Source organism: Exiguobacterium sp. QJM3NY_9 (genome assembly GCF_056173545.1).
In genome coordinates this window covers 382285-497627 of sequence record NZ_CM149679.1, presented here as the reverse complement: position 1 = coordinate 497627, position 115343 = coordinate 382285, and the positions used below count along the sequence as shown (strand labels likewise).

Genomic DNA, 115343 nt, shown 5'->3' with positions numbered 1-115343 from the left:
GTGACTCGTCAAGCGGTTGTTCAGTTCACCTTTACCTGCGAACTCTGCTTTTTTCTCTCCATTAAATGCTGTCGCTTCGTCCTTGTAGACGATGCGGAGCACGTCCTGCTCCTGCGTCGTGTATAATCGTTTAGCCTTACCTTCATAAAGTGGTTGCATTGCTTTCGTCCCCCAAGATCCTAAGATGTAGACGGGGACAATGCCCCGTCTCAGGTTGATTAGTTCAAGCCACACCGTTCAAAAATTTCATCGACCCGGCTCGTATGATACGTTGGATCAAAACAAGCATCGAGTTCTGCTTCTGTAAAGAGTTGTTGAATCTCTTGTTCCTGCCATAACAAGTCACGGAACATGATTTGTTCTTCCCATGCTTGCATCGCCCGTGGTTGGACGAAGTCGTACGCGGCTTCACGCGACCAGCCTTTTTCAATCAAAGCGAGTAAGACGTGTCCGGAGAAGATGACACCAAATGTCCGGTCCATGTTGCGTTTCATGTTTTCCGGGAAGACCGTCAAGTTTTTGACGATGTTGCCGAACCGGTTCAACATGTAGTTGAGTAAACCGGTTGCGTCCGGCAGAATGATCCGTTCCGCAGACGAATGGGAAATGTCCCGTTCGTGCCAAAGCGAGACGTTTTCGTAAGCCGTCACCATGTGTCCACGAATGACCCGGGCAAGCCCTGTCATGTTTTCTGAACCGATCGGGTTACGTTTATGTGGCATCGCGGATGATCCTTTTTGACCTTTCGCGAAGAATTCTTCGACTTCCCGTGTTTCGGTTTTTTGAAGACCACGAATTTCCGTCGCCATCTTCTCAATCGATGTCGCGATTAACGCGATGGTCGACATGTAATGGGCATGACGATCACGCTGAAGAGTTTGAGTCGAGACCGGCGCCGGTTTCGTTCCAAGCTTCTCACAGACATATTTTTCGATGAACGGGTCGATGTTCGCAAACGTTCCGACCGCACCTGACATTTTTCCGTATTCAACGGTCTCACGTGCAGCGTCGAAGCGGACTTTGTTCCGTTTCATCTCTTCGTACCAGAGGGCAAGCTTCAGACCGAAAGTCGTCGGTTCGGCATGGACACCGTGTGTCCGTCCCATCATGACCGTGTATTTATGTTCGTTCGCTTTGACTTTCAAAATCTCGATGAAGCGGTCAAGATCCGCTGCGAGAATATCGTTTGCTTGCTTCAAGAGATACGAGAGTGCTGTATCGACGACATCCGTTGACGTCAGTCCGTAATGGACCCATTTACGTTCTTCACCAAGCGTCTCCGATACAGCGCGTGTAAAGGCGATGACGTCATGGCGTGTCTCTTGTTCGATTTCATTGATGCGGCTCACATCAAACGAGGCATTGTCCCAAAGGAGTTTCACATCTTCTTTTGGAATGACACCAAGCTCGCTCCACGCTTCACAAGCTAAGATTTCGACTTTCAACCAAGCCTCAAATTTATTCTGTTCTGTCCAAATCGCTTTCATCTCAGGTCGTGTATACCGTTCGATCATCTAACCGTCTCCTTCCAGATTTGCAGGCGCTCGACTTCGGCTAATGCTTCTTCGACTGAATCCGCTAAGATGTTCAAGTGCCCCATCTTCCGTCCTGTCTTCGCTTCCTGCTTTCCATATAAGTGAACTTTCGTCCGTGCCGATAATGTATGTTGTTCCTCGGATAATGCTGTGACATGTTGACCTAGGATGTTCGCCATGACGACCGGTGTCGTCAGACGGGTATCACCGAGCGGGAGCCCACAGATGGCACGGATGTGCTGTTCAAACTGTGACGTCTCACACGCATCGATGGAATAATGCCCCGAGTTATGTGGGCGTGGCGCCAGTTCATTGACGATGATTTCTGAACCGACGACAAAGAGTTCGATGGCGAGTGTCCCAATCAAGCCGACTGCTTCGGCAATGTTCGTTGCCAAATCAATTGCCTGTTGTGACAGCTCATTTGAAATGCGGGCCGGAACGATCGACAGATGGAGTATGTTATCCCGGTGAATGTTTTCGCTGACTGGAAAGGCACGCGTTTCCCGTTCGCTCCGTGTGACGATGACGGAGATTTCTTGATCGAACGGTAACCATTTTTCAGCGACGTATTCGGTCGGTTCGAACGTTTCAATGGTACCTGCTAAATCAGCTGTTGTCCGAATGACCGTCTGCCCTTTTCCGTCATAACCGAAGCGAGCCGTCTTCAGGACGAAAGGTAATCCTAACCGTTCGCTTGCTTCTTTCAAGTCTGCAACGGTATGAACAGCGTGATACGGTGCGACCTGATAACCATGTCGTTCAATCATCTCTTTTTCCCGAATCCGGTGTTGCGTCTGAAACAACAACTCTGTCCCGTGGACCAACTTATCACCGATTGCCATCGCGACTTCGTGCGAGATGTTCTCAAATTCGTATGTGACGACATCTGATTCTTGCGCTAGACGCTTTGCTGCTTCGACGTCCGTAAAGTCTGCGACAATTTGTTGATCCGTGATTTGCGCGCAAGGTGCATTTTCCGTCGGATCCAGTGTCAGGAGTTCGTATCCCATTTCGCGTGCCGATAATGCCATCATCCGTCCGAGCTGGCCGCCACCTAAGATTCCAATCTTCGTCATGTCAGATGCACCTCGGAAGCGATGACTTGTCCTTCTAGTTCGACGCGCATATGGTCGAGTGCTCGCGCAATCCGCTCGTCTACTGTTCCAAGAATTTGTGCTGCCAGTAATCCGGCGTTCTTTGCACCCGCCTCACCGATCGCAACCGTAGCGACAGGCACACCACCCGGCATCTGGACGATCGAGAGTAAGGAATCGATGCCTTGAAGAGCTTTGCTTTTAATCGGAACCCCGATGACGGGGAGTGTTGTTTTCGCTGCCACCATTCCTGGCAAGTGGGCTGCCCCACCCGCTCCTGCAACAATGACCTTCAGTCCTCGTTCGCGCGCTGTTTCTGCGTAACGGAACATTAAGTCCGGTGTTCGGTGGGCCGAGACCACTTTCTTTTCGTACCGAATGTTCAGCTGATCGAGTACATCACATGTCGCTTTCATTGTTGACCAGTCAGACTGGCTTCCCATAATGACGCCGATTTCCACATTACTCATCTTCGTCTCCTCCTTTTTGCATAAAAAAAGCCCAAACCACGACTAAAAGGGTGGCTTAGGGTATAAAAAGGTACGCCAAAGAACGATCGACGAACATCCATATACCCCATAGTCCAACGATTTAGGGTCGTCGGGTAGAAACTTGCAAGCCATATCCCTGCTATTATACGAGGTGTTATATTCAATCTTCCTATCACGCCTTCATCTTAACAAGACAAGGAAGCATCCGTCAACCAAAGGCGAACAATTTAATTATCTGAAAATTTATCGTTCGGTTTTATACACAATTAGCTAGTTCATTTTTTAATTGCATTCGGAATTTTTGTTATTGGTCGTACAAAAAAAGGCAAAGCCTCACGGTTACGTGAACTTCACCTTAGCCTGTAGTCAAAAAATGTAGTTTGCTGAACTGGGATGATTGACGTTGCACGGCCTGACTCAGACGTTGCTCCAACCTCTATTTGAGGAACGGACGGTTCATTTTTGTAAGCAAAAACGCCGATGACCCCGTTTTTCATACGGATTCATCGGCGTCTTCTATACCTGTTCTTCTCGGTCGTGACGTCCTGATACATATCCTGAGCTACGCACCTCTGTCAGAGACAAATAATCCGGAGGCGAGCGTCTAAAGGAATCAGTCAGATTCTGTTTTCGCTTTACAGTCAAAAATGATCTGTTGGCGAATCGGATACGGTTCTTCATTCGCATCTAATCCAAAAATCGGTTCTTCACGTCGAACAGTCGGACGATAACCCATGGCATCAATCCGATCGAGGCAGTCGCTGATTGTTTCATTCTCTTCAACAGCCACTCGAAGTTTTTGTTTTTTTGCCATGTGTGTCACGTTCCTTCCTTATTATATAAGTCATGCATCTTTGAAAAAACATCAAGATACAAAAAAAGTCCATAAAAAAGCGGCGGCCCTTGAGCGTATGCTCCAGAACCACCGTTTGCCTGGCAACGTCCTATCCTCACAGGGGGAAGCCCCCAACTACTTTCGGCGTTCAAGTGCTTAACTTCCGTGTTCGGCATGGGAACGGGTGTGACCACTTGGCTATCGTCACCAGACGACGGGCTCGCGCCCTCAAAACTGAAGTCATCAACAATCATCTGCTAGAACAAGGCCTCGACCGATTAGTATCACTCAGCTCCGCATGTCACCATGCTTCCACCCGTGACCTATCTACCTCATCGTCTCTGAGGGGTCTTTCTTGATTACTCAAAGGGAAATCTCATCTTGGAGGGGGCTTCATGCTTAGATGCTTTCAGCATTTATCCCGTCCGCACGTAGCTACCCAGCGATGCTCCTGGCGGAACAACTGGTACACCAGCGGTGCGTCCATCCCGGTCCTCTCGTACTAAGGACAGCTCTCCTCAAATTTCCTGCGCCCACGACGGATAGGGACCGAACTGTCTCACGACGTTCTGAACCCAGCTCGCGTACCGCTTTAATGGGCGAACAGCCCAACCCTTGGGACCTACTCCAGCCCCAGGATGCGATGAGCCGACATCGAGGTGCCAAACCTCCCCGTCGATGTGGACTCTTGGGGGAGATCAGCCTGTTATCCCCAGGGTAGCTTTTATCCGTTGAGCGATGGCCCTTCCATGCGGAACCACCGGATCACTAAGCCCGACTTTCGTCCCTGCTCGACTTGTAGGTCTCGCAGTCAAGCTCCCTTCTGCCTTTGCGCTCTACGAATGATTTCCAACCATTCTGAGGGAACCTTTGGGCGCCTCCGTTACTGTTTAGGAGGCGACCGCCCCAGTCAAACTACCCGCCTGACACGGTCCTCCAGCCGGATTACGGCTGCGAGTTAGAGACTCTATGCATGAAGGGCGGTATCCCAAGGGTGACTCCTCCGAAGCTGGCGCTCCGGTCTCGACGTCTCCCGCCTATCCTGTACATCATGCACAAAGCCTCAATATCAGGCTGTAGTAAAGCTCCATGGGGTCTTTCCGTCCTGTCGCGGGTAACCTGCATCTTCACAGGTACTATGATTTCACCGGGTCTCTCGTTGAGACAGTGCCCAAATCGTTACGCCTTTCGTGCGGGTCGGAACTTACCCGACAAGGAATTTCGCTACCTTAGGACCGTTATAGTTACGGCCGCCGTTTACTGGGGCTTCGGTTCAAAGCTTCGCTTGCGCTAACCCATCCCCTTAACCTTCCAGCACCGGGCAGGCGTCAGCCCCTATACGTCATCTTGCGATTTAGCAGAGACCTGTGTTTTTGCTAAACAGTCGTTTGGGCCTATTCACTGCGGCTCTACTCATGTAGAGCGTCCCTTCTCCCGAAGTTACGGGACCATTTTGCCGAGTTCCTTAACGAGAGTTATCCCGCGCGTCTTAGAATTCTCATCCCGCCTACCTGTGTCGGTTTACGGTACTGGCACCTTCCACCTCACTAGAGGCTTTTCTTGGCAGTGTGAAATCGTGACCTTCGTCCCTAGGGGACTCCGCGTCGTTCCTCGATCTTGGTGCCTGACGGATTTGCCAATCAGACAATCTCGAAACTTACACATGCACTTCCATCCGCATGCGTCACTATCCTCCTGCGTCCCCCCATTGTTCAAACGGTGGATCGGTGGTACAGGAATATCAACCTGTTATCCATCGCCTACGCCTTTCGGCCTCGGCTTAGGTCCAGACTAACCCTGAGCGGACGAGCCTTCCTCAGGAAACCTTGGGCTTTCGACGGAGGGGATTCTCACCCCTCTTTTCGCTACTCACACCGGCATTCTCACTTCCAAACGCTCCACTGCTCCTTCCGGTACAGCTTCACAGCGGTTTGGAACGCTCCCCTACCATTCCTTACGGAATCCGCAGCTTCGGTGGTATGTTTAGCCCCGTTACATTTTCGGCGCGGCGCCACTCGACTAGTGAGCTATTACGCACTCTTTGAATGGTGGCTGCTTCTAAGCCAACATCCTAGCTGTCTAGGCAGCGCCACATCCTTTTCCACTTAACATACACTTTGGGACCTTAGCTGGCGGTCTGGGCTGTTTCCCTCTTGACTACGGATCTTATCACTCGCAGTCTGACTCCCGAGTATAAGTTGCCGGCATTCGGAGTTTAACTGAATTCGGTAACCCTGTGGGGGCCCCTAGTCCAATCAGTGCTCTACCTCCGGAACTCTCAACCTCGAGGCTAGCCCTAAAGCTATTTCGGGGAGAACCAGCTATCTCCAGGTTCGATTGGCATTTCACCGCTACCCACACCTCATCCCCGCACTTTTCAACGTGCGTGGGTTCGGACCTCCAGTCAGTGTTACCTGACCTTCATCCTGGACATGGGTAGATCACCTGGTTTCGGGTCTACGACAACGCACTATGGCGCCCTATTCAGACTCGCTTTCGCTACGGCTCCGCCTCATCAGCTTAACCTCGCGCGCTATCGTAACTCGCCGGTTCATTCTACAAAAGGCACGCCATCACCCATTAACGGGCTCTGACTACTTGTAGGCATACGGTTTCAGGATCTATTTCACTCCCCTCCCGGGGTGCTTTTCACCTTTCCCTCACGGTACTGGTTCACTATCGGTCACTAGGGAGTATTTAGCCTTGGGAGATGGTCCTCCCGGATTCCGACGGGGTTTCACGTGTCCCGCCGTACTCAGGATCCACTCTGGAGGGAAAACAGTTTCAGCTACAGGGCTGTCACCTTCTTCGGCCGACCTTTCCAGGTCATTCACCTACTGTCTTCCTTTTTGACTCCGTATAGAGTGTCCTACAACCCCGGAGAGCATGCTCTCCGGTTTGGGCTGTTCCCGTTTCGCTCGCCGCTACTCAGGGAATCGCATTTGCTTTCTCTTCCTCCGGGTACTTAGATGTTTCAGTTCCCCGGGTCTGCCTCACGCTACACTATGTATTCATGTAACATGTCCCATCCCATTACGGATGGTGGGTTCCCCCATTCGGAAATCCTCGGATCAAAGCATACTTACTGCTCCCCGAAGCATATCGCTGTTCGTCGCGTCCTTCATCGGCTCCTAGTGCCAAGGCATCCACCGTACGCCCTTCATACCTTGATCTAGCATTTTGGTATTCTAAGAACACACGTCTAATGACATGGTTATAAAAATTTGATGTCTTGTTGATGTCTTCAGTTTTCAAGGTGCGAGTGTCTCTTACGAGACTAGAGAGACGAGCTCTCAAAACTGAACGATGGGCATGTCCCTTACGGGACGTTTTCCTTAGAAAGGAGGTGATCCAGCCGCACCTTCCGATACGGCTACCTTGTTACGACTTCACCCCAATCATCTACCCCACCTTCGACGGCTGGCTCCTTACGGTTACCTCACCGGCTTCGGGTGTTGCAAACTCTCGTGGTGTGACGGGCGGTGTGTACAAGACCCGGGAACGTATTCACCGCAGTATGCTGACCTGCGATTACTAGCGATTCCGACTTCATGCAGGCGAGTTGCAGCCTGCAATCCGAACTGGGAACGGCTTTCTGGGATTGGCTCCACCTCGCGGTCTCGCTGCCCTTTGTACCGTCCATTGTAGCACGTGTGTAGCCCAACTCATAAGGGGCATGATGATTTGACGTCATCCCCACCTTCCTCCGGTTTGTCACCGGCAGTCTCCCTAGAGTGCCCAACTAAATGCTGGCAACTAAGGATAGGGGTTGCGCTCGTTGCGGGACTTAACCCAACATCTCACGACACGAGCTGACGACAACCATGCACCACCTGTCACCCTTGTCCCCGAAGGGAAAACTTGATCTCTCAAGCGGTCAAGGGGATGTCAAGAGTTGGTAAGGTTCTTCGCGTTGCTTCGAATTAAACCACATGCTCCACCGCTTGTGCGGGTCCCCGTCAATTCCTTTGAGTTTCAGCCTTGCGGCCGTACTCCCCAGGCGGAGTGCTTAATGCGTTAGCTTCAGCACTGAGGGGCGGAAACCCCCCAACACCTAGCACTCATCGTTTACGGCGTGGACTACCAGGGTATCTAATCCTGTTTGCTCCCCACGCTTTCGCGCCTCAGCGTCAGTTACAGACCAAAGAGTCGCCTTCGCCACTGGTGTTCCTCCACATCTCTACGCATTTCACCGCTACACATGGAATTCCACTCTTCTCTTCTGTACTCAAGCCTTCCAGTTTCCAATGACCCTCCCCGGTTGAGCCGGGGGCTTTCACATCAGACTTAAAAGGCCGCCTGCGCGCGCTTTACGCCCAATAATTCCGGACAACGCTTGCCACCTACGTATTACCGCGGCTGCTGGCACGTAGTTAGCCGTGGCTTTCTCGCAAGGTACCGTCAGGATACGAGCATTACCTCTCGTATCTGTTCTTCCCTTACAACAGAGTTTTACGATCCGAAAACCTTCATCACTCACGCGGCGTTGCTCCATCAGACTTTCGTCCATTGTGGAAGATTCCCTACTGCTGCCTCCCGTAGGAGTCTGGGCCGTGTCTCAGTCCCAGTGTGGCCGATCACCCTCTCAGGTCGGCTATGCATCGTCGCCTTGGTAGGCCATTACCCCACCAACTAGCTAATGCACCGCAAGGCCATCTCAAGGTGACGCCGGAGCGCCTTTCATCATCGGACCATGCGGTCCGAAGAACTATCCGGTATTAGCTCCGATTTCTCGGAGTTATCCCAATCCTTGAGGCAGGTTCCTTACGTGTTACTCACCCGTCCGCCGCTCATTCCACTCGCTTCCCTCCGAAGAGTTCCGTGAGCTTCCTGCGCTCGACTTGCATGTATTAGGCACGCCGCCAGCGTTCGTCCTGAGCCAGGATCAAACTCTCCATAAAGTGTTTGACTTGCTCGTTTTTGTGACTAAAAGTCACGTTGACGAAGCTTGCGCTTCATTCATTGTTTGTATCCGAAGATACGTTTTTTGCCTCATCGTTCAGTTTTCAAAGTTCGTCGTGTCGTGTTAGCGACTTTAATAGATTAACAGGTTGTTTTGATTATGTCAACCGTGTTTTTGAAAAGATTTTTCAGCCCCAACAAACCGTTTATAAAAGGCGTCTCGCTGGAACATTTATTAATATAACAACAAAATTCGACAAACACAAGCATTATTTTAAAAAAACTTTACAAAAAGCTGTTTTGCGTTTTACATACAGCATCAGAGTCTTAACATACTCAATAAAGTAAACCCGATATTTGCAGGTCGTTCAGCCAGACGTCTCATCAAGTACGTATACCAGTCTACTCCGTGCGGTACATACACGACAACACGATATCCTGAATTGACCAACTCTTTCTGACGTTGCGGTCGCATTCCTTGAAGCATTTGAAATTCAAAACACTCATCTGAAATGCCCGATTGTCGAATAAAGTCGAGTAGTTCCTCAATCATATCGTCATCATGTGTCGCGATTTGCGTATAACGTCCTTTCATCAAATTCTGTTTTACTAATAGAAGATAGTTGGCATCTACCATCGCCTTATCCTCGATGTAATGTTCTTTCGACCCCGTATATGCCCCTTTTACGATCCGGGTCATTGGTTCGAGTTGATCCAAGTCAAAACGACTACGGTGCAGATTTGCTTGAAGCGCCACGCCAAGGTTCGGGTAAGAGAACTGAAGCACACGGAAAATTTTCAAAATCGACTCAGTCATTTCGTACTCTTCCATGTTGATCGTCACCCGGCGATTCAGCTGAAGTGCGACTTCAAGGATACGCTCCATCTGCATGAGGGCGAGTTCCGGATCTAACCGCACGCCGACGGATGTTAACTTTAATGAAATTTGTCCATCCACTTGTTCTTTCTCTAATCGGTACAAAACATCAATGCATTCATCCGCAATCGCCTTTGCATCCTGCACACTGTGAATAAACTCTCCTAAACAATCAATCGTGACTGCCCGCCCCTGCGCATTCAACATTCGGACTGTTCGGAACGTCTCATCGATTGTTTGCCCTCCTACGAATAATGTTCCCCCTAAAGGTAAGCCGACTGCTCGGGCCACACGAATAAGACGTTTATCGACAGCGAGTCGTTCGAATATCGGACCTGTTAGTTTTTCCAACACGTTCATCACCTCCTGTTTGTTGATTCCCTACTCTCCATTAAAAAAACGCCTTTCTTCTATATAGATGAACTGAGCCCTAGAGTTTGGACAGTTTAATAAAAGCACCCTTAACGTATTAAGCTGCTATGAGATGGCTTCGGTATTGTACCGGAGTCATCTTTTGTAGTTTCCATTGTCTTCTTTCGCTATTGTAATAATCAATGTAAGCATCGACCATGGCACAGACCTCATCGAGGTCAGATGCTAATTTATAATCGACATAATCTTTCAAGTGCCCAAAGAACGATTCCATCGGGGCATTATCTAGGCAGTTTCCTCTACGAGACATGGATTGAAGCATTCCCATCTCACGGATGCGTGTTTGATAAGCAGGATGCGTATAATGGAATCCTTGATCGGAATGTATCATGGCTTCCGGGTGTATATTCCCTTGAAGTCGTTCTGCGAGTTTATTCGTTGTATGAAGGACTAGTTCCATATGGAGGCTTGTAGATAGATGATGTGCCATAATTTCACGTGTAGCGACATCCTTCACACAAGAGAGATAAACAGTTTGACCAGATCCAATACGGAGATAAGTGATGTCTGTGACGAATACCTTACCAGGCTCATCTTGATCGAACCGACGGTTCAAGTGGTTCGGTACAGTCTTATGTTCATATGTCGCTTTAGCGATTTTACGATAAGCGTTCTGCCTACGGATTTTCGTCACGATTCCAAACTTCCTCATGATACGCAAAATACGTTTATGATTCATCGGTCCACCAATGACATCAAGCATCTCCATGTAAAGACCACGATAGCCGATTTTTCCCTTGTGACGATCATGAACACGTTTTAGAAGTAGGTAGTCCGCATAGTCGCGTTCTTCCCGAAGGGAAACACTATCCGTACGTGCGAGCCAGGCGTAATAACCACTGCGGCTCACTTCAGCGAGCGTACATAGGTCCGTCACGAATCGGCCCGATGATTGTTTCCGTAAGACAATATTGATTGCCTGATAGCGCTCAGATGCGGTTAGTTTCGATACTTCGCCTCTCTTTCGAGAGCGTCGAGCTTTTTTAGTAATTCGTTCTCCGCTGTGAGGTACTTGATTCGTGCTTCAGCTTTCGCAAGGCGTCGTTCGACGGAATCATCTTTTTTCGGTCGACCTCCAAGATTTGATTTTCCACGTCTCTCATTCAAGAGTCCTTCTTCTCCATAAATGCGATAGGTCTTCCGCCATCGTTTCAACGCTTCGTTCGTTGTTCGCTTACCGATCATGTCCAGGTCAAAGCCGCTTTCTTCAAAGATTTGTATCGGTCGCTTACCAGCTAAATTCTCACGTACAGCGTGAATCTTAAATTCTCCTTTATATTGAATCGTACGATCTGATACCGAGGCTACGTGAAGATTCGCTTCAAGTTGTCTGATTTGATCTGGATTGAAGGTACGTCTGTTCATGAATAATTCTCCCGTCTAAATTGAATAGATACAGTATATCGATATCTTTAAACACAAAAAACCCCGAATGGGGTCTTTTATCAAGTGTCCACCATTCAGGGTTCAGTTCATAGAAGAAAGACGTCAGCTTAATAAGAAAAATTAGTGTAACCAGATGAAGTATGCTAGGAATCCGAGTGACATGGCGTACATGATCGGGTGCACTTCTTTCGCGCGACCTTTCGCGATCATCGTGATTGGATAGAATAAGAACCCGAATGCGATTCCCGTTGCGATTGAATACGTAAGTGGCATCATGATGACTGTCAAGAAGGCTGGAACTGCATACTCGAACTTTTTCCAATCAATCTGGAGAAGTGAGGATGCCATTAACACACCAACGATGATGAGTGCCGGTGCTGTGACCGGCGCCGTGATGACGGCGAGAAGTGGTGAGAAGAACAAGGCAAGTCCGAAGAATAAGCCGGTTACGATTGCCGTCATTCCTGAGCGACCGCCTGCTGCGACACCTGCACTTGATTCAATATATGAAACCGTCGTTGATGTTCCAAGGATTGAACCCGCGACTGTTGCTGTTGAGTCAGCGATCAAGGCGCGTCCTGCACGCGGAACTTTATTTTCCTTAATTAATCCTGCTTGGTTCGCGACGGCAACGAGTGTTCCCGCTGTATCGAAGAAATCAACGAAGAAGAACGTTAAGATGACGACTGCCATCTGGACAGTAAAGATTTCATTGAAGTGAAGGAACGCTTGTCCGAATGTCGGTGCGATACTCGGTGGAGCTGAAACGATTTCCCCAAGGCTTGACGGAACAGGAATCAATCCAAAAATCATTCCCGCGATTGCCGTCAAAATCATTCCGAGGAAGATGGCGCCTTTAATTCCGCGTGTCATTAAGATCGCTGAAACGACTAAACCGAACACAGCAAGCAATGTTGTCCCTTGACCCAAGTTACCGAGTGAGACGAGCGTCGCTTCGTTTGCGACGACGATTCCACCTGTTTTCAAACCGATGAAGGCGATGAATAAACCGATTCCGGCAGCAACTGCCATTTTAAGTGGTTCTGGAATCGCATTGATGATTGTTTCACGAATCCCTGATGCCGTGAGTACCATGAAGACAAGACCCGATACTAAAACACCGGATAATGCCGTTTCCCACGGGATCCCCATGCCGATGACGACACTGTAGGCGAAGAACGCGTTCAATCCCATACCGGGTGCGAGAGCAATCGGATAATTCGCGAGTAAGCCCATCGTGACTGAACCGATAACGGCGACAAGCGCCGTTGCACCGAAGACAGCACCAGGATTCATCCCGGCGTCTGCTAACGTATTCGGGTTAACGAATAAGATGTACGCCATCGCGAAGAATGTTGTCATACCGGCGATGAACTCTGTCCGCATGTTCGTACCGAGTCCGTCGAAGTCGAAGAATCGCGCGATCGCGTTCTCCTTTTGTTTAGGTTGTTGCGGTTTCATCTGTGTGCTCATGGTTGCCTTCTTTCCAAATAAGCCGTCTCAAGAAACGAAAAAAACGGCAGTTACCTAAGCGGTAAAAGCCGTTTCTTTAAGCGCACACTAGAATCAGTGCACGCCGTAGTAGGAACCTTTAAGGTGTTCCTGTAGAGACTTCCGGGCCATATCCCCAGAATTATACGGCATTATTTTTTGTTTTTTAGTAGATGATTTAAAATAAGAACAGACACATCGTATCATGCTTAAAATGCACGGTCAACCATAAAAGCGAAATTTAAGGTCGAATTTTATCCGAACGTTCGGTTTTGAAAGCGTTACAAAAAACTCTTCTTCCTAATTTCCCAGGAAGAAGAGTCGTAAAATCATTCCCACTCAATCGTTGAAGGTGGTTTCGACGTCACATCGTACAGGACGCGGTTAACGTTCTGGACTTCGTTGACGATCCGGACAGAAATCTTCTCGAGCACGTCCCACGGGATGCGTGCCCAGTCCGACGTCATGCCGTCGATCGACGTAACGGCACGGATACCGACTGCATAGTCGTATGTCCGCTCGTCACCCATGACACCGACTGAACGAAGTGGTGGCAAGACCGTGAAGTACTGCCAAATCTCGCGTTCGAGACCGGCTTTTTTGATTTCGTCGCGGAGGATGAAATCTGATTCACGGACGATTTCAAGCTTCTCGTCTGTGATTTCACCGAGGACACGAATGCCGAGACCGGGTCCCGGGAACGGTTGACGCCAGACGATTTCGTCCGACAGACCAAGTTCTTTACCGAGTGCACGGACTTCATCCTTGAACAACGTGTTGATCGGTTCAATCAACTTGAACTGCATGTCTTCCGGTAATCCACCAACATTATGGTGCGATTTGATTGTTTGTGCCGTATCGGTTCCGCTTTCGATGATATCCGTGTAAAGCGTACCTTGGGCAAGGAAGTCCATGTCCGTCAATTTCGACGCTTCTTCGTCGAAGACGTACACGAACTCATTACCGATGATTTTACGTTTTTGCTCCGGATCCGAAATCCCTTTTAATTTGTTCAGGAAACGGTCTTGCGCGTCGATTTTGATGACGTTCATGTGGAAGTGATCGGCAAATGTCTTCATGACACTTTCCGCTTCCCCTTTACGTAAGAGACCGTGGTCGACGAACATACATGTCAATTGGTCACCGATTGCCGCATGAATCAGTGCTGCGACGACAGACGAGTCGACACCGCCTGAAAGGGCACAAAGAACTTTTTTGTCGCCGACTTCTTCTTTAATCTTCGCGATTTCGATTTCGATGAAGTTTTCCATCGACCAGTCGCCTGTACACTGACAGACTTCGAACAGGAAGTTTTTCAACAATTCTTTGCCGAACATCGTGTGGTTGACTTCCGGATGATACTGGACACCATACATTTTTAACTCTTCGTTTTTGATTGAAGCGATCGGGCAGGAAACGTTTGTCCCATCGACGACGAAACCGTTCGGAACCGTTGTGACGAGATCACTATGGCTCATCCAGACCGTCTGCTCGAGTGGTAAGTTTGCATACATCGCTGACGGATCGTTCAGCGTCAATGTCGCTTTTCCGTATTCCCGGTGTCCGGCACGTTCGACTGTCCCGCCGAAGTGTTGCGACATCAATTGCATGCCGTAGCAAATACCAAAGATCGGAATTCCGAGTTCGAAGATTTCCGGATCACAGCGGTACGCGTCTTCTGCGTAGACACTGCGTGGTCCACCGGAGAAGATGATACCGGCTGGTGCGATGTCTTTGATTTCTGCTGCCGTAATCTTGTGCGAATGCAGTTCACTGTAAACTCCGAGATCACGGATGCGTCGTGTGATCAATTGGTTGTACTGACCTCCAAAATCGAGGACGAGGATCATTTCTTGGTCCAAATGTGCTTCCAAATCTATTCCCGCCTTTCAAGTTTCATGCGTACCCCTATGAAAAAAGCCCACTCTTCCCCCATGAATAAATGGAAAAAGAGCAGGCCGCTTCACAAAAAAATGTATACGAAGGGTCTGCTCCTTCATAGTCAGGTCGTTTAAGGTGACCCGGTAGAGACTCTCGCGCCATATCCGCGAGTATATACAAAGGAGATGCATGTATGATTTACGTTGTTCTCATTGTAACTGTATCAATTCAAAAATATCAACCCTCTACGCGACGAATCATATTTTCGAAATATTCACGTTTCTTTTCGAGCGACAACGTTTCACCACCATAAATCATCCGTTCATAGGCATCCGTCAACGGGCGCATCGCATACGTTTCGTAATACCCATCGACTTCATGTGCAAGTTCCGCAAGTGTCCGTCCATCCTTATAATGGAACCCTTGTTTATCGAGACGCCGGAGCAAGAAGCGATACATCCGTTTGAATCCTTCCGGTCGTTTGATTTGGCTACGGAAGAAGAGAATTGCGGCCGTTCGTATGATTGGTTTTCTAAACAGATAGAGGAACACAAGACCGAGCAACGTACCAATGATCGGCCAGACGGGAATCGAACGTTTTTCCGCCTGATTCGCCGTCGTCGCTTGGGCGTCATCGAGAAGATTTTCCTGCGGACGGTTCGGTGTTGCCGTTTCCGTATCTGTCTCTGTATCCCGTTGTGGATTTGATTGTTCCGTTTCGTTATCAGTCTCTTGATTGATCGTATATTGCCCTGTACCGTCAAAACTTACAGTCGGCTCGAGCGGTACCCAACCCGGTCCTTCGATGTAGACTTCGACCCAGGAATGGGCATTTTTGTTTCGGACCGTATAACTCGTGACAGCAGAACCGATGACATCGGATTCGCCACCTGTAAATCCTTTGACCCAGCGTGCCGGTAATCCAGCCGCCCGCAGTAACACAGTTGCTGAAGTCGAAAAGTTATCACAATAACCGAGCTTCGTCTCGAACAAGAATTGATCGACATAGTCTTGATCTTCTGCCGGGACAGCAACATCTTCCGTATTGTACTCAAAGTTTTCTTGCTCGAAGTAATTTTCAATTGCTTTCGCGCGCTCCCACGGTGTTTCTTCATCAGCAACGATCTCAGCCGCTAAATCACGAACCCGGTCCGGTAACGTTCCCGGCAGTTGCAGGTAACGATCTTGTTCCATTTCTGAAAGTTTTACCGGTTCATCCGTTTGGAGTAGTTTTTCAGTAAACAGTGGATACGCGTACTGAATCTGATAATTTTGCTGGCGCGTTGCATCGTCAAGATACGAAATTTTTTGATTTTCCGGGTTGATTAAAAGATTTTGTCGTTGATCAGCTGCCGTCAAGCGCACATTATCTCCATTGTAAGGGACAAACGGCAACTCACGAGCCAACTTGAACGTCGCACTCTCTTCACGTGTCTCGACGTCATCGCCAAAGTGCGAGAAGAAACCACGCCCGTTAATCTCCGGACTTGACTCCGATAAAATCCAACCTTTACCGGTGTAGACGTCCTTCGTCTCGACCCGCCAGTAACGATTCCCTTCACTCTCGACTTGAAAAACTTCCCGGTCATCCATTTGGAATGGACCACCGAGCTGTTCATCGTTCGAGCCGTATCCGACTTTTTGAATCGCATTCGTCGATGTACCTTCTCCTTCAAAACGTGACGTCCAGTCATACCAACTGTTTTGCCACGTCGCTGTGATGACCGGACTTTGCAGTGCCGCAACGATCGTTACACCGATAATCAACAAGGCACTAATCGGCCGAACGTAAGAGGCAGTCGGTCGTTCATTGATTTCTGTCGCATACAACAAAAGTAATGCCAGGAGGATCGGATACAAGATGAACTGGTCACCCGAGTAATCCGTCCATGTGTCACAATAGGCGATGAAACCGATCACACCGACGGTCAACCCAACAACAAATCCCCGATTCGGGAAGGTTCGGCGACCAAGGTAGCCGATTAAAAAGCTAATTAGACCGATCGATAAGGCGAAGGCCGGTCGTCCCGGCAACTCCCCATTGATGACACGTGATACATCATCCGTAATTTCACCTAATAGTCGCCACGGGGCCTCTCCCGGTGTCAAGATGAAGTAAAAAGACACCATCAAAGCAAGTAGACTGCCACTTAAAAACCACCGTCTTGGGACGTGCGATAGCAGGAGTGGTGTCAAAAGAAGCGGCAAGAAAGGAACGATGCTGTCAAACGTCGTCAGTTCCAGTAGCGGGGGCATGAAGCTCGCAAGTAGTAACGCCGCGAGTAAGTTCCAAATCAGTCGTCGACTCATCGGCTCCCCCTCCTTTCCGGCGTATAGACATGCACGGTCGCTTCCTGTCTGATTTTAGACATCCACATCTCGTTATTCGATTCAAGGTCCGGCGTGATGAAGAGGACGTTTCCACTCAGACGTAATGCTTTTGAGGAATACTCCCACGACTCAATGAACGAACGGGTCCGACTCGGTTGAGCCGTCATCAAATAATGTGTCAGCTTCGCCCCTTCAAGCGGTAGGGACAGGGACTGGACAGCATGACCGACGAGATGGATCCGGTAATTCAAGCGCCGTTTGTTGAGTTGATCGGTCGCATCAGCAAGCATCGAAATGCTCCGTTCGAACTGCGCATCACTCACCGTTCCTTCATCAAAAACAATTGTCGTTTCCCGCTCTTGTTCCCGTTCAAATGTCTTCGTCATCAAACCTTGGCGTTTCGCCGTTGCCTTCCAATCAATCTGGTTCATCCGGTCGCCACTGACATATTCCCGGACTCCAACGACGGTAAAGGATGACTGGCGCAAATCGAGCGAAACGGGCGAAATTCCGCCGTCCCCCCGATCGTCTTCATGTGGCAACTGCGTCGCGAGCCGTGCCGGTTCTATCGCGAGATATGTTTCGACCGGGTAGAGTTTTTTTCGCATGAATACACCGAACGGATCCGTAATTTCAATCACACAACCAGGAATCTGATACAGTCCACGACGAATCGATGGAATGACATATTCAATCTGTTCCGTCTTCCGGTAATGGGCACGTAACGAGCGCCGAATGTCTAAACGCTCCGCACTCAACGCTTCCGGTACTTCCTCTGTTACTTCGACGGTCCCGACAAGAAAGGGGTATTTTCGTCTAACTTGTAAAACGACAGGAATGTCCGTCCCGGCAATCAACATCTTATTCGAAACTTCTCGCGTCGCGACGGCTTTCGTCACGGGCCAGATTAAAAAAATCGTCCAGTAGACAGTCAAACCTGCCATGACGTAGAACAGTAACGAGGCTACATTTCCACCATCCACACGGGCGTAAATCCACAATGCCGTGACCATCAGGAGCAGGACGGCATAACGCCAGCCGATTTGCCACCGTTTCATAAAGACTCCACGTCGTGTTGAATCGGCACCGCAACTTCTTTTTTCACCTGTTCCAATACCCGTTCAGCCGACTGTCCGTGGTAGCGAGCATCTGCCGTCAAAATCAACCGGTGTGATAAGACGGGTGTCAACAGGTGTTTCACGTCATCGGGTAATACGAATTTCCGCCCTTCCATATAAGCCCAGGCTTGTGCGACTTTCATTAAAGCAATCGATGAACGCGGACTGGCTCCAAGGTAAAGCGAAGCATGCTCACGCGTGGCCTGGACGAGCTGAACGATATATTTTTTAACCGGTTGTGAAACGTGGACTTCCTTGACTTCTTCCTTCATCCGTAACAATTCGTCGCGCCCGATGACCGATTCGAGCGTGTCGATTGGTTCATCGCGTTCGAATCGATTCAGCAACTTCATCTCTTGCTGAAAATCCGGATAGCCCATCTTGACTTTGACTAAAAAGCGATCGAGTTGTGCTTCCGGCAACGGATATGTCCCTTCATGCTCAATCGGATTTTGTGTCGCCATGACAAAGAAGGGATTCGGAAGCGTATGGATTTCTCCGTCCACCGTTACATTTGCTTCCGCCATCCCTTCCAGTAACGCCGATTGTGTTTTCGGAGAGGTTCGGTTGATTTCATCCGCGAGGACGATATTGCCCATCAACGGACCCGGACGATACTCAAATTGACTTGTTTTTTGGTTATACATCGAAACACCCGTTAAATCCGAGGGGAGTAAATCGGGTGTGAATTGAACACGCTTAAAAGTCAGGCCGATTGAGCGACTGAATGCGCGCACGAGCATCGTTTTCCCGACACCCGGTACATCCTCAAGTAAGACATGTCCTCCGGCAAGTAGCGCTGCTAACGATTGTGTAATAACATCTTCCTTACCGACGATTACTTTTTCTACGTTGTCGATGATTGCTTGAATCTCCCTTGTGTATGTTCGCATTGTCAGGCCCCTTGCTCTTTAGTAGTTGAATTTTCTGACTCTTTCTATCTTCTCATACCCGTAGTCCCTTTGGAAAGGCATATGAGTCTCTCAATACGCACAAAAAAGGGGGCGCCGCAGCGACTCCCCCTTTGTGTTTCAGGAACGATTACATGCCGTAAACCGTTCTTGATTCGTGCAGAGTGCACGTAAAACACGGGTACAATCCGTGTCTATAAACTTATTCCGTTCGTCAAGTCCGGTGATCCTCTTCTACTCGAAGCGACATGCGATCGTTCCCTCTACATTGATAATCATTCATGTGCATCACCATCCTTTCATATATTGAATATTACCGAATCTATTCGAAGTTAAACCTTGTTTTTTAATTATTTTTTTCGAAACCGGTAATACGTCGTTGCTAAAGCAAGTGCAAGGACAAGCCCCTTAATAATATTCAATGAGTAATACGGAACAGATAACATAACGAGCCCATTCTCAAGAATCCCGACTAAGCAGGCTCCGACTAATGTCCCGAGTGCGTTCGGTTTCCCTTGTCCGGCAAACGATGAACCGATGAAGGCAGCCGCGACTGCCGGCATCAAATAGCCGGATCCGGCATTAATCTGTGACGATCCGACCTGCGACGCAAGCAGGATTCCTCCGACTGCCGCGAGTAGTCCGGCAATCACATAGGCCAGTGCCCGGTAACGATGCACCGGGATCCCCGTCAAGTGTGCCGCCTCCGGGTTTCCGCCGATGATGTATAAGAAGCGGCCGTGTCGTGTATGGTTCAAAAACAGATGCGTCACTGCCACGACGGCGAGCATGATTAGGATGATCCACGGTGCCTGACTGATTTTTAGAAAGGCTTCCGGAATCATCCCGACTGTCGGTGTTCCGTCGAGACGGGGCATCCCGGCACTGATTGATCCGCCGCCGGTATACGTCATCGCCACCCCTTCAAAGATGAACATCGTCGCAAGCGTCGCAAACAAGTCGGGAATCTTGAATTTGACGATCAATAACACGTTGACCAGCGCGACGCTCAAGGCAATCAAAATCGCCAAGCCGATCGACAGACCAAGCGGAAGGCTGTACCAGACAAAAAATGAGACGACGAGCGAGCTCGCAAAGGTCGCGGTCGAACCGACCGATAAATCAAAGCCGTTGACGGTCAGCGAGACGGTCAACCCAATCGCGATGATCGTCACAATCGAGATACTGCGCAAAATATTAATCAGGTTCGCGCCCTGTAAAAAGCTTGGTGCCGTCACGGCAAAAAAGACGATGAGTGCAAGGATTGCGAGGACGATCCCCCAGTCATTCAAAAAGCGTAACAGCCGTTTACCGGATGCGTGCCGTTCCGTGTTTGGTTTTGGTTCCGTCGTTGGTTCGTGAAGTACCTCGTTCATCAAGTCATCCCCCCTGTCGCATACAGCAGTAATTGGTCTTCCGTCGTCTCCGACGTATTCGTCTCGAACACGATTTTCCCGTCATACATGACATAAATCCGGTCCGTCACCGCCAGCAATTCATCGAATTCACTGGACGCATACAGAATCGCTTTTTGCTTTCCGGCCAGTTGATCGATCACGTCGAAGATTTCCCGTTTCGCCCCGACGTCGACACCTTTTGTCGGTTCATCGAGCAGCAGGACCGCAGCATCGGCGAGGAGCCATTTGCCGATCGCGACCTTCTGCTGGTTCCCGCCGGATAATCCTTCCACGCGTTGTGTTTCATCCGTTGATTTGATCGCCAATCGTTTGATGATAGCGTTGGCGGCAGTCCGTTCCGTTCCCGTCTTGACCCAACCGAACCGATTGACGAATTGTTTGAGACTTGCCGCGGTCATGTTTTGATAAATCGGATCCGTGACAAGGATGCTTTCTTTCCGGCGTTCTTCCGGGACCAGACCAATCCCGTGTCTGATTGCCTCGTGCGGCGACCGGATGGTCGCCGGTTCGCCGGCTATCCGAATCTGTCCCCCCACAGTCGGAGTCGCTCCGAAAATCGTCTTACAGAGCTCGGTTTTTCCCGCTCCGACAAGTCCGGCAATTCCAATCACTTCACCTGCATGAACCGTCAATGACAGCTGATCCAGCTCACCCGGGACTGTCACTTGATCGAGCTCGAGCAACGCTTGCCCAACGGTTCGGGTTTGCCGGTCCGTCTGTTGCAAACGTCTTCCGAGCATCTGTTCAACGATTGTCTCTTTCGTTCGCCCGGCTAATGCTTGGCGGGCGACAAGTTTTCCGTCACGCATGACGGAAATCGACTCACAGATTTCAAATAATTCCTGAAGGCGGTGTGAGATGAAAATCACGCCCAATTGTTCGCGTGTCGCGAGTTCCTTGATGATGCGAAACAAATGTTCTGTCTCCCGTTGACTGAGCGGCGCCGTCGGTTCATCCAGGATTAAAAAACGGCTGTCTTGAACGAGTGCCCGGGCGATCAAGACCAACTGTTTGTCGGCAAGGCGCAGTTCGCTGACCCGTTGCCGGACATCAATCGAAGCCTGGAGTTTCCCGAGTGCCTCCAAGGCAATCTGTTCCAACCGGCGTTGCCGGATGACCCCTTTGAGCTGTCCGTTCGTCAACAAATCGAGACAAATGTTTTCCGCGACCGTCAAGTACGAAATCAATGCCGTATCGACTTCTTGGTAGACGATTTCAATTCCCGCCCGTTTCGCGGCACGCGGCGAATCGATCGTCAACGGCACACCTTCAAACGAAATCGTCCCGTCATACGCCGCATGCGCTCCCGCCAATACTTTCATCAGCGTCGACTTACCGGCGCCGTTCGCTCCGACGAGCGCATGGATTTCCCCGCGGCGGACGGAAAAGTCAACAGCATCAAGCGCTTTGACACCGGGGAATTCAATTGAAATCCCACGCATCTCGAGCCGGTTCGTCGCGTCCAGCTGCGTCATTTCGCAGCATTCGCTTTCCGCAGTTTTTCCATCCACGGTTCATTGAATTTCTCGGATGTGCTCCAGCCCTTGATCATTGTATCGAGATTGTACATCGTCGTATCGGCTTTGAGCGCCTTTTGCTCGACTAATTTAGCGTCCAGATCAAAGCTGCCCGGTGTTTTTTCACCGGCGAGTTTTTTCGCGAGCAGGCGCATGTCCGTCTGTCCGATCAAATGCGGATCAACGGCACTCGTCGACACCCAGTTGCTTCCCTTCTCACGCATCAGGTTGATGTCCTGATTCGAGACATCGATTGAAATCAACGGGATTTCCTGACGTTTGTTATCCTTTAAGGATTTATAGGCACCTTTTGCGACTTCATCCCAGGCTCCCCAGACGGCATCGATGCTTCCTTTCGGATATTTCGCGAGAATCGCGTTCATCTTCGTCGCGATATCGCCCTGGACATCCTGGAAATTCGTCGGTCCGACCGTTTCAAGTGTCTTGATTTTGCCGTCCGCTTCATACGTCTTATAGATTTCCTGACGGCGGTCAAGCGGTGCGAATCCCGGACCGAACCACAACTTGATGACCCGGACCGGCTTATCGTCTTTCACTTTCGTCACTTCATCGAGTGAAAGTTCTGCCAGCTTGTGATCATCTTGGAACGTCTCCGTGATGCCTGTTAACGTCTGGTCCTTTTTCTTCGTCACCGTATCAAACGTCACGACCTGAATCCCTTTGTCGATCGCCGGTTTAATCATGTCGTAGGCATAATCTTCTTTTCCGTGCGAGATGATCAGTCCGTCATAATCCTGCTGAACGGCTTGCGCCACCAGTTCCTTGAACTTGACGTCATTGCCTTCGGAAATGAACGTGTTGACCTTAAACCCAAGTGCCTCCCCTTCCGACCGGGCACCGTCCAAAAATTGTTTCGTATGATCATCGGACGCCAGATTGCGGATGACGGCAATCTTGATGTCGCCTTGGACACTTTCCGGCACACCGCTGATTTTTTTCGCCGGTGTCGCTTCACTATTGGCGCAAGCAGCCAGCAAGACTGCCGGTGCGAGCAAGAATGCTAATTTTTTCATCTCAATCTCCCCTGTCTGTTTAGATGACCTGTTGTCCGATTGCCTGTTCAATCGTTTCCACGCTCGGCCGTTCAATGACGCCGAGTTCCGTGATGATCGCCGTGATAAGCTCGTGCGGCGTCACGTCAAACGCCGGATTAAAGACCGCTGTTCCGGCTGGTGCCGTTACTGTTCCTGCCAGTTGCGTCACTTCACGGGCATCGCGTTCTTCAATCTCAATCTCGTCACCTGATAAACTCGTCACATCAAACGTCGACAGCGGCGCGGCGACATAAAACGGAATCCCGAAGGCACGTGCGAGTAACGCCAGCTGGAACGTCCCGATTTTATTGGCCGTATCCCCGTTACGGGTGATCCGGTCCGCGCCGACGATGATGGCGGTGATCTGCTTTTCCTTGATCGTATGTGCGACCATATTGTCCGTGATCAAGGTGACGTCAATCCCTGCCCGTTGCAGCTCCCATGTCGTCAAGCGCGCCCCCTGCAACAAAGGTCGGGTTTCCGACGCATAGACGGATAACGGGATGCCTTGTTCTTTCGCAAGATAAAACGGGGCCAGTGCCGTCCCGTACGCCGCTGTCGCAATCGATCCGGCGTTACAAATCGTCAACACCCGGTCTCCCGATTGAAACAGCTCCAACGCATGCACACCGATTTGCCGTGACGTCTTGGCATCGGCTTCATAAAGGGCGATTGCTTTTTGTTCCAGACGTTTCGGCAGTTCCTCGAGCGTTGTGCTCGAAAGGATAAGCTGATTCAGCGCATCGAGTACGTTCTGCAAATTGACGGCGGTCGGCCGGGTCGCCAGTAATTCCGCCGATACCGTCAACAGTTTTTGTTTGACCTCGTCAAGCGATCCCGTCGTCCGAAACGCTTCCTGCACGAGGACGAAACCACCAAACAGACTGATTGCCGGCGCCCCCCGGACACGAAGTTGTTTAATTGCCTCGACCGCTTGCGCCAAATCATGAATGACTTCGTACCGTTCTTCTTGCGGAAGACGGGTCTGATCAAGGATCATTAAGCACGCCCGCTCATAGATGACACTACGGATAAACTCGCTCATCGGCTCAATTCCTCCGTCACGTCGAAATTCCGGAGGTCAGTAAACGTCTTACATTCGCCGCGCCGTTTAATCAATGCCGTCCCGAGGCGTAGGGCATGACGTTTCCGTTCGAGGCGCGTCGCAGCATCCGGAATTTGTTCCAAATCAGCGACCGGTGCCAAACCAATCGTCCGCCGGATCAGTTCACAACCGGCGAAACCGAGCGCGTCTTGGAGAATTGTACTGAGGACATCATCGACAAGCCCGGGTACCGTCCGGAAAGGTTCGACGGCTTCCCGTTCCCAAAGTGCCGTGAACGTCGAAGCAAACGTCAGCCAGAACGTATCGATATCCTTCACCCGCGTCTCCTGCAACTCAGCATAGTTCGGATACGCCGCAAAGCAGAGGTGGGCAATGAACTGACCGACATCAAACCCGAACGGTCCGTAAAAAGCGAACTCCGGATCGATGATTTTCGTTTCGCCCGCCGAAGCAAAAATGCTTCCTGTATGTAAATCCCCGTGTAATAAGGCTTCCCCTTTCGTGATGAACAACGTTTCGAGCTTCGCCACTTCCCGCTTCAGTTTTTCGTCCTGCCAGAGCTGCTGTACGTCTGTTTCCAAGCCGCTCTCGATGTTGTTTGTTTCCGCGTCGTAAAACGGATCCGTAAAGATTAACTTTTCCGTGATGTCGCATAAATCCGGGTTGTAATAGTCACGTGCGACCTGCTTTTTTCCGACTGGACCGAGCGCAAAATCTGACGTGAAAAATAACGTCCGCGCCAAGTAAGAACCGACATGTTCTGCAAGGAGCGGATACGTTTCGCCGGCGAGCAATCCCGTCCGAACGATTTGCAGGTGCGACAAGTCCTCCATCACTGTGTACGCTTCTTCATGACTGGCATGAAAGACCCGTGGAACGAATGGCGTCGCGTATTTTGCGAATTCCTTCAGTGCCAACTGTTCGATCCAGGCCCGCTCGAGTGACAAGGGCCAGCTTTCCCCGACGACTTTTGCATAAGGTAATGCCTGCTTCAAGATCAAACGTTCTTTCCCTGCCTGAATCCGAAAGACTAAGTTCAAGTTCCCGTCGCCGATTTCTTCTGCCGTCGCTTCTTCCTGTCCGATGAGTCCGAGTTCCCGGACACGTTTAATGGCGTCCTGTTCTGTAAATGCTTGATATGCCATCTTGCTTCCCCCTTCATTTCTACACAAAAAAACGCCGCTTTTCGTCATAGAAAAGAGGCGCGGGGTATCATCCGTCCTCTTATCTCTCAGACGAATGTCTGTTGGATGTAGCACCGTGCCGGATGGTCGGTTGCTGCGGCGTCTTCGGGCCAATTCCCTCTGCCAACTCACGATAAGAGTCATATGTGGTTGTTGTGTTCGATGTTGATTCGAATATTACGCCCGTCTTAAATCATCTGTCAATTCCAAATTTTAGTGAAAAACCATTTAAAAGACCGCCATCTATAGAAGCTGATTTCAAAAAAAATAAATTTTCAAAAAATTATTTGACATCACGTCCATCTCATGTAAAAATTGCAATTAGATTTCACAATTTCATCCAATTCTTATCAAGAGCAGACGGAGGGACGAGCCCTATGATGTCGCAGCAACCGACCAGTTGGCACGGTGCTAATTCTTGCAGCTAACACGCTGACAGATAAGAGTCCACGCGCAATTTTTCATGGTCTCTTGTCATTGACGAGGGACCATTTTTGTATTTTTTAACAAGGGAGAGACGACGATCATGGCGTATATTACCGTAACTTACCAACTCGGCGTGACCAATCAGTTACCAAAACGGGCAGAGCAAATCGCCCTCGGTCTGACGGTCGGCTCATGGACCGATTTGAATCACTTGGAACAACAACAGCTTGAATCCTTTAAAGGACAAGTCGTCCATACGGAAGAACACGACGGAAAAGGGTATGTCACGATCCGTTATCCGGAACACAACGTCTCACGGGACTTTTCGGCGATTTTGACGACCGTCTTCGGCAAGCTGTCACTCGACGGTCAAATCAAACTGACGGATCTTCAGCTTCCCGCTTCGTTCACACCGGATTTCCCCGGTGCTAAATTCGGCATCGAGGGCGTCCGCCAGTTGATCCAAGTCCATGACCGCCCCCTGTTGATGAGCATCTTCAAAGGCGTCATCGGACGGGACATCGTTTTTTTACGGGAACAACTGGAAGCCCAGCTCGCCGGCGGGATTGATCTCGTCAAGGATGACGAAATCTTATACGACAATCCGCTGACACCGGCACTCGACCGGGCGCGGATTGGACGGGAAGTCCTCGATGCACACTATGAACGGACCGGTAAACGGGCCCTTTATGCGATTACGTTGAGTGGTCCGGTCTTCCGCTTGAAAGAGCAGGCGAAACGACTGGTCGAAGCCGGAGCGACAGCCCTCCTGCTCAACACGTTTACATACGGGCTTGATGTCTTGCGGGAACTGGCAGCCGATCCGGAAATCCCGGTCCCGATCTTTAATCATCCGGCGTTGAGCGGTGCCTTGATCGCCAGTCCCGAGTACGGGATTGCCGCCCCGGTCCTGCTCGGAACGTTGCCGCGGATTGCCGGTGCCGACTTGACACTGTTCCCGTCGCCGTACGGGAATGTCGCCCTCGCCAAAGACTTGGCCCGCGGGATTGCCGTCGAAGCGACCCGAATCGGTGAGACCAAAACAATTCTCCCGGTCCCGTCCGCCGGAATCCACCCGGGTCTCGTCGCCCAGCTTGTTCGTGATTTCGGCGTCGATTCTGTCATCAATGCCGGGGGCGGTGTCCACGGTCATCCGCAAGGTGCTGCGGCCGGAGTCACCGCTTTCCGCCAGGCACTGGGCGCAGCACTGGCCGGCGAATCACTGACAAGTGCCGCCCGCCAGCACGAGGAATTACGTGTCGCCCTCGATGCTTGGGGGATCACGAAATGACAATCCGGATTTTATGTGACTTTGACGGAACGGTAACGGAGCACGATAATATCATCGCCTTGATGCAGGAGTTCGCTCCGCCGGAAAAATTTGAACCGTTAAAACAAGGTGTGCTCGACCGGTCGCTCTCGATTCAGTCCGGCGTCGGACAGATGTTTCAGCTGCTTCCGTCCAGTCAAAAACAGGACTACATTGATTTCTTGATGAAACGGGCAGTCATTCGTCCCGGCTTCGACACCTTGCTCGCCTTTGCCAAATCAAACGAGATTGATTTTTCCATCGTCAGCGGCGGGATCGACTTTTTTGTCCAGCCGATTCTTGCGGATGTACTGACGGACGAAGCGATTTATTGCAACGGCAGTGACTTCAGCCAGGAGACGGTTCGAATCGAATGGCCGCATTCCTGCGACGCGGCCTGTACAAATCAATGCGGCTGTTGCAAAACCTCGATCGCCCGGAAGCTGAAGCAGAATGGTGACACGATCATCGCGATCGGCGACTCCGTAACAGATTTTGAACTGGCTAAGCAGGCGGATCACGTTTATGCACGGGATTATCTGATCACGCTATGTGAACAGCACGGCATCCCGTATACACCGTTTGAAAACTTTCATGACATATTGAATCATCTGCAGACAAAGGTGGTGTACACATGACCTTCTTAAAACGATATGAAGAATTACGTGCCGTCAAACAGGAACTTGCAGCACGCGACTGGTTCCCCGGTACAAGCGGCAATCTCGCCATCCGGACAGCCGATCAACCGACTGAATTTCTCGTGACGGCAAGCGGGAAGGACAAACGGCAGGATACACCGGACGACTTCGTCCATGTCGACGCGTCCGGTCAACTGATCGGCGAACAGACGGGTCGTCCCTCTGCCGAAACATTGCTCCACGTCGAGGTCTTCAACCGAACGACTGCCGGGTGTTCCCTTCACGTCCATACGATTGACAATAATGTCATTTCGGAACTGTACGGCGATCAAGGCGAGATTCGGTTTGCCGGTCAGGAAATCATCAAGGCACTCGGCCGTTGGGAAGAAGATGCGGAAGTCCGTGTGCCGATCATCCCGAACCATGCCGACATTCCGACGCTTGCCGCTGCCTTTGCAGCACATGTACATGCCGAGAGCGGCGCCGTCCTGATTCGCAATCACGGCATCACCGTCTGGGCACCGACTGCCTTTGAAGCGAAAAAACAGTTGGAAGCATTCGAGTTTTTGTTCAGTTACACCTTAAAACTACAAACGTGCCGACAGGCGATTCATTAAAAGGAGGAATTTACAATGGCAACAGTACTTTTCCAACAGACAAACGAACGGTATACGGATCAAAATGAGGTCTCTTCATTCCTTGCTTCACGCGGCGTCTTATATGAACAATGGGACGTCTCGAAGTTACCAAGCGACCTCGTCGAAAACTTTACATTAACGGATGACGACAAACAGACGATCTTAACGACATTCGCGGACGAGATTAAAGATGTTTCGGAACGTCGCGGTTACCAGACGGCTGACATCATCGCACTGTCGGATACGACACCGAATCTCGATGAATTACTCGTCAACTTCCAAAAAGAACATCATCATACCGATGACGAGGTCCGCTTCATCGTCAGCGGCCATGGCGTGTTTGCGATTAAAGACGAGGAGGTCGGCTATTACAACATCGAGCTCAATCCCGGTGATTTGATTTCCGTTCCCGTCAACACGCGCCACTACTTCACGCTCCAGGAAGACCGGAAAGTGGTAGCAATCCGAATCTTCGTCACGACGGACGGCTGGGTGCCGATTTACGAGCGGGACGCCCTGTCTTCAGCAAACTAATTCAGTCCGGGCCGGCCCAAGTCTTCTAGCGATAGAGGACCTGGGCTTTTTTGTACTGAAACGTTGTCTGACAAACATGTTTGAGGAAAGCACGTGTCGGAGCGTATTTCCTATTCTAGAAACATGGCGTTTGTTTCACCCATCTCCGATATAATGAAGAAAAGTACTCGAAAAGGAGATGACGTGTATGATGATTCGTCTCGTTCAAGAAACCGACTTACCGGATGTGCTCGCCATATATAATGAAGGAATCGAAGACCGCATCGCGACGCTCGAGACGGATACGAAGGATCTCGCCTTCATGCAGCAATGGTTCAGTGAACGCTCCGAGCGACATGCCGGTTACGTTGCCTATGAAGGGTCAAAGATTCTTGGCTTCATTTCGCTCGATGCCTACAATCCGCGTCCCGTCTATCAGTCCGTCGGCGAACTGTCCGTCTACATCACACGGACCCACCGCGGACAAGGAATCGGAAAACGACTACTCGACATCATCGAAGAACATGCAATCATTCACGGCATGCACAAACTGATTCTCTTCACGTTCCCCTTCAACCGGATCGGTCAAAAACTCTACATCAAAGCCGGATTCCGAATCGTCGGTACCTTTAAAGAACAAGGAATGTTAAACGGGTATTACGTCGATGTCCTGGCGATGGAAAAAATTCTCCCTAAACCGGACCAATGATGTTTTGGATTAAAGGTTCGGCAAGTCGGGAATATGAGACGAGGAAGATTCGTACAAGAAAGGAAGATTGCCTGTGAACATCCAGCAAATTCGAAATGCGACACTCGTCTTGACCTATGCCAACCAAGTTTTTTTAATTGATCCTTTTCTCGGTGAAAAGGGTTCGCTTCCTCCGTTCGACCATACACCGAATACCCACCGCAATCCCCTCGTCGACTTGCCGGTTGATGTCTCGACCTTACTCGATCCGGATGCCGTCTTCGTGACGCATCTTCACGCCGATCATTTCGATGATGCCGCCAAACAATTATTACCGAAGACGGTTCCGCTCTATGCCCAAAACGCGACGGACGCTTCTGTCATTAAAGATGCCGGTTTCACGGACGTTCAGTCGTTCGACCAAGGTGTGACACTGCGCGATGTCAAAGTTTTCCGCACGAATGGTCAACACGGTGTCGGTGAGATTGGACAACGGATGGGACACGTATCCGGTCTCGTCTTTACGCATCCCGATGAGCCGACGCTCTATATCGCCGGTGATACGATTTGGTGTGACGACGTCGATTCTGCGATTGATACCTATGCACCAGATGTCATCGTCGTCAATAGTGGTGCCGCCCAGTTCCAGACCGGTGAACCGATCACGATGTCGGAACGTGATTTATTAGCGGTCCACGCGGCAGCGGCTGAAGCGACGATCATCGTTTCGCATCTCGAAGCCGTCAATCACTGCCTGCTCCGCCGCGATATGATTGCTGACTTTTTAGCAGCAAATCATCTCTCCGCTCACTTTTTGATTCCGGACGACGGCGAGACGCTCTCCTTTTAAGTCTCTCCTTCGAGAGTCGTACGAACAAAAAAAACCGGACGTTTTCCACTTCTCTAAAAGGAAGAGGAACAGCGTCCGGTTTTTTTCATGTTCATTCTTGCGGAATGACAAGACCGAGTAATCGGGCAAATGCGATTGCTTGTCCTTCCGTCACGATCGCCCCTGTCAAAAAGCGTGGATCAATCGTAATCCCCGAGACGTCCGCTTGTCGCAAATCGAGTCCTTTTAACGGAGTTTCAACCCACTGGCTTTCCATCAATTCAACATCCTCAAAACGTAAATCGATGAGTTTCCCTTCGAAGAATTGTGTCTCCCGCATCGCCGTCTGCTCGAACGTTACTTGTCGGAGCGATGTCCGAATCACTTGTAAGTAATTCGCCTGGCATGCTTTTACCGTGACATGATCAAGTGTCGTTTCTTCTAATTGAACCCCCGTCAGGCGACAGTCCTGAAACAGAACGCGATGAAAACGACTGTCACGGAACTGGCAACCCGTCAAGTCACACTGCTCAAATCGAACATTTTCAAATGACGCGCGATCAAACACGAGCCCCGCAAATGAGACATTCCGAAAACAGACTTGATTGGCATCGATCCGCTCCGTCAGCTCGATGGGTAACGTTTCTTTTTCATACATCATTTGATACAAGTACGGATCATCGATTTCGATTTCTGCAAATGTTTCGACTGCTAAGTTATTCGGGACATCCGGTAGATGGATCATCGGTTTTTTCTTCATTCTCTCCCAACCCTTCTTCTTCTCAGTCCTTAGTGTACCAAACCTGTTACCTAAATATGACTCAAGAGGATGATCTCTAAAGTCATGCCGCGCTCTAAAAAGTGATGACATGTACACTCTTTTTCAATTTTTGATTTGAGACACTTTGAGACCGTGCTAGAATCAACATAAATAAAATAAGAACAAACGTTCTAAAAGGAGTGATTTTCGTGTCTTCTGATGCGGACTTTCCAAACCAACGTATTTTTTGCGTGGATAGTGTCTCTTTTTATGCCAGTTGCGAGTGCCATTACCGAAATCTACCACCATTAACAACAAAATTAGCCGTCGTTTCCGATTTAAAACGGAGCGGCTCCGTCATTTTAGCGGCGAGCCCTGCTTTGAAGACGCTTGGTATCAAAACGGCAAGTCGTCTCTACCAGATTGAACAACTCCCGTATAAGGAACGAAAGCAGATTCATCTCGTCGAACCACGCATGTTATGCTACATGAAAACGTCGATTCGTGTCCTCGATGTGCTCCATCAATTCGGACCACCGGAAGCAATCCGGGTATACTCGATTGACGAAAGTTTCATTGACATGACGGGAACGGAGCACCTCTTCGGTACGGATTTTGAAGCGGCTAACCAATTACAGTCAGCTATCCTGGAACAAACCGGCATTCACGTCCGAATCGGGATTGGTCCTAATAACGTCATCGCGAAACTTGCCCTTGATTTACTCGGGAAGAAACAGGGCATTGCGCGTTGTGGTTATGCTGATGTCCCCCGTCTCTTACATGACTTTCCCGTTCGCAAGATGTGGGGGATCGGTCATCAAATGGAGCACCATCTGAATCAATTAGGCATTGAGACGATCGGCGATTTGGCGGCCGCACCATTAGAAACACTACACGAACGTTTTGGTGTCATCGGTGCCGAACTTTGGCATCATGCATGGGGCATCGATCAATCTCCGACGACGATTGATCCGACCGCTTTATTTCGTCCGGCATCATCCCGACAGAAGACGGTTGGTCATGGCGTGACACTGATGCGTGATTATTACGAATACGACCAGATTCGGCTGGTCTTAAGTGAGCTCGCAAACGATGTCGCAGCCCGCGTCCGCTTTTCCAATCAACTTGGATGGACGGTTCACTTAGGTGTCCGTTACTCGAGACATATCGTCCGGGCAGGATTTTCAAAGCAACTCCGTCTCCCTTATCCGACTTCAGACGAACGGATTATCCTGCGGCATATCCTTCAGCTGTTCGAGCCGAACTGGCTCGAACACGAACCGATTCGTTTTTTGTCCGTCTCGCTCGGTCAACTTGTCCCCGACCAAGGTGCACTGCAACTGTCGTTGTTCGAAGACAATACCCGTGTTTGGAAACGCAAACGCTTGTTAAAGGCAATCGATCATGTCAACGTCCGTTACGGGAAGGGAACCATCCGCCTCGCTGTTTCTTTTCTTGATACAAGTGTCGCCAAGCGCCGCCTCCGCTTCGTCGGTGGTCATCCGGGAGGTGACGGCAATGACACGGTATCGTGACCGTGGCAATTTAAAATGGATTCCGTTTTTGATGCCGGAGTACATTCAACTGTTGCGCGACTATTATAAAGATACGCATCGTTTAACACTACCGCCCATCGATGAACAACTTCAAGAATCATGGCAATTCATCCTCGAAGAAGCATTAATGGAAGGAAAAGAACTTGAAATCACGTATTATAAGGAAGGAAGCTATATCACACTGACCGGATTCATCGAACGAATCGAGCGCGAACGAGGACTTCTGTACGTCCGGAGTCAAAATTCGATCGAAATTCCCCTGATGCGACTAGTTCGGATTGAAAACGGGTAGGAGTGACAGTGGGCTTCAATAATGCACTTATCTCTTGAATTATGATTTGAAAGAAGGAATGTTTGTATGTTTGAATGGTTTACTTCACTCCCCGTCGTGATCCAGGCATTACTCGCCGGGATGATGACATGGGGCTTGACCGCACTTGGGGCGGCACTTGTTTTCGTCTTTACGACAATTGAAAAAAAGGTCATGAATATGATGCTCGGCTTCGCCGCCGGTGTCATGATCGCTGCGTCCTTTTGGTCACTGCTCGCTCCGGCGATTGAATTTACGGAACAGGATGGTGGCATCGCCTGGCTTCCGGCTGCAATCGGATTTTTAGCAGGTGGCTTCTTCGTTCGCTTACTCGACTTCGTCACACCACATTTACACTTATCCGCACCACTTGAAAATGCAGAAGGCCCTTCGACCGGTCTTAAAAAGGCAACTCTGCTCTTTTTAGCCATCACCTTGCACAACATCCCGGAAGGTCTAGCAATCGGTGTCGCTTTTGGTGCTGCTGCGTTAAATATGGACGGGGCGACAGTCGCTGGTGCTTTGACGCTCGCACTCGGAATCGGGATTCAAAATATGCCGGAAGGTGCTGCCTTATCGATTCCGCTTCGTGGTGAAGGCATGTCACGCCGTCGCGCTTTCAATTACGGTCAAATGTCCGCCATTGTTGAACCGATTGCGGCAATGATCGGGGCGGCTGCTGTTTTCTTCATTCAACCGTTACTGCCTTACGCACTCGCCTTTGCAGCCGGCGCGATGATTTTTGTTGTCGTCGAGGAATTGATTCCTGAATCACAAGCTGAAAACGGCTCTGATTTAGCGACACTCGGTTTAATGGTCGGCTTTACCGTCATGATGATTCTTGATGTCGCCTTAGGCTAAATACAAACTGATTGAACAAAAAAACTCCTTCATCGCCGGTGAAGGAGTTTTCAGATTGATATTGGAATGACTTTTGAGTCCGTACCTTTCAACGTGGACCTTTAATTATTTTTTGAGGATGCGCATCGCATTTAAAACAGCCAGGACGGTTACACCAACATCCGCAAACACGGCTTCCCACATCGTCGCGAAACCAAATGCACCAAATAGGAGAAACACGGCTTTCACGCCAAGTGCGAAGAAAATGTTTTGATAGACAATTTTTCGTGTCGCACGGGCAATCTCAATTGCTTCGACCAACTGCTTTGGTTCATCTGTCATGAGGACGATATCTGCGGCTTCAATCGCCACATCACTGCCGAGTCCGCCCATCGCGATTCCGACATCGGCTCGTGTCAAAACAGGGGCATCATTGATGCCGTCGCCAACAAAGGCAACTTTTCCATCCGCTTGCTTCAAAATCAGTTCGAGTTGTTCGACTTTTTGATCAGGTAATAGTTCTGCTGCAACTTCGTCAATCCCGATTTGACGACCAATCACTTCTGCCGTTGCCAGGCGGTCCCCTGTTAACATAATCGTTTTCTTCACACCGAGTGCCTTGAGGCGAGCAAGTGCTTCAACCGTGCTGTCTTTAATGTGATCAGCAATTCGGATGTAGCCCAGGTACGTATCATTGCGTGCGACATGAACGTACGTCCCGTCTGCCGTTTGATCAAGCGTCTCATAACCAAGTTCGTCGAACCAACGGGCATTCCCGGCACGAATCGTATCCGTTCCGAAGCGACCGACGACACCTGATCCTGCGACTTCCTGATACTCTTGAACGGATTCCGTCACTTCACCATAACTTGCATATGTCCGTTGGATGGACTTTGCAATCGGATGATTCGAATGCTGTTCAACAAGCGTTGCCACTTTCAATAATTCTTCGTCTGAACAGGCAACCGGGCGGAGTTCCGTCACTTCAAAGACCCCTTCTGTCAAGGTCCCTGTTTTATCAAAAACGACCGTATCCAGCTGTTGTAATGACTCGAGGTGATTTCCACCCTTCACGAGAATCCCTCGTTTTGAAGCGGCACCAATTCCACTGAAGAAACCGAGGGGGATTGAAATGACGAGCGCACAGGGACAACTGATTACAAGAAAAACAAGTGCCCGGTAAATCCAGTCCTCCCATGTCGCACCCGTGACAAACAATGGAGGCAAGACAGCAAGCAATGTCGCAATCCCGACGACTGCCGGTGTGTAGACACGAGCAAATCGGGTGATGAATTTTTCCGTCGGCGCCTTGTGGCGCGAAGCATTTTCAACGAGATCAAGAATTTTTGCGACCGTTGACTCACTGTAGAGACGGTCGACTTGAATCAACAGTCGCCCATCTGTATTGATCGTTCCTGCAAGAATCGTATCGTTCGTGCGGACACGTCGTGGTACTGATTCTCCCGTCAAGGCGACGGTATCAATGAATGCTTCTCCTTCAAGGATTGTTCCATCGAGCGGAATCTTTTCGCCCGGTCGGACTAAAATCCGTTGCCCGACCTTCACTTGTAACGGACTAATCGTTTGTCCATTTTCAAGTGTTGCCGTCTCAGGGCGAATATCCATTAATTCAGCAATCGATTTGCGGGATTGATCGACTGCCCGGTGTTGGAAAAACTCACCGACTTGATAAAACAGCATGACGGCGACCGCTTCCGGGTACTCGCCAATTAGAAAAGCACCAACCGTCGCGATGACCATCAAGAAATTTTCATCAAATACTTGTCCCTGACGAATATTTCGGATCGCGTTTCGTAACACATCCCAACCGATTAAGAAGTAAGCCAGCGCAAATGAGATAAGTTCAATTGAGCTCGGTAAAAAGAAGGCACTGATGAAGGCAACCCCACCGATACTGTATTGAATCTTTTTCATTTGCGTTAAAAATGGACCGTGGTCATGAACATGACTTTCGTCAGATGGAACGTCACGAGAAACTTCGACGTTCGGCTCTAATTCTTGTACCCGTTTGACGACCGCATCGTATGTTGCGTCATCCGGTGCCTCTCCTTGATAAGTGATATAAAGCTTTTGTCCCGTAAAATCAAGATTTGCCGCTTCGATTCCTTCGACAGTCGAAACACCACGCTCGACCTTCGCCGCACAATTGGCACAATCAATTCCTGAAATTCGTAATCGCTCAGTTTTCGTTTCCATTCCTCCACCTCATTCAAATGTTCGTTTGATTATAAGTCCATCCTACTCTTTTTTTATTCATTCGACAAGGTGTTTTCGTTATCGGTCTTGCGCCCGATATTCAGATTAGTTCTATCTCAGAAGAATGAAACATGATATGTTTTTAGATAGTAAAATATAGAAGGAGAATAACATGCATATCTTAGAATTACTTAAAGCACTCTTACTCGGTTTCGTCGAAGGGATGACGGAATTCGCCCCGGTCTCTTCAACTGGTCATATGATCATCGTCGATGACATGTGGCTCCAAACAACGGACTTTCTCGGAAAATACTCCGCGAACACCTTTAAGATCGTCATTCAGCTCGGATCAATCCTTGCCGTCATCGTCGTCTTTTGGAAACGGTTGTTCAGCTTAATCGGACTCTATAAAATCGAAGGCGAGCATGATGCGACGGGCACACACAAATTAAAACTGCGTCACGTCTTAATCGGACTGCTTCCTGCTGCCGTGCTCGGTTTATTGTTCGAAGACTTCATCGATGAAAACCTCTTTTCGATCGATACCGTCATCATCGGTCTCGCTGTCGGTGCCATCTTGATGATTGCAGCGGATAAACTCGGTCCAAAAGAACCGAAAACGACGACACTCGACCAAATTACTTACCGCCAAGCGGCACTCGTCGGATTGTTCCAATGTATTTCGCTTTGGCCAGGATTTTCGCGTTCCGGTTCAACGATTTCCGGCGGGGTCTTCCTCGGGATGAATCACCGGACAGCAGCCGACTTTACGTTCATCATGGCCGTACCGATCATGTTCGGAGCCAGTTTTCTCTCGCTCGTTAAGAACTGGGATTACATCGAAATGGCTCACCTCAATTTTTACATCGTCGGTTTTGTTGCATCGTTCGCGTTTGCGCTACTATCGATTCGTTTCTTCTTGAAACTGATCAATAAAATCAAACTTGTCCCGTTTGCGATCTATCGCCTTGTCTTAGCTGGGATTCTTGCAATCGTCGTTTACATGTAAGAAACAAAAAAACTATCAGTTTTTTGCTGATAGTTTTTTGTTTTTTTGAAACTTATTGAAACCGTTTAGGGTATATAGTAGATGAGATACAGAAAAAGGAGTGAACGAATTATGGCACGTAGAAATCGCGGGGGTTCTAAATTACCTCTCATCATCGGAATTGCTGTTGTTGTCATCATTGCATTTTTAGCAATCGGACAATACAACAGTCTCGTAAACGTCGAAGAAGATGTTTCGAACAAATGGTCACAAGTCGATAACCAAATTAAACGACGGGCGGATCTCATTCCGAATCTCGTCGAGACTGTTAAAGGTGTCGCTGGTCAAGAAGAAAAAGTTTACGGCGATATCGCAGAAGCACAAGCCGGCCTTGCCCGCGCTGCTTCGACAGAACAACGGATTGAAGCCGACCAGCAAGTCACGTCTTCTCTCCGTGGATTAATCGCCTTACAAACGACGTATCCGGACCTCAAATCAAGTGAACGATTCCAATCATTGATGGATACGCTTGAAGGGACAGAAAACCGTCTCGGTATCGCACGGAAAGATTACAACGATTCCGTCACACTCTACAATAAGAAACGTCGCAGTTTCCCAACTTCGCTTTATGCTTCGGCGTTTGGTTTTGACAAAAAACCATACTATGAAATTTCAGAAAGCGACCGCGAAAACCCAACGGTCGATTTCAACAGTGATTCGAAATGATTTGGCGAAGAACGCGCCTCCTTTTGAGTGCGTTCCTCGTTTTCTTCCTTCTGACTCCGACTGCCGAAGCCGTATCAGAACGCACGGGAGCCGCTTTCTTCATCCAAGATGATGCAAAGTTGCTGACCGCGTCGGAAGAAGCGGAACTCGCTCGTCTTGGTCAGGAACTCGAACAATATACGACCGCACAAGTCGTTTTAAAAACTGTCCCCGACTTAAAAGGACAGGACTTGAGCACGTATGCGAATGAAACCTTCCGTGCCCAAGGGATTGGACAAGAAGGAAAAGACAACGGTGTCATGGTGATCGTGGCACCAAACGAAAAAAGCCGGAATTTCCGGATTGAAGTTGGTTACAAGCTTGAGGGTGTCCTGACCGATATCACGGCAGGCCGGATCCTCGACCAATATGCCGTTCCTTATCGTGACGAAGGCAATTACGGAAAAGCAGCTTCAGAAACCTATAAAGCCGTCATCAGTGTCGTCTCGAAGGAACAGTCACTCGAATCACAAGATCCGCCTAAAGCGAATGCTGAAGACGGATTGAGTCTTTGGGTCAAAATCGTCATCGGTGCAGGCCTTGTCCTGTTATTGTTCTTAGATATGAAATTTACAGGTGGCATGTTCTTCTTCGCGATCATCAACATTCTGTCAGCCGTTATGCGCGGCGGTGGCGGTGGTGGCGGTGGAAGTCGTGGTGGCGGCGGTAGTTCCGGCGGCGGTGGCGCAGAAAGGTAGGCGCAAATAATGAACGGATTATACATGGTTCTTATTTTTTACGGCGTGATGACCGTCGTCGGCTTCTTCTCGATGTGGTCCGATAAACGTCGCGCGAAACAACACGCGCAACGGACGCCGGAAGCTACATTGCTTTGGATTGCCTTTCTCGGAGGTGCGCTCGGTTCATTACTCGGGATGCAACTCGTACGTCATAAAACACGCAAACCGAAATTCCAGTTACTTGTCCCGCTTGCTCTTTTATTACACGCGACGGGCTGGGTTTTGTTCATGACCGCATGATCGTTTTACTTTTCGGTTCAATCATCCGATAAAGAAGATAGAGGATTCGATTTTGTTCGAATCCTCTATCTTTTTTTAGTTTGGTCAATAGCGTATTAAATGTTTGAATTGAGGTTACATTTCAATTATCTTTGGGTAAAGTATTTAACCAATTTAACAAATACATCTTTTTAGATGTATCTCTCTACAGGAAAGGTGGAAATCATTTTATGTGGCATCCTTGCGCCGAATGTACGACAACGATCCGTTTTATCGAGGCCGGCTCCTTACATATCCAGTCGAGCATCCCTCAAGTTTATTCGTATACATCGTTTAACCAGTTGGAGGAGCTTCTTGAATCAACGTTACAGATTAATGATGTTCCCGTCTCATGTCGAAAAGATGGATCGCGCTTTTCAACCCCAACGCTTCTCGCTTCTGTTTTACTCGAGCAATTACGTCATCGACAAGCCATCAACTTTATCCAAACAGGTGACATGACGAGTCACCTGCAACCGATTTACGATATTCAGGACAATACGCTGTTCGCGAATGAGGCACTCCTTCGCGCCGCTGATCACAATGTCCCGATGTCACCAGGCATTCTTTTTTCGACTGCTTCAAAGATGGGACTCCACTCACGACTTGACCAACGCGCACGCGAAGAAGCGATTCGCGCGACACATCATATTGGCGGAACAGAGAAGACGTTCATCAACTTCCTTCCCTCGACGATTTATAACCCAGAATACTGCCTTCGTCATACGTTCGAAATCGTCGAACGATATAATGTCGACCCGAGTCGTCTTGTGTTTGAAGTCGTCGAAACGGAAAAAATTGAAGACGTCAATCACTTGAAACATGTCTTCGAACAATATAAAAAACAAGGAATACAAGTTGCGCTTGATGATGTCGGCGCCGGCTTCTCGACACTCGATATGTTGACGTTACTGCAACCGGACTATATCAAAATCGATCGGTCTTTCATCTCGAACTGTGATACGGTCGCAGAAAATGAAGCCTTCTTACGAAAAGCTCGCCATCTTACGAAAGAAATGGGAATCAAGATTTTAGCAGAGGGCATCGAGCGCCAAGAAGAACTCGAGCTTTGCCGGCAACTTGGTTTTGATTTCGGACAAGGATATCTGCTTGGTCGCCCTGCACCTTACGCACAATTCGCAAAGGCACAATAACAAGAAAAACAGCCCCCATTTTTTAAGCAGGGGCTGTTTTTTCATGAGGTTGTGATGATTTCGACATCATTTTGCTCGAGCACGCCCAGTAAACGTGCTGGCGATAAATCCGTCTCAATCAACTGACATAATGGTTCTTGTCCGATTCGTGCTGCCAACTGACTAAGTTCTACCGATGTCAGTCCTAAATCAAGACTCGTTATCGGTTGTCCGTTTTTTTGTAAATACGTCCGCAACTCGTTGTATGCTTCACTTTCACCCAACAACTGCTCCTGGATCAAGAGACCATATCCGACCTTACTTCCGTGCAAAATTGAATGTGTTGATGCAAAAGGAGACATCGCATTATGGACACCATGACCAATTGCTCCACGCGTCGCATCATCACCAAACCCGCCGACACTACCCGCTAACGGAATGACGGTTTCCACCAAATGTTCGATGCTGGACGGATACGCCCGAAAAATCTCCTCGCTGATTGGTGTTTTTAAGATGAGGTCTTTGCACTGCTCCGCAACCCGTAACGCCATTTCAATGATTGGATTCTCCACTGTGATTCCACTTAAAGCACGTGCCTCATACCACTTAGCAAGTGTGTCCACGAGACCCGCAACAAAATAATCGTAGGGACTCGCCGACAGAATCCGATGGTCGAGTAAAAGTGCCTCGATGACAACCGGCAGCGTATCAAAACGAAGATATTGACCTTGCGCGTCGTACATGACGCTAAGTGGTGTCCACGGCGCACAATTCGAGACGATCGTCGGAATGACAATCAAAGGTCGGTTCAATTGAACAGCAACTTTCTTTGCCGTATCAATCAATGATCCGCCCCCTAACGTAACGATGACGTCATATGTCGCACATGCCTTGACTAATTCCGCGACTTGAAAATCCGTACAATGCCCTTGAAACAGGACTTTCGGTAATGCTGGCAAGTAAGGATTCGCCGCTTGTAAGGCTTTTGCTCCGTGTAGTAGCACGCCACTCCGCTTCCCGAGCAACGTGTCAAGCTGAGATACGGCTTCTTTTTCATGTATGTATTGCAAAACCGCTTGACGAATCATCTAAATCCCCTCATTCCATTATTTGTTATTGCTCAGTATACGCAGACTGTTCCTTTCTTACAACCCCTCATTTCATTCGATTTTCATACTGAATAAGCGTACACTTATGAAGATAAAACGATTACATGAAGGAGGACTTCCACTCATGCAACACGTCACACTCAACAACGGTCTAAGTATGCCTCAACTCGGTTACGGTGTTTTTAAAGTATCCGAAGAAGAAGTGTATCAAGCAGTACTGGAAGCGTTACGTGCCGGCTATCGTTCAATCGATACGGCGATGATTTATGAAAATGAAGCAGGTGTCGGACGCGCATTACGTGACTCTGGAATTCCGCGCGAAGAAATTTTTCTGACGACGAAAGTTTGGAATGCGGATCAAGGATATGCAGAAACGCTCGCAGCCTTCGAAACAAGCCTCACTAAACTCGGGGTCGATTATGTCGATTTGTATCTTATCCATTGGCCGATGCCGAACGAAGATCGTTACGTGGACACATGGCATGCGCTCGAAGAACTGTACAAGCAAGGAAAAACGAAAGCCATCGGTGTTTCGAACTTCCATATCCCCCACTTAAAGCGGATTCTAGAAGAAGGAACCGTCGTACCTGCTGTCAATCAGATTGAATTACATCCGTTCTTAAGTCAGGAAGAAATTCGGACGTTTTGTAAGGAACACGACATTTTAGTTGAAGCATGGAGTCCGCTCATGAAGGGACGCGACGCCTTGACTGAACCTGTCATCACGGACATCGCGACGACAAAAGACAAAACACCAGCCCAAGTCATTCTCCGCTGGCACATTCAACACGGGATTATCGCAATTCCGAAATCGGTCACGCCGAGTCGAATTCGTGAAAACCTGGCAGTCTTTGACTTCGAACTTTCAGCAACTGAGATGCAACAACTTGATGCGTTAAATCAAAATCAACGAACCGGTTCGAATCCGGATGAAATGCATAAAAAATAATCAAAAAAGGGAGGGGCCGTTTTCGGCTCCTCCCTTTTAGTAACTTTTTCAAGAACGGATTAACGATCGAGATTGTTTCCGTGATCTTGCTCGGCTACATCATCCGAGTGTGACTGCGTCTGTTTCTTATTTTCTTCATCACGCTCAGAGTCGAGCCGTTTGAAATCGTCATCGCGACGCATCGCAATGTCCGGCTTGCGGTCCTGTTCTACTTTTGCCCGATTGATGGCTTGTTCGTCTTGCGGCATCTGATCCGTTCCGGCTCGGTGTAAATCAACTTCGGCATGTTCTTCCTTAGAGTCCCGATCGACATCAAGCGTATTCCCTGAACCGAGTTGGGCATTTGAATTTGCAGCACTCGATGTGTGCGTCTCATCATAACTGCCGTAACGGACTTTGACATCTTCATGTGTATTGTCCGTATTCAAATGCGGATCAAACTGAATATCCTGAACCTCAATCAGAAGTACGAATCCGCCGCCTTCGACTTCGACTTTACGTTCTTCTACATCTTCTGCAGGTAAATCAAGTGAGTCGAACAACTGATCGACTTCTTGATCGCGCCCTTTGTTGCCGCGGATCCGATCCATCCATGATGGTTTTGTCGCCGCAATTTCCGCGTCCATTTGACTGCGGACGAGTTCGATATCTGATTTTTCCTTGACGATGACATAAAAATCTTCTTCACGGTGCCCCTGAATATGCAATTCATCCATTTTCGAGATTAACTCTTCTTCCGAGTAATACGTACCGATGTATTGTTTCGTTTTCATATGAATCTCCCCTTATGTTCGTTTTGTCGTACAACGTATCCTTATAAGGAGTATTTCCTGTTTCTCTGTAAAATATGCCAACAAGTCGGCTCTTCCATAAAAAAATAATCTATTTGACATGTTTATTCGCCAATCAGCTTTAATCCGACCGTCGCACTAAGAATCAGACCGATACATACTATCCGCTTCCAGTCTTTCGCTTCCTGATAAAAAATCATACTCAGTACTGTTCCACCGGCTGCCCCGATTCCTGTCCAGACAGCGTAAGCTGTTCCCATCGGCAATCCGTTCATCGCAAGTGATAGGAATAGGAAGCTCAAGCCAAATCCGCCAAACATCAATAGACCATTCTTGAACGTTTTGTGTTGATTAAACGTATTGATGAAGACAACACCCAGCATCTCAAACAATCCGGCAATAATGACAAACAACCAACTCATTCTTCCACCTCCCCACTGACTAACTTCAATCCGATGACACCCATCAACAGCACACCAATCAATCCTAACTTCATGACTGACGCACTTTGGTCAAATAAAATGATGTCCAATATGACCGTCCCGACTGTTCCAAGGCCGACGAAGACCGCATAAACTGTTCCAACCGGCAAATGGTTACTCGCCTTAATCAAGACAGCAAAGCTGATGATGATGCTGATGATTGTTCCCATCCATTCAAGTACGCTATCTGCATGTTTCAAACCGACTACCCAAGCAACTTCAAAAAAGGAAGCCACTAGAATTCCTAACCAGTATTTCGTCATCACTTTTCCTCCTAACATTCATCCTAAAAAATAAAAAAAGCCCGGAAGCAGGCGTCTAGACGCTCTACTCCCGGGCTTTTATCCCTCCGTTGCATGAGGTGTACTCATGTGCCTCCCTCGGTCCAAGTCTACGTTGCCGTACGGAACCCTAGAGGCTAGCTATTTCGTTCGATGTCTCCACCCTAGCACGCTTGATTTTACGTGTCAAACAGGAGAATCCACTACCGTTAGCCAATATAGATAAGTGAATCAATCAAAGAGGAGGGTCTCATCATGCGCTACAAAATCAACGATCAACTTCGGATTCGACGTTTCACACCAGAAGATTTGGAAGCTGTCCATTCCTATGCCTCACAACCAATTGCCAGTCAGTATCAGTCGTGGGGACCGAACTCTGAGAGTGATACAAAACAGTTTTTACACGATGCACTTGAAAGTGAACTCGAAAGTCCACGTCGTCGCTATGTCTTCGCCGTCACCTTTCCTGACGATCATGTCATTGGCGCGGGAGAGCTCATCGTCACCGACACAGAACATAAAATCGCAGAAATTGGATATATTTTATCGCCTGACGAATGGGGCAATGGTTACGCGACATCGATTGCAACATTTTTACTCGAATTCGGCTTCGAAAAATTAAACTTACATCGCATCACGGCAACATGTGATCCGCGAAATGTCGCTTCGGAGCGTGTCTTGCAAAAAGTCCGGATGACGCGCGAAGGTTTGTTACGGGAAACCGTTTATTTAGAAGACCACTGGCGCGATTCGTTGATTTACAGCATGCTCGACTGGGAGTGGCAGATTGATCACGAGGCAGAATAACTTCATTTCACCAAAAGAGATGGTCGAATTTCTAGCGAAATTTGTCCGTCTCTTTTTTGATTTATTCACGGCGGAATATGTCCTACGAAACCGTTCCCATAATTTAGTTCATTTTTACTATTTCTGATATCCAGCTCTTTTTCCAAAAAGAAAGTGCTAAACTTATCTTTAGACATGCTAAATTACAATTTTAATGATAGGAGCTCAATGAATGAAATCTTATAAATATTGGTTTACGAGTATCACGGCATCTGTCATGTTACTCGGGTCTCTCCCACTACAAGGCCACGCGGATACGAATCCGACACCAATGGAAGTGACAGAACAAACAGAAACAGAACAAGCAACCGGAACGCAGTACACACTTTCCGAAACTCCTGTTTTTGAGACTGCTGACGAGACGACCCTCGTCAAGACGTTACCAGCAACGACCGCCGTCGAAACCTTTGGCACAGATGGTCTCTTTACACGCATTTCAATCGATGGCGTCTATCGCTTCGTCAAGACAACGCAACTTGCAAAGCAACCGGTTTATCAAAAAATCGATTCGCAATACATAACAGCACTCGCGCCTTCCTATACGACTGCTTCAATTGATACGCCGACAGGAAAATCAATCACTCAAAATACGTTAATCGATACGTACGGGACATCGGGTGACTTCACGCGGGTGAAACAAGGCGACGTTTACGTCTTCGTTTCAAGTAAATTCTTAAGTAAGACACCTGTTTATGAAACGACGGGCACTCAATTCGCCCAACAACAAACTGTGATTTATACAGATGCCGATACGACAAGTAAACAACTTGGGAGCTATTCTTTAAATGCTACCGTCAAAACATACGGGACGTCCGGCACATTCACCCGTGTCCAGTTCAATGGTGTTTACGGCTTCGTGCTTACAAAACAACTCGGTTCAAAGGAAGTTGAATCGTATCCGCTGACCGGGAAAAAGTACGCCCAACAAACGACATCCATTTACGACAAAGCAGCAACAAGTTCGGTCATCGGGACGCTAGCACCGAATCAATCGGTCGATCTTTACGGGACATCTGGTCTTTATTCCCGCGTCCGAATCAATGATACCTACGGATACGTATTGACGGCGCACCTCGGCGATTCCGTCGTCTACGCAAAGACCGATCGGCTTTACGTCCAAGATACGACACCGATTCAGGTAGAGCCAAACAGTTCGAGCACCATCTTGAAGCACCATAAACAAAATACACTTTTGACGATTTACGGGACGAGCGGTGCCTACAGCCGGATCATCTTCCGTGGCGAATATGCGTACGTCTTAACGAGTTCGCTCGCGAAATCAAAAGTCTATGCCAAAACGGATCGCCTGTACATCCAAAAAACGACACCGATTCAGGTAGAGCCAAACAGTTCGAGCAGCGTCTTGAAGCATCATAAACAAAATACACTTTTGACGATTTACGGCACGAGCGGTGCCTACAGCCGAATCATTTTCCGTGGCGAGTATGCGTACGTCTTGACGAGCTCGCTCGCGAAGTCAAAAGTCTATGCCAAAACGGATCGCCTGTACATCCAAAAAACAACACCGATTCAGGTAGAGCCAAACAGTTCAAGCAGCGTCTTGAAGCATCATAAACAAAATACACTCTTGACGATTTACGGCACGAGCGGCGCCTATAGCCGAATCATCTTCCGCGGTGAATATGCATACGTCTTGACGAGCTCGCTCGCGAAATCAAAAGTCTATGCCAAAACAGATCGCCTGTACATCCAAAAAACAACACCGATCCAGCAATCCCCAAGCAGTTCAAGTACGGTTCTTAAGCATCATCAAAAGAACACGCTCTTGACGATTTACGGCACGAGCGGCGCCTATAGCCGAATCATCTTCCGCGGTGAATATGCATACGTCTTGACGAGTTCGCTCGCAGCAACGAAAGCAGATCTGTATGCGACGACAGGGACACGTTACGTGACCGAAGACAAGTTGGTCGTCCATCCAAAAGCCAGTCTTAGCGGAAACATTGGGACACTGAAAAAAGGAGCATTAATCACGACCTATGGAAAAAGCGGTTACTACACACGCGTCAAAATCGGATCACGCTTCGGATTCGTTGACTCAAGTCGGCTCGGTTTAAATAAACCGACGTCTAAAGCCAAAGTCGGGACCGTCTTTTACGTCCATTTCAACCAGACACCACTCTTTTCTGCTGACGTCGCCTACAGTCGTCCGGCGAGTCACTTAAGCAAAGGAACGAAATTGATCGGATTAAAATCGATTGATGATGACTTTTGGCAAGTCCGTCTACCGAATGGTCAAACGGGTTACGTCCTCAATCCTTATATCGGAACGAGTAAACCGGATATGCGGTATAACGAGCAAGCCATCAATCGTTCAAAAGTCTATACGGTCAAAGCAACGACTTCATTTTATGACACACCTGCCAGTCCAAAAAGTGCCGGGTTGGTCGAAAAAGGCAAGCGTGTGTATCCGCGTTACCGCGTCGGTAATTTCTATGTCATTCAGTCCGGCTGGACGCCCGTCTACATCCCGGTGACGGCCCTTACAGTGACGAGCGAAACAAAAGTTGACAAGAAAAATAATTCACGTGGCGAAAAGTTGATTCAAGCTGCTGTTGCCCATATCGGTACTCCGTACACATGGGGATCACAAAACGTGGCGAATGGTGGATTCGATTGTTCCGGATTGATTCATTATGCGACGAACCAAGCCGGAAAATACGGCGGACGGACAAATGTCCGCGGTTACTGGTACGGAGCGTTCTTTACAAATCAACGCACAAGTATCAGTTCCGGAAAACGCTCGGATATCGTCTTCTTCGAAAACACGTATACGGATGGCCCCTCGCATATCGGGATCATGTTAGATAGTAAACACTTCATCCATGCCGGAGGATCACAACTGCAAATCAGTTCAATTTACGAGCCGCACTGGCGTGAGCACTTCCTCGGTTTCAAATCAATGTAATGATTAAAAAAACGGACCTTCCCTAACCCGGGAGGTCCGCTTCTTTTAGCTAACATTAAAATGTCATTTCCGCATATTTCGTAACTTGGCGATCGATTAAGTACAATTCGATTTGCTCGCGATACGCTTTATAGTGGTCTGACGCGATATGCGCTTCTAACGCTTCTTCATCTTGATAGACTTCATACAGCATGAACTGATGTTCATCTTCGATGGATTGATGTAAGCTATAACGCAAGCACCCCGGCTCGTTTTGTGAAGCTTTGTAGACCGTACTTAAAATCGGAAAGACTTGATCGGCTAAACCTGCTTTGACTGTGATGACCGCGTTGACAATAATTTCTCCCATGACTTGTTTTCCTCCTCATCATTCATTACTCCTATCTGTACCCGTTTTATAGAAAGTCATACCTCAAAAACCGAAAAGGATGATTATGATGCAACAGCAACTCTTCACTCAACTCGATCAACTCGAACAACAAATCATTGAAAGACGTCGTGATCTGCACCGTCACCCGGAACTCTCTTTTCAAGAAGTGCGGACACCAAACGCCATCGCCTCGTTTTATGATGAGCTTGGTCTCCCTTACCGCAGGAACGTCGGTGGTAGCGGGATCGTCGCGACCCTCAAAGGAAAACATCCTGGAAAGACCATCGCCATTCGGGCCGATTTCGATGCCCTGCCACTGCAGGAGGAAACGGATCTCGCCTTCCGTTCGATTCATCCGGGTGTCATGCATGCGTGTGGACATGACGGACATACGGCGATTGCACTCGGTCTTGCCTCGGCCTTTACAGCACTGCAAGAAGACCTTCACGGAACAATCGTGTTCATTCATCAACACGGGGAAGAAGTCTTCCCGGGTGGTGCCATTCAAATGATTGAAGACGGCTGTCTTGACGGGGTCGATGCAATTTTCGGTACGCATCTCGAAAATGACTTACCTGTCGGAACAATTGGCTATCACGCAGGACATACGCTGTGCGCCATCGATGAATTCGAAATCGTCGTCCACGGACAGGGTGGTCATGCGCAAGCCCCTCATAAAACACAAGATGCACTCGTCGCCGGGGCACAACTCGTCTGTAATCTCCAACACCTCGTCAGTCGGCGCGTTGATCCGTTTTCACCTGCCATCATCGCAATCGGTTCATTCCATGCCGGAACGGCTCCGAACATCGTTACTGGTGAGGCACGGATTGTCGGTGAAATCCGGACATTTGACGAAACACTCCGGCACCAGTTACGCCAGCAGGTCGATTTAGTTGCCCGGACGACGTGTGCCGGAATCGGTGCCAGCTATTCCATCGACTTTACGACGGGTTATCCATCCCTTTGGAATCATCCGGTAGAAACAAATCTCGTTAAAGAGGCGACGGCATTTTTAGGTGAAGCCCATGTCAAAGAACTTAAACCGATGATGGCAGCCGATGATTTCGCCTACTATTTAGAACGCGTCCCGGGAAGTTACTTCTTCACGGGCTCTGCCAAAACGGATGGGAGTACGATTTATCCGCAACATCACCCGAAATATGAAATCGATGAACAGGCATTGCTCATCGGCGCAAAAGCCTTAGGTGCAACCGTCCTTCATGCTTTACAATCTTAAGGATTGACTTTGTCGTTTTAGAGATGCTATTATCACATCAATGATAACGAATTTAATCAACTTCATATAACACTTATCAAGAGTGGACTGAGAGATCTGGATCGATGACGTCCCAGCAACCTGCCTTCAGTGGCAAGGTGCTACGACCAGCAAAGCGCAAGCTTTGGTTGATAAAAAGCGACGACTCCTTTTGCAACCAAGCAAAGGAGTCGTTTTCGTTTTCTCGCTGTCAGAGCACGAATCATTACAGGGCGACTACCGCCAGCGGAAAGGACGAGATATAGATGGAAAAAGCAACATTCGCAGGAGGCTGTTTCTGGTGCATGGTGACACCATTCGAGGAACTGCCCGGCATTCACGGAATTGTTTCCGGTTATACAGGAGGACAAATCGAAAATCCGACATACGAACAAATAAAAACAGGCACGACCGGTCATTCGGAGGTCGTCGAGATTACATTTGATCCGGCGTTATTCTCATACGAGCGGTTACTCGAACTTTACTGGCCGCAAACGGATCCGACTGACGCCGGCGGACAGTTCCAGGACCGTGGGACACAATACGCACCTGCCATCTTTTATCATACGGAAGAACAGCGCCTTGCTGCGATTGCTTCACGTGATGCGCTTGCTGCGAGCAATCGCTTTAAGCAGCCGATTGTCACACGAATCGAAGCGGCACAAGCCTTCTATCCGGCAGAAGACTATCATCAAAACTTCCACAAAAAGAATCCCGAGCACTACAAAAAAGACCGGAAAGCATCCGGTCGCGATGAATTCATCGATGTGGCTTGGAAAGAAGAAGTATCTGTCTAAACTAAAAAAAGCCCGCTTCGTGCGGGCTTTTCGTTTGTAGATACACTCTTATGAAGAGTGAATATGCTATAACAAGAGGCAATCCGTTCGCGCTCCCCTGTCTCGCCTCGTCTTCAAAGCGGCAATCTTCCGTGCCGCTACAGCAAAGCTGCAGGGTCGCGACCGATTACTTTTCGCTTTAAAAGCGATTCGAGACGGATTGCGCTCTAACACTACTCTATGATTTTCTCTGCGGTACACCCTGAAAGCTTCGTTTTTCGTTGACTCCTACGGGAAAAAGCGCGTGAACACGCGCTGCCAAGAGGCTGGCAAGACCCTGCTCGTTGTCCGTGAGGATCAAGGAGCAACGGCCTTGCGCCTCGCCCGAGGAAAGCAACGAAAAAGGAAGAAGCTTCCCCCCCCACGTTCCTTTGTCTGCATGCTTATTTAGTCAAAAGTTTTCAATTGTCTTTTTGATAAGGTAGCCTAAAAGGTTTTGATTTCTGTCGACTCTAGTTATTCATCACATTCATTAATGTATCCTTATGGTGACGCGCTAACTTGATCAATTCAAAATCGCCCGTACTAATTTTGGCTTTGAGGGTTTCAACTTCCCCCCATGCTAACTCATACTGTTTTTTATCAATGACACCTTGAGATAGAGCATCTTCCAGTTCATCAGTATCCATTATGTACATATCACCAGACGGTAGCAGAACGATGTCTAAAAATAAGTCCTCCCACCACGGACTTCCATTAGTAAAACCACTCTGCAAACAAATATCGATATACCACTGCACGATATTTCCATCAGCATCGAACATCGTCGTGACAGCATGGTGTGCATTTGAAGGGAACTGCTGAAGCCACATGTAACCATCATCCAAAATACAGACATGTTCCTTTTCATAATGAACGCTCAAGGGATGCGATACTTGAATGGCATGCAATAATGTTATATGCCCTTTAAACTCTTCTGTCTCGATTAATGACTGTGCGTACGCTCTCTTGCTGACCCGCTTCCACTCCGAACGTTTTCCATCTTTTCGCTTTAACATCTTCAGTCGCCCCATTCAACCATCACGATACCTTTTCCGACAAATCATCCGAAGATTCGATTTCTACGACTTGATACCGTTTCAACACAAAAATACCGGCTAGCATCACAAGCAATCCAGCGACTTGTCCGAGCGAAAGCTCAAGTTCCGGTAAACCGAACCAACCGAACAAGTCGACACATAATGCAAAACTCAGTTGCGAAATCAAGACGACCGAAATCGCAATCGATGGACCGAGCAGCTGAATCCCGCGCATCACACAAAAGACGACACCGACACCGACCAGACCACCGAATAAATAAAGCGGTTCGACCGTTTGAATGTTCGAGAATGTGCCACCCCGAAATAAGACTAGCGCAAACAGTGAACCGATGAACCCGACAAAAAAGACGAGGGTCGTCGTCGCCCATGCCCCAAACGCATGACTCATCCGTGCATTCAATACCGTCTGTAAACTAATCATCATTCCTGCCGTAATCGCACAAAACATACCTAGTCCCACACTAGCCCCTCCTTATTCGTAACTATTTCCGTTCGCTTTTTCTTTAATCCGCTCTACATCTAAAATAATGATTTTCCCGCGTCGTCTCGCCAAGATTTCTTCTTCACAAAGTGTTGAGATGATACGGTTTAAATGACGGTAACTCGTCCCGAGCCAATCGGCGACGTCATGGAGATTCGACGTTCGCATCTCTTGATAAAACAGACTGTCGGAAACGTCCGAGGTAATCGATAACAAATATCCGGCAAATCGTTCTTCGACCGAATAGAGGACATGAAATGATGCTGATTTCGAGTCGGCGTACCACTTGGTCGTAATGACCCGCAGTAAAAATTGTAAAAAGGTGTTCGTCGTATTGTGCTCACGTAAGATCGCATACGGAATGCTGAGTGCCACGACGTCCGTAATCACCTCGATGGTATTCAAGACTTCCCGTTGATTGATATATTCCGCATCACCAATCACCGTCATCGCCTTTTTGAAGCGTAAAATCCGTTGTTTCCCTTCAGCCGATGCTGCAGAGATTTTAATTTTTCCTTCGACGATGAAATACATCCGGTCAATCGGTTCACCCGTCACACATAACAGGTCCCCTTCCGAAAACGTTTCGATGCGTAAATAGCCTTTACTGGTCTCCGTAAAAATATCCGCTAAGTCGTACTGTTTTAAATAGGTCTCAATCGTCTGCATAGATCCTCCCTTTAGGACAGTGAAAAAATCGCAACTCCGGCAAGCATCAAACTGATCCCGATCCACTGTCCCCGGTTACTCCTTTTTTTGATGACACCAAACCAGCCGTTCAAATCAATCACGAATGCACATAAAATTTGTGCGACGAGCAACAAACACATCGCCCACGTCATGCCAAGTAACTGAATCGACGTCAGTTCGGTCACGACGACGAGTACGCCAAGCAATCCGCCACTGGCATAGAGGAGCGGAAGCTGTCGAAAACCGCCGATTTTCCGGTCACGAACCACACTATAAATCGCTAAGCACCCCATCAATCCGACGAAATGAACGATCGTCACCGAAAACCACGGACCAATGGCATCTCCTAAACGGGCATTAAAAATCCCCTGCAACGCAATGAATAGTCCACTCATTAATGCGAATATAACTCCCTGCACTTTAAGGCACCTCCTTTTGTTTCTTCTGTTATGAGTAGACACTATTTTCACCTTATCTGAAAAGGACAAATGTCCCATTTTAAAAAATTGTATAAAAAAAGACGGATTGCCCGTCTTCAGAGTGTAGATAATCGATTAAGAGGCGTAACCATGAGATATCGGGATGCAATCCGTTCGCGCTTCCCCGTCTCGCCTCGTCTTCAAAGCGGTATTACCTAAAAAAAGCGTCGTGTTTCGTTGATTCCTACGGGGAAAAGTGCGTTTTTTAACGCACGTTCAGAGGCAGGCAAGACCCTGCGCGTTGTCCGTTAGGATCAAGGAGCAACGGCTTGCGCCTCGCCCGAGGAAAGCAACGAATAACGACGCTTAATCTCCCGATCGCACGTTGTCTACAGTCCGAAGACGGATTGTTCGTCTTCTCAGGAACAATCCGCCTCACTTCTCGATTACATATAATCCGCCCGCACCCGTTCAATTTGCGTATACGCCTCCTGTTGCATCCGCTCGAATAATTCAGATACGGTCGGAATATCTGTAACGAGACCAGACACGAGACCGGCGTTGACATACCCGTTGACCTCGTCACCATCGACCGCACCCGTCACGTGATACGCTTCTGTCGTCTTCGCGTTAAACTCATCAAGCGATGAAACACCTTGTAGTGCAGCAACGTACGGTCCATTTAACACACGCCGGACACGGCCGACGGAACGACCGATGATTCGTGTCTCAAGATCCGTTGCTCCTACGAGATGGTTCTTGTAGTTCGCATGAACGGCTGCTTCTTGCGTCGCAATCAGACGCGTTCCAAGCTGCACCCCGGACGCACCAAGCATCCAAGCGGCTGCAAGTCCACGACCGTCTCCAATTCCCCCAGCCGCGATGACGGGAAGTCTGACATGATCCACGATTTGCGGAACCAGTGTCAGCGTCGTCAGCTCGAGCGGTGAATTGATACCTGCCGCTTCCACACCTTCTGCAACAAGCAAATCGACCCCGGCCGTTTCTGCCTTTAATGCGTGTTTGACTGACGCGATGACCGCAATCGTCGTAATTCCGGCCGTCCGTAAACGTTTAGTATAGGGTGCTGGGTTTCCGGCTGATAAGGACACGACCGGAATCTGTTCTGCTATCGCTAATTCAATCAGGGCTTCCGTATGCGGCGAGACACCAATCGCAATGTTCAAGGCAATCGGATGCGTTGTTAATTGACGGGTCTGCTCAATCAAACGGCGCATTTCTTCCGGCGAACGTGTGCCACAACCGAGTGTTCCTAAACCACCGGCATTCGAGACGGCTGCCGTTAAGGCAGCATGACTGACATTTCCCATTCCGCCTTGGATGATGGGAACGCGGATTTGCAGTAACTCACATAATCGGGACATCGTCTTCCTCCAATCTGCTGTTTAAGAATGATATACTAAGTAAGACTGAATTAAAATTCATTAATCGGAAAAGAGGGGTTTTTATGAATATTCCATATCGTGATACGACACCTAGACTTGCGGAGACCGTCTTCGTGGCGCCGGGCGCCTTCTTAATCGGTGACGTAACGATCGGTGAAGAGTCAACGGTTTGGTTCAACGCCGTATTACGCGGGGATGAAGGACCGATTACAATCGGGAAGCGTTGCAGCATCCAGGACAACGCGACGATTCATTTATACGAAGGGGCACCTGTCATCGTCGAAGACGAGGTGACGGTCGGACATAATGCGATTCTCCATGGCTGTCGCATCGGTCGCAGATCGATCGTCGGCATGGGGGCGACGGTCCTTGATCACGCCGAAATCGGTGAAGAATGTATCATCGGCGCCAATACGTTGATTCCCCCGGGCAAGAAGTTCCCGCCCCGCTCCTTGATCGTCGGCTCCCCCGGTAAAGTCGTGCGGCAGTTGACACCAGCTGATCTCGAGATGATTCAGGAATCAATCGACTCCTATGTTGATAAAGGGTACGCCTTCCGGGAACAGCTCGGACAATAACTGTTTTCCACATGCGAAAAGTGAACTTCCAGAAGACCGGAGCTCACCTGTAATAGATTCATTTCTCAATTGACGCTACGGTCGTAAGCACAAGGTTACTTGCGCTTACGACCGCTCCGCAAACAATGGATGCTCCGACGCATCGTAGTCAGCACTTTTTTGTGTCACGTCGTGTGTCTCTTTGAAAATCGACTCAAAAAATCGGCTGGCCGGTGCCGCAAGCAAGCGATAGTATTGTTCGAACAATACTGCCGCATGATGACCGTTCCAGGCATCCGGAAGTAATTCTTGCGGCAGACCAGGATCCGTAAACAAAAACTTCCGGTATTCATGGACGAGCTTCGTCCGTTCGACAAAACACTGTTCCTCATCCATCTCTCCGAGTTGGATTTGGCTTTGGTGGACGATGTAACGCCGGCTGTACTCAACGATGAATGCTTCGTACCGCGCTTGTAACTCGTCGAGTGGAAAAGCACGTTCGACGAGCGATTGATCTTGTTGCGGTCCGTGGTATTCGCCGACGAAAAAATCAACGTATTCGGTAATCTGATACGCCTCGATCAGACGTGTCGCTTCTTTTTCAAGCGGGTTCGGAGAAATCCAGACCCCGTTTGATAAGTTACCGAAACCACTCCATGTCAGTTCCTTCCGCAACTCATCCCGAATCTGACGTTTTTCCTCCGGAATCGTATACATCAACGTCCGCCATTTTCCATCCCAGACGTGTGGCGTCGACTTGTAAATCCGCCGTGCCGCCTCTTCCATCCGTTCGACCCCACGGTCCGTCAGCGAATAAAAACTTTTTGTCCCTTGTTTTTCAGAAATCAACCATCCTTGCTTGACCATTCGTGAAACGGCAACGCGAACGGCTTGTTCGTTATGTCCGAACTCCTTCAACAACCGAATCAGACTTCCCACCCAAACCTGATTCCCGTAGTGCCGGATGTAATCGCCATAAATCGTAAAAATCATCGATTGGGTATTCGCACTCATGTCATTCACTCTCTCTTTGATATAACGTTTTTTTGTGTACCGTTAGTATACGTGTTATTTCAGGTGGCGACCATCCTCATCTCCCTTGAAACTGCGGTGTTCGTTTCTCAGCAAAGGCGCGGAGTGCTTCAAGCCGGTCCTCGGTCGGTATGACTGCCTCATAGGCTTCCGTTTCAAGTCGTAAGCCGTCAGCGAGCGACACATCCATTCCGCCGTCGATCGCTTGTTTCGCCTGACGAATGGCAATCGGCCCATTGCGGAGCATCGCTGCTGCCAGTTCAAAGCAAGCCGGTAACAACGCATCCTTTGTCGCGACGACTTGCGAGACGAGCCCGTATCGTTCTGCCGTCTCGGCATCAATTTTCTTCGCCGTAAAGATCAGTTCTTTCGCCCGTGTCTCCCCAATCAGACGCGGAAGGCGTTGTGTTCCACCCGCTCCCGGGATGATACCAAAGCTCGTTTCCGTCAGACCGACCAACGCGCCGTCGACGATGATCCGGAAATCGCAGGCAAGCATCCACTCAAATCCCCCGCCAAGCGCGTGACCGTTAACTGCTGCAATCGTCGGTTGAGGCAACGCCGCGATGCTCGCAAAGACTTCACGGATTGCCAGCACATTCCGACGGACTTCTGTTTCATTCAGTGTCACCCGCTCTTTTAAGTCAGCACCGGCACTAAATGCTTTCCCTGTCCCGGTAAATACGACGACCCGGACCGATTCGTCCGTTTTAACGGCATCCACAAGTTCCTGTAGCTCGACCAGCGTCGGATAATCAAAACAATTCATCCGTTCCGGACGATCAATCCGAATCAGCGCAAGTTGTCCACTTCGTTCAAAATGAATCATGTCAGTCCCTCCCGTTCGACTATCAAGGCGATTCCTTGTCCGACCCCGACACACATCGTCGCCAGCCCGTATGTCCGGTTCGTCCGCTTCATTTCATGCAACAAGGTCGTCAAAATCCGGGCACCACTTGCACCGAGTGGATGACCGAAAGCGATCGCCCCTCCGTTGACATTGACCTTTTCCGCATCCAGACCAAGTTCATGGATACAGGCTAAACTTTGTGCGGCAAATGCTTCATTCAGTTCAATCAGGTCGAGTTGCTCGATTGTCAGTCCTGCGCGCCGTAACGCTTTTTTTGTCGCGTCAATCGGACCAATCCCCATGACGGCAGGTTCGACACCTGCCGTCGCACTCGCCCGGTAAAACCCGAGCGGCGTCAGTCCAAGCTCACGTGCGTGTTCTTCGCTCATCAATAACAAAGCGGATGCACCGTCATTGACGCCTGACGCATTCCCCGCCGTGACCGTTCCGTTTGGAAACAACGGGCGCAATGTGCCGAGCTTCTCGCGCGTCGTCTCTGGGCGCGGGTGTTCATCTTGACTGACCTCAAGCATCGCTCCCCGTTTGTTTGCGTAACGAACAGGAACGATTTCGTCCGCAAAACGTTGACTATCGATCGCCTGTTTTGCCCGGAACTGGCTTGTATACGCGAAGTCGTCCTGGGCGTCCCGGCTGATTCCATAACGCGACGCGACATTCTCCGCCGTTTCCGGCATCGAATCGGTTCCGTATTGTTCGGCCAGCCGTTCATTGACGAACCGCCAGCCGATTGTCGTATCGTATAACGTTTGATTGCCACGCGGGAACGCCGCATCCGGTTTCCCCATCACGAATGGAGCACGCGTCATACTTTCCGTCCCGCCGGCGATATAGACGTCGCCTTCGCCTAAGGCAATCGCCCGTGCGGCTGCGATGACAGCATCCAGTCCGGAACCACATAGCCGATTCATCGTCGTTCCGGCGACACTGACCGGTAAACCGGCAAGTAAACCCGACATCCGGGCGACATTGCGATTATCTTCGCCCGCTTGGTTGGCGTTGCCGAAAATGACTTCTTCGATTGTTTCAGGGGCAACTTGTGTATTACGGGCGAGTAAGGCTTCGATGACGACTGCTCCTAAGTCATCCGGCCGGACGTCTTTTAACGCCCCATTGTACCGTCCGATCGGTGTCCGGACGGCATCGATGATTGCGACACGCCTCATGGTGCCTTCACCCCGCTTTCCGCATAGTCATATACTCCGCGTCCCGTCTTACGGCCGAGCCGTCCCGCTTTGACGTATTGCTCGAGCAATGGAGCCGGACGGTATTTTTCTCCGAGCTTCTCATGTAAGTAACGTAAATTATGCAGGCGGGTATCGAGTCCGACTAAGTCTCCCAGTTCGAACGGTCCCATCGGATAATTCAACCCAAGCTTGATCGCCTTATCGATTTCTTCCGGCGTCCCAAGTCCTTCTTGTAGCATGTAGAAGGCTTCGTTACCGACAAGCGCACTGATCCGTGACGTGACGAACCCCGGGAATTCCTGGATGACGACCGTTTCTTTCCCCATCCGTTCGGCGACGTCCGTCAGTGCCGTCACTGTCTCATCCGACGTTTCAAGTCCACGGACGAGTTCGACGAGCGGCATCAGATGAACCGGATTAAAGAAATGCATCGCCATGACACGGTCCGGTCGCATCGTGAACGAGGCGATTTCTGTCGGACTCATCGTCGACGTGTTCGTCGCGAAAAAACATGCCGGCCGGGCTGCGGCTTCAATCGTCCGGAAGACGGACTGTTTAATCTCGAGCCGTTCCGGAACGGCTTCAATCACGAGATCGGCGTCTGCTGCGGCCGCTGTTAAGTCTGTTGAAAAACGAAGGTGAAGAAACAGTTGTTCGATTTCATCCGCCGACATCTTCCCGCGGACGATTCCTTTTTCGGCAATCCGTTCCAACTCCTGTTTGGCAGAAGTGAGCAAGGCAGTTTCGATGTCGACGAGTGTGACTTCGAATCCTTTTGCGGCTGCGACGTAGGCGATTCCGCGCCCCATGACGCCTGATCCAACAACGACAATCTGATTAATCATCTGAATTCCTCCTTATAAAAAAATGTGCGGACTCGCGTCCGCACGTTGGTGTTTACAGTCCGAACGGATTAAGCGGACGGCTTCCGTAATACGATAAGATACTTTTCGTTTCCGTGTATAAATCAAGCGTTTCGATACAGAGTTCACGACCGAAACCAGATTGTTTGTAGCCACCGAACGGCGTACCCGGGAAGGCGGAGAACGGACAGTTAACCATGACGATCCCGGCTTTGATTTGGTTCGCGACTCGTGTCGCCCGTGCCCCGTCCTTCGTCCAGACCGCTGAACCGAGCCCAAACTCCGTATCGTTCGCGAGACGGACTGCTTCTTTTTCATCTTTGAATGGCATGACGACGACGACCGGTCCGAAGATTTCTTCCTGGACGGCCTTCATGTCCTGCGTGACGTCCGTGATGATCGTCGGTGCATACCAGAAGCCTTTTTCGAATCCTTCGACCTGTTCGACTTGACCGCCCGCAAGGATCGTTGCCCCGTCTGCTTTTGCCGATTGGACGTACCCGTCGATGACATCGAGTTGCTGTTGATCAATGATTGCCCCGACATGCGTCCCTTTATCGAACGGGTTCCCGAGGACAAGCTGCTTTGTCTTCGCGACGAATTGTTCCATGAATGTTTCGTAGATGTCTTCATGGACGTAAAGACGTGACCGTGCCTCACACGATTGACCGCTGTTATAGAAGATGCCGAACAACGAGCCGTCGACAGCAGCCGTGATATCCGCATCTTCAAAGACGATGTTCGGTGACTTGCCGCCGAGCTCGAGCGTGACACGCTTCAGCGTCTCGGATGCCCGACCCATGATGTCTTTCCCGACCGGTGTCGAACCGGTAAAGGCTACTTTATCGACGTGCGGATGCTCGACGAGATGGTTCCCGATTTCGCGTCCTGATCCCGGAATGACGTTGACGACGCCTGCCGGGACACCGGCTTCCAGACAAATTTCTCCGAGAATGATGGCAGTCAGCGGCGTCAGCGTTGCCGGTTTGACGACGACGGAACAACCGACCGCGATCGCTGGTGCGACTTTCCAGGCAGCCATCATCAACGGATAGTTCCATGGAATGATTTGGGCACAGACACCGACTGCTTCTTTTTCTGTGTAGTTATGGAATTGTCCCGGCACGTTATTGACGACACCGCGGTGACCGACGATCGCCCCGGCATAAAATTCGAAGTCTTCGATTGCCTGCGTGACTTGTCCTTGCGCAGCCGCTAACGATTTCCCAGTATCGAGAATCTCGAGTTCCACGATTTCATTGAAGCGCGACCGCATGATGCTGGCGATTTTGTTCAGGATTTGCGCACGACGACCAACTGGCCACATCTTCCATTTGCCATGGTCAAACGCCTCACGTGCTGCTTTGACGGCACGGTCAGCATCTTCTTTGGACGCTTTCGCCACTTCTGCCAGGACTTCGCCGGTCGCCGGGTTATAGGTCTTAAACGTCTCGCCTGTCGTGCCTTCGACTTGCTCCCCATTGATGATGAGGTGGTAGACCGACCGTTTCATTTCGATTGTTTTTTCGTGTACCGTTGACATGACATCCACTCCCTTTTTAGTTTCCTTTGAATGTAGGTTGACGTTTTTCGAGAAAGGCTTGCATGCCTTCCGTTTGATCGTCTGTCGCAAATAACAAGTAGAAATTTCTCCGCTCGTGTTCCATTCCGTCCTGAATCGACAAGTCGCCGGCTTTATCGACGGCATCCTTAATCAGGCGGACCGACATCTTCGGTTGCGCCGCAATCCGGTGGGCAACGGTCAATACCGTCGCTTCGAGTCGGTCGGCTTCGACGAGTCGGTTGACGAGGCCAAAACGCTCCGCTTGATCTGCTGTCATCTGCTCCCCCGTCCATAACCATTCGAGGGCACGTGTCCGGCCGATCCGTTTCGTCAGTCGCTGTGTTCCGCCTGCTCCCGGCATGACACCAAGATTGACTTCCGGGAAACCGAACCGTGTCGTATCTGTTGCATAAATTAAATCGCAGGCAAGTGCCAGTTCAAACCCGCCACCAAGGACATAGCCGTGAACGGCAGCGAGCAGCGGTTTCTTCAACCGGCTGATGCGATCCCAATCGGCGAAAGGGTCCAGGAGTTCCATCGTAATCGGTGTTGCCTCTACCATCTCGTCGATGTCTGCCCCGGCAGAAAATGATTTTCCGGCGCCACTCAATACGATGGCACCAATTGTTTCGTCACGGTCGAACTGCTCCATCGCTTCGACAATTTCACGAATCATCGCCCGGTTGAGGGCGTTGTACCGCTCCGGCCGATTGAGAGTGATGCGTCCGACCGCTCCATCAATCGCCGTCTTAACGTACTGTTGCATCGGCATGGACTTCTTCACCAATCATCAATGTGACGAGATCCCCAGCGAAGCTCATCAAGTCCTTCCCGGATGCTTTCCCTTCAAGTGAACGCATACCGGCCTGCATCGACTCGTGACTTTCGTAGACCATTTCACACATCAAATAATATTTTCCTTCGCCACCCATCGGTGAACCGACGATTTTCGTCACGGTCATCTCTTGTAAGCCGGGAATTTTAGCCGTGATCGGACCATGAACATTGAAGTAGTGCTCGTCAAACTGTTCCTTGTTCTCCGGGTGTTTATAAAGCGCGATTAGTTTTACCATATCAATTACCTTCCTTCACATGAGAGTAGAGACGGGTTTCATCGCCTCGAATGGATTTTTACACGTTTTACAGTACAGAATGCTGCGACATGCCGTCGGCCCAAAGAGGTTTTCAATCGATACGAACGTCGAACCACAGTACGGACAATCAATTTCCCAAGATCCATCGACGACGCGTGGTGGTGCAATCCCGAATGACTTCAGTCCCTCGATGCCCTGCTCAGTGATCCGGTCCGACGTCCACGGCGGGTCAAAGATGAAGACAACGTCGATTGTTTGTAACGCCGTAATTTGCTCGAGTGCTGCAATCGTATTTTTTTTGATGATGTCGAGTGCCGGACATCCGAGGAATGTCGGAAGTAACGTCACCCGAAGCGCGTATCCCGTTGCAGATTCCGTCAACTCCATCTTGTCGAACATACCGAGATCAAGAATGCTGACGGCATCGATTTCCGGATCCTTGACGGTATCGAGCGCGGCCTGGATTTCTTGTTGTAACGCAAGCGTCGTCATGACGCATCCCTCCTCACCATACAGCGGACTGGTCAATCAAGTAGACTTCTCCGAGTGTCGACAAGGCATCGTTCAAGTCAGCCGAATGTTCACTGTTGCGGCCATTGGCTGACATCCGCATCTCCGGTAACGTGACATTCAACTCGACGAGCGTCGGCGTCAATGTCTGATACCAGCGATCAAGTAAGATGCCTTGCCCTTCAATCAATCGCATCTCTTCAATCACGTCACCGTGCTCCCCGTAATCAAACATGTCGCCGAAGTCCGCCAGCACTTGTTCGAGTGCCGCATCCATCTTTTGACGTGCCGTCGGAGTCGCTTGATACAGTTGCGTGAACCATGTTTGCCAGTGGAGCAGGTGATAGTACAATTCCATATTGATTTTGACGGCGGCTGCCGCGAGTGGGGCATAGCTGCTGTTTTTTAAAGCATCGATGCGGATTTTTTTCGCCAGCGTGTAACAGTAGTTCCGGACGACAGCATACGCCCAGTCATATTCCGGTGTCTCCATGTAGTATCCGGGACCGTTGACCCGTTCGACGAGAATCGAATTTTTCCGTTCGTGCGCCAGCCGGACATGTGCCAATGCGTCCGCCTTCCCCTCCCCTAACTCTTCGAGCAACTGATAATACATCGCCGCGTGTCCCATCGAATCCTGGGCAATGGATGAAGACGCGACATCTTCTTCGATATGCGGTGCCAGACCAAGCCATTCCGAGCCGCGGAACGCATAAAGAAAATCGTCATCCGCTAACTGATACAGTAACGCTGCGAGCGCTGTCCGTTCTTGCTCCGTCATTTCGAGTCGCCTCCCTGCCAAGACATGATTTCTTTTTCGTCGAGCATCTGCTGTTCATAATGGCGCCACTTTTTCTTCAAGTAGCCGTACCCTTTCGTCGTCCGGTAATCCTTGTTATCGAGTCGCGTCAACATCTGCTTTTCGTCAGGAGTCAGGCCGCGGACGTCCGTCCGTTTGACGACCCAAATGTCGACGACCGGTTCGCGGCGCATGAAGTTTTCTTGCGCCATCAGTAAAGCCATTTCCTTGTTTGGTGCAAGCAAGCTGAATTGATGCGTGAACGCGGCGTTCGGCGTCCGTTTACTAAACACTTCGAACTCCTGATAAAATGTTTCCGTCATGTCGTTACCCTCCTTCATGCCATCGTCTCGGCCAACGCTTCACGGACCCACGCGTTATTTTGATAAGACGTCCGGCGTAAGGCGAGACGCTCCTTCGAACGCGGTCCTCCGCCTTGAATGATTTTCTTAAACTCCGACCAATCGGGCTGGGCATAAATCCATTGTCCCGATTCTTCGTCAAAACGGAGCGTTGGATCCGGAATGACCAGTCCAAGCGATTGAATCCGCGGAACATACTTCGTAAAGAAATTTTGCCGGAGTTCTTCGTTTGTCTTCGTCCGGATCTTATAAGCGATCGTGATATCCTGTTTTGATGTCCCGGTTGTTTCTTTTGTCGCCGGACCGAAGAACATCAACAGTGACTCCCACCATTCATCCAGTGATTCCTGAATCATTGCTTTTTGTTCGGGTGTTCCTTCAGCAAGTGCCATGATGATCGATTCACCATGCTGCGCATGGAACACTTCTTCCGCACAAATTCGTTGTAAGGCACGGGCATACGGACCGTATGACGCCCCTAACATGTTCGTCTGGGTGATGATTGCCGCCCCATCAACGAGCCAACCGATCGTTCCAGCATCTGCCCATGTACGGGTCGGCATGTGGAAGACGTTATGGAACTTAAGGCGTCCCGTAAACAGGTCATCCATCAAATCACCGCGCGTTTTCCCGTATGGTTTCATCAAATCCTCGACGACGCGGAGCAACAGTTGTCCGTGCCCCATTTCATCCTGGACTTTCGCCATGATGCCGAGCTTCCGGCGCAGGGACGGGGCTTTCGGGACCCATTCCTTCTCTGGTAAGGCGCCCATGATTTCGCTGATTCCGTGCATCGAAATCAATTTGATTAACGTATCGCGGTAAAACGCAGGCATCCAGTCATCGGCTTCAATCTTTTCACCGTTCTCGATTCGTTCCGTGAACCGGGCGAGCTTTTCATCTTCCGTCATGACTTCCGGTTCGAACAAGTGTGTTGCATCGTACATGTTGAGTTCCTCCTCTTGTCTTAAACAGGTTCTTTATCCGACGTTTCGGTCCGACGATCGACAATCCGCTCTGCTTTTCCTTCTGAACGGGTGACGCCATACCGCGGGTGACAGATCATTTCAATCGAAATCAGGCATTCTGATTTGATGGCTTCACAGACGGTTCGCATGACTGCTTCCTGCTGCGTCTGTTCTTCGAGCTCGACGTGCAGCTCGATCGCATCAAGTCCATGTCGTTTGACGAGATGAATTTGATAATGTGGTGTGACACCATCTTGTTTCAATAGGACACGTTCAATCTCCGACGGGAAGACGTTGACACCGCGGATGATCATCATGTCATCCGTTCGTCCTGTAATTCGGGACATCCGGGTCGTCGTTCGACCGCAAGCGCATGTTTCACGTGTAATCGAAGCGAGGTCCCCCGTCCGGTAGCGGATAATTGGAAGCGCTTTCTTTTTTAAACTTGTAAAAACGAGTTCCCCGACCATCCCTTCTGGTAACGGTTCCCCCGTGCTGGGATCAATGACTTCCGTGATGAACAAGTCATCCATGATGTGTAATCCCTGTTGCGCTGGACATTCGACTGCGACGCCCGGACCCATGATTTCGCTCAGTCCGTAAATATCAAGTGCAGTAATATTCAATTTTTCTTCGAGCGTCCGACGCATTTCTTCCGACCACGGTTCAGCTCCTAAAATTCCATAACGTAAGCCCGTTGTCCGAGGATTGATGCCCCGCTCTTCCATCCGTTCTGCAAGGCGCAGCACATAAGAAGGTGTACCGCAAATCCCTGCCGGTTTGAAGTCTTCGATCAATGTGATTTGCCGATCCGTATTCCCGCCTGATACGGGGACGACCGTCATCCCGAGTTTTTCTGCTCCGGCATGTAAACCGAGACCACCCGTGAATAGTCCATAACCATACGCGTTATGCAACAAATCCGTCCGTTTTGCACCTGCCATGACGAGACCACGTGCGACGGCACCTGCCCAGTCGTCCAAATCTTCCTGCGTGTACCCGACGACCGTCGCTTTGCCGCTCGTTCCGGACGAGGCGTGAATGCGCGCAACCTCTTCTTGTTTGACGGCAAACAGCCCGAACGGATAGTTCTCACGTAAATCACTTTTTCGGGTGAACGGAAGTTTTTGAATATCTTCTAGCTGATCAAAGGCAACAGCATCAAGCCCGGCTTCCTCAAAACGTTTCCGGTAAAACGGCACACGTTCCATCGCATACCGGACCGTTTCACGTAAACGATTGAGTTGCAGTCGTTGTCGTGTTTCATGCGTCATCGTCTCAAGTGCCTCATCATAAAACATCGCGCACCTCCTCATTCATTTAACACAATAAAAATACGCTCGTTTAAATTTAGTTATACGTTAAACCTACGATACGTTCACAATGTTGTCAATGATTCATTTTGTTAAAAGCTCCCATATCTTTCGTCACCCAATCGAATCTTCGTCCTTTTTCGGATTTAAGGTCTTTTCACCATCATAAAACGGCATAACATACTACTGTTTGGAAAAAATTTCTGAAATGGTTTGCTCATTTTGTAACTGATTGATAAAATATCGTGTGACAAGTGTTATACTATTTTTGGTAAGACCACTTGGAGAGAAACAGATATGTTTTGAAGATAGAGGAGGATTCTATGAAACCTGGTTTAGCCCTTGGTCAGACGGCACGCGTCGAAACGACCGTCACGGAAGAGATGTTCGCACAGTTCGAAGGAACCGTCGTCCATCCCGCCTACTCCACTGTGTCGATGGTTTATCATATGGAGTGGGCCGCCCGCAAAATCATCCTCCCTTATCTGGAATCGTCAGAAGAAGGCGTCGGGGGAGCAGTCAACGTAAAACATCTGAATATGGCACCACTCGGATCACAGGTCAGCATCATAGCGACGGTGACAGAACTGCGGGACAACCGCGTCCGGACAAAAATCGATGTCACGAACGAACACGGGTTGATCGGCGTCGGCGAAGTCACGCAAATCATTTTGGATAAACGATTGATTGAGGACAAGTTGACGACACACGTTTTTTAAACTAAAAAATGAAAGCGCTTACTTAGAAATCCAAGGAGGCTTTGACATGAACATGATCAATCCATCTACAAATACATCTTTATCAATCATGGAAAAAATCGCAGGACACGAGCAGGTCGTCTTTTGTAACGATCCGATTTCGGGACTTCAAGCCATCATCGCGATTCACGATACGACACTTGGTCCGGCACTCGGCGGTTGTCGCATGGCACCGTATGCGACCGTCGATGAAGCACTGGACGATGTCTTGCGTCTGTCGCGCGGCATGACCTATAAATGCGCCGCTGCCGACGTCGATTTCGGCGGAGGGAAAGCTGTCATCATCGGTAATCCGGCAACGGACAAAACGCCGGAAATGTTTCGTGCTTTCGGTCGATTCGTCGATTCGTTAGGCGGACGTTTCTATACGGGGACGGACATGGGGACGACGATGGACGACTTCGTCCATGCGAGTCGCGAAACCTCACGGATCGTCGGCATCCCGGAAGCCTTTGGCGGGAGTGGTGATTCGTCGATTCCGACTGCTGAAGGTGTCGTCAATGGATTACGTGCAACGATTGAGAGCCTGTTCGGATCGGACGACTTGAGTCGTGCCTCTTACGCCGTCCAAGGACTCGGAAAAGTCGGTTATAAGGTCGCAGAACAACTTTTACATGCTGGTGCCAATCTGTACGTCTCGGACATTAACGAAGCAGCACTCGCCTCGATCGTCAAAGAAGCCGAGATGACACCGGGAACGGTTCATGTTGTTGCCCCACACGAGATTCACCTGACGGATGCCGATGTCTTCGTCCCTTGTGCCTACGGCGGTGTCATCCGTGCGGATAACATCGCAAGTCTTCCATGTAAGGCAATCTGCGGTTCAGCAAACAATCAGCTCGCAGACGATTCGCTCGCTGAAGAATTGATGCAGCGCGGCATCCTTTATGCCCCTGATTACATCGTCAATGGCGGTGGTCTGATTCAAGTCGCAGATGAACTGTACGGAGCCAATCATGAACGGGTCCTCCTGAAAACGCGCCACATTTACGATGCCGTCCTGGAAGTGTTCGGACAATCACGTGCCGAGTCGATCACGACACTCGAAGCCGCAAACCGGATGTGTGACAAACGGATTCATGTCCGCGCCCGCCACAATAACATCTTCACGAATACAACGAAACCAAAGTGGAACATTCGCAATCAATCTTGATGGAGGTGGACGAGATGGAATCACAATTCCCGATTCAACGTATCATCGACGATGCCGGTCACATCGTCGACGAGACGAAACGAGACGCTTTGACGAAAGAATTAGCGTTACAGTTATTCACGCACATGAACCGGATTCGGACATTCGACCGAAAAGCGATCAACTTGCAACGCCAAGGGCGACTCGGAACCTATGCCCCGTTTGAAGGACAGGAAGCGGCTCAAGTCGGCAGTGCCCTGGCGTTAAACGATACGGACTGGATTTTTCCGACGTACCGTGATCACGGGGCGACGTTGACGTTCGGTGCCGATATGGTACGGACACTCCTTTACTGGAACGGACGGGTCGAGGGGTGTGTCCCGACGGACGACTTGCATATCTTCCCCCCTGCCGTTCCGATTGCCACACAAATCCCCCACGCGGTCGGTGCCGCGTGGGCGGAAAAACGAAAAGGAACGTCCGCCGTCTCCGTTGCCTATTTCGGAGACGGGGCGACGTCTGAAGGTGACTTCCATGAGGGGATGAACTTCGCAAGTGTCTTCCAGGCACCGGTCATTCTGTTCAACCAAAATAACGGTTATGCGATTTCTGTCCCGATCCAAAAGCAGATGCACTCGGAGACAATCGCCCAAAAAGCACTCGCTTACGGCATGCCGAGCGTCCGGATTGATGGAAACGATGCCTTTGCCGTCTACTTCACGATGCAAGAAGCTGTCGCCCGCGCACGGAACGGTCAGGGACCGACATTGATTGAGGCCGTCACATGGCGGTTCGGTGCCCATACGACAGCGGACGACCCGTCGAAGTACCGCGATCAAGAACGGTCGCGCGACCGTGTCGATCCGCTCGAGCGACTCGAACAGTTCATGCGTACGCAAGGGTTTTACGACGAGACGGAAATCGATGCAATCCGGACACGTCACCAAACGGAGGTCGAGGAGGCCGTCAAAGCGATGGAAGCCTTCAAGCTACCGGCGATCGATGACCTCTTCGATCATACCTATGCGACGTTGCCAGCAGACGTCGCGCGTCAAAAAGCCGATTACCTGACTGCGAGGGGGAACTAACATGGCGACACCAATCAATCAGCAAACCGATATGACACTCATCCAAGCCGTCACGGATGCATTACGAATTAAATTAGCGACCGATGACACGACGCTTGTCCTCGGCGAAGATGTCGGTAAAAACGGCGGTGTCTTCCGGGCAACGGACGGACTACAAGCTGAATTCGGCGAAGACCGTGTCATCGACACCCCACTCAGTGAAGCGGGGATTGTCGGGACCTCGGTCGGACTTGCCGTCAATGGCTTTAAACCGATCGTCGAAATTCAATTTCTCGGGTTCATTTATCCGGCTTATGAACAAATCATGACCCACGTCTCGCGCATTCGGATGCGGACGATGGGACGCTACAGCGTACCGATGGTCATTCGTGCGCCGTATGGTGCCGGCATCCGCGCCCCGGAAATCCATTCGGACAGCACGGAAAGTTTATTCACCTCGATGCCCGGACTCAAGGTCGTCTGCCCTGCGACGCCTTACGACGCCAAAGGACTGTTACTTGCTGCAATCGATGACCCCGATCCCGTTCTGTTCCTCGAATCGATGCGGAGCTATCGGGCTTTCAAAGAACCCGTCCCAAACGAAGCCTATACGATTGAAATCGGTAAAGCGAACATCGTCTCGGAAGGTACAGATGTCACGTTGATTGCCTGGGGTGGAATGGTACAAGTCGCTCAAAAAGCAGCAGCACAGGCAGAAAAACAAGGTCTTTCCTGTGAAGTGCTCGACCTGCGGACACTTTATCCGCTCGATCAAGAGACGATCGCCGCCTCCGTCCAAAAAACAGGACGTGCCGTCATCGTCCACGAGGCCCATGCGATGGGTGGTCTCGGGACAGACTTGATTGCTTTGATTAATGACACATCCTTCCTCTACTTACGGGCACCGATTGCCCGCGTGACCGGATTTGATGTACCCGTCCCGTTGTTCGCACTAGAGGATCACTATATTCCGACACCCGCCCGCGTACTTGAAGCGATTACGCGTACGGTCGACTTCTAAGGAGCTGAGTTTATGACTGAAGTGAAACTACATGATGTCGGAGAAGGCATGACGGAAGGTGAAATCGCCCATTATCTCGTCAAAATCGGTGATCATGTGACGCTTGATCAACCGGTTGTCGAAGTGTCGACCGATAAAATGGTCGCTGAACTACCGGCACCGATTTCCGGCGTCATCAAAGACATCTTAATTCCGGTTGGACAGACCGTCACTGTCGGAACGACGCTCCTCCTGATTGAATCCGGTGACGAGGAAGCGGCAACACGTGAAACCGTCACCGGACCATCGCGTCCTGTCGTGAACGCGCGAACACCGCTTGCCATACAGACGCGCCGTGTCCTCGCGACACCGTACACACGAAAAATCGCTCGCGATCACGGAATTGATATCGAACAAGTACCCGCATCGGACCCATCCGGACGCGTTTCGGAAGAGGATGTTTTGCAGTTCGTCACAAGTCGAGAATCCGCGTCACCTGTCCGGCCTGAAGCCGTCACAGCTCCTGAAGCGGTCACACCGTCAACTACTCCGACGACGTTACCGTTTCGCGGGATCCGCAAACAGATTGCGAAGAAGATGACGCAATCGCTCTTTACGATTCCTCATGTCACGCACTTTGAAGAAATCGACATGACACGTCTCCTTGCACTGCGGGCAGAACTAAAAGCGAACGGGACACCGATCAGTGTCAACGCCTTCTTCGTCAAGGCACTTGTCGTCGCCCTAAAAGACTTCCCGGTCTTCAATGCCAAACTGGATGAAGCCCATGATCAAATCATTTTAGAGCAGGAGTACCATATCGGCATCGCGACGGAAACGGAAGACGGCTTAATCGTCCCTGTCGTCCGTCAAGCCGACCAGCTCTCACTCCGCCTGTTACATGAACAACTCGCCGGACTGCACACACGGGCGAAAACAAACGAGTTGCGGGCGGGCGACTTAAAAGCGAGCACGTTCACGATGAGTAATGTCGGACCGCTCGGCAGTACCGGTGCGACGCCCATCATCAACTACCCGGAGACCGCCCTAATCGCTTTTCATAAAACAAAAAAACGGGCTTGCGTCGATGAAAACGATCAAATCGTCGTCCGCTCGATGATGAACGTCTCGATGTCGTTTGATCACCGCGTCGCGGACGGAGCGACGGCCGTCGCCTTTACGAATCGCTTCGCCGGTCTGATTGAACAACCGACTACTTTATTAATGGAGTTGATTTAAATGGTCGTAGGAGAACTGACACAAGAGCGTGACCTCCTCATTCTCGGAGGTGGACCAGCTGGTTACACAGCTGCGATTCGGGCGAAACAGCTTGGACGTGACGTCACATTGATTGAGCGGGAACGACTCGGTGGAACATGCTTGAACGTCGGATGTATTCCGTCGAAAGTATTGGCGCATGCTGCGCAGGAGCGAACACGTCTCTCACACTTGACGGCACTCGGCTTTTCCATCGAAACGACACATGATTTCGGCCAGTTAGCAAGCTACCGTGACCAAGTCGTGACGAAGCTGCGCCAAGGCGTCGAAGCGCTATGTAAAGCTAACGATATTGAATACGTGACCGGGTCTGCGTCCTTCCTCTCAGACGACCGGATCGGTGTCGAACACGGACATCAGTTCGATACGTACCGTTTTCAGGATGTCGTGATCGCAACCGGCAGCCACAGCATCCGTGAAGAATCATCCGTTCTCTTGAACGCGGAACAACTGTATCAATTACAAGAGTTACCGGATAGCCTGATCATCATCGGGAACGATTATATCGCGATTGAAGCAGCGATGAGTTTTCAAGCACTCGGGACAGATGTGACGTTGATTGCTGACGGCTTCGAGCTCGACACAAGTCTCGAAAAAGAATTGAAGCGGACGTTCAAAAAACAAAAAATTACACTTGTCAGTGGCACTGTGACGACGATTACACCGGCGGATACTCATGTCGACGTCACAATCGTCAAGGCTGAACAAGAAAAAACCGTCCAGGCAAGTTACCTCTTCCAGTCGTTGCCACGCGTAGCCAATACACTTGATTTAGGTGTCGATCGGCTTGGTCTGACGTTAAACGAGGATGCAACACTAGTCGTAGATGCGCTTGGTCGAACAAACTTCCCCCATATTTATGCGATTGGTGACGTCACACCGGGTCCGCAACTCGCGACACGGGCGATCCATGAAGCAAAACGGACGGCGGAACATCTCGGTGGCGCTTCACCTGATACGACGATTCCTTACTTCCCGACAATCATCCGATCACTTCCACCAATTGCCGCAATCGGTCTGACGGAACAAGCAGCCACTGAAGGCGGGTTCACGGTGCAAGTCGGACAGTTTCCATTGACGGCAAACGGGGCGAGCAGTATCGATGCGGCCAGCGGTTTCATCAAAGTCGTCTCGGACGCGAAGACATCACTGATTTTAGGCATTCATATGATTGGGGACGGTGCCCTTGAACTCGCCGGTACATGTGCGCTTGCCCTTGAAATGGCTGCGAAACAAGAAGATTTACGTTTTCCGGTCCAAGCACACCCGAGTCGCAATGAAGCCTTGACGGAAGCACTCGAAGCACTGGTCGGACAAGCAATCCATCTTCCACCACGTCAACAGGCTGTCTTCTCGAACACGTAACCACACCACTTGTTTTTGAAGGAGCAACGCTCGATGGAACTTTACTTTACGAAACTTGAATGGGAACACCATTGCTTTCCGATTGCTGCGACGTCGGACGGTCTCTGTTATGTCGGTGCGTTTGACGAACCGTCCGAACTCTTTGAAGACTGGAAACGAAAGCATCTTCCACGGGCTGAAGTCTTAATTGACGATTCAAGAATCAATCCGTACCGGGAGCAACTGCTCGGTTATTTGCAGGGAGAGCGGACGGCCTTTACATTGCCACTTCACCCGATCGGAACACCGTTCCAGCTCGATGTCTGGCAAGCATTACAAGCTGTTCCATACGGAAACACTACAACGTATTCCGAGATCGCAGCGGCTGTCTCACGCCCTCGTGCCATCCGGGCAGTCGGCACGGCGATCGGGAAAAACCGGTTGCTGTTAGTCATCCCCTGTCACCGGATTGTCGGCAAGAATGGTGATTTGATTGGCTACTGGGGTGGATTGAACATGAAACGCCGCTTGCTTGCCTTAGAGCAAGAAGCCAGTTCGAACTCAATGTAATCGAAAACCCGAGCAATTCCGTATTCTAACAAGAAACGGAACGCTCGGGTTTTCACGTAGACACGGCGTTCATTACGTCGTGGTTGATGAACAATCAGCCTTTTGTTCATATGTTTTTCTCGGTTGAGGCATGAGTCATCGAGATTAAGATGAAATGAACTGGAGACAAGCTAAAGGTCAACGATCAAGCGGTTGTTGCTTTTCATGCGAGACTCGAACAAGCACTAAACTATCATGAACAATAAGAAGTTGCATAGAAATGGCCGATGATTCCCTGAAAAGTGGAATCATCGGCCATTTGATTGATGGAGGACGGAAACGTTCATCCTCGACTCCTATGGGAAAAGGAAACGCGATTCGCGTTTCCGTCAGGAAGAGGGAAGACCCGGCATGGCCGCAAGAAATGCGGGCTGCCGCGGCTTACCTTCCGCCCATGGAAAGCGAGGAGGTCGGAACCGTCCGTCACTAAGAGCGGCTTATAAGTCACCCCTCCGATATCAGTTTACATTATTGATTCCAAACCGATATGTCGTCTCCCACTGGTACGTCACACCCGGTTCGACGAGAATCGATGGAAAACGGGATTCATTGACAGCATTCGGATGGACTTGTGCCTCGAGACAGAGACCGAGCGACGGACGGGATGGGACACCGCGAACCGTATAGTCGGTCAAGAGTTGTGTTCCCGTGTATAAGACGACGACCGGCTGATTCGTCGTCACCTGTAACGTTCGTCCTGATACCGGATCCATGAGTTGCGCTCTCCCTTCGTCTAAGACGAACGGGTGATCATAACCATACCCGGCATTGACCGTCTCCTCACTTTCCGATTCAGCGCCACTGCGAATCGACCGCCCTGTCTGAAAATCAAGGACCGTTCCGTCGACCGGACGGAATTCCCCCGTCGGTAGCAGATCGGGTCCAAGCGGTAGATAGGTCGAACTCGGTAACGTCAACTGATGATCCAGAATATCGCGTTGTAAGTTGCCGGACAGGTTCCAGTACGTGTGATTCGTCACGTTCAATGGTGTCGTCTGATCCGTCGTTGCTTCAATCGACAACGTCAATGCTGTCCCGTTTAGCCGGTAGATGACATCCACGGTTACATTTCCGGGATACCCTTCGCAACCATCCGGACTGAGCGTCCGTAAGTGCAACAGTTGTTCTGTTGCTTCGATGACATCAAAGAAGACTTGATCGAAGCCGTGCGTGCCGCCATGTAAGTGATTCGTTCCGTCATTTGCCGCAAGGTGATAAGTTTGTTCAGCAATTGAAAAGCGGGCTTGACCTATCCGTCCCGCGACCCGGCCGACGATTGCTCCGAAATACGGCGAATGTTCTTTATAAGCGGCCAGTGTATCAAAGCCAAGCACGACACTCTCCAGCTTGCCCGAGCGATCTTTGACCCGGACGTCATTGATGATGCCACCGTAATTCCAAATCTCGACTTCCATGTCCGGTTGCATCAAGCGGTGCCGGACGAGTCGCGCGTCTTCTGTTTGATGTGTCTCGTACGTCATCGCCGGTCACCTGTCACTTGATGTGTCACCGTCTGCAGGAACCGGTTAAGTCCCGCCTGCCCTGCCTCCGTCTGTTTGAAGACACCGCAGTCTTCGAGTCCACGGACGAATTTCTCAGCCACGGCTTGTTCGACGTAAGATGTGACCGGTTGACCGGTGTACTGTTGCTTCAACTCTTCCGCCCAAGTCCGGTGTACCGGCAAGACGTCCGTCGTTTCACCGACGATGAACTGTTCGACCTGCTTTAGTTCTTCCAGCAACCGGGCCGGTAAGACCGCAAGTCCCATCACTTCAATCAAGCCGATATTTTCACGTTTGATGTGGTGGATGTCCGCGTGCGTATGGAAAATGCCATCCGGATGTTCGACAGAGGTCCGGTTGTTTCGTAAGACAAGATCGAGTTCATAGACGCCGTTTCGCATCCGGGCAATCGGTGTCACCGTGTTATGCCGGACGCCGTCTGTCGTCGCAATGATTTCCTGTTCCGCGTCACTATACGTCAACCAGGCTGTATACACATCATCGGCAGCAGCGAGTAACTGGTGACGATCAGGGCTACTCAAGCGGATGACGCTGAGCGGCCAGTGTAACGTTTGCCCACTGACATCCGGTTGTTGCGGCAAGTCGAACCGGCTTTGGATTGTTGCTCGGTCCATCGCGAACTCATAACGCCCGCCTTGGTAATGATCGTGCGTCAAAATCGAACCGCCGACGATTGGTAAATCAGCATTTGACCCTGCAAAATAATGCGGGAATTGATCGACGAACTCAAGTAATCGTTCAAAGGCGGCGCGGTTGATTACCATATCGCGATGCGTCTGCGATAAAATGATGCTGTGTTCGTTGTAGTAAACGTATGGCGAATACTGCAATGCCCAATCCTCACCTTGAAGTGTCAACGGAACGATCCGGTGGTTCGCCCGAGCCGGATGATTGCTGCGTCCGGCATAACCGACGTTCTCGACACAAAGCAAACACGTCGGATAGGTCGATGCTGCAACAGGTTCTGTCCGGGCTGCCGCAATTTCGCGCGGATCTTTTTCCGGTTTCGATAAGTTGATTGTAATATCAATTTCCCCGTAAGCCGTCGCTGCCTTGTACTGGATGTTTTTCGCAATCCGTTTCGTCTGGATATAATTGCTCGCCTGACTGAGTTGATAGAAATAATCCGTTGCGTGCACCGGATTTTCTTTGTAGAGCTGATTGAACGTCGTCGTGATCGTCGAAGGACGATCAACGAACACATCCATTAATTCAGCTGCGAAACGTTCTTTTTCGTCGAGTCGTGCTGCAAGCCGTCCGGACGCGATCATTTCTTCCACCAGCGCCTCGAGGATGTCTGGAATCGGTTCCGCTGTAACGGTTCCTGGATTGGTATAATCCGCCTGACCGACAAGCGCAAGAATTCGATTACGCGCATAGATTTCATCTTCTGCGTCAATCAGATGTTCAGCAATCGCTTGCTCAATCAATCGTTTGATGTGTTCATTCATCGCCTTCACTCTCCTCAATCCATTCTCTCTCTTATGTTGTCTGATAACCGTTCGGACGGCGTTCGTGCCAGTTCCAGGCATCACGGATGATTTGGTCGATGTCCGTCCGACGCGGTGACCAGCCGAGAACACGTTTTGCTTTAGCTGATCCTGCGATTAACGTACTCGGATCACCGGCACGTCTTGCGACGACTTGTTCCGGAATCGGGTGCCCCGTCACCCGGCGCGCCGCCTCGATGATTTCGCGGACGGAAAATCCGTTGCTCGAACCGAGGTTAAAGACATCACTCGTGTGTCCTTGTTGTAAGTAATCGAGTGCGAGAATATGGGCATCAATCAAATCTTCGACATGAATGTAATCCCGGATGCATGTCCCGTCCGGCGTCGCGTAGTCATCTCCATAAATCGAGATGACAGACCGCTGATTGTTTGCGACTTCAAGGACAAGTGGAACAAGGTGTGTCTCTGGTGTGTGATCCTCCCCGATTTCTCCTGTCGCGCGTGCTCCAGCGACGTTGAAGTAACGTAACGCCACATAACGAAGACCATGTGCTTGTTCGCACCATTTCATCATCTTCTCCATCATCAATTTCGTTTCACCGTACGTATTCGTCGGGTTCGTCATTGCCGTCTCGAGAATCGGCATCGTTTCTTGCTCACCATATGTCGCAGCCGTCGAAGAGAAGACGATTTGTTTGATATCATGTGCGACCATTGCCTCGAGTAAGACTTCCGTTCCGTAGACGTTATTGTTGAAGTATTTTAATGGTTGTTCCATCGACTCCCCGACCAACGAAAAGGCGGCGAAGTGAACGACTTGTTCAATCGTCTCTTTTGTAAAGACATGGTCAAGGAACGACCGGTCGCGAATATCACCTTCGTATAAACGGGCTTGCGGATGGACCGCCTTCTTGTGACCTGCCTGTAAATGATCAATGACGACGACGTCTTTTCCAGCATCAATCAACTGATAGACGGCATGGGAGCCGATATAGCCGGCCCCACCGACAACTAGTACTGCCATATTAGATGACCTCCCGTTCGACTTCACGCGCTCCGTCTCCGACAGTCGCCGTGTAGAACGTTGCCGGATAACCGATCCGGCTTTCATAGCGCTGTCCGACGGCATCGATGAATCGGTCGACTGTTGACGTTTCAACGATTGCAATCGCACAGCCACCAAAGCCGGCTCCTGTCATCCGTGCCCCAAGGACACCCGGTTGTGCCCAAGCCGCTTCGACCAACGCGTCGAGTTCTTGCCCTGTCACTTCATAATCGTGTTGGAGTGACCGGTGCGACGCATTCATCAATTCTCCGAATTCCTCGAGTTGCCCTGCTTGTAGTGCTTCTAGGGCTTGTAACGTCCGCTCATTTTCAGAAATGGCATGGCGTGCCCGACGCATCAAGCGCTCGTCGTCGAGCGTGACGTCTTCGAATTCTGCCACCGACCAATCTCCGAGGGTTGCATACGGACGGACTTGCTGTAACTGTTCGAGCGCCTGTTCACATTCTGCACGCCGCTCGTTGTATTTTGAATCGGCGAGTTCACGCCGCTTATTCGTGTTCATGATGATGATCGTATAACCCGTCAAGTCGAGCGGCGCATACGTGTAGTCAAGCGTTTGGCAGTCAAGGAGTAATCCTGACCCTGCCTGTCCCATCCCGATCGCAAACTGATCCATGATGCCACTGTTGACGCCGATGTAGTGATTTTCGACCTGCTGACCGAACTTCACGAGCTCGACCCGGTCGAGATCCAATTCATATAAACGCTCGAGCATGACACCGATGACGAGTTCGAGTGAAGCAGACGAAGACAACCCAGCTCCGTTCGGAATATCCCCTTTAATCAAGACGTCAAAGCCTGACGTGATGGCGTACCCGGCTTCCCGGAGGACATGCACCATTCCTTTGGCATAATTCGTCCAACCGTCTTGCGGATTATGGGCCAAGTCGTCTAATCCGACTTCGATGATGCCGTCTGCTTCGAAGTTGAGTGAATAGAAACGACACGTTGCATCATCCCGTTTTCGGGCAATCGCATGCGTCCCGAGCGTCAAGGCACATGGAAACACATGACCTCCGTTATAGTCCGTATGCTCTCCAATCAAATTGATACGCCCTGGCGCAAAAAAGCGATGTGTCGCCTGTACACCGAATTGCTCTTCAAAGATTTGTTCTAACGTCTGGTCGGTCATGCGATCGGCTCCTTTTGCTCAATTTGTCTCAATTGATGGATGGGTTGAATTCGTAAACAACGTGCTTCATAGTCCGTCGAATAAGAGAAGTTCAGTCCTTGGTTCATCAAGTAAGCACCGCTCACCTGGCGATCTTCCACTTGATACAGTCTATTTGCATCTAATCCCGTCAGTTTAAAGCTGTACTGGTGAATGCCATGCTTACGCATCGGTGCAACCGCCAAAATGACCGTCTCAGATTCAGACGTATACTGCATGATGCTCGCTGTCGTTTGTGAGAATGGACTGATACGGTATTGACGTCCGTGCTGAACTGTCGGTCGAATCGTCTTGTATGTCTCAATCCATCCTTTTGCTTCCGCGAGTTCACTTGCCGTCCACTCACTTAAGTTTCCACCGATACCGAGCGTCCCTTGCATCGAAGAGACGAACCGCGTCGCAAGCGGTAAGTTCCGCCCATTCAACCAGTTCGGACCATCCGTCACCCAGCAACTCATCATTTTTGCATTATAGGCAAACGAGAAGTCATGTTGAATCGTCAACCGGTCAAGCGGGTCCGTGTTGTCACTCGTCCAGACTTGTTCCGTCCGTTGTAAAATCCCGAGATCAATTCGACCTCCGCCACCGGCACACGCTTCGAAGTCGACCGTCGGATGCCCGAGTCGTAGCTCGTCGAAGATTCGATATAAGGCATCGACGTGGCGCTTCCAAAGTTCTTGTTGCGCGTCCGGCGTTTGCGACGGGACACCCGGCTCAGAGAATGCCCGGTTCATGTCCCACTTGATGTAGTCGATTTCGTGCGTCGTCAATAATTCATCCATCATGTCATAAACAAAACGTTCGACTTCCGGTAAACCGAGGTTCAAGACGAACTGGTTTCTCGATGTCGTCCGGACAGCACGCGGAGCATGATAAATCCAGTCCGGATGTGCGCGATATAAATCGGAGTCCGGATTGACCATCTCCGGCTCGACCCAAAGACCGAACTGCATGTTTTTCCCCTTCACATACTCAATCAAAGGGGTCAGACCGTTCGGAAACTTCTTCCGATTGACGACCCAGTCGCCTAATCCCGCTTGATCGGAGTGACGTTCACCGAACCAGCCGTCATCGACGACGAATAGTTCACATCCGATGTCCGCTGCTTGATCGACGAGTGCCCGTTGTCCCTGTTCCGTCACATCGAAATACGTCGCTTCCCATGAGTTATAGAGGACCGGTCGAACGTTTTCACGGTCAGACGCCGGCATGATCACGTGACGCTGGAAGTCATGCGCGCGCGCACTCATTCCGGCGAAGCCGTCCGGAGTATAGCCGATATAAAAGACCGGTGTTATCAGACGTTGTTCAGCGTCAAGCGTCCAGCTGAAGTCAAATCCATTCATCCCACCCGATAGTTGGACGAACCCGAAGGCATCTTGTTCGGCGTGAATCGACCAGTTGCCCGAATAGGCAAAATGGCCGTAAATGACTTCGCCCGTCGTCTCTGTCGCGTCATGCTCAAGCGCAAACCAAGGATTGGCTTGATGACTTGTCACACCACGGCGGCTTTCAATCGTCTTGCGTCCTGCTGTCAGCGGCGTGATTTGTTTTTGGAATTCGCCCGTCCATGTCCCTGCATAATGATGGAAGTTGAGCGTTGGACGATTCAAAAGTCCCATCGCGAACGACTGCGCTGTCGTCAAACGGACAGGTCTTTCTCCTGCGTTTTCGACGATGAGCGAGCGCCCGATCATATCGTATGCCGCGAAAAGTTCATACCGTACCCCGACACGCAAATCTTGGAGGGGATCGTGGAGCCATAAGACAAGTGCCGTATCAGACAGCTCTGCTTGCTCGAAAGAAAACTGACTGATTCTTGCTCCGTCTGCCCGTTCTGATTTTAACGTCGGTTCTGTATAGACCATCTCACCGAACGGGATAAAGTCGTACGTCGCGACGCCGTCTGGCGATTCGAATGAACTGTGTGCAAGAACCGCACTCGGTAACGCCGCATAATCTGCTCGATACGGAAGTCGTGCCCCGAAATACGTATGAACGAGCTTCCCATTCGCTCCGATTGTCACGACATGCGCGACATCTTGTCCTTCAATCACGAATCGGTGTTTCGATACTTCAAAGATTGCCATGGTCCTACCTCCTTACGTCGTCAGAATCAGTGTCGCAAGCGGTGCGAGTGTCACTGTTCCACTGTATGTCTCTTGCGTCGTCAGCTCCTGATATGTTCCGTCAAGCGTGACTTGTTTCGTTTCTTTTGTGTCATGGTTCATCAGGAAGACGAAATCGCGTGTTTCCCCGTGACGGCGAACGACTTCGACCTGGTCCGGCACTTCAAGCGTCTCGATTCCTGCTTCTTCAAAGGCTTGCGCGTAAATCGTATCGATCATCGCGTCATCGATCGACGCTCCGATGTACGTCACCGTTCCTTTATATTGATTTCGTGTGACAGCTGCGACCCCGTCATAAAATGTATCGCGATACACGGCGAGCGGCTCTGCCGTCGTCGGTGTAATGAGATCGCACCAGAGGCGTGCCGTCGACGATTGTCCGTCAAGTCCCTCGACACGGTTTTGCTGGACCGCTTGAAGGGATTCATATTCATCGATTTCAATGCCGGCATACGTGGCAAACTTCCCGGGAAGTGTTTTCGGGATGACATTGTTATGCGGATCCTTGACACCTGTCCGGTACGTAAAGATGACGTGGCCACCTTGTTCCATGTAATCAATCAGTGCTTGATCGAACGTCGGGTTCGTCAAGAAGTACAGTGGCACGATGATCAGTTTATAGCCGTCAAGCGCGTCGCCCGGGAAGACGATGTCCGTCGCAACCTGCTTGCGGACAGCTCCGCCGTAAAAACGGACGAACTCGGTCCGGAAATCAAACGCATCGCTGTGCGGTTGATGCGTCCAGGCCCAAACGTTTTCCTGATCAAAATAGACACCGACATCCGCTCGGTACGTACTCGCATTGATCTCGTCGCCGAACGTATTCAGTTCCGTCATGATCTGTTTGACTTCAGCAAACTTCCGTTTCGGTTTCCCGTCGTGGTCGATGATGCCGTGGCAAAATTCTTCCGTCCCGAACAAGGCTGCCCGGAAGCGGAAATAGACGATCGCTTCTGCGCCGCGTGCAACGGCTTGATACGTCCAGAGGCGAATATGACCCGGGCGTGGTAAGTATCCGATTTTGCTCCACCCCTGTGCGCCACTGAGTTGTTCCATGACCCAGAAACCTTTGCCCTGTTTCGACGACCGGCAGAGATCGTGATCGCTCGCCATCTTCTCGAAACGGTTCGGCTCCGGTAACCCGCCCCAGACGGGATAGTTATCAAATGAGACATAGTCAAGATCTTGCGCCATCTGTTGTTGATTCACAGCCATATCGCTGTAGACGAGGTTATGTGTGATAAAGGCATCCGGATGGATATGTTCACGTAAGACATCGACTTGCAGCTTGTTGTAATAGTTATAGCCGTCGGCACAAAATCGGTCGAAATCGACGAGCAGGGCTGGACTATGTTCTTGGTAGACTTTACGCGGGACGGGAATTTGTTCCCACGCCGTATAGGTTTGACTCCAAAAGACCGTTCCCCATGTCTCATTTAACACGTCAAGCGTGCCATACCGCTTCTTGAGCCAGACCTGGAAAGCGGTCCGGTCGATAGCACTGTAAGAGCGGTCCGACTTTTCATGACCGTACTCATTATCTGTCTGCCAACCGATGACACGCGGATGTTGCCCGTACCGTTTCGCCATTTCCGTCGTAATCGCGACGGAAAACTTTTGATAGGTCTCACTGTGAACCGTGTAGTGACGACGCGCACCAAAGCTGATCGTCACACCATGTTCGTCGACCGGTAAAATTTCCGGATACTTATGACACATCCAGGCGGGTGGTGTTGCCGTCGGTGTACCGAGGACGATATCGAAGCCCGCGTCACTGAGTCGTGCGACGACGTCATCCCAAAAGTCGAAGTCATAAACCCCTTCTTCCGGTTCCATCATCGTCCACGCAAATTCTGCAATCCGGACGACGTTGACCCCCAGTTCTTTCATCAAACGAAAATCTTCCTCCCACAATTCACGTGGTGTTTGTTCCGGATAATAATCGACTCCTAAATACATGTTGCTCCCCCTGACTCAAAAAACAAATTATTTTACTGCACCGGCTGTCATTCCTTTTTGGAAGAAACGTTGGAAGAAGATATAGAAGACCATCGTCGGTAAGCTGATTAACACAAGTGAGGCATAGATTTTACCTGGATCGCCGCCGAGTGCATCTTTGAAGAAGCTCGGTGCCATCGTGACTGTCTGGTAAGCGGGATCGGTCATGAACGTCAAGACCATCAAGTATTCGTTCCACGAGTTGAGGAACGCATAAATTAATGCTGTTGCAAGTGCCGGTTTCGCGAGTGGCAACATGACTTTGAAGAAGACTTCTAAAATTGTCGCACCGTCGATATAGGCCGCTTCCATCAGTTCGTTCGGCAATTCGTCAAAGTACCCTTTGATGAGCATCAAGCCGAACGGGAGGAAAAATGCAACTTCTGCCCCAATCAATCCCCAATGATTGTTCAGTCCGTCAAATGAACGGAGCGTAAAGAACAAGGGGACGATCATCGAAGCAACCGGTAACATTAAACCGGCGAGGACCATATTGAACATGAGACGCTTTCCTGCGAATTCTAGCTTTGAAAAAGCGAACGCTGCAAACGCCAGAATCGTGATTGAGATGATGATCATGAAGAAGGCAACAAAGAAACTGTTGAAGACGAACGTTGGGAAATTCGGGTTTTGTAACGTCGCGATATAGTTCTCAAATCCATTGACACGTAAGCTTTCCTTGAACATGACAAAGATCGGGAACAGCCAGACGATTGAAGCTAAGGCAAGGACAAGGTTGATCATCCAACGACTCTTTTTAGATTCTACATTCATGGTACGTTCCTCCTTAGTTATCCATTTTCTTTTGTATCCGTAATTGGAAGTACGTGATCAGCAACGCGATTGTAAGTAGCACGATGGCGACAGCACTCGAGTAGCCGACTTCCTGTTGGAGCATTGATTTTCGGAATAAGTAGGTCGAGATAAATTCTGTGGACGATCCCGGCCCACCGGCAGTCGTGATCCAGACTAAGTCAAATGTCTTCAGTCCACCGATGACACCGAGGATCGATAACGTGAAGGTCGTGCCCTTTAAGTTCGGGAACACGATGCTCCAAAGGGTCCGGAAGAAACCGGCTCCATCAATTTTCGCAGCTTCGAAAATTTCTTTTTCAATCGTCAACATCGCCATGTAGTACATGACCATCGACGACCCTGTCCACTGGAAGATATTGATGGCGATGACGGAATAAAGCGCGATATCCGGATCGCCGAGCCAGTTCTGCTCGAGACTCCCAAGACCGATTGCACGTAAGAATTCGTTGATGTATCCAAATTGGAAATCATAAATTTGTGTGAAAGCTGCCCCAAGGACGACCGGACTCAAAACGACCGGGAAGAAGAAGACCGATTTCATCGCAGTCCGCAGCGGTCCTTGTGTATGCAGGAAGTACGCGAGAACAAGTCCGATTCCAGCCTGGATTGTGACCGTCAAGACGGTGAAGATGAAGGTGTTTTTGAGCGAAAGATAAAAGTCCGGATCTCCGAACATTTCCGCATAGTTTGAAAGCCCGACAAACGCTTTATCAAACGAAATCCCGTCCCATGAGAAAAACGAGTTATAGGCATTGTAGAAAATCCCGTAGTAGATGAAACTGACGACGAAAAGGACGATTGGTGCGACAAATGCCCAACCGACCATATTTTGTTTCATCTTGCCTTTTTTTCTTGGAGCAGGTGAACGTGTCGCTGCTGGTTTTAACGGCTCTGCTTTTGGTTTAATCGGCAATTCCTGACGCTCTGTCTGCATGTTGATTCCTCACTTTCCTCTTTTCCAAAAATCAGGAAGTGATACGCCAGGCGCATCACTTCGCTGTCTACTGCTTATTTCGCCGATTTATCCGCTGTATCTTGAACACGTTGAAGTGCTTCTTTCGGATCTTGACCTGTTGCGATATTTTGAAGTTCCTTCCCGAGGATATCGTTCAATTTCGTATCCCGGATTCCACGGCTCGCGACTGCGTCCGCAAGCGTATCGTTTAACATTTTGTATGATTCTTTTTCGCCTTCCGATGTGAAAGCGGAATCAGAGTCGATCGTGACATCTTTAATTCCTGGTGCCATCTCGAACTCACCCATGTATACTTCTTGTCCTTCACCTTGACTCATGAAGGCGATGAACTCTGCTGCACCTTCTTGTTGTTTCGATTCTTTATTGACACCAAGCGCCATATCGATTGAAGCGATGATTGGTTGTTCTGTTCCGCCTACGAGGTTAGGAAGTGGTGCAAATCCAAGCTCATCGTCAATTTTCCATTTGTCTTTTTTCTCAGCCGTCGTCATCGAGTGTGCTTCCCATGAACCGATGACCCACATCGCAGCTTTTTTATCGAAGAACTGGTTCATCCCGTCATTGTAAGTCGCAAGACCAAGCGCTCCTTCTTGGAAGACTTTATCTTCGAAGAGATCTTGCCATACTTGTGCTGTTTTGACCATTTCGTCATCTGTCCATTTTGCTTCACCCGACAAGACTTTTTGAATGTAACCCGGCGCGACTTGGTGACTGAGGACATTGTAGACATCGATGTCGATCCAAGCATCTTTTGCTCCGAGCATCAATGGAATGACTTTATCGCCAGACGCTTTGATTTTTTTGACGGCATCGACCGTTTCTTTATAGTTCTTAGGTGGCGTGACACCGTATTTATCAAGCATCGTCTTGTTGTACATCAAGTATGCTTGTCCTGTGAAACCGATTGGGACTGCGTATTGTGTACCATCAAGTGTCGTCTGTTCAATCCCGAGCTCGACGAATTTATCTTTCCATCCATCTCCGGCTGCTTTATCCATATATGAATCGACCGGTACGACACGATCTTTATACTGCTGAATCATCGGTTCTTTTAAGCCAATGATGTCTGGGCCTTTACCTGACAACATTGCGACTTGAAGTTGCTTTTCATAGTCTTCACTGTACCGTTTGAATTCGACTGAATACTTGTCTTGCGATTTATTGAACGCATCGACAACGGCTTTCCCAGCTTCAGGTTGTGGTGCCCAGCCCCACCAGGTAACGATTGTTTTACCGTCTTTTGTTGTCGTCTGTTGCTCATCTTCGCCACCACAAGCTGCGAGTAGTGCTGATAATGTAAGAACCGATGCTGCCGCTAAAATTTTCGATTTTTTAAATTTCATCTGATTGATCCCCTTTTTATGTGTAAGTATCATGCGTATTTTTGACCGTGTTGACCTTCCAGTTTCGCTTGTTTGCACCAGTCTTCCATCACCGTTTGGTCGATCGGCATTCCCTGTAGCCGAATCAACACGCGGGCAATCAAACGTAACCGATAATCCAATGTGTCGACTTCGCGAGCGACAAATAAGTAAAACTCCCCGCCAAGTGTTAAGCAGCCTGCCGTCCGCATTTGTTGCATCAATGCGCGTAATTCGATGTATCCGCTCTCATTTTTTCGAACATGCAGTTCTGAGGAACGGATTGTCAATACTCCTTGCACGGATGACATCCGGAATTGAAAAACTCCATCTTGTCGCGGACGGACGAGCACGATGTCTTGGTCCGGTGACCGTTCATCCCCTAGTTGTTGTTCAGTCATCCGCTGCGTTTGACGATCATAGTAAAAGCCGCGGATGGCCCCGTAACGCCCAAAAGCTTCACGATAGGAAACCCACGGATCTTTTGTTTCCATCGGCGCGTTGCCTCCTTCTTTCCGTTTCAGCTCGACTGGTCTTCGCCAGTCCGCATCCACCTCCACCGTTCACATGAACTTAGTAAATTAAATTTATTATCTATCTTTAAAAAGACTATAGCATATGACTTTTATATTTGTAAACGTTTTCATAAATTATTTTTTGGGGTTATCTCGAGATTGCTTGAAGTCCTGATAACTGAAGGCGTGATAAAGCGTCTTTTTCGTTGCTTTCCTCGGGCGAGGCGCAAGCCGTTGCTCCTTGGTCCTAACGGACACGAGCAGGGTCTTGCCTGCCTCTGAAAGTGCGTTAAACACGCACTTTTCCCCGTAGGAGTCAACGAAACGTGACGCTTTTTAAGTAATACCGTGAGAGAAATCCAGGCATGCAGACGATTTGGAGCGCAATCCGTCTTGAATCGTTTTAGACCAATTGCCGCTTTGAAGATGAAGCGAGAAAGGGAAGCGCGAACTGATTGCTTCTCGTTATCGCATTTTCACTCTTCATAAGAGTTTGCCTACAGTCAAAAAAACTACTTCCGTCATATCGATGGAAGTAGTTTATACTTTAAATCGTTTGAAAGACACTATTTGTCGCTAAGGCAGCTGCACTAAGTGCCCCTTGTTTTTCACTCCACGGCACCATCTTCACGTCCGTCTGTCGCGAGGCTGTTGTCAGCGCCGTATGCGCGACCCGTTCTTTAATCTGCTCGACGATGCCCGGTGCGCGTTCAAACATCGGGCCGCCTAGTAAAATCCGTTTCGGGTTCAACAAGTGAATCGTATTCAATACACCAATCCCGATATACTCTCCTGCTCGATGATAGGCGCGCGCCGCTTGTTCGTCTCCTGCCACTAAACGACTCCGCAGTTCCAATAAGGTTTTTACTTGCGGATCAATGACTTCAAAATCGCGCAACAGTGACTTTTCGCCTGCCAATGCCTCGAGGCAACCACGATTGCCACAAGAACAGATGGGTCCATCTAAATCAAGTCGCATATGTCCGACTTCACCCGTGATGTGGTTTTCCCCATCAATCAACTTTCCATCCAGTACATAGGCGCCTCCAATCCCTTCGCCTGCATAAAGGTAAAAGAATTGATCGACCCCGACCCCCTCGCCAAATAACAATTCGAAGGAAGCGAGTGCCCGGACGTCATTCTCGATGAAAACTGGATAGGCAAATCGTTCCTCTAAATGTGTTTTTAGTGCGACATCATGAAGGTGGAACCGAGGGGCAAATAGGATGACACCTGTTTCCGGATTAACCATCCCGTGGACAGAAATCCCGATGCCATGAATCGTCCCGACACCGTTTGTCGCTTCAATCAATTCTTCACACAGTTGACTGACGGCATCAATCATATCGTCACTCGTATCAAAGTGTCCGATCGTTTCGACTTCATGAATCGTATTTCCACTCAAGTCGGCGATGACACCGATGAAACGATGACTCGTCGCATCGATTCCGATGACATATTGTTCCGTCGCAACCAATTCAAGCATGATTGGTTTGCGTCCCCCATTCGAAACTCCGAGTTCCCGCTCCGTCACGAGACCATCAGCAATCAACTCACTGACGATGTTCGAGACGGTCGGCTTCGTCAAATTTGTCCGCTGGGCAAGTTCGACCCTCGAAATTGGCTGATGCATTCGAATCAGGCGTAACACAAGTGCCCGATTGTAGGAGCGCATCCATTTTGAATTACGTGGTGTCTCTTTAGTCATGCTTCCCCTCATCCCCTCTAACCTTCTCCTTCCTATCTTCGCACATTTTGTAAGGGATTTCACTGTCTCCTTTTTAACTCATTTTGAAAGAGAAAGAGGCGAGGTTTCACGCTTCATCATATGGCTGCTCGATGACGAGGATTCGGCTACCGTCTGGCTTTTCCGTCAACTCCATTTCAATAATGGCCTGCCCGACTAGCAACACAGCCGGCAATTCTGGGTCCGTCTTCCGAAAAAAGCTGACATGACCTTGATAAACGTCCATATAATCAGCGAATAAAAACGTTCCATTGACATGGATTTCGTCTTGCTTCGGGTTGAATTCAAGTCGCGGGACCCCGAACCATGCTTCTCCGTTCAAATACAACAATGGTTTGTTTCCAATTCCTTCATTGGTGGCTCGGCGCACTTCAATCGCTCCTTTCGTCTCATAATAAAGGCGGTCATCCCCTCGTGTCGCAATGACAATCGGATTGTCTTGATACAGGACGATTTCAAGAATTTCATCCGCCTGTTCGACATAATAACCCGAGTCATCAGCTGTCGCAAAACTAATCGTGTACAATTGAATCCAGGCGACGACGTCTGTTACTTCGACCGGCTTCAAAAACAACGCGGAGACGAGATACGTCCGCTCCGGCATCACGATTAAGTTGACACAGATATCTGCCAATTGAATCGTTCGTACTTGTGTTGAAGGATACATTTCTTCGTAATCTTTCATAAAAATCACTTCATAATAATGCGTCGTCTCCCGGAGCTCTCTCCCAGGTAAACGACGATCAAAGTCGGCAATCTGGATGCGTTTCATGTTGTGCCTCCTCTGCAAAAACCTGTAAGTGTCTCATGCTGATTATTACCCAAAATTTGGTCTCTTTGCACTCCCCTAAAAATCAAAAAATCACCTCCCGATTTTTTCAGGAAGGTGACGCGTCAGATTGTTTTCATTGGAGATACAAGTCGTAGAGGACATAGAGCACTAGCGCAATCACAAAGACGAAAAAAAATTTTCCCGTACCAAAAAAAACACGGTCGCTTGTTTCGTTCCGATTATTTTTATCCGGATACATTATACAACTCCCTTTCTCATCTATCCAATTTTTCTCATATTGAACAGTTTCGCCTTTTGCGGCATCAATTCCTTCCGAACTGACGATCGATTGCTTTAAGATTTCATCCCGTTCGCAAAAAAGACGAGCGTTTCTTCTTCGTCCGTCGTTAACACACGGTCGACCGTTTCTTTGTATAATCGACGCATCTCTGAAATCTTCCCACCTGCTCGCTCCGTCACATCCATCGCCTGACGTAACATCGCGACTTCTTTTTCAAAGGCTTCGCGGGGCATCGCCTCACCGTGCGACCAGACGTAATACGCCGCATCATACTCCGCGATGGTATCGAGTAGCAACGTCATTCGCTCGACCGTATAGTTCCATTTCGCCGAAAAGATATCAGCATACATCGCGTCCCCTAAAAATAAGACACGTTCTTCCGGTATGTAAACGAGCAGACTCCCGGGTGAATGGTCACTTTCGACTTCGCGCAGAATACAATGCACATCCCCTAAGTCGACGACAAGTTCTCCCTCGAATTGAATATCTGGCAATTGTACTGCTATATCACGTGTCGGACCAAACTCGAGCTTGATGGCATCGGCACAAAACGGTATCTCGATTCCCTGCTCGATCCGCGCTTCGAGTGCTTCATCTGTCCAATCATAATCTAGCATCTGTTCAATTCGCGCGACCGTCCGCTTCGTTGCCATCGCCGGAAGGTTCATTTCCTTTAGTCCGAAAATGTGGTCCCAGTGCCAATGGGTCAATGCCAGTAAATCAGGTTTTTTCAAGCCATGTCGCTCCACTTCTTCTAAAAACAGTGTTGCATGCCGGCTCGAGTTTCCTGCGTCAATCATCAAACTGCGTTTTGTTCCGACGATCAGCCCTAAAATCGGTCGATCCGTTTCACTGACCGGTGTTTGATACCATACACGATCCGTCAATTGGTTAAATTGTTGCATCTTCATCGCCTCCTGCTTGTAGTATAACGAAAAAGCCCATCCGGATGACGCCCGGATGGACCAGTTCAATGCCTTTACTTCTTATTTTCTTTTTGACGGAAAGGCCACCAGACACCTGAACCGAACGAAACAGTAATCGCCGGGATCAAGAGCGGTAAGACAATCAATCCATACAAGAGAAGACCCGTGATGACAATCGTCGCGATTTGAACGAGACTGAGGACACCGGATGGCATCATCGCACCGAACGTACCGGCGAGGATGATCGCTGCCGTAATGATGACCGAGCCCATTTTTTTCATCGAGATGTACATCGCTTCTTTCGTCTCAAGTCCGTTGATCGTTTCTTCGCGGAAGCGATCAAGGAGGAAGATTGAATAGTCGATGCCAAGTGCAACGAGCATGACGAAACCGAAGAATGGAACCGCCCAACTGATTCCGTCATACCCCAGTCCGTTGACGAAGATCAACTCTGTGATTGAGACCGACGTATAGTACGTCAGTAACAATGAACCAATCATGAACAGCGGCATGATGAACGAACGGAACATGATTGCGAGGACGATGAACAGACTCACGATCATAATCGCGACCGTCCGCGAAAAGTCCGCTTTTGACGTATCGTTTAAGTCACTATTGATGCTTGAAATACCACCGTAAGCAACTTTTGCCTCTTCGAGTGGCGTATCTTTTAACGTACTCGCAGTCGTTTTTTTAATCGCCGCGACTGTTTCGATCGCTTTTGGCGAATAGGGATCGTCGTTTAAGATGACTTCAAACTTCAATCCTGTTTCGTCATCAATTGCATATCGTTCGATGACCGGTTCAAACTCTTTATTCGTTAACGTCTCTTTCGGAATAAACATTCCGGTCCCGCGAATCGTTTTCGAATCGCCCATCTCAGTCAGAATATCCGCTACATCCGTTAAACCGTCTTCGATTTTTTGAAGACCCTCATTTGCCGAACCGACACCGTCCGCAAGTTGCGTCAAGCCACCACCGAGCTGTCCAGCTTGTGCACCTTGTTGTTCAATTCCTGTCGCCGCTTGCGCAATGCCGGTTTCAATTTGCGTCAATTGTTCCGATAAAGCGGACAACGTCCCGACCGCTTGCGGTATGTTTTGTGTCGTTTGCAGTCCTTGACCGACAGCGCCGAGCTGTTGATTGATTTGACCGAGACCATCTGCTGCCTGTTGCAATTGTGTTGCCCCAGCCGTCGCTTCGTCTCCAGCCGGAAGCTGTCCACTAATCGATTGAAGGTTTTTTTCGACTTCCTCTAGACCTTGACTGACTTCACCAAGACCCGTATTGGCATCTTTGACCCCATCTGCAATTTGCGCGAGTTGGCGGTCGACGTATAAATCGGGGATGACCTCACCCGTTGGTCTTGAAATCGACCGAACGGATTTGACACCATCCAATTTGACGAGCTCGCGACTTAACTGCTCCGCGTAAGGAAGTGTTTCTTCTGTCACGATGTCTTTATCGTCCTTTAAGATGACGTTGACGGGGAGCGATTCTCCCGCACCAAATCCGTCTGAAATCGCATTTAACCCTTTGACGGTTTCGTATTTTTCTCCAATCTCATCGACTGTATTGAATGAAAGATCGTCATCATACGTAAAGAGCGTCGGGACTGTAATGACGGCGACGATTGCCATCGCGAGCAATGGACGGCGAATCGATAATCCGCCGTAACGTGCCCATAACTTACTATCACGGTGACTCGCTGCACTTTTCGACGGCCAGAATAATTTTTCTTTTAACGTCGCCATGAAGAATGGGACGAGTGTAAACAGGACGAGCAGTAAGACGGCAATCCCGACCGCTACTGCAACCGATGATTTAAAGATCGGGAAATCTGCGAATCCGATTGCCGAGAAACCGACGAGAACGGCAATCCCACTGATCAGCAATGTCCGACCCGCTGTTTTATACGTGTTGACGATTGCCGTTTCGACGTCATGTCCAGCTGTCAGTTCTTCCTTGTAGCGGCTTAACAGTAAGATACAGTAATCTGTCCCAATCCCGAATAAGATCGCGACGAGGAAGATTTGTGTGAAGTTCGAGACCGGGAAACCGAACCAATCAACAAAAAACGCCACAAATGATTGGCTCATTAGGTAGGTTACGCCGACTGCAAGCAGTGGAACGAACGGTGTGACGATCGAACGGAAGACGATGAGCAATAAACCAAAAATCAAACCGACAGTAATTAACTCCGTCCGTTTCAGTCCTTCTTGCGAACTTTTATTGACGTCCGCATTAATCAGCGATTCACCTGTCAGATAAATCGTCCGGTCGTTCGGAAGGACATCCGCCCGGATTTTTTCCGCGAGCGCTGTAATTTCTTCTTGCGACCCGTCCACTGTAATTGGAACGAGCACCGTTTTTTTATCTTTTGAGACAAGTTGTCCTTCCGTTTCCTCACTTTCAAACGGATTAAGGACACCGGTCACAGGTTTGTCGAGTTTTTCTAAATCCGTCACGATTTGACCGATGTCAGTGCGGTCAGACGCTGAGACCTTTTCCTTTAACGGGATGACGAGCGAAATGGTTTCTTCACTTGCACCAGCTGCCTGTAAAATATCTGCTGCGCGCTGCGAATCTGCATCACTTGCGAGCTGAATCGCTCCAGCATCCTCTGCTTGTTTCGATAAGTTCGGTGCCGCTAAAAATAGACCGACTGTCGCAATCAATAAGACGATTACGATCGGCCAGCGCCACTTGACGATTTGTCGCATGCCTTCTCCACCTCTTCTAGTTCTATTTTTCTCTGCTGCTTAATCTTCAATCTTTAAAATCGATTTAACCTTTTTAAACGTTTCGATAAACTGTTGAATTTCATCGTCCTCGACCTTACCGTCAATCAATTGTTCCAAATAGAGATAGATTGCCTGGTTCGATTCCTCGACGACATCGTGTCCTGCTTGCGTCAAAATGATTTGTTTCGTCCGATGATCATCTTCCGCCCGTTCGACTTCAACGAGTCCTTTTTCATTTAACTTTTTCAGACGGTTTGAAATCGCGCTTTTATGGACACCTTGCATGACGGCGATTCGTCCCGAAGCAATCGGTCCGTATTTACCGACGATTTTCAATAAATGAAGTTGCTCTGGAGAATACAAACGCCACACGGGAGATTCAACGGACTTTAATACGCGTTCCGTTCCATGAATCATGACTTCCTCAAACAGAAGGACGGCTTCCCGAAGATTGTCTTTCATTTTAGTTTACCTCCTAAACTGTTAGTGTTAGTTTAGCCCCTCAACTAGCTGACGTCAACTTCAAACTGTCACAATTAGGCAGACAGACCCGAGCAATGTTCGATATGATAAAAGAGAGCTTGATGCTTGCTAGATAAAGGAGGAAGAATGATGACCCTTTTATTTTGGATCGCCCTTGTGATTTGTATCATTGGACTTATTTTTACACTCATGGTCGGACGTAGCCGCAATGAAGAAAGCTACAGTAACAAAACAACTGCTAAAAACATGGTTTGGATGTACTTGATTTTACTACCGGTCATCTTAATCGTACTTGGTGTATTTTATTACCTGCTGACAAAGTAAACTAAAAAAGATAAGCGGTCCCTTAAGCTACTACCGTTAAGAGACTGCTTATCTTTTTTGATTAATTTAACGTTTTTGGACGGACGATGTAAATGTCGCATTTCGCATAACGGGCAATGTTTTCGGATACACTCCCAATCATGATCCGTTCCATCGCGTTCATGCCGACAGCCCCACAGACAATCAGTCCCGCCCCGACACGCGGTGCAATGACTTTCGGGATCAGCGTCTTCGGTGACCCTGTCTCGATGACGAGCTCGACTGCATCCAACCCGGCTTGATGTGCCTGTTTTTCGTATCTTTCAAGTAATTCTTGTGCATACTCTGTCACGTTTTGGTCAATGAAGCGTTGGTTGGCACGGACATTTGCGAATGTCTGAATGTCGATGACATGTGTGATGACGAGCTTTGCATGATCAATTTTTGCAAACTGGACCGCTTTATCGAATGCCAAGTCTGCCGTCTTTGATCCGTCTACTGCGACCAGAATTGTATGGTAGTGGCTGTCCATCATGATTCACCCTCTCCACTCAAACAAAAGCAACACTCATAATTTATCGTTGTTTTCGTTCTCCAATGCCCTGTTTTCATGATCGAGTTTCCGCTCTGCTTCGATGCCTTCCGGCTCCGTCTCAAGAATACTTTTAGGTGACGGTGTCGGTCGCTCCGCACCTTCTCGATCCGCGAACAAGACGTAAGCACCATGCCGGACACCGACGACATGACGTTCGATTTCATCGTCCGCTAGACCAAGTGACGTAAATGCTGTTCGAATTTCCTCTTCTGTCGCCGGCTTTCCAGTAAAACGCTCGAACAATGTCCGTTTACCCGTGACGAGTTGTGCTGCTGACTGTCCCCGCAACATCGCCATATCGGTTTTATCCTGTAAGACGACATATAAATCTTCCTCAAGATACCCTTTAAAATGTAAATCTTCAATATCCCGAATCAATTCGGTTTCATTTTCATACGTTCCGATAAATTGTTTTTTCCCCATCTGACTGTCTCCCCCTTTTTAACTTCTATAAGGGATATACCCGAAAAAACGAAAAGCAATGATTCAAACTGTCGGTTTGTTTCAAGAAACTGGTGTTTTTTGTTCTGAAAAAATCTTTTGTCGTCTCCGAAAGACCACTACTGTGACGATTGCGACTGCCACCGTCGCAATAACGGTAATCCATTCCTGTGTCAAAGTGAGACGATCGTTAAAGAACAGCCCACTATAAAACCAAATCATCACTACACCAAACACCCAATCCGAATGGAACCAGCTGAATACTAGTACACCACTGGCAAAAACAATCAGCATGATACTCGTCCAAAGCGAGACACTTAAACCAAACAGTTCCTCAAACCGGAAATCACGTAAAATCCGAAACGGTAAAATTAAGATTTGGACGCTCGACCAGGCTAGAAAAACGGAAAAAGGCGAGCGCATCCAAGGTGAACGGTTCGGATGCTGTTGAATTTTTGAATAGATGAGACAAAGACTTATGAAAGACACTGTCATCAACACGAGTTCCCACGGCGGACCTACAATCGAACTTACTCCGAGTCCAATCATCGTCAAACTGAACCATCCACTTATATCAAGTATCAACGTTCGATCTGCCGGATAAGATCGGACTGGACGGATGCACCAAATCAGGAGTGTCGTATACAGAACACCGACGACAGCATCAACGAATGGTGCCGGCATGATTGCTAACGGTAACTCGGTCGGCGTCTTATACCACACGACACGGGCAAGTAAAACGAATAAAAACGATAAAAAATTGAGTAAACGAAGTCCCGTCAGTGTCAACATCTCGCGTCCACCTCCTTACCTAGTCTTTCCCCGACGCGACATGCTCGAAAACAAAAAACCTGTCTTCAAGAAACGGATTCAGGTACGATGGAAATACAAAGGAGCGTTGATCATATGCAACCATTCATCAAGCCCCACCAATATAATTTCATCCGGAATCAAATTGAGTTATTACTTCAACAATTAACGACCGTGAATGACCCCGATGTCCGTGATGCCGTTTTATACAGCGCGACGACAAAAATTTTCGACATCATTCCCATTCTGTCCCCGGAACAAGAGGAACTTTTGATGACGATCCGGAATCAAGCTTCAGAGCAACAGCTGTTCACGTATCTCGATCAAATCCAACCGTTCGTCGAACCATTTCCGACGATCACCCCCGCTGAAATCCAGGCACTTTTTCCAAAGGTAAAAAAACTCCATCTTCCTCCGCTCGATACGATTGATTTTTCAATGACGACGTATTTGAGCTGGAATGATACGAGCAACAAAAAGAAATTTTTTGTTTATCCGCTCGACGGGACGTGGATCGGACTCGAGAGCACCTATTTACCAAACATTCAGCACGGAATTTGCAGCCTCTGTAAAACAAACAATGAGGTCGCGCTCGTCTCGGTTCGAACAAATAAATCAGCTGATCACTATCGTGCTGTCGGGAACTACTTATGCATCGATAGCGACCAGTGTAACGCTTCCATCACAGCGATTTCTGATCTTGAAAAATTTTTAACAAATGCTAAATAACAGCAAAAGCGAAGCACCCTGTTTTCGGGAGGCTTCGCTTTTTAATCAGCTTGTAAATAGAATTGGTTTTTCCCGCGTCGTTTCGCTTCATACATCGCAACATCCGCTTGTTCAATCAACGTCGTCCGTGACGTCGCATGTGTCGGATAGATTGCGCACCCGATGCTCGCTGTCATGCAGACCGGTGTGTCTTGAAGAATAAAGGGGCGTTCAAACAATTGTACGAGTAATTGTCCACACTCCTCAATCACGTTCGTTTCTTTCACGTCAAATAAAAGGACAACGAATTCATCGCCGCCTTGACGGGAAATGACGGTGTTGTGTGGTAATTTTTTCTCAAGACGGCTGGCAATATCGATGATGAGTTGATCGCCGATTTGGTGACCATAGGTGTCATTGATTTGTTTGAAGTGATCCACATCAATAAAATACAGAGCGGCTAACCGTTCGTGTATTTCAGCGCGACGCAGCTCTTCTTTAAAGAGACGGGCAAACAAATACCGGTTCGGCAAATTCGTCAATGCATCGTGATAAGCCATGTGCTCCATTTCTTCGAGCGCTCGCTCCAAGTCCGCCGTCCGCTGGTCGACTTTCGCCTCCAAGTTTTCCCGAAGCCGTTGATTGTCCATGACAATACGAATTTGTCGCGAAATCAACAACGGTGTCGCAATCATCAGCCCGATGGTCAATCCGTTAAAGGTGACGGCTTGGCGTGCCATTGTGATAAATAAAATCAACAAGAAAATATAAGGCGTCACTAAGCGTACCCAATCCAGCACACGACGATTTAACATGAAATCGATGGACCGCTCATCTGCATCAAATAAAATCGCGGCTCCCCCTACTGTCAACGTCGTCGCGAGCCAAACTGGATCGAGCCACATGGCGGACACCGGGAAGTCCGCCCGATACAACACGACGTATAGAAGGTCGGCTAATAGTTGTAAGTGAAAACCTAATAAGACGAGCAACAACGATCTACTGTTGCCTCGTTTCATCACGCCAAAGAATAAGATGATCATTCCTCCAAGGAGTAACAAATCACCTAACGGATAGCGAATCAACAGCAAGGTTTCTAAGTCAAATCCGGTCGCATTTTTTAAATAGGGTGTAATCATATAGTGCCAAGATATCGATCCTGCAACGATCAAAATAATTAATTCATCGAATAAGAAAAATCGCAGATTGATTTGAGTACGGCGATTGAATAAAAAATAACAAAACGCAATCAAATAAAAGATAATCTGCAAGCTGAAGACAAAGTCAATCCAGTCGAATGGTCCAAAGCGTTCAGCCCGCTGAATTTGCAAAACCAATTGACCTACTTCACCGGCAATCAGAGCGATATTTCCTAAGAGCAATAAGAAAAAAAGTCGTTGCGTAAAGGAACGAGTGGGATGTTTATAAATCGCCAGTAGGAGCATTGCAGACGATAAAATGGCACCACCCGTCGTAAATAGACTATTACCGATTCGTGCGAGATCGGAGGACGTCCCTACGATACCTAACCAGCTAAAATGACTCACGATCCAAGCAATTATCAAAATATAAATTAATTTTTGTCTCACTTCGTCCTCCTCCCTTCAAATAGTTCTAATGTCCTATATTCTATCGGTCAAAACAATATATTTTTAACCTTCTTTTCTTATTATATTCAAAAAATTTTTTATTTTCCTCTATTCCGCCTATCGAAGTATTTGGTTTGGTAGATCCTAAAAAAAAATGCTTGCTCGAATGAACGAGCAAGCATTTTAAACTGTAGACAATGTGCTATCGAGAGACGAAGCATCTTTTTTCGTTGCTTTCCTCGGGCGAGGCGCAAGCCGTTGCTCCTTGGTCCTTACGGACAACGAGCAGGGTCTTGGCTGCCTCTGAAAGTGCGTTAAAAACGCACTTTTCCCGTAGGAGTCAACGAAATGTGACGCTTTTCAGGTAATAGCGTGACGGAAAGCCGGGCATGCAGACGGTTTAGCGCGCAATCCGTCTCGAATCGCTTTTAAAGCGAAAAGCAATCGGTCGCGACCCTGCAGCTTTGCTGTAGCGGCGTGACCGATTGCCGCTTTGAAGACGAGGCGAGACAGGGAAGCGCAAACGGATTGCATCTCAATACCGTATGTTTACGCTTTTTAATAGTTTGTCTACACGCTGAAATGCTTGCTCGGATGAACGAGCAAGCATTTCAGCGTATTTTTAAGATGGAAGTACGCTAGACAATGGAAGTAGAATCGTAAATGTACTGCCTTCGCCTTCTTCAGATTCAACGTGGATCGTTCCATCATGTTCCTTGACGATTTCTTTACAGATTGATAATCCAAGTCCCGTTCCACCGATACGACGCGTATCGGAATTGTCTACGCGATAAAATTTATCGAACAGATGAGCAAACGCATGATGCGGTATGCCGATCCCTTCGTCAATGACATGAATGATGACATTCTCATCATCCAAGTCCAGAACGACGTCAATTTCTCCACCATCCGGTGAATATTTGATTGCATTATTAATTAAATTACTTAAGAGCTGTTTAATACGATCTTCGTCAGCATGAATGGCTGGCAATTCCTTATTTAAGAGGCGTAGTCGAATCGAGTGGCGTACACTCGACGTCTCATAAATTTCGACGACTTGTTTCGCGACAGTATACAAATTAAGTGTCATCTTTTGATAGAGCTGCGCTCCTGATTGCATCCGTTGAACGTCTAAGAAGTCTGTCACTAAGTTCGACAAACGACCTGTTTCGTCATGAATCGTTGCTAAATATTTTTTTTGCTTCATGACATCAATTTCACGGTTCAACATCAACTCCGTAAATCCATAAATGGATGAAAGCGGTGTTCGTAACTCATGGGAGACCGTTGACACGAGTTCTGTTTTCAGGCGATCCGCCTCTGTTTCCCGGGTAATATCACGAATGACAAGAATGACACCTTTCCATCCGCCTTCAATATCAATCCGTTCCGCATACACTTCGAGGTGTGCTGTATTGTTTCGCACATCGAACTGAAACTTATCCGGAGGAACGATGCCTGAGCGAATTAAAGTGACATACTCATCAAATACGTCACGATCGTCGACTACACTTCGCATCACTTCAATCACATAGGACCCGGATGATAAGGTCCGGTCACTCGTGAACTCCGATTGTAATTCCGGAATCAGGTCAAACAGCGGACGGTTGACATACAGTTCGTCATTTCCGTCTTCTAGATAGATGATGGCCTCACGAATCGAGTCTAACACTTGTTCCGTTTTTTTCTTTTCTTGTTTCATCTCTTCATACGAACGTGTCCGTAACAGAGAGAGCGTCATTTGTTGGGAGAAATCGCGCATATCAAGTAACTGTTGCTTTTTGTAAGGCGACTTGTACCGGACTAAATAAACTGCCGCCATCAACTGACCACTTGCCGGATCATAGATAGGTAGTGCCACTTCGTGTGTACTAAAGCTGTACGGAATGTCCGCTGTTCGGTCGACACGTTTTTCAGATTGAACGATCTGTTTACCTAACAGCATCCGACTTAACACGGACGTATCGTCAGTTCGTAAGGCTTCCAGGTGACTTTGTTTCATGCCATTCGTCGTCGCACCGATGTACATGCCTGCTTCATACAGAAGAAGCGCTCCGTACTCTGAAGACGTGATATCAATCATTTTCTGGATGATTGACGGATAGGCTTCCATCGTTTCTCGAATGGCTAAGGCTTCTGTCAGTTCACTTCTGAGCTTTAGTTTTTCTTCATTTTGTTTCGTTGCCTGGTAGGCTTCCTCTAATTCTTCTTGCTGTGCTTGCAATTCTTCTTGTTGTGCAAGCAATTCTTCACTTTGCGCTTGCAACTCTTCATTTTTCCCCTGCATCTCATCTTTATGTGCGTTCGTCGTCATCGCCATTTGATTGAATGAGGCCCGGAGTAGACCGATTTCATCCGGTCGTCGTTGTGCCACCTCGTCTATTTCAATCGGTTCACTTCGCGTCAATTTTTGATTGTCGTCAATTAAGCGGAATAACTGTTTTGTCATCCGACGAATGAACGGATGAACGAACAATAGAATGAAACTGATTAAAACAAAAATACTTGAAATCCAAATCCATTGTGTATTCGCGACTTCAGTCCGTAATTTTAAAACGGCAGCTTCTTGTTGTTGCTGCAACGTATCACGGTATTCTTCCAGTGCCGATGATGCTTTTTCGATGTCTGGTGTGATATCAATCGATCCGTCTGCCGTCGGTTTGATTTGGCCTTGCTCGACGAGACGTTTCGCAATCGGTAACGAAAACAAACTATCACCTTGTAAAAAATCTTCATTGATGCGATTTGCTTTTTTCTCCGTTACGTATGATTGCGTCAGCGGGAACAATGCCCCGTAATATAAATCATACAAGTTCAACATTTGAGCAGCGAATTCTTCTTCTTGATCCGTTTCTGCTCTGCGTCCAAACCAATCCGTCTCACTTTTGATTTCAGTCCGTAAGGCTTCAATTTCATCAAATCGTTCCTGATCTCCAAAAATCACGAATCCGCGTAATCCAAATTGGACGTTCTGCCAATTGTCCCAAAGCGTATCAGCCCGTCTATTTTTCTCACTAATCGTCTCAAGATCACTTCGGGACGATTCAATTCGTGTTTCCATGTAGTCATAAACAAAAAATGATGTCACCGATACTAATAGTAATACTACATAAAACACCGCTAGCAACTGGCGTCCGATTCGTCTCCGAATCCACTTGATCATAGAATATCCCCCTCACCATCCACTCAGGGATGATGCCTCTTTTGAAATTGTTTCAGTTACTTAAAAATAGCATAATCTACCGAAAAATACCTTAAAAATAATCGACTACAAAAAAACCTCCTCCAGATGACTGGAGAAGGCCTGTCCAACAGATTATTTTTTCGCTTTTTTGACCGTGATCGACGTCTTTACACTTGTCTGTTTATGCGCGTTGACAAGATAAACGGAAAGTTTCGTTCCTGCTTTTTGTTTCGCGATTTTTACAGAGAACGTTCCTTTTGACGTGACGGTTCCTTTAGCGATGACTTTCTTTTTCGCATTTTGTACGTAGACGTGTGTTTTTTTCTCACCTGTCCCAGACAGTTTCGTCTGACTACTAGTGATGGCTTTGACTTTTGGTGCCGCAGGTGGTGCCAAAACCGTTACGACAGTTGGTTTACTTGAACGTTTTGCGATATCAAGCACCGTCACGCTGAGGCGTGCTCCAGCTGTTTGTTTTGGTACTTTGACGCTGAACTTACCTTTCGCATCCACCATGCTTGTGGCAATCGTCTTATTCTTAGCGTCCTTCATGACGATTTTTCCACTTGCACTGGCTGTTCCTGTCACTTTCGTCGCGCCTGCGAGTACAGGATTCACTTTCGGTGCAGCAGGTGCTTTCCCAGGCAATACTTCCGTCCGCTCAGATGTAACATCCGTTCCATTCGCATAACGAATCGTCAAGACCGTTTCTTTTGTTTGGCGTGGAATTTGAACGGAGAACGTACCAGCTTTCGCTACCGTCGAAGCTAAACGTTTTGTTGACCAGACTTCTACTTTTGTGCCAGTCTTAACAGTCCCGCTGACAACGAGTTGATTGTCATAGACCGGTTTGACTTTTCCATGTAAATGCAATTGTGAGATGGCACGCAAAATATTGATTTTCCCGTAACCGGATACCGGACTGACGTAGGCCGGAAGTTTTTCCGGCGCTTTACCAGGAGGATACTCGTCCTCCATATCCTCTTCATCATCCTCATACCAATCATTCGGATTTTCGAAAGCAAGTGGTTCTGCACTCGTTCGTAAGATATTTTCGATTTCTTTTGGTTTCAGTGTCCCATCAAGTGACGCCAAGATACCGGCGACTGCAGCAACGTGTGGTGATGCCATACTCGTTCCATCCATGTAGACGGTGTTACCGTCCGGGACGAGACTTGCGATTTTTGATCCTGGTGCTACGACGTCAAGCCCGAAGCCGTAGTTCGAATAGTCAGCGACCATTCCGAGTGGATTCGTTGCTCCAACGGAAATCGCATATTCTGAACTTGCCGGGAACCCGATGTAACTGTCATATTCATTCCCTGACGCCGCGACGACTGTGACGCCGTTGTCCGCTGCATACTTCATCATGTAAGCCATCGTTCGACTCTCGCCGCCTCCGAGGCTCATGTTGATGACTTTTGCTCCGTGATCGACAGCATATTTAATCCCGAGTGCGATGGCATCTGTTTCGCCTTCCCCATTCGCATTCAATACTTTAATCGGGAGGATTTTAGCAGATTGGTGAATTCCGCGAATGCCATATTCATTTTCGAGTGCTGCCGCGATGACTCCTGAGACGTGTGTCCCGTGACCATTGTCGTCAAGGGCATCTCCTTTTCCATTGACATCGACATAGTTCTTTTCGTTCGCGATGTCGACTTTTCCTTGTAAATCTTTCAGGCGGTAATCGACTCCTGTATCGATGACAGCAATCGTCACCGGAGTCAGTGTTTTGCTGATTGGACTGGCGACGAATTGTTCAAAACCGATTCCGACATCCGGTAACTGTTCGACGATCGCATTTTTATTTAATGCCCACTGGTAGTCATAGTTGATGTCCCCTGTTGCGCGGTACGTCTGAATTTTCTCGACATACTCGACGGCAGAAGACCGGCTGAGTGACTGTTTCAGTGCCGTCGCGGTTTGACTTTTGACTGTCGGATCTTCCGTAACAATGACGAAGTCGCCCGCTTTACCAAGCGATAAACGCTCAACATCTGTCGCCGGAGTTCCAGCGATCTTCATCGACCGATTCATCTGACCCGGTTTTAATTTAACGATGAACCGTGTTTTTTCTTCTGATTGAATCGTCATTCCGAGTGAACGGAATGTTTCACTCAGCGTGCTTCCACCGAGCGTTGAAATTTCCATTTTTTTCGCATACTGATTGATTTCATTCGCGATGATTTCTGGTGACGCGTCACGTGTTAATTCAAACAGACGATTGACTGCCTGCTGATCGGCTTTTGATAATGTATACGTCGTTCCATTGACGAGCGCCGTCATCGCTGGTTTCAACGTCTTCAAGTCTTCTGCTGCTTGTGTTCGCTTATCTTTATTAAATAAAATCGCTTTGACGACGTAGGGTGACGCTTTGTAATACAGCGACGTTAAGCTACGTCCTTGCTCCGATTGACTCAACACTTGCTTTTGAATCGCGTGCATCAACGCTAGCATTGGCTTTTCTTCAGTCGTTTGCTTCAACGCTTCTTCCGCTGCACAGCTAATATCACTGATTGGTTCGTACTCGACTGCCAGTTTGACATCATTGTATGTCAGTTTAACGTGTGCCGCTTTCGTCGTTTTGCCTTCTTCGATATTCGGATAGTAATCGACTTTTATATAATACGGGCCATCCCAAGCGTAGGGAACCGCCAGTTTCATGGCTTCTTTTTCATCAGGTTCAGCGTAGCTCCGGTAACGATCGAATGTTTCATCTTTCGCTGCCATTTCTTCACTCGGATAGGCGGTCACTTCGATCGATTGATCCGTATCAATTGATAATTCGAAGTGCGATGCCGTTTTTTCGATTCCTGCTTGCTGTTCGACTTTATACCAATATGTATTTTTGTCGTTCGTCCCCGTTTCGAGGACCGTTTCTTGTCCTGCTTTTAATCCGATTGCCTGTCCTACTTCGTCTGCCGCTATCGTTTTCATAGCGAAAGGTCCCACTCCAAGTGTCAGAATGAGGCAGCTCAACATGAGCCAAATCGTCAACTTCTTCACTAATGTTCCTCCTTAAGAAAAATAAATCGTGCTTTTCTCAAGTATAAACAATATTTGGATAAATATGATAATTTTTTCGTTATATTACCTTACAATTTCGAAAGGAAAAATATTCACTTGACCGAACGACTTGGTCCCCCTGCTTTTTTTCAGAAGAAAACCCACCCTTTCGAACGAAAGGATGGGGCGCATATGTTATTTAAATTCAGACAGATACTGACCGTACCCCTCTTTTTCTAAATCTTCCTTCGCAATGAACTGTAGAGCTGCCGAGTTCATGCAGTACCGAAGACCGGTCGGCTCAGGACCATCGTTAAAGACGTGACCGAGATGGGCGTTGCCATGACGACTCCGGACTTCCATCCGCTTCATCCCGAGGGCAAAATCACTTTTTTCAATGATATTCCCAGGCTCGAGTGGTTGACTGAAACTGGGCCATCCTGTTTTCGAGTCGTACTTATCTTTTGATGAGAAGAGCGGTTCACCAGAAATCAGATCGACGTAAATCCCGTCCGCTTTTAAGTCGTGATAAGGATTGTCAAAGGCAGGTTCGGTCCCGTCTTCTTGCGTGACTTTATACTGAATATCGGTCAATTTCGCTTTCTTTTGAGCATCCGTTAACTTGTCATACTTCGGTAAATCGAGTTTCGGTTGATCGTTCCAGTAGCGGTCGATGAACTCATCTCGTCCGGAAGCGGCACGGTAAAATTTATACTTTTTCTCGCTCTTCAAGTAGTAGTCCTGATGATATGCCTCCGCCTCATAAAAAGGACCGGCCTCAATTAAAGGTGTGACGATTTTGTCGTCAAAGATGCCGCGGTCTGCCAGGTCTTGTTTTGACTGTTCAGCGATTTGCTTTTGGTCATCGTTTGTATAAAAAATCGCTGTCGTATACGACTCGCCTTGATCGACGAATTGACCGTTCGGATCGGTTGGATCGATTTGGCGCCAGTAGACGTCGAGTAACTGTTTGTACGAAATGACAGTCGGGTCAAACGTAATCAAAACGGCTTCCCGGTGACCGGTCGTCTCAGCAGACACTTGATTGTAGGTCGGGTTTTCAACGTCACCGCCGGTATAACCCGAGATGACGGACTTCACGCCCTTCAATTCCTCAAATGGCGGTTCCATACACCAAAAACAGCCCCCTGCTAAAATCACCGTCTCCTCTTTCGCATAGGTCAGTTCTTTACTTCCGCTCGACTTCGCCTGTTGCTGCTGGAAAACAAAATACCCACCGATCATGATGGCAAGTAATGCAACGACGGATAGAATCGTCAACATTCGCTTCTTCATCTCCCTTCGCCTCCTTTTTAAAGCATACGTTCCGGGTGAATGGTTAGATGTCTTTTTTCTAATGTACCTTGATTTCACATAGTTTGTCGTTGACCGTGCCTCAAAATTGCACATCTGATGCTGAATGATTATTTAATGAAAAAGTAGGGAACAGTTTTAAGACTAAACACCAGGAGGGGTATCGATGTTTGATTATACAGTTACGACTGAACACTCAACAGAAGAAACCATCACACGTTTGAAAGAGGAGCTCCAAAAAGTTTCATTTGGTGTTCTCTGGGAATTCGATTTAGCAGGAAAATTAGATGAAAAGGGACTCGACTTTGAAGGCGAATATCATATTCTCGAAGTCTGTAACCCGAAAGAAGCGCACCGCGTCCTGTCAGCTGAACGACGTGCGGGTTACTTCCTACCTTGTAAACTAGCGGTCTTTACGGAGAAGGGACAAACGAAAATCGGCATGCCACGTCCGACAGCACTGATTGCGCTCGTTGAAGATGAACAATTAAAACAGGTCGCAAAAGAAGTCGAAGATCAATTGCTTCACGTCATCGACGCAAGCAAGTAAGCAAAAAAAAACGAGTCGGTTTCGTCTTTTGACGATACCGGCTCGTTTTTTGTCTGCTTATAAAATATCAAGCCAAATCTTGATTGCTGTCGCGAGAATCAAGACAGCAAGGGTCACTTGCAGGATTTTAGTATTCATCTTTTTCCCGGCGATTGCTCCGAGTGGCGCCGCAATCAGACTGGCAACAACCATGATAGCAGCAGGACCCCAATCGACTTGCCCCGTCGTGATTTTACCGACGGTCGCGCCAATCGAAGAAATGAACGTAATCGCGAGGGACGAAGCGATCGTCATCCGTGTTGGAATTTTTAAGATGACGAGCATGATCGGGACAAGTAAGAAAGCTCCGGCAGCACCGACGATTCCAGCACCAATCCCGACGATAAAGGCAGCACTTGCTGCGATACCTTTATTGAACGTCACTTGATCGAGCGGAATGTCATCGAGCCCTTTTTTCGGAACGAACATCATGACAGCAGCGGTCAACGCTAATATGCCGTAGACGAGATTGATTGTATCTTCCGCTAAGACATTCGAGCCATACGCACCGATGAAACTCCCAATCAAAATCGCTCCACCCATGTTGATGATCAACGATTTGTTCAGGTAACCGCCTTTACGATACGCCCAGACGCCACCAATCGTCGCAAAAAATACTTGAATGGCACTGATTCCTGCGACCTCATGAGCAGAGAACGCCGCAAATCCGAGCAACGGTGGAATATAAAGTAACATCGGATACTTGATGATGGACCCGCCAATCCCTAACATCCCGGAGATGTAAGAACCGACGAAACCGATTAAGAAGATGGTAATGATAAAACCGATTTCCATGTAGATCACTCCTTTAAAAAAAGGGGACTGTCAGCAGCCCCCTTCAACTTGAATTACCCTTTTTGAATCCAGAATTTCAATACACTCGCTTCTTCTTCGTGTTTAACGAGCTCATGACCGCCTGAGTTTGCCCAAGCTTGTAAATCATTTTTAGCACCTTTATCCGTTGCATGTACTTCTAAAATTTGTCCTGATTCAAGTCCTGCGATTGCTTTTTTTGTTTTGACGATCGGCATTGGACATGCAAGTCCTTTTGCGTCGAGTACGAGTTCTGATTTCATTGATGAATTCCTCCTAATAGTTGCTTGCTTTAGTTTAATTTTCGAGCTGATTAACGAACGGCACACCGGTTCGGACCGACTTCCATCTCACGTTGTGTTTCGAGATCTGGTGTCTTCTTACCCATGTTCGTTTCGCGGATTTCTTGATACGCATTTGGTTGCGGTGGCAAGTTCTCTGTCACCATCTTACGGAAGACACTTTCGTCTTCGATGTTCAAACCGTGATTGTTCGCGAGGAGGATGCTGAGTTTCTCCGCGACACTGCCATCTGCGTTCAACTCTTCAATCAACATGAAGTGTGCCGGAAGCACGATCAAGTCGTTCGAAAGTTCACGGTACGTCGTGTAGAGGGAGTTTCGTAAGTCACCGACCCAGTCGTCCGCAAGACCTGCGAGGTCAGGGCGACCAATCGAATCGATGAACAGGATATCACCCGTTAAGAGATACCGGTTATCGACGACGAATGATGTCGAACCAATCGTATGTCCCGGGGAATAAAGGGCAAGGACGTCGATTTGTGTATCCCCGACTTGCACATGGCTGCCATCTTCAAGTGCCGCATATTCGAATGTCACATCTGTCGCATCTTTTGGTGGTAACCAATATGTCGCACCCGTTTTTTCAGCAATTTCACGACCACCTGAAATATGATCGGCATGTAAGTGTGTATCAAACACATGTGTGATTTTGACATTACGTGCTGCTGCATAATCAAGATAGACATCTGTCATCCGTGTTGCATCTACGAGGACCGCTTCGCCCTCCGAGATGATCATGTAAGACAAACATCCTTTTCCGATTCGGACGAACTGAACGACTTCACCACGATCTTGACCCGTCTCATTCAATGTTCCGAGTGAAATCGGTTCGAGGTGCTCGCTCCATGCTTTCATGCCACCTGCTAAATAAGAAACAGTCCGTCCTGCTTCCTCTAACAAATCAGCGACGAAGATGGAAGAACCTTCTTTTGCACAGACGACGAGAACATCTTGATCCGTCGGCAATTGATCGAGAATGTCTTCGACACCATCGAGTAAATCAAAGTATGGAACGTTCAGGTAATTGAAGTTCTCGCCTTCAATTTTCCAGTCCGCGAATGCATCTTCGTTCCGGACGTCTAAGATAAAGAGTGGTTGACGGTTAATAACTTTTTGTGTGACTTCTTGAGTCGTCATTGCATGTGCCATCTGTTGTTGTTCCTCCTAAGCGGTTTAGTAATTAAACAGTCGTTGCCGTATCAAACGTCCACTGGCTCATGCCCGGGATGACATTTTGAACCGTGAATCCTTTTGCATCGAGTTGTTGCGATGCGAGATCACTCCGGCTGCCTGTCCGGCAAACGACGTAAATCGTTTTTGTTTTATCGAGTTCATCACTTCGTGTGTCGAGCTCACCGAGCGGAATGTTGATTGCATTCGGGATATGTGAAAAGGCATATTCTGCTGTTTCACGTACATCAAGAACGAGCACATCGTCGTTTGAGCGGACTGCTTCGAGTGTCTCGTTATTCACTACTTGTGTGAAAGCAGGAGCTTCCTGATCGTTTCCGGAAGACTTCCGGACGTAATGACGTAACACGTCCCCTTCTTCAATCGTTCCAAGGTACTGGTTGCCGGTACTGTTCGCCCAAGCACGTAAATCAGCGGTTGACCCTTTATCGGTTGCCTGCACTTCGATGACTTGACCCGGTTCGAGTGTCTTGATTGATTTTTTCGTACGGACGATCGGCATCGGACAAGCGAGTCCACGTGCGTCAAGTACAATGTCTGTTTTAATTGTCTGCAAAAGTATTCGCTCCTTTTACCTCTAGGGGTATATTTAAGATTAAAATTTTTACTCTGTTTTTCCTTCGTAGGACATCATTCCGCCATCCATGTTGATGACATTGTAGCCTTGTCCTTCGAGATATGTTGTCGCGCGACCGCTGCGTGCACCAGAGCGACAAACCATGACGTACTCTTTTTTCTTATCGAGTTCATTCATTTTAAATTCAACGAGACCAAGCGGAATATGATTCGCTCCAGGAATCTTGCCTTCTTTCACTTCGTCGACTTCACGTACGTCGATGATGTTTAATTGTTCCCCGTTTTCAAGCTTTTCTTGTACTTCTTTAGCGGTTAGTCGTTTCATTTGTTTCATCCTCCTTTAGTTTACGTTCAGCGCCACGCGTTCATGCCGCCTGATACTTCCGTTACGTTCGGATAACCTGCTTTTTTGAGTTGCTTGACAGCCTGTTTACTCCGCATACCGCTTTGACAGATTACGATGACTTCCTTGTCTTTCGGAATTTTGTCGAGTTGTGCCGGTAACGTTTGGAGCGGAATGTTTTTGAACCCTTTAATGTGGTTTCCTTTAAATTCGCCCGGTGTCCGGACGTCCAAGTAAAACCGATTACGATCATTTAATTTACTTTTTAGTTCAGTTGTTGAGATTTTCGCGACACCTTTCGTCGGTGCAAACATGCGGTAAGCAAGAAACGCGACGATCAGTAGAAAAACAACGGTTAAGATATCCACTTTGTGATGCCTCCATTCTCTAAGTTAGATGAAGAGATTGACGTTTCCGTTTTCTGCGTCTGCGAGGTATGCTGCAACACCTGCGTATTCGATCCCATCATGCAATTCTTCTTGTTTCAGACCAAGCAAGTCCATTGTCATCGTACAAGCGACAAGCTTCACGTCTTGTTCTTTCGCAAGTTCAATCAAATCCGGAAGTGGCATCGCGTTGTGTTTTTTCATGACGTTTTTGATCATTTTTTGACCGGCACCACCGAAGTTCATTTTCGAAAGTGGCATTTTATCGGCACCGCGTGGCATGAATTTACCAAACATTTTTTCGAGGAACGTTTTATCCGGTTGGATCGGTTCATCTTTACGCATCGCGTTTAATCCCCAGAACGTATGGAAAATCGTAACTTCGTGATCGTACGCTGCTGCTCCATTTGCGATGATATATGCTGCCATCACCTTATCGTAATCTCCACTGAACAATACAATCGTTGTTTTTTTAACATCTGACATTTAACTAATTCCTCCGTCTACTTTTACCCATAGGGGTATAAATTATTCTAAAAAATTTTACCGGCTTTTTAAAAGCAATTGAACGGCTTCTGCAACAGCCTGTTCATGATTTTCTTCTGTCTCATCATTTTTGACACAACCGATGAGGTTTTCACTCACAACCAGTCCGATGATACGATCAATCGCGCTACGTGTCGCACTGAGCTGTGTGACGACATCCTTACAAGAAGCATCCTCTTTCATCATACGGACGATGCCATGTAGTTGCCCCTCAATCCGGTTCATTCGATGAATGATTCGATCTTCATATAACTTTTCCATTTGAAGACCACTCTCCTTTTTCATGTGACGTTCGTCATACCTCGTTGGTACATTTCATACTTTAATACCTATGGGGGTATAAGTCAACGGAAAAGTTTTCTTTTTTTAATTCTGTTTGAATTCTTCCACTACCATCGCCATCCACTTCTCGGAAAGCCGCGTCGGTTGTCCCTTTAACGTCACGAATTGAAAAGTCCGCTTGTGAACCGGATCTTCGTTGTGAAGCCGGTAGTTTGCTGAATCGAGCATCTCTCCCGCCAACCGCTCGGAAATCATCGAAATACCCGTTCCATTTTCAATCAACTGTTTGACGAGACGATTCGAATGGACCGTAATGATACGTTGCGGAACGATATCATTCGTTGCTAACCAGGATTCGAGTGCTGCTCGCCCGGCGGACCCCTCCTCACGGTAAATGAATGTCGCCTCACTGAGGTCGAGTTCTCGTCGACCAATCACCCGGAGGCGATCGAATGTAAACGGCGTTACCTCAATTTGTGGTGCTTCGACAACTCCTTCGACTAGACCTAAATCAATTTCGTAATGAAGCACAGCTTGTTCGACTTGTTCCTGATTCATCAATTTCGCATCAATCACGACTTCCGGATACAGATTTACAAAACGATGGATCATTTTTTCGAGCATCGTTTCATAAATCGTATGTGTCGCAGCAATCTTCAAATGACCGCGGACAAGCCCCTCGAGTTCATCCATCTCTTGATCGAGTCGCTCCACTTGATGCAGGATTTCTTTCGCATGGCGATAAACCAATTGTCCGGCTTCTGATATTTCAATCGTCTTATTAAAGGAATGCCGGTGAATCAACGCTTGTCCAAAATGCGTTTCTAACCGTTTTAAATGCAGACTGACCGTTGGTTGTGAAATATAGAGTTGTGCTGCTGTCTTCGTAAAGTGTTTCGTTTCAACTAATGAAATAAACGTTCTTAGTTCGTGGAGACGCATTCTTTTCCCTCCTCATTAACTTTTATAATCATTTACATCAGTATAATCTATTTTTATAATCAATCATCACTCTGTACAGTAAAGATAGATTAAGTACAAAAGAAAGAAGGGTTTACTGCATGGAATTCATCCTGTTTATACTTTTAGGGTCAACGATTGGTATCTTATCCGGCTTTTTCGGAATCGGCGGAGGGATTATTTTAACTCCCCTCTTATTAATCCTCGGTTATCCACCCAGTACCGCGATCGTCCTCAGTTTGTTATTGACGCTCGGTTCGACCGTGACCGGGACGGTATCCCATATGCGTCTGAAAAATTTTCATGTCCGTGATGCGTTAGCCGTCGGATTATCCGGGATCGTCGGTTCTGCCGTCATCACACCGGTCGTCTTTTGGCTCGAACAACGGACCGGAGCCGATGCCATGATTTCTGCCCTCTACATCGTCTTGTTGACGTGGTTTGCGATTCAGTTCTTAAAACCATCGAAACGAAAACCAGTCGAAGGACATATCACACAAGCGAATCTTTATAAATTGATCGTCATCGGGTTTGCTGCCGGAATTCTCTCCTCCCTCATGGGGGTCAGTGGTGGCTTCTTATTGACGCCGCTCTTGATGGGCTGGGTCCGCTTCCCACTGAAACAAGCCATCGGCACGAGTATCGCCTCGGCGACACTGATTGTCCTCGGCGGTGTCACCAGTTATCTTGCTTCCGGTACCGAAGCTCCGCTTTATCTCGGCATTGCTTTAATCGTCGGTGCGTTTATCGGCTCTCCGATTGGTGCTTCCTTGCTTCATCTGTTTGAAGATCGTTTCGTCCGGAAGAGTCTTGGCATCTTTTACGCCGTCGTCGCCGTCAGTGTCATCTTGAAAGTCTTAGGGCAGGAAACAGGATCGCTCATCTTGCTCGGCATCTTTACGATTGGGCTATTGCTTCTATTTTTCTATCAAAAAGTAAGAAGTAGACATTCCTAGGACATGAGTTTTTTTGAATCGCGTCCAAAGCGAAAACAATCTTCATAACCCTTTATCTGCAAACTAAAGAAACTGCCCTCAGCGGACAGTTTCTTTTTTGATTTTTTCAGGCTTCATGATCTTCGCCTCTTTTTTCTGCCGCATCCGTTCTGCGTTCATCAATCCACCGAGCATCAAAACAACGGAGGATAAATAAAACCAGGTCATCAAGACGATGATTCCTGCGAGCTGACCGTAGAGACGATTGTAACTCCCAAACTCCGCATAGTACGAGAAGACTTCCGATACGACCTGCCAGGCAATCGTCGTAAATAATGCCCCCGGGAGTACTTGACGAATCGTCAAACGGACACTCGGTAAAATGCGATACAACAATACAAAGAACACAAATAGAAACAAGGAACCGAGCCCCCAGCGGAATACAAACCAAATGGACGAATAGTCCGCTGCAACATCCGCGATGAGTGCAAAATGATTGATGAAGCGTCGGGCCAATTTCTCGGCGACCGGAACAAGTAGCGAAAACGGCAAGATGAACATCATCCCAATCGTAAATCCGAAGTCTTGTAATAAGCCCCGCCAAAACGGCACTTTCCTTGTCACCTCGAGGGCATCATTGAGGGACCGGACGAGCGACTGGACCGACATCGAGGCGAGCCAAAAGGCTGCGACGAAGCTAATCGAAGCAAGTTTCAATCCCCCTTCGTCAAAAATCCCTACGACATTTCGGCGAATTAAATCATAGGTTTCCGCTGGTGCGAAAGGACGAATCAAATCAAGGACTTCACCGGAAGTGAATGGTAAAAAAGATACTAATCCGACAACGAATAATAAGAATGGAAATAAGGACAACATCAAATAATAGGCCAGCTGTGCCGACTTATCGAAAAAAGCTTCGCCAAAAAAGCGAATAAAAACCGGTTTGACTAAAGACATGCCAAGTTCCTCACTTTCGATTGATTCTCTTATCTATCCCCCTTCCCTCTCCCACTTAATCTGTGAACGTCTTTTGAACGTATCAAAAAACGGACAATTGCTATGAGTTGGCGCTTCCTCCATTCACCTTGTACACTAGAATAAGAAACTCTGTCGCTTTGGATGAAGAAAGGACTCAAACGCCGTGCAACATTTACTAGACGAAGCAGAACGCTTCTTGACGACTTATATAGAAGAGACACCACATACACAAAATCGTTTGAACGACGTGCGCGAAGAAATTTTACGAACGGGAAACTATACACAAACAACGGACGAATTGACATTCGGGGCTAAACTTGCTTGGCGTAACAGCAATCGGTGTATCGGACGGCTCTTTTGGGATCAACTGCACGTCATCGATGCCCGTGCGGCGACAACGATCGAAGCGATTCGAGACGCGTTGTTCCACCACATTCGCCACGCCACCAATGAGGGACGGATCCGCTCGACAATCACGATTTTCCATCCGCAACGTGTCCGCGTCCTCAATCATCAACTGATTCGTTACGCCGGCTACGAAACGGCCGACGGTGTACTTGGTGATCCTGCATCCACCGCTTTCACGAAACAATGTCAGGCACTTGGGTGGACGGGACAGGGGACCGCCTTTGATATTTTACCGCTGTTGGTTGAACTCGATGGACAGGTAACACTCCATGAGATTCCACAAGAACTGATTCTTGAAGTTACGATCATCCATCCCGACTATGATTTGTTCGCAGGACGCGACATCAAGTGGTACGCCGTCCCGATGATTTCCGATATGCGTCTTGAAATCGGCGGCATTTCGTACCCGTGTGCTCCGTTCAATGGCTGGTATATGGGAACAGAAATTGGAGCCCGTAACCTTGCTGACGCGGACCGTTATAATCTCTTACCGCTTGTCGCTGAACAACTTGGTCTGAACACGTCCCGTGAGCGCGCCTTATGGAAAGACCGGGCCCTCGTCGAACTCAATGTCGCCGTCCTCGAATCCTTCGAGCGGTCCGGAGTGACGATTGTCGATCATCATACGGCGGCCAAACAATTCGCCCGGTTCGAAAAAAATGAAGCCACTTGCGGTCGCGACGTCACTGGGGAATGGTCGTGGCTCGTTCCGCCGATGAGCGGAGCAGCGACACATGTCTTCCATAAAGATTATGACAATGCGTTACAGCGACCGAACTTTTTCCCGAAACAGACGCAAGCCACGGGATGCCCGTTCCACCAGGAGGTGTCGCGGTGAATTACGTCAAATCCATCCGTGATTTAGTCGGACCCACTCCACTGATTTTAGTCGGTGCCGTCGTCCTCGTCATTAAGGAAGGTCAGATTTTACTCGAACAACGAAATGAAGATCAAGCACGTTTCGGTCTTCCGGGTGGTCTCATGGAATGGGAAGAATCGACGGAAGAGACGGCCCGACGCGAATTATTCGAAGAAACCGGACTCGTCGCGGATCAGCTTGCGTTGCTTGGTGTCTACTCCGGTAAAAATTATGTCACGACACTCGCGAACGGGGATGTCTTTCAAAGTGTCACCCTCGCATACGTTGCGTCCGATACTTCCGGCACACTCCGTGTCAGTGATGAAAGTGTTGCATTGACGTATGTGTCACTGACGGACTTGCCGGATAACATCGTCGGTTCGCATCTTCTGATGATTCAAGATTATATAGCAAGTATTTCTTCATAAATTCATTCTTAGAGACGAGGCATTTTCCAATGATGAACAAAATTATGCTTATCATGCTGGGTGGTACTGGAATCTTATTCGTAATTTTCGCCATCCTCGTCATGATTAGTTTATGGACATGACAAATAGCCATTCGTTCCAAAGTAGTGATCACTACTTACGAACGATGGCTATTTTTTTCGTTAACGAATGGCTTTACTCATGACGAATTGTTTTAAATCACGCTGTGCCCATCCTTCTGCACGCAATGCTTCCCAGACGAGTGGATTCGTCGACTGCAATTGATACGTCGTTCCACTCAAACGTCGGGTCGCTTCTGTCGCGATGCGTGCGACCTCCGATTCTTCTGTCAAGATGGCAAAAATCGAGTCGTTTGAAGCAGCGATGAATGCTCCATCCAGTTCATAATAGGTGGCCTTTCTATATTTCATCACGCCCGGATCTTGTTGCCAAATGTATTCGCCTTGTTGGGCGTATCTCCGTTCAAATGCCACTTCATCAATCTCAACGAGTGGGTCAACGTGACTCGGTTCGTCCCGCTTGAAGTACCCGAGTTCATGGTCTTGGCGGTAGCCGAGATGATGATACAAATCAATTGCAGGTGTATTACCTTGGATGACTTCAAGCATGAGTCGATCGACTTCCAGCTCTTTCGCATAACTTAGTTGAGCCTCGTATAATGCTTTTGCGATGCCGAGACGGCGATACTGCGGATCTATACCAAGACCACCACACCGCATGACTTGTTCCTTCTTGATTTTCTTGAGACCGTTCAGCCATAACCCAACAGGTCGTTCTCCATGAAAAGCGACAAACGAGTGCTCCAACTGGTTGGCATCCCGCGTCAAAATCCGTTCCTGAAAAACTTCAAGTGACAAACCGAGCGGAATCATGTAATCACTGAACCCTTCTTGCATCGCTTTGTAGGCAGATTCTAAATCAGGATTTCTTTTAATATGAATCATATGTAGTTCCTCCTCTTCTCTCTTCAATCGTTCGACTCTTTGAGAGAGGTTTCCTGCACTTGTTTCCAACAAAAAAATCACCCCCGATGAAATCGAGAGTGATCATGTACTTAATTTAATTTCGAGCGGCTTCTTCCGTAACCGAAGTAGACAAGCAAACCAATCGCTGTCCAGATGAAGAACGCAATCCACGTAAAGGTTTGGAGATTCAACATTAACATGATACAAGCAAGGACCGATAAAATCGGGAGAACCGGGACGAACGGGACTTTGAACGCCCGTTTCAAGTCAGGACGCGTCCGACGCAAGATGATGACGGCGACGGAGATTAACGCGAACGCAGCGAGTGTTCCGATGTTAATCAATTCCGCCAACGTACCGAGCGGGACGAATCCAGCAATCAAACCAGAAGCGGTACCGAGAATCCAAGTCGCCTTGACCGGTGTATGCGATTTTTCATTGACGTCCGAGAAAACTTTCGGTAATAATCCATCACGACTCATCGCAAACAACAGACGGACGAG

General features: G+C 48.8%; 108 protein-coding genes, 3 rRNA genes and 6 riboswitches (2 of these 117 only partly in view). Of the genes, 33 read left to right on the top strand and 78 right to left on the bottom strand.

Features of this window, described 5'->3' with window-relative positions:
- From purC to mtnK, 20 genes are all read right to left on the bottom strand, one after another.
- Positions 1 to 159, bottom strand: partial view of a phosphoribosylaminoimidazolesuccinocarboxamide synthase gene (gene purC / locus AC0VYQ_RS02490; RefSeq protein WP_475404182.1) — the 5' end (the start) only. 549 nt of this gene lie to the left of the window's left edge; only the first 159 of its 708 coding nucleotides appear in the window; the start codon lies at positions 157 to 159; its stop codon lies off the left edge, out of view.
- Positions 160 to 218: 59 nt separating this feature from the next.
- Complete coding sequence (purB, locus tag AC0VYQ_RS02485) at positions 219 to 1514, bottom strand: adenylosuccinate lyase (RefSeq protein WP_475404181.1); 1296 nt, start codon at positions 1512 to 1514, stop codon at positions 219 to 221.
- Positions 1511 to 2614, bottom strand: coding sequence for a 5-(carboxyamino)imidazole ribonucleotide synthase (gene purK, locus AC0VYQ_RS02480; RefSeq protein WP_475404180.1), 1104 nt, complete (start codon positions 2612 to 2614; stop codon positions 1511 to 1513). Before purK ends, purB begins: the two co-directional genes overlap by 4 nt.
- Positions 2611 to 3102, bottom strand: coding sequence for a 5-(carboxyamino)imidazole ribonucleotide mutase (purE, locus tag AC0VYQ_RS02475; protein WP_088836265.1), 492 nt, complete (start codon positions 3100 to 3102; stop codon positions 2611 to 2613). The genes purK and purE overlap by 4 nt, the downstream gene beginning before the upstream one ends.
- Before the next feature lie 89 nt (positions 3103 to 3191).
- Positions 3192 to 3293, bottom strand: a riboswitch (purine riboswitch).
- 443 nt (positions 3294 to 3736) lie between these two features.
- The gene (locus tag AC0VYQ_RS02470) at positions 3737 to 3937 is read right to left on the bottom strand and encodes an NETI motif-containing protein (RefSeq protein WP_029332581.1); all 201 of its coding nucleotides are present in this window, start codon (positions 3935 to 3937) and stop codon (positions 3737 to 3739) included.
- 117 nt (positions 3938 to 4054) lie between these two features.
- Positions 4055 to 4170, bottom strand: a 5S ribosomal RNA gene (rrf, locus tag AC0VYQ_RS02465).
- A gap of 46 nt (positions 4171 to 4216) precedes the next feature.
- Positions 4217 to 7131: ribosomal RNA gene (locus AC0VYQ_RS02460) — 23S ribosomal RNA — on the bottom strand.
- Between the two features lie 166 nt (positions 7132 to 7297).
- Positions 7298 to 8859 (bottom strand): 16S ribosomal RNA (locus tag AC0VYQ_RS02455).
- Together the 16S, 23S and 5S rRNA genes form the textbook arrangement of a ribosomal RNA operon.
- 320 nt (positions 8860 to 9179) lie before the next feature.
- Positions 9180 to 10097, bottom strand: coding sequence for a proline dehydrogenase family protein (locus tag AC0VYQ_RS02450; protein ID WP_475404179.1), 918 nt, complete (start codon positions 10095 to 10097; stop codon positions 9180 to 9182).
- A gap of 109 nt (positions 10098 to 10206) precedes the next feature.
- Positions 10207 to 11534, bottom strand: a protein-coding gene (locus AC0VYQ_RS02445; RefSeq protein ID WP_475403532.1) for an IS3 family transposase whose coding sequence is annotated in 2 segments (ribosomal slippage) — positions 10207 to 11165 and positions 11165 to 11534 — 1329 coding nt in all. Because the reading frame shifts where the segments join, the coding sequence is not laid out codon by codon here.
- Between the two features lie 141 nt (positions 11535 to 11675).
- Positions 11676 to 12980 carry an NCS2 family permease gene (locus tag AC0VYQ_RS02440; protein WP_475404732.1) on the bottom strand — a complete coding sequence of 435 codons (1305 nt, stop codon included), beginning with the start codon at positions 12978 to 12980 and terminating at the stop codon, positions 11676 to 11678.
- Between the two features lie 134 nt (positions 12981 to 13114).
- A riboswitch (purine riboswitch) is annotated at positions 13115 to 13216 on the bottom strand.
- 159 nt (positions 13217 to 13375) lie between these two features.
- Positions 13376 to 14896 (bottom strand): glutamine-hydrolyzing GMP synthase, encoded by a 1521-nt coding sequence (guaA, locus tag AC0VYQ_RS02435; RefSeq protein ID WP_088838417.1) that lies wholly within the window; start codon positions 14894 to 14896, stop codon positions 13376 to 13378.
- A gap of 129 nt (positions 14897 to 15025) precedes the next feature.
- A riboswitch (purine riboswitch) is annotated at positions 15026 to 15127 on the bottom strand.
- Between the two features lie 37 nt (positions 15128 to 15164).
- Positions 15165 to 17237, bottom strand: coding sequence for a DUF4129 domain-containing transglutaminase family protein (locus tag AC0VYQ_RS02430; protein WP_475404178.1), 2073 nt, complete (start codon positions 17235 to 17237; stop codon positions 15165 to 15167).
- Positions 17234 to 18316 carry a DUF58 domain-containing protein gene (locus AC0VYQ_RS02425; protein ID WP_088836260.1) on the bottom strand — a complete coding sequence of 361 codons (1083 nt, stop codon included), beginning with the start codon at positions 18314 to 18316 and terminating at the stop codon, positions 17234 to 17236. Before AC0VYQ_RS02425 ends, AC0VYQ_RS02430 begins: the two co-directional genes overlap by 4 nt.
- Entirely contained in the window at positions 18313 to 19269 is a 957-nt protein-coding gene (locus AC0VYQ_RS02420; RefSeq protein ID WP_029332575.1) for an AAA family ATPase, read from the bottom strand. Before AC0VYQ_RS02420 ends, AC0VYQ_RS02425 begins: the two co-directional genes overlap by 4 nt.
- A gap of 368 nt (positions 19270 to 19637) precedes the next feature.
- Positions 19638 to 20663, bottom strand: coding sequence for an ABC transporter permease (locus AC0VYQ_RS02415; protein ID WP_475404177.1), 1026 nt, complete (start codon positions 20661 to 20663; stop codon positions 19638 to 19640).
- A complete protein-coding gene (locus tag AC0VYQ_RS02410) occupies positions 20663 to 22180 on the bottom strand; it encodes a sugar ABC transporter ATP-binding protein (protein ID WP_475404176.1) in 1518 nt (505 codons plus the stop codon). Before AC0VYQ_RS02410 ends, AC0VYQ_RS02415 begins: the two co-directional genes overlap by 1 nt.
- Complete coding sequence (locus AC0VYQ_RS02405; protein ID WP_475404175.1) at positions 22177 to 23256, bottom strand: sugar ABC transporter substrate-binding protein; 1080 nt, start codon at positions 23254 to 23256, stop codon at positions 22177 to 22179. The genes AC0VYQ_RS02410 and AC0VYQ_RS02405 overlap by 4 nt, the downstream gene beginning before the upstream one ends.
- A gap of 19 nt (positions 23257 to 23275) precedes the next feature.
- Positions 23276 to 24322, bottom strand: a complete 1047-nt coding sequence (mtnA, locus tag AC0VYQ_RS02400; RefSeq protein WP_475404174.1) for an S-methyl-5-thioribose-1-phosphate isomerase — start codon at positions 24320 to 24322, stop codon at positions 23276 to 23278.
- The gene (gene mtnK, locus AC0VYQ_RS02395) at positions 24319 to 25488 is read right to left on the bottom strand and encodes an S-methyl-5-thioribose kinase (RefSeq protein WP_475404173.1); all 1170 of its coding nucleotides are present in this window, start codon (positions 25486 to 25488) and stop codon (positions 24319 to 24321) included. Before mtnK ends, mtnA begins: the two co-directional genes overlap by 4 nt.
- 76 nt (positions 25489 to 25564) lie before the next feature.
- A riboswitch (SAM riboswitch) is annotated at positions 25565 to 25667 on the bottom strand.
- A gap of 204 nt (positions 25668 to 25871) precedes the next feature.
- A riboswitch (SAM riboswitch) is annotated at positions 25872 to 25973 on the top strand.
- Between the two features lie 44 nt (positions 25974 to 26017).
- On the opposite strand from mtnK, the gene AC0VYQ_RS02390 reads away from it, so the two are divergent.
- The 6 genes from AC0VYQ_RS02390 to AC0VYQ_RS02365 all read left to right on the top strand — a co-directional run bounded on the left by AC0VYQ_RS02390 (position 26018) and on the right by AC0VYQ_RS02365 (position 30589).
- Positions 26018 to 27244, top strand: a complete 1227-nt coding sequence (locus tag AC0VYQ_RS02390) for a 2,3-diketo-5-methylthiopentyl-1-phosphate enolase (protein WP_475404731.1) — start codon at positions 26018 to 26020, stop codon at positions 27242 to 27244.
- Entirely contained in the window at positions 27241 to 27900 is a 660-nt protein-coding gene (locus tag AC0VYQ_RS02385; RefSeq protein WP_475404172.1) for a 2-hydroxy-3-keto-5-methylthiopentenyl-1-phosphate phosphatase, read from the top strand. The genes AC0VYQ_RS02390 and AC0VYQ_RS02385 overlap by 4 nt, the downstream gene beginning before the upstream one ends.
- Positions 27897 to 28517, top strand: coding sequence for a methylthioribulose 1-phosphate dehydratase (locus AC0VYQ_RS02380; protein WP_088836250.1), 621 nt, complete (start codon positions 27897 to 27899; stop codon positions 28515 to 28517). The genes AC0VYQ_RS02385 and AC0VYQ_RS02380 overlap by 4 nt, the downstream gene beginning before the upstream one ends.
- Before the next feature lie 15 nt (positions 28518 to 28532).
- Positions 28533 to 29072 (top strand): 1,2-dihydroxy-3-keto-5-methylthiopentene dioxygenase, encoded by a 540-nt coding sequence (locus AC0VYQ_RS02375; RefSeq protein WP_214767161.1) that lies wholly within the window; start codon positions 28533 to 28535, stop codon positions 29070 to 29072.
- 187 nt (positions 29073 to 29259) lie between these two features.
- Positions 29260 to 29760, top strand: coding sequence for an arsinothricin resistance N-acetyltransferase ArsN1 family A (locus tag AC0VYQ_RS02370; RefSeq protein ID WP_214767163.1), 501 nt, complete (start codon positions 29260 to 29262; stop codon positions 29758 to 29760).
- 73 nt (positions 29761 to 29833) lie between these two features.
- Positions 29834 to 30589 carry an MBL fold metallo-hydrolase gene (locus AC0VYQ_RS02365; RefSeq protein ID WP_475404171.1) on the top strand — a complete coding sequence of 252 codons (756 nt, stop codon included), beginning with the start codon at positions 29834 to 29836 and terminating at the stop codon, positions 30587 to 30589.
- A gap of 91 nt (positions 30590 to 30680) precedes the next feature.
- Here AC0VYQ_RS02365 and AC0VYQ_RS02360 read toward each other — a convergent pair whose 3' ends face one another.
- The gene (locus AC0VYQ_RS02360; RefSeq protein ID WP_214808764.1) at positions 30681 to 31328 is read right to left on the bottom strand and encodes a pentapeptide repeat-containing protein; all 648 of its coding nucleotides are present in this window, start codon (positions 31326 to 31328) and stop codon (positions 30681 to 30683) included.
- Between the two features lie 209 nt (positions 31329 to 31537).
- Here AC0VYQ_RS02360 and AC0VYQ_RS02355 point away from each other — a divergent pair, with 209 nt between their 5' ends.
- The 3 genes from AC0VYQ_RS02355 (at position 31538) to AC0VYQ_RS02345 (ending at position 34055) form a co-directional block, all read left to right on the top strand.
- On the top strand, positions 31538 to 32863 hold the full coding sequence (locus tag AC0VYQ_RS02355; RefSeq protein WP_475404170.1) for a Y-family DNA polymerase: 1326 nt from the start codon (positions 31538 to 31540) through the stop codon (positions 32861 to 32863).
- Positions 32847 to 33176, top strand: a complete 330-nt coding sequence (locus AC0VYQ_RS02350) for a YolD-like family protein (RefSeq protein WP_088836242.1) — start codon at positions 32847 to 32849, stop codon at positions 33174 to 33176. Before AC0VYQ_RS02355 ends, AC0VYQ_RS02350 begins: the two co-directional genes overlap by 17 nt.
- 66 nt (positions 33177 to 33242) lie before the next feature.
- The gene (locus AC0VYQ_RS02345) at positions 33243 to 34055 is read left to right on the top strand and encodes a ZIP family metal transporter (RefSeq protein WP_029332569.1); all 813 of its coding nucleotides are present in this window, start codon (positions 33243 to 33245) and stop codon (positions 34053 to 34055) included.
- A 105-nt stretch (positions 34056 to 34160) separates the two neighbouring features.
- Here AC0VYQ_RS02345 and AC0VYQ_RS02340 read toward each other — a convergent pair whose 3' ends face one another.
- Complete coding sequence (locus tag AC0VYQ_RS02340) at positions 34161 to 36251, bottom strand: heavy metal translocating P-type ATPase (RefSeq protein ID WP_475404169.1); 2091 nt, start codon at positions 36249 to 36251, stop codon at positions 34161 to 34163.
- Between the two features lie 172 nt (positions 36252 to 36423).
- Between AC0VYQ_RS02340 and AC0VYQ_RS02335 the strand changes: the two genes are divergently transcribed.
- From AC0VYQ_RS02335 to AC0VYQ_RS02315, 5 genes are all read left to right on the top strand, one after another.
- Entirely contained in the window at positions 36424 to 37260 is an 837-nt protein-coding gene (locus AC0VYQ_RS02335) for an undecaprenyl-diphosphate phosphatase (RefSeq protein ID WP_475404168.1), read from the top strand.
- Positions 37261 to 37371: 111 nt separating this feature from the next.
- Positions 37372 to 37965, top strand: a complete 594-nt coding sequence (locus AC0VYQ_RS02330; protein ID WP_088836239.1) for a LemA family protein — start codon at positions 37372 to 37374, stop codon at positions 37963 to 37965.
- Positions 37962 to 38702: a TPM domain-containing protein gene (locus AC0VYQ_RS02325; protein WP_475404167.1), complete on the top strand. Its 741-nt coding sequence runs from the start codon at positions 37962 to 37964 to the stop codon at positions 38700 to 38702. The genes AC0VYQ_RS02330 and AC0VYQ_RS02325 overlap by 4 nt, the downstream gene beginning before the upstream one ends.
- Before the next feature lie 9 nt (positions 38703 to 38711).
- Positions 38712 to 38984 carry a DUF1294 domain-containing protein gene (locus AC0VYQ_RS02320; protein ID WP_369834755.1) on the top strand — a complete coding sequence of 91 codons (273 nt, stop codon included), beginning with the start codon at positions 38712 to 38714 and terminating at the stop codon, positions 38982 to 38984.
- A 209-nt stretch (positions 38985 to 39193) separates the two neighbouring features.
- Positions 39194 to 40156, top strand: coding sequence for an EAL domain-containing protein (locus AC0VYQ_RS02315; RefSeq protein WP_475404166.1), 963 nt, complete (start codon positions 39194 to 39196; stop codon positions 40154 to 40156).
- Positions 40157 to 40197: 41 nt separating this feature from the next.
- On the opposite strand, the gene AC0VYQ_RS02310 is transcribed toward AC0VYQ_RS02315, so the two are convergent.
- Positions 40198 to 41223 carry an iron-containing alcohol dehydrogenase family protein gene (locus tag AC0VYQ_RS02310; RefSeq protein ID WP_475404165.1) on the bottom strand — a complete coding sequence of 342 codons (1026 nt, stop codon included), beginning with the start codon at positions 41221 to 41223 and terminating at the stop codon, positions 40198 to 40200.
- Between the two features lie 145 nt (positions 41224 to 41368).
- On the opposite strand from AC0VYQ_RS02310, the gene AC0VYQ_RS02305 reads away from it, so the two are divergent.
- Positions 41369 to 42193, top strand: coding sequence for an aldo/keto reductase (locus AC0VYQ_RS02305; protein ID WP_475404164.1), 825 nt, complete (start codon positions 41369 to 41371; stop codon positions 42191 to 42193).
- A 59-nt stretch (positions 42194 to 42252) separates the two neighbouring features.
- On the opposite strand, the gene AC0VYQ_RS02300 is transcribed toward AC0VYQ_RS02305, so the two are convergent.
- The 3 genes from AC0VYQ_RS02300 to AC0VYQ_RS02290 all read right to left on the bottom strand — a co-directional run bounded on the left by AC0VYQ_RS02300 (position 42253) and on the right by AC0VYQ_RS02290 (position 43729).
- Positions 42253 to 42966: a general stress protein gene (locus tag AC0VYQ_RS02300; protein WP_088836233.1), complete on the bottom strand. Its 714-nt coding sequence runs from the start codon at positions 42964 to 42966 to the stop codon at positions 42253 to 42255.
- Positions 42967 to 43088: 122 nt separating this feature from the next.
- Entirely contained in the window at positions 43089 to 43406 is a 318-nt protein-coding gene (locus AC0VYQ_RS02295) for a DMT family transporter (RefSeq protein WP_088836232.1), read from the bottom strand.
- The gene (locus tag AC0VYQ_RS02290) at positions 43403 to 43729 is read right to left on the bottom strand and encodes a DMT family transporter (protein ID WP_088836231.1); all 327 of its coding nucleotides are present in this window, start codon (positions 43727 to 43729) and stop codon (positions 43403 to 43405) included. The genes AC0VYQ_RS02295 and AC0VYQ_RS02290 overlap by 4 nt, the downstream gene beginning before the upstream one ends.
- A gap of 273 nt (positions 43730 to 44002) precedes the next feature.
- On the opposite strand from AC0VYQ_RS02290, the gene AC0VYQ_RS02285 reads away from it, so the two are divergent.
- On the top strand, positions 44003 to 44554 hold the full coding sequence (locus AC0VYQ_RS02285) for a GNAT family N-acetyltransferase (RefSeq protein WP_214805506.1): 552 nt from the start codon (positions 44003 to 44005) through the stop codon (positions 44552 to 44554).
- 211 nt (positions 44555 to 44765) lie between these two features.
- On the top strand, positions 44766 to 47522 hold the full coding sequence (locus AC0VYQ_RS02280; protein WP_251137210.1) for an SH3 domain-containing C40 family peptidase: 2757 nt from the start codon (positions 44766 to 44768) through the stop codon (positions 47520 to 47522).
- A gap of 55 nt (positions 47523 to 47577) precedes the next feature.
- Here AC0VYQ_RS02280 and AC0VYQ_RS02275 read toward each other — a convergent pair whose 3' ends face one another.
- Positions 47578 to 47871 carry a putative quinol monooxygenase gene (locus tag AC0VYQ_RS02275; RefSeq protein WP_029332555.1) on the bottom strand — a complete coding sequence of 98 codons (294 nt, stop codon included), beginning with the start codon at positions 47869 to 47871 and terminating at the stop codon, positions 47578 to 47580.
- 88 nt (positions 47872 to 47959) lie between these two features.
- On the opposite strand from AC0VYQ_RS02275, the gene AC0VYQ_RS02270 reads away from it, so the two are divergent.
- Entirely contained in the window at positions 47960 to 49132 is a 1173-nt protein-coding gene (locus tag AC0VYQ_RS02270; protein WP_475404163.1) for a M20 metallopeptidase family protein, read from the top strand.
- Positions 49133 to 49202: 70 nt separating this feature from the next.
- A riboswitch (SAM riboswitch) is annotated at positions 49203 to 49309 on the top strand.
- Between the two features lie 107 nt (positions 49310 to 49416).
- On the top strand, positions 49417 to 49947 hold the full coding sequence (gene msrA / locus AC0VYQ_RS02265; protein WP_088836228.1) for a peptide-methionine (S)-S-oxide reductase MsrA: 531 nt from the start codon (positions 49417 to 49419) through the stop codon (positions 49945 to 49947).
- Between the two features lie 491 nt (positions 49948 to 50438).
- On the opposite strand, the gene AC0VYQ_RS02260 is transcribed toward msrA, so the two are convergent.
- The 5 genes from AC0VYQ_RS02260 to AC0VYQ_RS02240 form a co-directional block, all read right to left on the bottom strand.
- Positions 50439 to 50984: a ribonuclease FAU-1 family protein gene (locus AC0VYQ_RS02260; RefSeq protein ID WP_475404162.1), complete on the bottom strand. Its 546-nt coding sequence runs from the start codon at positions 50982 to 50984 to the stop codon at positions 50439 to 50441.
- A gap of 22 nt (positions 50985 to 51006) precedes the next feature.
- Positions 51007 to 51486, bottom strand: a complete 480-nt coding sequence (locus AC0VYQ_RS02255) for a DMT family transporter (RefSeq protein WP_475404161.1) — start codon at positions 51484 to 51486, stop codon at positions 51007 to 51009.
- 12 nt (positions 51487 to 51498) lie between these two features.
- Entirely contained in the window at positions 51499 to 52176 is a 678-nt protein-coding gene (locus tag AC0VYQ_RS02250; protein ID WP_214770488.1) for a Crp/Fnr family transcriptional regulator, read from the bottom strand.
- Between the two features lie 11 nt (positions 52177 to 52187).
- The gene (locus AC0VYQ_RS02245; RefSeq protein ID WP_214767195.1) at positions 52188 to 52616 is read right to left on the bottom strand and encodes a DMT family transporter; all 429 of its coding nucleotides are present in this window, start codon (positions 52614 to 52616) and stop codon (positions 52188 to 52190) included.
- Between the two features lie 446 nt (positions 52617 to 53062).
- Entirely contained in the window at positions 53063 to 54001 is a 939-nt protein-coding gene (locus AC0VYQ_RS02240) for an NAD(P)H-dependent flavin oxidoreductase (protein ID WP_214805508.1), read from the bottom strand.
- An 83-nt stretch (positions 54002 to 54084) separates the two neighbouring features.
- Between AC0VYQ_RS02240 and AC0VYQ_RS02235 the strand changes: the two genes are divergently transcribed.
- Positions 54085 to 54600 carry a gamma carbonic anhydrase family protein gene (locus AC0VYQ_RS02235; protein ID WP_214767199.1) on the top strand — a complete coding sequence of 172 codons (516 nt, stop codon included), beginning with the start codon at positions 54085 to 54087 and terminating at the stop codon, positions 54598 to 54600.
- A 105-nt stretch (positions 54601 to 54705) separates the two neighbouring features.
- On the opposite strand, the gene paaX is transcribed toward AC0VYQ_RS02235, so the two are convergent.
- From paaX to AC0VYQ_RS02175, 12 genes are all read right to left on the bottom strand, one after another.
- Positions 54706 to 55593 carry a phenylacetic acid degradation operon negative regulatory protein PaaX gene (gene paaX / locus AC0VYQ_RS02230; RefSeq protein ID WP_088836220.1) on the bottom strand — a complete coding sequence of 296 codons (888 nt, stop codon included), beginning with the start codon at positions 55591 to 55593 and terminating at the stop codon, positions 54706 to 54708.
- Between the two features lie 76 nt (positions 55594 to 55669).
- Positions 55670 to 56440, bottom strand: a complete 771-nt coding sequence (locus tag AC0VYQ_RS02225; RefSeq protein WP_088836219.1) for an enoyl-CoA hydratase-related protein — start codon at positions 56438 to 56440, stop codon at positions 55670 to 55672.
- Positions 56437 to 57645, bottom strand: a complete 1209-nt coding sequence (locus AC0VYQ_RS02220) for an acetyl-CoA C-acyltransferase (RefSeq protein ID WP_475404160.1) — start codon at positions 57643 to 57645, stop codon at positions 56437 to 56439. The genes AC0VYQ_RS02225 and AC0VYQ_RS02220 overlap by 4 nt, the downstream gene beginning before the upstream one ends.
- Entirely contained in the window at positions 57642 to 58511 is an 870-nt protein-coding gene (locus AC0VYQ_RS02215) for a 3-hydroxyacyl-CoA dehydrogenase (protein WP_475404159.1), read from the bottom strand. The genes AC0VYQ_RS02220 and AC0VYQ_RS02215 overlap by 4 nt, the downstream gene beginning before the upstream one ends.
- A 52-nt stretch (positions 58512 to 58563) precedes the next feature.
- Complete coding sequence (locus AC0VYQ_RS02210; protein ID WP_475404158.1) at positions 58564 to 60072, bottom strand: aldehyde dehydrogenase family protein; 1509 nt, start codon at positions 60070 to 60072, stop codon at positions 58564 to 58566.
- Positions 60073 to 60088: 16 nt separating this feature from the next.
- Positions 60089 to 60865, bottom strand: coding sequence for an enoyl-CoA hydratase/isomerase family protein (locus AC0VYQ_RS02205; protein WP_475404157.1), 777 nt, complete (start codon positions 60863 to 60865; stop codon positions 60089 to 60091).
- The gene (locus AC0VYQ_RS02200) at positions 60843 to 61166 is read right to left on the bottom strand and encodes an EthD family reductase (protein WP_214767211.1); all 324 of its coding nucleotides are present in this window, start codon (positions 61164 to 61166) and stop codon (positions 60843 to 60845) included. The genes AC0VYQ_RS02205 and AC0VYQ_RS02200 overlap by 23 nt, the downstream gene beginning before the upstream one ends.
- A gap of 15 nt (positions 61167 to 61181) precedes the next feature.
- The gene (paaD, locus tag AC0VYQ_RS02195; RefSeq protein ID WP_214767213.1) at positions 61182 to 61679 is read right to left on the bottom strand and encodes a 1,2-phenylacetyl-CoA epoxidase subunit PaaD; all 498 of its coding nucleotides are present in this window, start codon (positions 61677 to 61679) and stop codon (positions 61182 to 61184) included.
- 13 nt (positions 61680 to 61692) lie between these two features.
- Complete coding sequence (gene paaC, locus AC0VYQ_RS02190) at positions 61693 to 62478, bottom strand: 1,2-phenylacetyl-CoA epoxidase subunit PaaC (protein WP_475404156.1); 786 nt, start codon at positions 62476 to 62478, stop codon at positions 61693 to 61695.
- On the bottom strand, positions 62475 to 62819 hold the full coding sequence (paaB, locus tag AC0VYQ_RS02185) for a 1,2-phenylacetyl-CoA epoxidase subunit PaaB (RefSeq protein WP_029332538.1): 345 nt from the start codon (positions 62817 to 62819) through the stop codon (positions 62475 to 62477). Before paaB ends, paaC begins: the two co-directional genes overlap by 4 nt.
- Positions 62820 to 62833: 14 nt before the next feature.
- Positions 62834 to 63805, bottom strand: coding sequence for a 1,2-phenylacetyl-CoA epoxidase subunit PaaA (gene paaA / locus AC0VYQ_RS02180; RefSeq protein WP_214767219.1), 972 nt, complete (start codon positions 63803 to 63805; stop codon positions 62834 to 62836).
- Between the two features lie 20 nt (positions 63806 to 63825).
- Positions 63826 to 65127 carry a phenylacetate--CoA ligase family protein gene (locus AC0VYQ_RS02175; RefSeq protein ID WP_475404155.1) on the bottom strand — a complete coding sequence of 434 codons (1302 nt, stop codon included), beginning with the start codon at positions 65125 to 65127 and terminating at the stop codon, positions 63826 to 63828.
- A gap of 335 nt (positions 65128 to 65462) precedes the next feature.
- On the opposite strand from AC0VYQ_RS02175, the gene AC0VYQ_RS02170 reads away from it, so the two are divergent.
- Genes AC0VYQ_RS02170 through AC0VYQ_RS02140 form a run of 7 tightly spaced genes read left to right on the top strand, consistent with a single transcriptional unit; the run spans position 65463 to position 72288 of the window.
- Positions 65463 to 65858: a thioesterase family protein gene (locus AC0VYQ_RS02170; protein WP_475404154.1), complete on the top strand. Its 396-nt coding sequence runs from the start codon at positions 65463 to 65465 to the stop codon at positions 65856 to 65858.
- Between the two features lie 46 nt (positions 65859 to 65904).
- Positions 65905 to 67050, top strand: a complete 1146-nt coding sequence (locus AC0VYQ_RS02165; RefSeq protein ID WP_475404153.1) for a Leu/Phe/Val dehydrogenase — start codon at positions 65905 to 65907, stop codon at positions 67048 to 67050.
- A gap of 14 nt (positions 67051 to 67064) precedes the next feature.
- A complete protein-coding gene (gene pdhA, locus AC0VYQ_RS02160; protein WP_475404152.1) occupies positions 67065 to 68117 on the top strand; it encodes a pyruvate dehydrogenase (acetyl-transferring) E1 component subunit alpha in 1053 nt (350 codons plus the stop codon).
- 1 nt (position 68118) lies between these two features.
- A complete protein-coding gene (locus tag AC0VYQ_RS02155) occupies positions 68119 to 69117 on the top strand; it encodes an alpha-ketoacid dehydrogenase subunit beta (RefSeq protein ID WP_215115676.1) in 999 nt (332 codons plus the stop codon).
- Between the two features lie 12 nt (positions 69118 to 69129).
- Positions 69130 to 70335, top strand: a complete 1206-nt coding sequence (locus AC0VYQ_RS02150; protein ID WP_475404151.1) for a dihydrolipoamide acetyltransferase family protein — start codon at positions 69130 to 69132, stop codon at positions 70333 to 70335.
- Entirely contained in the window at positions 70336 to 71739 is a 1404-nt protein-coding gene (locus tag AC0VYQ_RS02145) for a dihydrolipoyl dehydrogenase family protein (protein WP_475404150.1), read from the top strand.
- Between the two features lie 33 nt (positions 71740 to 71772).
- Positions 71773 to 72288, top strand: a complete 516-nt coding sequence (locus AC0VYQ_RS02140) for a methylated-DNA--[protein]-cysteine S-methyltransferase (RefSeq protein ID WP_475404149.1) — start codon at positions 71773 to 71775, stop codon at positions 72286 to 72288.
- Positions 72289 to 72785: 497 nt separating this feature from the next.
- On the opposite strand, the gene AC0VYQ_RS02135 is transcribed toward AC0VYQ_RS02140, so the two are convergent.
- The 15 genes from AC0VYQ_RS02135 to AC0VYQ_RS02065 form a co-directional block, all read right to left on the bottom strand.
- Positions 72786 to 73808 (bottom strand): aldose epimerase family protein, encoded by a 1023-nt coding sequence (locus AC0VYQ_RS02135; RefSeq protein WP_475404148.1) that lies wholly within the window; start codon positions 73806 to 73808, stop codon positions 72786 to 72788.
- Positions 73805 to 75301, bottom strand: coding sequence for a UDP-glucose--hexose-1-phosphate uridylyltransferase (gene galT / locus AC0VYQ_RS02130; RefSeq protein ID WP_475404147.1), 1497 nt, complete (start codon positions 75299 to 75301; stop codon positions 73805 to 73807). The genes AC0VYQ_RS02135 and galT overlap by 4 nt, the downstream gene beginning before the upstream one ends.
- A gap of 31 nt (positions 75302 to 75332) precedes the next feature.
- Positions 75333 to 76325, bottom strand: coding sequence for a UDP-glucose 4-epimerase GalE (galE, locus tag AC0VYQ_RS02125; protein WP_475404146.1), 993 nt, complete (start codon positions 76323 to 76325; stop codon positions 75333 to 75335).
- A 1-nt stretch (position 76326) separates the two neighbouring features.
- Positions 76327 to 77499 carry a galactokinase gene (locus AC0VYQ_RS02120; RefSeq protein WP_475404145.1) on the bottom strand — a complete coding sequence of 391 codons (1173 nt, stop codon included), beginning with the start codon at positions 77497 to 77499 and terminating at the stop codon, positions 76327 to 76329.
- Complete coding sequence (locus AC0VYQ_RS02115; protein WP_475404144.1) at positions 77496 to 79628, bottom strand: alpha-galactosidase; 2133 nt, start codon at positions 79626 to 79628, stop codon at positions 77496 to 77498. The genes AC0VYQ_RS02120 and AC0VYQ_RS02115 overlap by 4 nt, the downstream gene beginning before the upstream one ends.
- A gap of 12 nt (positions 79629 to 79640) precedes the next feature.
- Positions 79641 to 81626, bottom strand: a complete 1986-nt coding sequence (locus tag AC0VYQ_RS02110; RefSeq protein ID WP_475404143.1) for a beta-galactosidase — start codon at positions 81624 to 81626, stop codon at positions 79641 to 79643.
- A gap of 27 nt (positions 81627 to 81653) precedes the next feature.
- A complete protein-coding gene (locus tag AC0VYQ_RS02105; protein WP_088836197.1) occupies positions 81654 to 82439 on the bottom strand; it encodes a carbohydrate ABC transporter permease in 786 nt (261 codons plus the stop codon).
- A 13-nt stretch (positions 82440 to 82452) separates the two neighbouring features.
- Positions 82453 to 83415 carry a carbohydrate ABC transporter permease gene (locus AC0VYQ_RS02100; RefSeq protein WP_088836196.1) on the bottom strand — a complete coding sequence of 321 codons (963 nt, stop codon included), beginning with the start codon at positions 83413 to 83415 and terminating at the stop codon, positions 82453 to 82455.
- A 74-nt stretch (positions 83416 to 83489) separates the two neighbouring features.
- Positions 83490 to 84800, bottom strand: a complete 1311-nt coding sequence (locus tag AC0VYQ_RS02095) for an ABC transporter substrate-binding protein (RefSeq protein WP_214767237.1) — start codon at positions 84798 to 84800, stop codon at positions 83490 to 83492.
- Positions 84801 to 84829: 29 nt separating this feature from the next.
- Positions 84830 to 85312, bottom strand: a complete 483-nt coding sequence (locus tag AC0VYQ_RS02090) for a hypothetical protein (protein ID WP_029332520.1) — start codon at positions 85310 to 85312, stop codon at positions 84830 to 84832.
- A 568-nt stretch (positions 85313 to 85880) separates the two neighbouring features.
- On the bottom strand, positions 85881 to 87041 hold the full coding sequence (locus tag AC0VYQ_RS02085) for an ROK family transcriptional regulator (RefSeq protein ID WP_475404142.1): 1161 nt from the start codon (positions 87039 to 87041) through the stop codon (positions 85881 to 85883).
- A gap of 106 nt (positions 87042 to 87147) precedes the next feature.
- Positions 87148 to 87852 carry a hypothetical protein gene (locus AC0VYQ_RS02080; protein ID WP_214767241.1) on the bottom strand — a complete coding sequence of 235 codons (705 nt, stop codon included), beginning with the start codon at positions 87850 to 87852 and terminating at the stop codon, positions 87148 to 87150.
- A 354-nt stretch (positions 87853 to 88206) separates the two neighbouring features.
- Positions 88207 to 89058 (bottom strand): MBL fold metallo-hydrolase, encoded by an 852-nt coding sequence (locus AC0VYQ_RS02075; RefSeq protein WP_475404141.1) that lies wholly within the window; start codon positions 89056 to 89058, stop codon positions 88207 to 88209.
- A gap of 74 nt (positions 89059 to 89132) precedes the next feature.
- Positions 89133 to 91802, bottom strand: a complete 2670-nt coding sequence (locus tag AC0VYQ_RS02070) for an MMPL family transporter (RefSeq protein WP_475404140.1) — start codon at positions 91800 to 91802, stop codon at positions 89133 to 89135.
- A 39-nt stretch (positions 91803 to 91841) separates the two neighbouring features.
- A complete protein-coding gene (locus AC0VYQ_RS02065; RefSeq protein WP_029332515.1) occupies positions 91842 to 92285 on the bottom strand; it encodes a MarR family winged helix-turn-helix transcriptional regulator in 444 nt (147 codons plus the stop codon).
- Positions 92286 to 92435: 150 nt separating this feature from the next.
- Here AC0VYQ_RS02065 and AC0VYQ_RS02060 point away from each other — a divergent pair, with 150 nt between their 5' ends.
- On the top strand, positions 92436 to 92630 hold the full coding sequence (locus AC0VYQ_RS02060; protein WP_088836190.1) for a hypothetical protein: 195 nt from the start codon (positions 92436 to 92438) through the stop codon (positions 92628 to 92630).
- Positions 92631 to 92691: 61 nt separating this feature from the next.
- On the opposite strand, the gene AC0VYQ_RS02055 is transcribed toward AC0VYQ_RS02060, so the two are convergent.
- The 3 genes from AC0VYQ_RS02055 to AC0VYQ_RS02045 all read right to left on the bottom strand — a co-directional run bounded on the left by AC0VYQ_RS02055 (position 92692) and on the right by AC0VYQ_RS02045 (position 94437).
- Positions 92692 to 93141 carry a universal stress protein gene (locus tag AC0VYQ_RS02055; protein WP_088838409.1) on the bottom strand — a complete coding sequence of 150 codons (450 nt, stop codon included), beginning with the start codon at positions 93139 to 93141 and terminating at the stop codon, positions 92692 to 92694.
- Between the two features lie 36 nt (positions 93142 to 93177).
- A complete protein-coding gene (locus AC0VYQ_RS02050) occupies positions 93178 to 93627 on the bottom strand; it encodes a YflT domain-containing protein (protein ID WP_029332512.1) in 450 nt (149 codons plus the stop codon).
- Between the two features lie 81 nt (positions 93628 to 93708).
- A complete protein-coding gene (locus AC0VYQ_RS02045) occupies positions 93709 to 94437 on the bottom strand; it encodes a hypothetical protein (protein ID WP_475404139.1) in 729 nt (242 codons plus the stop codon).
- A gap of 114 nt (positions 94438 to 94551) precedes the next feature.
- Between AC0VYQ_RS02045 and AC0VYQ_RS02040 the strand changes: the two genes are divergently transcribed.
- Positions 94552 to 95184: a FusB/FusC family EF-G-binding protein gene (locus AC0VYQ_RS02040; protein ID WP_214893956.1), complete on the top strand. Its 633-nt coding sequence runs from the start codon at positions 94552 to 94554 to the stop codon at positions 95182 to 95184.
- Between the two features lie 41 nt (positions 95185 to 95225).
- Here the strand turns inward: AC0VYQ_RS02040 and AC0VYQ_RS02035 are convergent, their stop codons facing one another.
- The 4 genes from AC0VYQ_RS02035 to msrB all read right to left on the bottom strand — a co-directional run bounded on the left by AC0VYQ_RS02035 (position 95226) and on the right by msrB (position 104241).
- Entirely contained in the window at positions 95226 to 96752 is a 1527-nt protein-coding gene (locus tag AC0VYQ_RS02035) for a diguanylate cyclase domain-containing protein (RefSeq protein WP_475404138.1), read from the bottom strand.
- A 622-nt stretch (positions 96753 to 97374) separates the two neighbouring features.
- The gene (locus tag AC0VYQ_RS02030; RefSeq protein ID WP_475404137.1) at positions 97375 to 99915 is read right to left on the bottom strand and encodes an ATP-binding protein; all 2541 of its coding nucleotides are present in this window, start codon (positions 99913 to 99915) and stop codon (positions 97375 to 97377) included.
- A gap of 153 nt (positions 99916 to 100068) precedes the next feature.
- Positions 100069 to 102945, bottom strand: coding sequence for a S8 family peptidase (locus AC0VYQ_RS02025; RefSeq protein WP_475404136.1), 2877 nt, complete (start codon positions 102943 to 102945; stop codon positions 100069 to 100071).
- Positions 102946 to 103140: 195 nt separating this feature from the next.
- A complete protein-coding gene (msrB, locus tag AC0VYQ_RS02020; RefSeq protein ID WP_475404135.1) occupies positions 103141 to 104241 on the bottom strand; it encodes a peptide-methionine (R)-S-oxide reductase MsrB in 1101 nt (366 codons plus the stop codon).
- A gap of 184 nt (positions 104242 to 104425) precedes the next feature.
- Here msrB and AC0VYQ_RS02015 point away from each other — a divergent pair, with 184 nt between their 5' ends.
- Entirely contained in the window at positions 104426 to 104809 is a 384-nt protein-coding gene (locus AC0VYQ_RS02015) for a DUF302 domain-containing protein (protein WP_475404134.1), read from the top strand.
- Positions 104810 to 104866: 57 nt separating this feature from the next.
- Here AC0VYQ_RS02015 and AC0VYQ_RS02010 read toward each other — a convergent pair whose 3' ends face one another.
- From AC0VYQ_RS02010 to AC0VYQ_RS01970, 9 genes are all read right to left on the bottom strand, one after another.
- Positions 104867 to 105643, bottom strand: a complete 777-nt coding sequence (locus AC0VYQ_RS02010; protein ID WP_475404133.1) for a sulfite exporter TauE/SafE family protein — start codon at positions 105641 to 105643, stop codon at positions 104867 to 104869.
- A gap of 53 nt (positions 105644 to 105696) precedes the next feature.
- Complete coding sequence (locus AC0VYQ_RS02005) at positions 105697 to 105924, bottom strand: sulfurtransferase TusA family protein (protein ID WP_029332503.1); 228 nt, start codon at positions 105922 to 105924, stop codon at positions 105697 to 105699.
- Positions 105925 to 105974: 50 nt separating this feature from the next.
- A complete protein-coding gene (locus tag AC0VYQ_RS02000) occupies positions 105975 to 107111 on the bottom strand; it encodes an MBL fold metallo-hydrolase (RefSeq protein ID WP_475404132.1) in 1137 nt (378 codons plus the stop codon).
- 31 nt (positions 107112 to 107142) lie between these two features.
- Positions 107143 to 107709 (bottom strand): sulfurtransferase TusA family protein, encoded by a 567-nt coding sequence (locus AC0VYQ_RS01995; RefSeq protein WP_475404131.1) that lies wholly within the window; start codon positions 107707 to 107709, stop codon positions 107143 to 107145.
- 48 nt (positions 107710 to 107757) lie between these two features.
- Positions 107758 to 108054, bottom strand: a complete 297-nt coding sequence (locus AC0VYQ_RS01990; RefSeq protein ID WP_475404130.1) for a rhodanese-like domain-containing protein — start codon at positions 108052 to 108054, stop codon at positions 107758 to 107760.
- 26 nt (positions 108055 to 108080) lie between these two features.
- Positions 108081 to 108386: a rhodanese-like domain-containing protein gene (locus tag AC0VYQ_RS01985; protein ID WP_201302337.1), complete on the bottom strand. Its 306-nt coding sequence runs from the start codon at positions 108384 to 108386 to the stop codon at positions 108081 to 108083.
- Positions 108387 to 108464: 78 nt separating this feature from the next.
- Positions 108465 to 108944, bottom strand: a complete 480-nt coding sequence (locus AC0VYQ_RS01980) for a DsrE/DsrF/DrsH-like family protein (RefSeq protein WP_088836179.1) — start codon at positions 108942 to 108944, stop codon at positions 108465 to 108467.
- A 57-nt stretch (positions 108945 to 109001) separates the two neighbouring features.
- Positions 109002 to 109265 carry a metal-sensitive transcriptional regulator gene (locus AC0VYQ_RS01975; RefSeq protein WP_475404129.1) on the bottom strand — a complete coding sequence of 88 codons (264 nt, stop codon included), beginning with the start codon at positions 109263 to 109265 and terminating at the stop codon, positions 109002 to 109004.
- Positions 109266 to 109370: 105 nt separating this feature from the next.
- On the bottom strand, positions 109371 to 110228 hold the full coding sequence (locus tag AC0VYQ_RS01970; RefSeq protein WP_475404128.1) for a LysR family transcriptional regulator: 858 nt from the start codon (positions 110226 to 110228) through the stop codon (positions 109371 to 109373).
- Between the two features lie 119 nt (positions 110229 to 110347).
- Here AC0VYQ_RS01970 and AC0VYQ_RS01965 point away from each other — a divergent pair, with 119 nt between their 5' ends.
- Positions 110348 to 111202 (top strand): sulfite exporter TauE/SafE family protein, encoded by an 855-nt coding sequence (locus AC0VYQ_RS01965; RefSeq protein ID WP_214893939.1) that lies wholly within the window; start codon positions 110348 to 110350, stop codon positions 111200 to 111202.
- A 78-nt stretch (positions 111203 to 111280) separates the two neighbouring features.
- Here the strand turns inward: AC0VYQ_RS01965 and AC0VYQ_RS01960 are convergent, their stop codons facing one another.
- Positions 111281 to 112138, bottom strand: coding sequence for a YihY/virulence factor BrkB family protein (locus AC0VYQ_RS01960; protein WP_088836176.1), 858 nt, complete (start codon positions 112136 to 112138; stop codon positions 111281 to 111283).
- Positions 112139 to 112322: 184 nt separating this feature from the next.
- Between AC0VYQ_RS01960 and AC0VYQ_RS01955 the strand changes: the two genes are divergently transcribed.
- Together AC0VYQ_RS01955 and AC0VYQ_RS01950 are read left to right on the top strand one after the other, a co-directional pair.
- Positions 112323 to 113405 (top strand): nitric oxide synthase oxygenase, encoded by a 1083-nt coding sequence (locus tag AC0VYQ_RS01955; protein WP_475404127.1) that lies wholly within the window; start codon positions 112323 to 112325, stop codon positions 113403 to 113405.
- On the top strand, positions 113402 to 113854 hold the full coding sequence (locus tag AC0VYQ_RS01950) for an NUDIX hydrolase (protein ID WP_475404126.1): 453 nt from the start codon (positions 113402 to 113404) through the stop codon (positions 113852 to 113854). Before AC0VYQ_RS01955 ends, AC0VYQ_RS01950 begins: the two co-directional genes overlap by 4 nt.
- A gap of 182 nt (positions 113855 to 114036) precedes the next feature.
- Here the strand turns inward: AC0VYQ_RS01950 and AC0VYQ_RS01945 are convergent, their stop codons facing one another.
- Positions 114037 to 114819, bottom strand: coding sequence for a GNAT family N-acetyltransferase (locus AC0VYQ_RS01945; RefSeq protein WP_475404125.1), 783 nt, complete (start codon positions 114817 to 114819; stop codon positions 114037 to 114039).
- Between the two features lie 110 nt (positions 114820 to 114929).
- On the bottom strand, positions 114930 to 115343 hold the end of the coding sequence (locus AC0VYQ_RS01940; RefSeq protein WP_214803496.1) for an amino acid permease. 972 nt of this gene lie beyond the right edge of the window; the window shows 414 of its 1386 coding nt (coding positions 973-1386); its start codon lies beyond the right edge, outside the window; its stop codon occupies positions 114930 to 114932.

Bases quoted from the DNA above. Each gene is read 5' to 3' on its own strand.
- purB (WP_475404181.1), bottom strand. From the start codon at position 1,514: ATGATCGAACGGTATACACGACCTGAGATGAAAGCGATTTGGACAGAA.
- purK (WP_475404180.1), bottom strand. From the start codon at position 2,614: ATGACGAAGATTGGAATCTTAGGTGGCGGCCAGCTCGGACGGATGATG.
- purE (WP_088836265.1), bottom strand. From the start codon at position 3,102: ATGAGTAATGTGGAAATCGGCGTCATTATGGGAAGCCAGTCTGACTGG.
- AC0VYQ_RS02470 (WP_029332581.1), bottom strand. From the start codon at position 3,937: ATGGCAAAAAAACAAAAACTTCGAGTGGCTGTTGAAGAGAATGAAACA.
- AC0VYQ_RS02450 (WP_475404179.1), bottom strand. From the start codon at position 10,097: ATGAACGTGTTGGAAAAACTAACAGGTCCGATATTCGAACGACTCGCT.
- guaA (WP_088838417.1), bottom strand. From the start codon at position 14,896: ATGATCCTCGTCCTCGATTTTGGAGGTCAGTACAACCAATTGATCACA.
- AC0VYQ_RS02430 (WP_475404178.1), bottom strand. From the start codon at position 17,237: ATGAGTCGACGACTGATTTGGAACTTACTCGCGGCGTTACTACTTGCG.
- AC0VYQ_RS02425 (WP_088836260.1), bottom strand. From the start codon at position 18,316: ATGAAACGGTGGCAAATCGGCTGGCGTTATGCCGTCCTGCTCCTGATG.
- AC0VYQ_RS02420 (WP_029332575.1), bottom strand. From the start codon at position 19,269: ATGCGAACATACACAAGGGAGATTCAAGCAATCATCGACAACGTAGAA.
- AC0VYQ_RS02415 (WP_475404177.1), bottom strand. From the start codon at position 20,663: ATGAACGAGGTACTTCACGAACCAACGACGGAACCAAAACCAAACACG.
- AC0VYQ_RS02410 (WP_475404176.1), bottom strand. From the start codon at position 22,180: ATGACGCAGCTGGACGCGACGAACCGGCTCGAGATGCGTGGGATTTCA.
- AC0VYQ_RS02405 (WP_475404175.1), bottom strand. From the start codon at position 23,256: ATGAAAAAATTAGCATTCTTGCTCGCACCGGCAGTCTTGCTGGCTGCT.
- mtnA (WP_475404174.1), bottom strand. From the start codon at position 24,322: ATGAGCGAGTTTATCCGTAGTGTCATCTATGAGCGGGCGTGCTTAATG.
- mtnK (WP_475404173.1), bottom strand. From the start codon at position 25,488: ATGGCATATCAAGCATTTACAGAACAGGACGCCATTAAACGTGTCCGG.
- AC0VYQ_RS02385 (WP_475404172.1), top strand. From the start codon at position 27,241: ATGACAATCCGGATTTTATGTGACTTTGACGGAACGGTAACGGAGCAC.
- AC0VYQ_RS02380 (WP_088836250.1), top strand. From the start codon at position 27,897: ATGACCTTCTTAAAACGATATGAAGAATTACGTGCCGTCAAACAGGAA.
- AC0VYQ_RS02375 (WP_214767161.1), top strand. From the start codon at position 28,533: ATGGCAACAGTACTTTTCCAACAGACAAACGAACGGTATACGGATCAA.
- AC0VYQ_RS02370 (WP_214767163.1), top strand. From the start codon at position 29,260: ATGATGATTCGTCTCGTTCAAGAAACCGACTTACCGGATGTGCTCGCC.
- AC0VYQ_RS02360 (WP_214808764.1), bottom strand. From the start codon at position 31,328: ATGAAGAAAAAACCGATGATCCATCTACCGGATGTCCCGAATAACTTA.
- AC0VYQ_RS02350 (WP_088836242.1), top strand. From the start codon at position 32,847: ATGACACGGTATCGTGACCGTGGCAATTTAAAATGGATTCCGTTTTTG.
- AC0VYQ_RS02345 (WP_029332569.1), top strand. From the start codon at position 33,243: ATGTTTGAATGGTTTACTTCACTCCCCGTCGTGATCCAGGCATTACTC.
- AC0VYQ_RS02340 (WP_475404169.1), bottom strand. From the start codon at position 36,251: ATGGAAACGAAAACTGAGCGATTACGAATTTCAGGAATTGATTGTGCC.
- AC0VYQ_RS02335 (WP_475404168.1), top strand. From the start codon at position 36,424: ATGCATATCTTAGAATTACTTAAAGCACTCTTACTCGGTTTCGTCGAA.
- AC0VYQ_RS02330 (WP_088836239.1), top strand. From the start codon at position 37,372: ATGGCACGTAGAAATCGCGGGGGTTCTAAATTACCTCTCATCATCGGA.
- AC0VYQ_RS02325 (WP_475404167.1), top strand. From the start codon at position 37,962: ATGATTTGGCGAAGAACGCGCCTCCTTTTGAGTGCGTTCCTCGTTTTC.
- AC0VYQ_RS02320 (WP_369834755.1), top strand. From the start codon at position 38,712: ATGAACGGATTATACATGGTTCTTATTTTTTACGGCGTGATGACCGTC.
- AC0VYQ_RS02315 (WP_475404166.1), top strand. From the start codon at position 39,194: ATGTGGCATCCTTGCGCCGAATGTACGACAACGATCCGTTTTATCGAG.
- AC0VYQ_RS02310 (WP_475404165.1), bottom strand. From the start codon at position 41,223: ATGATTCGTCAAGCGGTTTTGCAATACATACATGAAAAAGAAGCCGTA.
- AC0VYQ_RS02305 (WP_475404164.1), top strand. From the start codon at position 41,369: ATGCAACACGTCACACTCAACAACGGTCTAAGTATGCCTCAACTCGGT.
- AC0VYQ_RS02300 (WP_088836233.1), bottom strand. From the start codon at position 42,966: ATGAAAACGAAACAATACATCGGTACGTATTACTCGGAAGAAGAGTTA.
- AC0VYQ_RS02295 (WP_088836232.1), bottom strand. From the start codon at position 43,406: ATGAGTTGGTTGTTTGTCATTATTGCCGGATTGTTTGAGATGCTGGGT.
- AC0VYQ_RS02290 (WP_088836231.1), bottom strand. From the start codon at position 43,729: ATGACGAAATACTGGTTAGGAATTCTAGTGGCTTCCTTTTTTGAAGTT.
- AC0VYQ_RS02285 (WP_214805506.1), top strand. From the start codon at position 44,003: ATGCGCTACAAAATCAACGATCAACTTCGGATTCGACGTTTCACACCA.
- AC0VYQ_RS02280 (WP_251137210.1), top strand. From the start codon at position 44,766: ATGAAATCTTATAAATATTGGTTTACGAGTATCACGGCATCTGTCATG.
- AC0VYQ_RS02275 (WP_029332555.1), bottom strand. From the start codon at position 47,871: ATGGGAGAAATTATTGTCAACGCGGTCATCACAGTCAAAGCAGGTTTA.
- AC0VYQ_RS02270 (WP_475404163.1), top strand. From the start codon at position 47,960: ATGCAACAGCAACTCTTCACTCAACTCGATCAACTCGAACAACAAATC.
- msrA (WP_088836228.1), top strand. From the start codon at position 49,417: ATGGAAAAAGCAACATTCGCAGGAGGCTGTTTCTGGTGCATGGTGACA.
- AC0VYQ_RS02260 (WP_475404162.1), bottom strand. From the start codon at position 50,984: ATGTTAAAGCGAAAAGATGGAAAACGTTCGGAGTGGAAGCGGGTCAGC.
- AC0VYQ_RS02250 (WP_214770488.1), bottom strand. From the start codon at position 52,176: ATGCAGACGATTGAGACCTATTTAAAACAGTACGACTTAGCGGATATT.
- AC0VYQ_RS02240 (WP_214805508.1), bottom strand. From the start codon at position 54,001: ATGTCCCGATTATGTGAGTTACTGCAAATCCGCGTTCCCATCATCCAA.
- AC0VYQ_RS02235 (WP_214767199.1), top strand. From the start codon at position 54,085: ATGAATATTCCATATCGTGATACGACACCTAGACTTGCGGAGACCGTC.
- paaX (WP_088836220.1), bottom strand. From the start codon at position 55,593: ATGAGTGCGAATACCCAATCGATGATTTTTACGATTTATGGCGATTAC.
- AC0VYQ_RS02225 (WP_088836219.1), bottom strand. From the start codon at position 56,440: ATGATTCATTTTGAACGAAGTGGACAACTTGCGCTGATTCGGATTGAT.
- AC0VYQ_RS02220 (WP_475404160.1), bottom strand. From the start codon at position 57,645: ATGAGGCGTGTCGCAATCATCGATGCCGTCCGGACACCGATCGGACGG.
- AC0VYQ_RS02215 (WP_475404159.1), bottom strand. From the start codon at position 58,511: ATGATTAATCAGATTGTCGTTGTTGGATCAGGCGTCATGGGGCGCGGA.
- AC0VYQ_RS02210 (WP_475404158.1), bottom strand. From the start codon at position 60,072: ATGTCAACGGTACACGAAAAAACAATCGAAATGAAACGGTCGGTCTAC.
- AC0VYQ_RS02205 (WP_475404157.1), bottom strand. From the start codon at position 60,865: ATGCCGATGCAACAGTACGTTAAGACGGCGATTGATGGAGCGGTCGGA.
- AC0VYQ_RS02200 (WP_214767211.1), bottom strand. From the start codon at position 61,166: ATGGTAAAACTAATCGCGCTTTATAAACACCCGGAGAACAAGGAACAG.
- paaD (WP_214767213.1), bottom strand. From the start codon at position 61,679: ATGACGACGCTTGCGTTACAACAAGAAATCCAGGCCGCGCTCGATACC.
- paaC (WP_475404156.1), bottom strand. From the start codon at position 62,478: ATGACGGAGCAAGAACGGACAGCGCTCGCAGCGTTACTGTATCAGTTA.
- paaB (WP_029332538.1), bottom strand. From the start codon at position 62,819: ATGACGGAAACATTTTATCAGGAGTTCGAAGTGTTTAGTAAACGGACG.
- paaA (WP_214767219.1), bottom strand. From the start codon at position 63,805: ATGTACGATGCAACACACTTGTTCGAACCGGAAGTCATGACGGAAGAT.
- AC0VYQ_RS02175 (WP_475404155.1), bottom strand. From the start codon at position 65,127: ATGTTTTATGATGAGGCACTTGAGACGATGACGCATGAAACACGACAA.
- AC0VYQ_RS02170 (WP_475404154.1), top strand. From the start codon at position 65,463: ATGAAACCTGGTTTAGCCCTTGGTCAGACGGCACGCGTCGAAACGACC.
- AC0VYQ_RS02165 (WP_475404153.1), top strand. From the start codon at position 65,905: ATGAACATGATCAATCCATCTACAAATACATCTTTATCAATCATGGAA.
- pdhA (WP_475404152.1), top strand. From the start codon at position 67,065: ATGGAATCACAATTCCCGATTCAACGTATCATCGACGATGCCGGTCAC.
- AC0VYQ_RS02155 (WP_215115676.1), top strand. From the start codon at position 68,119: ATGGCGACACCAATCAATCAGCAAACCGATATGACACTCATCCAAGCC.
- AC0VYQ_RS02150 (WP_475404151.1), top strand. From the start codon at position 69,130: ATGACTGAAGTGAAACTACATGATGTCGGAGAAGGCATGACGGAAGGT.
- AC0VYQ_RS02145 (WP_475404150.1), top strand. From the start codon at position 70,336: ATGGTCGTAGGAGAACTGACACAAGAGCGTGACCTCCTCATTCTCGGA.
- AC0VYQ_RS02140 (WP_475404149.1), top strand. From the start codon at position 71,773: ATGGAACTTTACTTTACGAAACTTGAATGGGAACACCATTGCTTTCCG.
- AC0VYQ_RS02135 (WP_475404148.1), bottom strand. From the start codon at position 73,808: ATGACGTACGAGACACATCAAACAGAAGACGCGCGACTCGTCCGGCAC.
- galT (WP_475404147.1), bottom strand. From the start codon at position 75,301: ATGAATGAACACATCAAACGATTGATTGAGCAAGCGATTGCTGAACAT.
- galE (WP_475404146.1), bottom strand. From the start codon at position 76,325: ATGGCAGTACTAGTTGTCGGTGGGGCCGGCTATATCGGCTCCCATGCC.
- AC0VYQ_RS02120 (WP_475404145.1), bottom strand. From the start codon at position 77,499: ATGACCGACCAGACGTTAGAACAAATCTTTGAAGAGCAATTCGGTGTA.
- AC0VYQ_RS02115 (WP_475404144.1), bottom strand. From the start codon at position 79,628: ATGGCAATCTTTGAAGTATCGAAACACCGATTCGTGATTGAAGGACAA.
- AC0VYQ_RS02110 (WP_475404143.1), bottom strand. From the start codon at position 81,626: ATGTATTTAGGAGTCGATTATTATCCGGAACAAACACCACGTGAATTG.
- AC0VYQ_RS02105 (WP_088836197.1), bottom strand. From the start codon at position 82,439: ATGAATGTAGAATCTAAAAAGAGTCGTTGGATGATCAACCTTGTCCTT.
- AC0VYQ_RS02100 (WP_088836196.1), bottom strand. From the start codon at position 83,415: ATGCAGACAGAGCGTCAGGAATTGCCGATTAAACCAAAAGCAGAGCCG.
- AC0VYQ_RS02095 (WP_214767237.1), bottom strand. From the start codon at position 84,800: ATGAAATTTAAAAAATCGAAAATTTTAGCGGCAGCATCGGTTCTTACA.
- AC0VYQ_RS02090 (WP_029332520.1), bottom strand. From the start codon at position 85,312: ATGGAAACAAAAGATCCGTGGGTTTCCTATCGTGAAGCTTTTGGGCGT.
- AC0VYQ_RS02085 (WP_475404142.1), bottom strand. From the start codon at position 87,041: ATGACTAAAGAGACACCACGTAATTCAAAATGGATGCGCTCCTACAAT.
- AC0VYQ_RS02080 (WP_214767241.1), bottom strand. From the start codon at position 87,852: ATGAAACGCATCCAGATTGCCGACTTTGATCGTCGTTTACCTGGGAGA.
- AC0VYQ_RS02075 (WP_475404141.1), bottom strand. From the start codon at position 89,058: ATGCAACAATTTAACCAATTGACGGATCGTGTATGGTATCAAACACCG.
- AC0VYQ_RS02070 (WP_475404140.1), bottom strand. From the start codon at position 91,802: ATGCGACAAATCGTCAAGTGGCGCTGGCCGATCGTAATCGTCTTATTG.
- AC0VYQ_RS02065 (WP_029332515.1), bottom strand. From the start codon at position 92,285: ATGAAAGACAATCTTCGGGAAGCCGTCCTTCTGTTTGAGGAAGTCATG.
- AC0VYQ_RS02060 (WP_088836190.1), top strand. From the start codon at position 92,436: ATGACCCTTTTATTTTGGATCGCCCTTGTGATTTGTATCATTGGACTT.
- AC0VYQ_RS02055 (WP_088838409.1), bottom strand. From the start codon at position 93,141: ATGGACAGCCACTACCATACAATTCTGGTCGCAGTAGACGGATCAAAG.
- AC0VYQ_RS02050 (WP_029332512.1), bottom strand. From the start codon at position 93,627: ATGGGGAAAAAACAATTTATCGGAACGTATGAAAATGAAACCGAATTG.
- AC0VYQ_RS02045 (WP_475404139.1), bottom strand. From the start codon at position 94,437: ATGTTGACACTGACGGGACTTCGTTTACTCAATTTTTTATCGTTTTTA.
- AC0VYQ_RS02040 (WP_214893956.1), top strand. From the start codon at position 94,552: ATGCAACCATTCATCAAGCCCCACCAATATAATTTCATCCGGAATCAA.
- AC0VYQ_RS02030 (WP_475404137.1), bottom strand. From the start codon at position 99,915: ATGATCAAGTGGATTCGGAGACGAATCGGACGCCAGTTGCTAGCGGTG.
- msrB (WP_475404135.1), bottom strand. From the start codon at position 104,241: ATGAAGAAGCGAATGTTGACGATTCTATCCGTCGTTGCATTACTTGCC.
- AC0VYQ_RS02015 (WP_475404134.1), top strand. From the start codon at position 104,426: ATGTTTGATTATACAGTTACGACTGAACACTCAACAGAAGAAACCATC.
- AC0VYQ_RS02010 (WP_475404133.1), bottom strand. From the start codon at position 105,643: ATGGAAATCGGTTTTATCATTACCATCTTCTTAATCGGTTTCGTCGGT.
- AC0VYQ_RS02005 (WP_029332503.1), bottom strand. From the start codon at position 105,924: ATGAAATCAGAACTCGTACTCGACGCAAAAGGACTTGCATGTCCAATG.
- AC0VYQ_RS02000 (WP_475404132.1), bottom strand. From the start codon at position 107,111: ATGGCACATGCAATGACGACTCAAGAAGTCACACAAAAAGTTATTAAC.
- AC0VYQ_RS01990 (WP_475404130.1), bottom strand. From the start codon at position 108,054: ATGAAACGACTAACCGCTAAAGAAGTACAAGAAAAGCTTGAAAACGGG.
- AC0VYQ_RS01985 (WP_201302337.1), bottom strand. From the start codon at position 108,386: ATGTTTGCACCGACGAAAGGTGTCGCGAAAATCTCAACAACTGAACTA.
- AC0VYQ_RS01980 (WP_088836179.1), bottom strand. From the start codon at position 108,944: ATGTCAGATGTTAAAAAAACAACGATTGTATTGTTCAGTGGAGATTAC.
- AC0VYQ_RS01975 (WP_475404129.1), bottom strand. From the start codon at position 109,265: ATGGAAAAGTTATATGAAGATCGAATCATTCATCGAATGAACCGGATT.
- AC0VYQ_RS01970 (WP_475404128.1), bottom strand. From the start codon at position 110,228: ATGCGTCTCCACGAACTAAGAACGTTTATTTCATTAGTTGAAACGAAA.
- AC0VYQ_RS01965 (WP_214893939.1), top strand. From the start codon at position 110,348: ATGGAATTCATCCTGTTTATACTTTTAGGGTCAACGATTGGTATCTTA.
- AC0VYQ_RS01960 (WP_088836176.1), bottom strand. From the start codon at position 112,138: ATGTCTTTAGTCAAACCGGTTTTTATTCGCTTTTTTGGCGAAGCTTTT.
- AC0VYQ_RS01945 (WP_475404125.1), bottom strand. From the start codon at position 114,819: ATGATTCATATTAAAAGAAATCCTGATTTAGAATCTGCCTACAAAGCG.